This is a genomic window from Ruminococcus sp. BSD2780120874_150323_B10 (assembly GCF_015553695.1).
Taxonomy (GTDB): domain Bacteria; phylum Bacillota; class Clostridia; order Oscillospirales; family Acutalibacteraceae; genus Ruminococcoides; species Ruminococcoides intestinale_A.
Map to the genome: position 1 here is coordinate 1 of NZ_JADNHD010000005.1, position 115,343 is coordinate 115,343.

Below are 115,343 nucleotides of genomic sequence, written 5' to 3' on the forward strand. Positions count from 1 at the left end.
CCCACACCCACGACCTTTGAAAAGGTCGACCAAACTTTTATAATTGCTTGATAAAGCAATCAGCTAAACTATAATTTATTATTGTTACCCCAACATTTATTATTAAGCTTTTTTTGTTTGTTATTATTTACATATTTTCATCATAAACCGCTCTGCAGCCGCCGATAAATTTCGGTCTGGTTCTTGCGGCAAGTAAAATAGCGTTGCCGATATGGTCAAGGCTCAGTCTTACGGGAACAGCTACTTTTTTAAGGTGCATACCTATTAATGTACCGCCAATGTCAAGTCCTGCGTCAGCCTTGATTTCTTCAAGAGCAACAGGATTTTTAAATGTTTTATATGCTGTTGTGGCAAAAGAACCGCCTGCCTTTGGTTGCGGAACAACATTTACAATTTCCGCATACGGAACGGCATCACGCTCTACAATGACTGCACGGTTCAGATGTTCGCAGCATTGAGCGGCAAGATAGATTTTCTTTTCGCTAAGCACTTCATAAATACCCTTGAAAACCTGCTCGGCAACCTCAAGATTAGAGTTTTTGCCGATAGTTCCTCCGGCAACTTCACTTGAAGAACAGCCGACTACAACTATACTGCCTTCCTTAAGTTTGGCAACATTACAAAGCTCTTCGCAAGCCTGTTTTGCTTGAGAATAAATATCAACTGACATATATATCAACTCCTAAATTATCATCTATACTTATTATAGCATTATTTTTATAAAGTACAAGTCTATTAGCTTTTTAAGATAAAAATAATAGAATTTATATAACAATCTTGATTTTTTAGTAAATATGTTATATAATAAAGCTACAAAAATTTTTTAGCAAAGGATGAAAAATATATGAATAGATTTGTATTAAACGAAACTTCTTATCACGGTGCAGGTGCAATCAATTCTATACCCGAAGAAATTAGGGGAAGAGGTTTTAAGAAGGTGCTTGTAGCGTCTGACCCCGACCTTGTAAAATTCGGAGTTACAAAAAAAGTTACGGATGTGCTTGAAAATGCGGGCATTGAATATACTTTATATTCAGACATCAAACCTAATCCTACCATACAGAATGTTCAGCACGGTGTTGAAGTATTTAAAGAGAGCGGAGCAGATTGTATTGTTGCAATCGGCGGCGGTTCTTCAATGGATACGGCAAAGGCAGTCGGCATAATTATCAATAATCCCGAATTTGCGGATGTTCGCTCGCTTGAGGGTGTTGCACCCACAAAGAACAAAGCAGTGCCGATTATCGCAGTTCCGACAACGGCAGGTACAGCCGCTGAAGTTACAATTAACTATGTAATTACAGATGTTGAAAAGAACAGAAAAATGGTATGCGTAGATGTTCACGATATTCCTGTAGTTGCAGTAGTTGACCCTGATATGATGTCAACTATGCCAAAAGGTCTTACCGCCGCAACAGGTATGGACGCACTTACGCACGCAATTGAGGGCTACATAACAAAGGGTGCATGGGCACTTTCCGATATGTTCCATTTAAAGGCAATTGAAATTATTTCAAAGTCTTTGCGTGGCGCAGTGGATAACACACCGGAGGGCAGAGAGGGAATGGCTCTCGGTCAATATGTTGCAGGTATGGGATTCTCAAATGTCGGACTTGGTATAGTTCACTCAATGGCTCATCCGCTTGGCGCTTTGTACGACACACCGCACGGTGTTGCAAATGCCATTATTCTTCCGACAGTTATGGAGTATAACGCTCCTGCTACAGGTGATAAGTACAAATACATTGCCGCCGCAATGGGTGTAGATGGTACAGAGAATATGACTGTTGACGAATACCGCAAGGCAGCAGTTGACGCAGTTAAAAAACTTTCTCAAGATGTAGGTATTCCTGCGGATTTAAAAGAAATTGTCAAACCTGAAGATGTACCTTTCCTTGCTCAGTCGGCATATGATGACGCTTGCCGTCCCGGCAACCCAAGAGATACCAGCGTAGAAGAAATTGCCGAACTTTATAAGAGTCTTATGTAATTATAATTTGGTAACAGAATATTTATATAACATTGAAAGCCTGCGATTTTCGCAGGCTTTTTGTATAACAAAAAATGCAGTCAAAACCGACTGCATTTTTTTCGTATTATTTAGATTTTCTTTTGAAGATTTTGCCGTAAAGTTTGGTATCTTTAAAGCCTTTCGGTTGTTTGTCGGGGATTTCTTTTAAGCTGTTTATTACTTTCTTTATGCCTGTATATTCGCTTTCAAGAATTGTGCAGAGCGCATATGAGGCATAGGGGAGGAGAAGAACAATGTATGTCAGTATATACTGCGATTTTCCTTCGAAAAGCAAGTGATAGCCGAATCCTCCGAGCAATACAAGCGGCAACAATACCGTAGAAATGTTTGTCTTTTTATACAGGAACATAAAGTAAATGCCGAGTGTAAAGAGTATAAACACTGCCATCATATAGAAGTTAAAGTACAATTCAAGGAACTGTCCTGTACTGCCGTCATAAACAGCCTTGCCAAGACCCTCCTGTACATCAACATCGTGTCCTTTAACCTTGCTTACCCAAATGCTTTCGTATGACGGTTCATTCCACTGACTTAAAATTTTGTTGCCAAAGAAATTAATTGCATATTCGGAATCGTTTTTCATTTTATTAAGACGGCTGTTAATATCTGACCATGCTTGCGATTCTGCGGCATCAATATCACAATTGTTGCTTGTATAAAGACTTAGTGCGATATTGTTGTACCAACCGGGAGCCATATAGGATTCGTTAAGTCCCATATCAAGATAAAGTACCTGTGAAACACCGCCCTTAAGTTCGGTGTTTGCTCTTGATGCGTAGCTTTTGATTACAAGATTACTTGTACCGACAACGGCAATACAGAGAGCAAGTGCAAATGCGATACTCTGCCATTTTTTAGCCTTTACGGTGTGAATGATAAGCATAATTACAAAGGCAACAAGGTAAATTAAGTTGTTGTACTTTGCAAGTGCCGATACAACGAGCAGAACTCCGCAAGGGATAAGCACAAGATATTTATCGGTTTGGAAATATTTGATTAGGAAGTGTGACGCCCATATTGCACAGCACATACCGATTATGTTGCCGTATACGAATGTGCAGAAAAGTACAGGCTGAATACAGCCGGCAAGTGCAAGAATTACTATAAATTCAATTTTGTTTCTGCCGAAAATCTGCTTTGTGATTTTTGCAATGCCAAGATATGCCGCCGCAACGCAAAGTACATTTATAACTTGTATAGGCATTGTGCTGTCTGTACCGAAAATTCTGTAAACGATTTCGCTTATAAGCACAAAGCCGAGTTGGAACGGATAACAATTGTAGTATGAAAATCCGCCGTAGAAATCCTTGTTATAAAAATCGGAACCGTTATGTAAAAATGCATAATTGCCTTGTGCCGTTTGAGAGGCGGTTTCGTAAATATTGTAACTGTCTGCCGCAGGAATTGATTGTACAGAGAATATCCATACAAGTCCGATGATTGCAGAAAAAGCAAACAAGCCTGCCTCCATAAATTTCATATTTACTTTGGCGAAAAATGCGGTATGCTTATTAATCTTAAAAAGCAAAGCTGTAAATATCACAAGGCAGAATATATTTATTACAAATAAATCGTCTTGAAACAAAATAACTTCGGAGCTGTAGTTTGCAGGGTCAATAACGCAGGTCTGAAATATACTCATTATTGCAATGTAGCCAAAAACTAAAAACAGCAGTCCGCATATTATATTCACCGCTATGCTTTCGGTAAGGCAATGCTTTGCAACAGCAGTTTTAACCGTGGTTTGAGCCTTTTGCTTAGGCTCTTTGTTTTTTTCTTGATTAGTTGGGTTATTGCTCATTTTTGCACCTTCCTGTTAAAATTCTTTTTTTACAGAGCGCATAAAGAGCTTTCCGAGTGCGTCTTTAGGGTCTACATTGTCAAACAAAACGCTGTAAACGCTTTCGACAATCGGAAGCTCAACATTATTTTCTTTGCCGAGTTTGCACAATGCTTTTGATGTCATAACACCCTCGGCAAGTTTTTCAAATTTAATGCCCTTTACATAATTTTCACCGTAACTGCGGTTATGACTCCATTTTGAGAATAAAGTTGCCTCATAGTCGCCGAGATGACAAAGTCCGTAGGCGCTCATTTCATTGCCGCCGAGAGCTTTTATAAGTCTTGCAATCTCTCGTGTGCCTCTTGCCATAAGCGCACCTTTTAATGACGCATAGCCAAAGCCGTCAAGCATACCTGCGGCAATGCCGATAACATTTTTAGCGGCCGCACCGATTTCGCTTCCGATAAGGTCTGTGCCGACATAAAATCTTATGAGTGAGCTTGAAAAACTGTTTACAAGCTTTTCTTTTATTTCGTGATTTTTGCTGTCGATTACCATACAGTTTGGAATACCCTTTACATAATCCTGCGGATGTCCCGGGCCTACCCATACGGCAATAGGTGTTTTTTCTTCGTCAACAAAGTCGCCGACAACTTGGCTGAGTCTTTGACCCGTTGCTGCCTCAACACCTTTCATACAAAGCACAATGGTTTTGCCGTCAAGATTGTTTTGAGCGATGCTCTGCATATATGAACGCAAATGTTGAGATGAAATAGAAATAACAATTACTTCTGCGTGATTGACCGCCTTTGCAAGGTCAGAAGTAACCTCTATTGATTCGGGAAAAGTAAGGTAGTCGTTTTTATGTGTTGTGCTTAACTGTATAAATTCGGGAGCGTCGGCAAGTCCGCAGGAAATTACATTGTTGCCTATCTTATCAAGATACCAGGCAATGCAGCTGCCCCAGCGACCGCAACCCAAAACAGAAATATTCATTTATAATCACCTGAAATTTATTTTTTAATAATATAAACGCAGCCCGCAAAAGGCCTTATCGGCACAAATGCAGGCAAAGTCTGCTTTTAATATGTAATAATATTAAATAAAAAAACAAAATAACCCCGCCTGACCGTATGATTTTTATAATAACCTGCCTACGAGAAAGCAGGTGGGTGCTCTCCTTTAAACATTAGGCTTCCTTCTTCCGCCAAAGCGGGAGGTCTGCACACCGATTAAAGAGCCGGGCTCCCGATTTAAGAGTTGTAGGGTTATTTTAAAATCATTCACGCATCAGGCAGGGAATTTGTCAAATTGCCATTACTGATATTATATGACAGAAAGAGAAAAATTACTCTTCTTCGTCTTCCTCGTCATCATTGTAATAGTTTTCTTCAAAAATAGCAGCGATTCTGTCGAGCTTTTCATCGTCTTCGATTTCGGCAAGCTCTTCTTCACCGTCTTTTTCAAATACTTCCATAATATAGTATTCGCCGGGATCGTTTACAGCGTCTGCCGGGTTCTCATAGTAAGGGAAGAGTACATAGAACTTACCTTCTTCATTTTCAATAATATCAAGAATTTCAAATTCTATTTCTTCGCCCTCATCACTGATTAAAGTAATAAGATCTACATTAAATTCGTTATCCATAAAAATATATCCTTTCGTTTGCACTTAGCAAATAAAAACAGCATTTATATTATAAAACCAAATTAAAAAGAATTATAAAAATAATTACCCATTGCTGTTTTAATTGTTCAAGATTATTTTACAATTTTTTAAGCGATTAGTCAAGCATTATTCGTATTTAATTAAAATATATATTTTTTTTGCATAAATATTGATAAAAGTATTGATAAATTACAATTAGTATGATATATTATAGATATATTATACAATAACTTCCTTTCCATGTGCTTGAGTACTCCATAAAATTACCTAAAAACCGGCGACTTCTCAGTCGCCGATTTTTACTGTATGTAAAAAGTGTTCAGTTAAAATCAAACTTATTTGTATTATCATAGCTATAATTACGCTTGAAAAAACTTTTCAAAAGATATATAATGCTAAATAATGCTGTCTTTAAACAGATTATTGTGTTTATATAAGCGATATTTTAATTTTACGGCAAAATTACTCTAATGAAGGGTGGAACTATGAGAGCTTTTGAAAAATTACCTCCTAAGTTTCAAAATGATGAGGTAAAGCATTATTACGATATTATTGCCAAAAAGTCTTTTTCTCTTGTATTAAAAAGGATTACGGATATTATATTCTCCCTTATTATTCTGGTTATTCTTATAATACCGATTGCGGTTATTGCCGTAATAGTTAAAGCAACCTCGAAAGGCCCCGTTTTTTACAGGCAGGAGAGAGTTACTTCTTATGGCAGGGTATTTAAGATTTTTAAATTTCGTACTATGGTGCAAAATGCCGACCGTATCGGCACACTTGTAACAACAAGCGGAGATGCCAGAGTAACTAAGGTGGGCAGAATCTTAAGAAAATATCGTCTTGACGAACTCCCGCAGATTTTTAATGTACTTGCAGGCTCAATGACCTTTGTCGGTACTCGTCCGGAAGTACAGAAGTATGTGGATATGTACAAAGACGAATACAATGCAACCTTGCTTATGCCTGCGGGAATAACCTCGCTTGCTTCTATTATGTATAAAGACGAGGAAAAACTTTTACAAAATGTCGAAGATGCGGATAAGGTTTATGTTGAAACTATTTTACCCGAAAAAATGAAGTATAATCTTATGTATCTTGAAAATTTCGGCTTTTTGTCCGACATAAAACTTATGTTTAAAACAGTTAAAGAGGTACTTAGGTAACAGGGGGTGTATAATGAAAGAGCTAAAGAAAAAAATAAAGAGCTTTTCTTGTTACAGAAAGGTTTATATTTTTACTCTGTTTTTTTGTAATGTATCATTTTTACAAATTCCTGCGTATATTCTTGTAGCATTTTTGTTTTGCTGGGGCATATGGCTTACCTATTATAAGCAAAAAACAAACAATACATTTTTTAAACTGCGCTTTGGCTTGTGGGTGTGGGGATTCCTTGCGGTTTCTCTTTTAACCATGCTGTTAAACTTTACTTATACTATTTTTTACAGTGCGTTAATGTTTTTACATATACTGATATGCTTTTTTATATTTTACGGTATGCACACAGAACCTGATTTTGATTTCAAAAACGAGCTTTATACCGTGGCAAGAGGTATTGTGTATATTACTACAATTGCAAATTTCATCGGTATTTTCTGCCTTATGTTTAATATAAGGTTTGAATGGTACTGGATTAAGTTTACAATATACGAAAACAGATTTACGGGTATTTACATAAATCCTAATTTGCTTGGTTTTGTTTCCTGTGTAGCAATTTTTTGCTGTCATATTCTGTGTAAACCTGATTTTCAAAATGCGGTTAATCAAAGGAAAGTCAGCAAGATATGGATAGTTGCCTGTATGTGTACAAGCTTGTTTTCGCTTTTGCTTTGCGATTCAAATGCGTCTATGGTACTTATTCTTGCATATATGATAGTTTATATTGTATATCAGTTTTTTGCTGCAAAAGACGGACTTTCTCCCGCAAAAGTCACGATGAGAATAGTGGCGCTTGTACTTGTAGGAACTTTTCTTGTGGGTTCTTCACTTATGTTCAGGGAAATCTGTCAGCAGGGGTTTGCTGTTGTTACGGCAAAGACTTATTCTTTACTTGATGAAATTACAGAAAAAGAGCAGTCGGATACCGATAAACAGCCAAAGCAAAATGATTCCGACAATAATAAAACCGCTACGCCGTCCGACAAAGGGCCGATAACATTTGAACACGAAAATTCCAATATTGACAGCGGTCGTTTTAAGCTGTATAGAGAATCTTTAGATTTGTTCAAAATATCGCCTGTCTTTGGAATAAGTAACGGAAACATCGTGTTCTACAGTCAGGAATATGCAAACGGTACTTTAAAATATACTTACCATAACAATGATTTGCACAACGGATTTTTAACTATACTTGTATCTACAGGTGTGCTCGGATTTGTTATTTTCGGTATATTCGGTTTCCGCTTTGCAAAACACGCCGCACAACATTTATTCCTGCAAAAAAAGACCTTTAAAAATGACGCTTATCCTTGTATGTTCGCATTTTTAAGCGCATATCTTTTCTATGCGTTATTTGAAAAGGCACTGCTTTACGATATATCGTTTATGGTAATGTGGTTCTGGCTGATAATGGGTTACACAAGCTGTTACATAGCTAAGTTTGAACCGATGCTTGAAACACGCTATCTTTTTCATCAAAAAAGACTCCACAGAAGTCTGCTTTGATACTTGTATAATTACAATTTTTAGGCTATAATAACCGTAGGTATGTTTACCTGCGGTTTTTATTTTTCTGAAAAGGAATTGATATAAATGAAATACGGATTTGTAAAGGTTGCGGCGGCTACACCTATTATCAGAGTATCTGATTGTAAAAAGAATACCGACGCAATAATTGCGCAAATAAAAGAGGCAAATATTGAGGGTGCCGCACTTGTGAATTTTCCCGAATTATGCATAACCGGCTATACTTGCAGCGATTTGTTTTTACAGCAAACTCTTCTTAAAACAGCAGAAAGCTCGGTTTACAGAATAATTGAAGAAACCAAAAATCTTGATATTATATCCGTTGTGGGCGTTCCGGTTGCTTTCAGGGAGGCTCTTTACAACTGTGCGGCAGTTATTTTTAAGGGCAAATTACTCGCTCTTGTGCCAAAGGTAAATATTCCGAATTATTCAGAATTTTACGAGGCAAGACATTATACAAGCGGAAAAAATACGGATTTTGAAATTGAGTATGCAGGCCGGAAAACTGTTTTGACCGATAAAGTTTTGTTCCAAAATAAAAATATGCCCGATTTTACCATTGGTGTGGAGGTTTGCGAAGATTTATGGGTAGCGGAATCTCCGTCAATAGCTCTTGCAAAATCGGGAGCAACGGTTATTTGCAATCCGTCAACCTCCGATGATACCATCGGCAAAGCAGAATACAGACGCTCGCTTGTGAGAATGCAGAGCGGCAAACTTTGCTGTGCATACATTTATACCGATTCAGGATTTGGAGAAAGCACAACAGACACAGTTTATTCTGCACAGAATATAATATGTGAGAACGCATCTTTGTTGAGCGAAAGCGAGCGCTTTACGACAGGCATTACTTATGCGGATATTGATGTTCAAAAACTTATGGGCGAGCGCAGAAGAATGAGTACATTCTGCTCCGACAATGAAAATGTCAGAAGAATTTATTTTGATATGCCGCTTACCGATACAAAGCTCTCAAGAAAATTTGAGCAGACTCCGTTTGTACCGTCGGCAAAAGATGACCTTAGCAGAAGATGCAAGGAAATTATAACAATGCAGGCAACAGGACTTGCAACCAGACTTGCTCATACAGGAATTAAGAATGTTGTGCTCGGACTTTCGGGCGGTCTTGACAGTACACTTGCGCTTATTGTTTGCGTTCACGCTTTTGATATGCTCGGTATTGACAGAAAAAATATTCACACTGTAACAATGCCTTGTTTCGGTACAACAAAGCGTACCAAATCAAATGCCGAAAAACTTGCAGAGGCTTATAATGTTTCTTTTGAAGAAATTAATATTACCGCAGCGGTAAGACAGCATTTTATAGATATTAAGCACGATGAAAGTGTAACAGACATTACCTATGAAAATTCGCAGGCGAGAGAGCGTACTAAAATTCTGATGAACCTTTCAAATAAGTACGGCGGTCTTGTAATCGGTACGGGCGATTTGTCGGAACTTGCGCTTGGTTGGGCAACCTACAACGGCGACCATATGAGTATGTATGCGGTGAATGTTTCTATTCCTAAAACACTCGTCCGTTACCTTACAGCGTACGAGGCTGAAATCAGTGAAGGAGAATTGAAAACGGTTTTGCTTGATGTGCTTGATACACCTGTAAGTCCGGAGCTTTTGCCGCCTGATAAAAACGGAGAAATCGCACAGAAAACCGAAGATGTGGTCGGTCCTTATGAATTGCACGACTTTTTCCTTTATTACTTTGTGCGTTTTGGATTTACTCCGTCAAAAATATATTATCTTGCAAAGCATTCCTTTGCGGGAAAGTACAATAACGATACAATCAAAAAATGGCTTGTTACATTTTTAAAGAGATTTTTCTCTCAACAGTTTAAGCGCAGTTGTTTGCCTGACGGCCCAAAGGTAGGCTCGGTAACGCTTTCTCCTCGTTCGGACTGGAGAATGCCAAGTGACGCAAGCGTAAGAATTTGGCTTGATGAGCTTGAAAATCAGTAAATCTGAAATTCAAGGGGGCTTTTTGTGAAATATTTTATTAAAAGAGATGTTTGTGCGGATTTTGGCGCTTTTGAAATTTATGACGAAACGGGCATAGAAAAATATCTTGCGGAATTTTCAAAAAGCAAACGAAGCCGAAAAATTATTATTCACAGTGCTGACGAAATTTTTGTTAAGATAAGATGCTTGTCGGTGTCAAACATTATTGCCTGCAATATAAACGCAGGCGGTAAAAAAATGCGCATTTTAATGGGCGTAAACCGCAATGAACTTGTTTGTATTTGCTCCGGTGTAAATTGGAAAATTTGCGGAAATATAGCGCAAAAAAGTTTTTCCGTACAGGATGTTGACAATACGGTTATTGCAGTGCAAAAGAGAGTATTTTCGAGCACGGAAAGTTATGAACTCGATGTGTATTCGCCGTCAAATGAACTGTTATCAATATCTGTTGCGGTTTGTATAAATATGCTCAATACAGTTGACAATCCCGTCAGACAGGCGGTATAATTATTAAGTACCCGATTTTTGTCGGGGAAAGTATAAATTCACAGGGGAGGATTTATTATGGATAGATTACTACAGCTTTTAAGTACAAACTCAGGCTTTACCACAGCCGAGATAGCGACAATGCTCGGTGAGCCGGAAGATTACATCAAGGCTCAGATAAAGGAATACGAAACTCAGGGCATTATCAAAGGCTACCAGGCAGTTGTAAACTGGGAGAATACCAAGGAAAACTATGTTGAGGCACTTATTGAGCTTAAGGTTACTCCTAAAAAAGATGCAGGCTTTGACGAAATGGCGAAAATGTGTATGGCATTTGACGAGGTGGATTCTGTGTATCTTATGGCGGGTACATATGATTTTGCGCTGATAGTTAAGGGTGAATCTATGCAGGATATCGCAATGTTTGTATCTAAAAAACTCTCCACAATCGACGGAGTGCTTTCAACAGGCACACATTTCATTATGCGTCGCTACAAAGACAGCGGAATGAATCTCATCGATTTTGAAGGGTCGGATGAGAGGAGTTTAATTCTGTGATTGACTATTCAAAATTTTTAAATAATTCTATTCAAGAAATAAAACCGTCGGGTATTCGTAAATTTTTTGATATTGCAAGCGAAATGGACGATGTTATCTCTTTGAGTATCGGTGAACCTGATTTTCAGACACCGTGGCATATCCGTGAAGAGGGTATAAATTCTCTTAAAAACGGCAAGACTTGGTATTCACCGAACCGTGGTTTCGCACAGCTTAGAGAAGAAATTGCCAATTATTATGCAAGACGCTTTAATATATCATATGAGGGCAAAACTCAGGTGCTTGTTACCGTTGGCGGCAGTGAGGCTATTGACCTTGCTTTCAGATGTCTTGTTTCAGAGGGTGACGAGGTAATTATTCCCGAGCCGTCTTTTGTTTGTTACGAACCGCTTACTCATATGGCAGGCGGTAAGGCAGTTATAATTAATACAAAGGCAGAGGATCAGTTCAGACTTAAAGCTGATGACCTCGAAAAGGCAATTACCGATAAAACTAAGCTCGTTGTTTTGCCGTTTCCTAATAACCCAACAGGCGCTATTATGGAAAAAGAAGACCTTGAGGCTGTAGCCGAGGTTATTAAGAAACATAATTTATTTGTGCTTTCGGACGAAATTTACAGTGAGCTTACATACGGCGGAAAGAATCATATTTCCATTGCTTCCGTTGACGGTATGTATGAGCGTACTGTTGTTATTAACGGCTTTTCAAAGTCTTATGCAATGACAGGCTGGCGACTTGGTTACGCTTTAGGTCCTGTTCCGATTATTGCACAAATGACAAAACTGCATCAGTATGGCATTATGTCAGCGCCTACAACCGCACAGTATGCGGCTATTGAGGCTTTACGCAACGGAGATCCTGATGTTGTAAATATGCGCAATGAATATGATATGCGCCGCCGCCTTGTTGTTGATTCATTCAACGCAATGGGACTTACTTGTTTTGAGCCTTACGGTGCATTTTATGTATTTCCTTGTATTAAGAGCACAGGTATGACTTCAGAGGACTTCTGTACAAAGCTTATTATGGACAAGCATGTCGCAGTGGTTCCGGGAACAGCCTTTGGAGAATGCGGCGAGGGTTTTGTAAGAGTTTCTTATTCTTATTCATTAAACCATCTTAAAACCGCTTTACAGCGTATCAGGGACTTTATAGAGGAGCAGAAAAATGGAAATTAAGGTTCTTGCACCTGCAAAAATCAATCTTACGCTTGATGTCACTGGCAAACGACCTGACGGCTATCACAATATTTTGTCGATAATGCAAAGTGTTGATTTATATGACACAATTACCGTTACCGATAATGACAGCGGTCAGATTACCGTTTCATGTAATTATGAGGGCGTCCCTTGTGATGAAAAAAATATTTGTTACAAAGCGGCGGAAAGATTTTTTATTGCTACCCGTAACGAAGGACAGGGCGTACATATAGATATTGATAAAGTTATTCCTACTCAAGCGGGACTTGCAGGTGGAAGTACAGACGGTGCGGCTGTTCTTATGGGACTTAATAAGATGTTTGACGCATTTTTAAAGCCCGATGAATTGCATGAAATTGCTGAAAAAATAGGAGCGGATGTTCCGTTCTGCCTTGTGGGCGGCACAAAGTATGCTACGGGAATCGGTACAAAACTTCAAAAAATGCCTAATTTTTTGGCATCGCATATTGTTATCTGCAAACCTGATAATGTAAGTGTTTCCACGGCCGAGGCATATAAAAAAGTGGATGCGTTAAATCCGCACCCACCTTATACAGATGAAATGATAAAGTCACTTTTCAGCCGTGATATGTTCAGAATTACATCTACTTTATTCAATGATTTTGAGCTTGCATTAAAGCTTGAAGAAGTGAACGATATTAAAAGAATTATGTACAAGCGCAAAGCACTTGGAGCAAGTATGTCGGGTTCGGGTTCGGCTGTTTTTGCAGTCTATAATTCCGAACGCAAGGCTAAAAAGTGCGTTGACGCATTAAAAGAAAAATATGATAAAGTTTTCCTTTGCCATCCGACAAAGGAAGGCTGCAAAATAGTCTGATTATTATCAGGCTATTTTATTTTGTCTTAATTTTTGTTGTTTTTTATCAAAAGTCGGGGTAAATTATGGTTTAGCGGAGTGTCGGTCGGGGGATTGAAATTTAGCTAACGCTAAATTATCCTCCCAAAAACAAAAAAGTTTACTCAATTTTTTCAAAAATTGCGGGTTTGGGCAGCGCCCATAAAAATCTTCCGATATAACAATTTATCAGGCGCAAACAGCCACGCTGTTTGCGTGCTTGCACCGAGTTTGAAAAAACAGGCGACAGCCTTTTAGAAAAGAAATCATTAACTTTTTTCATTATATAGTGAATGTCTTTTCTTTTTGCTTTCACATTTAAAGGCTAACGCCGTTGTGTTCAAGCCGCCAAACAGCAAGCTGTTTGGCTATTGTTAGATTGCGTAAGCGGAAAGTATTTGTGGGCTTTGCCCACACCCACAACCTTTAAAAAGGTTGACCAAACTTTTATAATTGCTTGATAAAGCAATCAGCAAAACCATAATTTATTAATGTTATTCCAACATTTAAAATACAACCCAAAAATCTATTTTAACTTATAAGTCTGTTTATCCTCTTCTTCGGCTTGCAAAAACATAAGAAGAAAACCTACAAAAAGCAATATGCAGCTGCACCAGATTGTATATTGTTTCCAAAATCCGATTATAACATTTTCAATAACCGCTCCGAAAGCAAAGAAGAATATAACTCCGTAGTATATAAGCGATTTTCTAAGACATTCTTTATCTTTATTAAAAATAAAATTAAATAAATTTTGTGTACCTGAACGCAGGTTGCCGATGCACATTGTGGTTGCCGAAGCATTGCCCTTTACTTTTCTGAAACTTTCAACCTGTATACCGCAGGCGAACGAAACAAGCGAGTTCGCAATCATATTGTATTCTTGGGATATAAATCCTACAGAGAATAAAATAATACATTCAAGCAAGACGGTGTATTGTCGCCAATGCAGGATATTGTCAATCGTGCAAAAGCGGTGCACTACCTCCGCAATAATTATTCCGAACGCAAAGGCAATTACCGGAAAAAGGTACTGCAACATTTTCTCAAAATTTCCTTCCGATAAATTGATTGCAAGCAAAATTATGTTGCCCGTCTGTGCATTTGCAAATACTTCACCGCGAAAAGTGTAAGTATAGGCGTCCATAAATCCGCCTGATACCGCAAGCAATATTGCAAGTCGGCGTGATTCCGAAATCTGTCCTCTTAACTTTTTCATAATCTATTTCTCCTAAAAATTTTTCCAATATGTATTATAGTCTTTTTTGTTAAAAATGCAAGTATATGGATTATAAAACAGAAAATTAAGTTAATCGTATAATTTATAAAAGCAGCGTTAGATATAGTTTAAAACTATATCTAACGCTATTTTTTTAGTATTAACACTTTTTTTACTTTAGCTGTATAATATTTACAGACTTCTTTGAAAGGATTTGTAAATAAATATGAAAACTTCGATAATCGGTTATCCGAGAATAGGTAAACTTCGTGAACTTAAATTTGCGAGTGAAAAATATTTTAGAAATGAAATTGCACAGTCAGAGCTTTTCGATACAGCAAAAAAGTTAAGAACAGAAAACCTTACAGAACAAAAGAACAGCGGGCTTGATTTTATTCCCTCAAACGATTTTTCTTTTTATGACGGAATGCTCGACACGGCTTTTCTTTTGAATGTTGTTCCCGACAGATACAAAAACCTCGGTTTATCTCCGCTTGACGAATATTTTGCGGCTGCAAGAGGTTATCAGGGAGAAAAGGGAGATGTTAAAGCTCTTGCAATGAAGAAATGGTTTAATACAAACTATCATTATATGGTACCTGAAATTGACGATAATACGGTTTTGAAATTATCCGATAACAAACCTTTTGAACTTTTTACCGAGGCATTGGATAACGGAGTAAAAACTACTCCTGTAATAATCGGTCCGTATACTTTCCTTGAGCTTGCAAGATATATCGGCACAAAGACCAAAGAAAACTTTTTCGGCAACATTACAGATGCATACATTCAGATTATCGGTAAGTTTGTAACTCTCGGCGCAGAATGGTTGCAGCTTGACGAACCTTGTCTTGTAAAAGATATGAGCAGAGAGGACATAGAGTTCTTTAATTCATTGTACACCAAGATTCTTGAGAATAAAAACGGTCTTAAAATCCGCTTGCAAACTTATTTTGGCGATGTAAGAGATTGCTACAAAGAAATATGCGCTCTTGATTTTGACGGAATAGGTCTTGATTTTATTGAGGGTAAAAAAACACTTGAACTTATTGAGAAAAACGGTTTTCCGTGTGACAAAGTGCTTTTTGCAGGTGTGGTAAACGGTAAAAACATTTGGAGAAATAACTATGAAAAGACAGTGGAGTTATTAAAGAATTTACAGAATAAATCAATTAATACTGTAATCAGTACTTCGTGTTCGTTACTTCATATTCCGTATACCCTTAAAAATGAAGTTAAGCTTTCGGATACATATAAAAACCATTTTTCATATGCAAGCGAAAAGCTGGTTGAATTAAATGAAATCAAAAAAATTATCGAAACCGAGGATTATTGCAATTTACCTGAATATACAGCAAACATCAAATTGTTTTCCAAAGAAAGAAGCGGCTGCAATACAAATGTAAAAGAAAAGGTAAACGCTTTATCTGAAAAAGATTTTACAAGATTGCCTGTATTTTCGGAGCGTGAAAAAATACAGAAAGAAGAGTTTAAATTACCGCTTTTACCTACAACAACCATAGGTTCTTTCCCACAGACTTCCGATGTTCGTCAGACAAGAGCGTCATACAAAAAAGCAAATATTTCCGAAACCGATTATGAAAAGTTTATGAAGTCAAAAATTGCGGAGTGTATTGAGTTTCAGGAAAACATTGGTCTTGATGTACTTGTTCACGGTGAATTTGAAAGAAATGATATGGTAGAGTATTTCGGTGAATGCCTTGACGGATATATCTTTACCGAGAAAGCCTGGGTACAGTCATACGGTACAAGATGTGTTAAACCTCCTGTTGTATGGGGTGATATTTCAAGAGCAAAACCAATGACTGTTAAATGGTCAACTTATGCTCAAAGTCTTACAGAAAAGCCTGTTAAGGGTATGCTTACAGGCCCTGTTACAATATTAAACTGGTCTTTCCCGAGAGAGGATATTTCTTTAAAAGAAAGTGCATACCAGATAGCTCTTGCAATTCGTGAGGAAGTTTTGGATCTTGAGGCAAGCGGAATTAAGATTATTCAGATTGACGAAGCTGCTTTAAGAGAAAAATTACCGTTGCGTAAATGCGATTGGAACAAGGAATATCTTGACTGGGCTATAAAAGCATTCCGTCTTGTACACAGCGGCGTAAAATCTGAAACTCAAATTCATACTCATATGTGTTACAGCGAATTTGCCGATATTATTGAGGATATTGACAATATGGATGCCGATGTTATTACTTTCGAGGCAAGCCGTTCTGACCTTACACTTCTTGATGTACTCAAAGCAAAGAAATTCCGTACAGAGGTTGGCCCGGGTGTATATGACATACATTCGCCGAGAATCCCTACAGTTGAGGAGATTAAATCGGTGATAAATAAAATGCTTTCCAAGGTATCTTATAATAAATTGTGGATTAACCCCGATTGCGGTTTAAAAACAAGAGGTAATGAAGAAACTGTACAAAGTCTGAAAAATCTTGTAAAAGCAACAAAAGAAATCAGAGAAGAAAATAATTTATAATTCAGATGAATATTTTAAAAGTAACCTGTCCATACTCCTTAAAAAGAGAGGGCAGGTTATTTTTATGAAATTACTTATAAAATCATTTTGTATTGCATTTGTACTTACCGTCATTTACTCTGTAATACCGTTTCAGGCAGAGTGCGAACAGATTTCCGAAGAAGTGTTCAGACTGCATATTCTTGCAAATTCCGACAGTGCGGAGGATCAGGCATTAAAGCTGAAAGTGCGTGACGCTTTGCTTGAATATACCGATATGCTTTTTGATAAAGCCGCAGACAGTGATGAGGCAGAGAACATTGCAAGGGAAAATTTAAAAACTTTGCAAACCGTTGCACAAAATGTTGTTTATGAAAACGGATATGATTATAAGGTAAACGCTCAAGTTGTAAAAATGTATTTTAATACAAGATATTATGATAATTATACAATGCCTGCGGGTATATATGATGCATTGAGAATTACTGTGGGTGACGGTAAAGGGCATAATTGGTGGTGTGTAATGTATCCGTCAATTTGTATATCATCTGCGGTCGATACGGATGAAAAGGTGGAAAAAACTTTTTCGGAAAATCAGCAGGAAATCGTTAAAGGAAATGATTATCAATATAAGTTTAAGGTTGTGGAGATATTTGAAAAAATAGTTTCTTTTTTTGAGTAATGTTCTTTAAATGACACACCTGTTATGGTATCATAGTAGTATAATTTATTTACTACACTTGAAACGGGGGATAGATTTGCTTAGATTTGTACTCGGAAAAAGCGGTACAGGCAAAACGGAATACCTGTATAATACGCTTACAAAACTTGCGGAATCGGGAGAAAATCGCATAATTATGCTTATTCCCGATCAGAGTTCTTTTGAAACAGAAAAAGTGTTTCTCGACAGGCTCGGCGCAAAAAAGTGCCAGAATGTAAAAGTATTCGGTTTTTCACGCTTTTGCAGATATGTTTTTGATACGATTAATTTTGAACAGAAAAATGTTATAGATGACAGCACAAGAGCGGTAATTATGAGCCTTGCACTCGAACAGCTTGACACAAGCCTTGAAATGTTTGCAAACAGCAGCGGTAAAAAGAGTGTGATTGAGGCAATGCTTTCTGCACTTAAGGAATGTAAAAAGGCGAAGATTTCTACCGAGATGTTAAGAAATGTATCGGCTTTGGTTGATGATAAAACACTGAAAACCAAACTAAGGGAAACTGCGTTAATAATAGACACTTTTGACGCTATTGTTGAACAAAGTTATATAGACCCACTTGATAATCTTACAAGAGCAGCGGAAATTTTAAAAGAGAAAAATATTTTTGACGGTTTTACACTTGCTGTAGATTCTTTCAGCGGATTTTCAAAACAACAGCTTGAGGTGTTAAGACTGTTATTTATGCAGTGTGAAAGCGTTTTTGTCGCACTTACATTAAATCCTTTTGAAGATGAACAACAAAGCCTTTTCAGCACCACAAATGATACATATAAAAGTCTGAAAGCTATTGCAAAGGCAGAAAATATTGATATAAAATCGCCGATAAAACTTGAAGAAAATTTCAGAAATGAGAGTGAAGAACTAAAAATTCTTGAAAAGAATTTTTATCAAAACAAAAATAATAAATATGAGTTAAAAACAAATGCAATAACTGCTTTTTCTGCCGATACCGTGTACGGAGAATGTGAGTTTGTTGCAAAACAGATTAAAAAACTCATTATCGAGCAAGGGTATTTGTATTCCGACATTGCCGTGATTTGCAGAGATATTGCACCGTATGCGGGTGTTTTGAATACTGTGTTTGACAAATACGAAATTCCGTATTTTATGGATATGAGCTATGATATTTATATTAAGCCCGTTATTCGATATGTATGCTCGATTTTCAATGCTGTTTTGAACGGTTGGCAAAAAGATGATTTACTTGCAATTTTAAAAACAGGACTCAGCAATAATTCCGATGAAGAAATATCAGCCTTTGAAAACTATGTTTATGTGTGGAATATTAACGGTTCTGCCTTCTTAAGACCATTTGAGAACAATCCTAACGGTTATTCAGACAAATTTACACAGTCAGATTTTGAACAACTGGGAATGGCTGAAAAAGTCAGAAAAAGTATTGCACATCCTTTGCAGGATTTTAAAGAAAATATTAAGGACAAGACAGGAAAAGAAATAACGGAATTACTCTATAACCTTTTATGCGAATTAAAAGTTACAGATGCTATTTCTAATATGTATGACAAACTTAAGGCAAACGGTGAAATTGCACAGGCAAAAGAGCAAATCAGACTGTGGAATTTGCTTATGGGCACTCTTGACCAAACCGTTGCGGTTGCAGGCGATTTAAAAATATCTTTGAAAAGGTATTTTGAGTTGTTGTCGCTAAGATTGTCGGCACTGAAAATCGCAGATATTCCCCGTACGGTTGACAGTGTATCGGTGGGTACGGCAACCCGTGTAAGACTTAATAATGAAAAAGCCGTTTTCCTTATAGGTTGTATTGACGGAGTATTTCCGGCAGTACCTTCCGCATCGGGACTTTTTTCTGCATACGAATTAAAAACGCTTATTGCCAATAATCTTCCTTTCGGAGATGAACCTGCCGAACTTGCGGATTTTGAAAATTATATGGCTTACAAATCCGCAACAGCGCCGTCGCAAAAACTTTTTGTTTCATTCTATAAAACCGACCTTACGGGCGGCACTTATATGCAATCTTCAATTATAAATGAAATAATCGCTGTTTTTCCGAATATTTTATTGCACAGAGAAGAAGAGTATTGCTCGGTTGCGGACAGCACATGGGCTATATTGCCTGCGTTTGAGGAGTGTGCAAGAAATTTTAACAGTGAAAGCAATGAAGAAAGAGCGTTAAAAAAATATTTTTCCGAAAACAAAATATTTAAAGATAAGTACAGTGCCGTTGCAAACGCAAGCAAAGCAAAGCCTTTTGTGTTTGACGATAAAAGCAATGTAGGTCTTTTGTTTGGCAATGATTTAAACATATCCGCCTCGCAGGTTGAAAAATTCAGTTTATGCAGATTTTCATATTTTTGCAATTACGGTCTGAATGTTCGTGAACGCAGAAAAGCGGAGATAAATCCCCTTGAATACGGTACTTTTATTCATTATATTATGGAAGTATTTTTCAGCAAATACTCTAAAAATGAATTCTCAAATATGAGTGAAGATGATATAAACAAGGAATGTGACAGTATTCTTGATGATTATGTCAATAAACATTTCGGCGGTTCACAAAAAAATACTCCCCGCTTTATGTACAGGTTCAATAAGATAAGAGAAAATGTACATTTTCTTGTTTTGCATATCATAGAAGAACTCAAGAACAGCGGGTTTGAACCCGTGGATTGTGAACTTAAAATAGACGGAGATATTCCGGGGTACGAAGTCGTTTTGCCTACGGGACAGAAAATATTGTTAAGAGGCAGTGTTGACAGGGTAGATATTCTGAAAAAAGGCGAGGAAAATTATATCAGAATTATTGACTATAAAACAGGTTCAAAGGAATTTAAACTGTCTGATATTTTGTACGGACTTAATTTGCAAATGCTTATCTATCTTTACGCCATTACGCTTGGCGGTGAAGAGCGTTACGGTAAGGTTACTCCTGCAGGAATACTCTATATGCCTGCCACCGTAAAGCCGATTTCTGCCGATAATACCATAAGTGACGAGCAGATAAACGAGCAGGTTTCCAAGGGACTTAAAATGAACGGTATGCTGTTAAATTCTCTTGATGTTATTGATAATTCGGATGCCGCTTATATTTCATTCAATACCAAAAATGGAACGCTTACGGCGGGTGGAAGTCTTGCGAGCCTTGAAGAATTGGGTATGATTTTCAAAAAACTTGATATGACGGTTGCAAAAATGGGTACAACGCTTTATTCGGGCAATGTAGAGGCTTCTCCGCTTAAAGGCGGTAAAGATTCCTGCGAATATTGTCCGTATGACAGTATTTGTGCATATCATATGAGTGACTGCAGAAACAGTTTTTCACTTAAAAACGACGAGGTATGCAGAATACTTGAAGAAGAACAGGAAAACGGGGGTGAGGAGTAATGGCTACTTTTACTGATGCGCAGACCGATGCGATAAATGCTCAAGGCGGTAGTGTGCTTGTATCTGCGGCTGCGGGTTCGGGCAAAACTACCGTACTTATCGAAAGAATTATAAGAATGATAACACGCAGAGAAAATCCCATAGATGTTGACCGATTGCTTATTGTAACTTTTACGAGAGCAGCGGCAAGCGAGATGAAAGAAAGACTTGCCAAAGCCATTAATTCGCTCCTTGAAAATGACCCGTACAATTCTCTGCTTTTGCGCCAGCGACAGCTTATGTACAATACAAGCATATGTACAATAGACAGCTTTTGCGGTTCTGTGGTAAGAGAGTATTTTCATATTCTCGGCGTGCAAAAGGATTTTCGCCTTGCCGATGAAAATGAAATAAAAGTAATCGGCAGTGAGGCGCTTGAAAGCGTACTCGAAGATTTTTACAGAGAAAATACCCCCGATTTTACGGCGCTTGTTGACGCTTTTGCAAATAAAAACGGTGACGATAATTTAAGGGCGGCGGTGCTGAAAATTTCGGATTTTCTTGCAACCCAACCGTTCGGCGAAAAGTGGCTTGACGATATGTTGTTAAAGTACAGTCCCGAAATTCCCGTTGAACAATCGCTTTTTGGCAAAATATTAATTAAATATGCAAGGTCTATGGTTGACCACTCGCTTTTGATTACGATTAATTCAATTAAATTGCTTGATGGGGACGAAAAACTCCGAGATGCAAATTTGCCGCTGCTGCTTGACGATAAAGCATATTTTGAAAAATTGTCGGAGCGTTTTGAGGACGGTTCGTGGGATGAAATAAAAAGATTTGCCGAAACTTTTGTGAAAGGCAGACTTAAAACTCCTAAAGGATATAAGGATGACCCGATAAAAATTTCGATAGCAAATTCCCGTGATGATGTCAAGAAATCGGTTGAAAGTATTTGCAATATCTTTATGTGGAGCAGTGAAGAAATAAAAACCGAGATTGGTTATTTAAGCAAAACAGTTGCCGAGCTTTTTGAGGTAGTGAAAGCGTATTTAAACAAATTTTCTGAAATGAAGTATGCAAAGAATATTCTTTCCTTTTCGGATGTAGAGCTTTTGACCGTAAAATTACTTGCCGAGCCTTGCGGTGACGGATATACAAAAACCGAGCAGGCAAAGGAAATTTCAAAGCGTTTTGACCAGATTATGGTCGATGAATTTCAGGATGTAAACGATGTTCAGGACCTTATCTTTAAATGCGTAAGTACGGACGAAAACAATATGTTTGTTGTCGGCGATGTAAAACAGAGCATTTACGGATTCAGACAGGCAAAGCCCGAAATTTTTATTGACCGCAAGGATAAATACAATAAATATGACCGAGAAAACGAGATTTTCCCTGCGGCTATAATTCTTGATATGAATTTCAGAAGCCGCAAAGAGGTTTGTTCGGCAGTCAATTTTATCTTTAAAAATCTTATGACGAAAACTTCGGCAAAAATGGATTACGGTACTGACGAATATCTGAATGTCGGTGCGGTATATCCGCCGAGTGATGGCCGTAATTTTGAAGTTGACTATATTCAGTATGAAAGTTCGGACGAAAGCGTAGAGAATGAGGCTGTATTTATAGCAAACAAAATTCTTAAAATGAGGGCAGAGGGATTTACCGTAGGCAAAGATAAAAAGCCTCTTGAATACGGTGATTGTGCAATTCTTTTGAGAAGTACAAAGAATACGGCGACTGCCTTTGTAAATATTTTAAACAGCCTTGGTGTGCCTGCAAGTTCAGAGATAAAAGAGAGCTTTTTTGATGCGAACGAAATAAAGGTTATGCTTAACTTTTTGCGCTGCATAGACAATCCGTCGCTTGATATTCCTTTGCTTTCTGTAATGTGCAGTCCTGTTTACAGCTTTACCGTTGACGAACTCGCAAAAATCAAAGGCAACAACAGGCATACTAATTTGTATTCGGCAGTTGCCGCTTACGCTAAAAATGACGGTCGCACAGCCGAATTTTTAAAAGAACTTAATTTGCTCAAAACATATTCCTGCACCTGTTCCGTTGATGAACTGTTGGGCAGAATTTATGAGCTTACTTCTTTTTCTGCAGTCATTTCCGCAATTGACGGTTCAAAAGGCATAAAAAATCTTAATCTTTTAAGGGAATATGCCCGTGGCTTTGAGTCGGGCGGTTACAGGGGATTGTCGGCATTTATAACATATATGGATAAGCTGATTGAAAACGGTGCCGACCTTGAATCGTCATCGGGTGCAAACGGTGAAACCGAAAACACAGTAAAAGTAATCAGTATTCATAAATCCAAAGGTCTTGAGTATCCTGTCTGCTTTATTGCATGTTCATCAAAAAAGTTTAATAAAACCGATTTGAGCGCAGATGTGCTTATTGACAGTAAGGCAGGTCTTGGCATAAGGAGAGTTGACGGATTTTGCAGATACAATACATTGCCGAGAATGGCGGTGGGAGTGGAAATATCGGAAAACGAAATTGCTGAGGAGATGCGTGTTCTTTATGTTGCTCTAACCCGTGCAAAAGAAAAGCTGATTGTAATATCATCGCAAAAAGACCCGAAAGATTATCTTGTAAAATTAAATTCAAAACTTGCAGGCGGTGTAATTGACCCGTATGCGGTTATGAAAGCAAGGTCAATAAGCGACTGGGTGAGTATGTGTGCGCTTGTTCATCCGTTGCATAACGAATTGAGAATGAAATTGCAAATAGGTGAATCGGATTTAATGGGCACGGCATCGGAAGAATTGCCGTGGCAGATTAATTTTATAAGTCCGTCTGATTTTGTAAGTGAAACAGATGAACGAAGTAATGATGTAAAAAATAATTCCGATAACGAAATATACGATAATTCCGTAATAGATTTATTAAAAGAGAGAACAGGTTTTGTATACAGAAATCAAGCTGTTCTAAAAATTCCTCAAAAAGTCAGTGCCTCTGAACTTGCCCATAATGAGGGCGACAGCTTTGATAAAATTTTCCTTAAACCTGCATTTATGTCTAAGGGGAATACATCGGCTGTTGAAAAAGGTACGGCTCATCATAAATTTTTGCAGTTTTGCAATTTTAAAGATGCTAAAAATAATTTGCAGGCAGAACTTGACCGACTTTTATCAGAAAATATTTTGACGCAAGAGCAGTTTGACGCCATTAATAAAGAGGAAGTTCAAAAATTCCTTGACGGCAGTCTTGCAAAGCGAATTACAGCTTCGCCGTTAATTATGCGAGAAGAACGCTTTACCGTAAATATCAAAGCAGGTATGCTCGACAGCACGCTTGAGGGCGATTCTGCCGACACAAGAGTGGTAATGCAGGGTGCTGTTGACCTTATTTTTAAAGAGGATAACGAACTTGTTGTGGTTGATTATAAAACTGACCGTGTTCGTGATATAAGCAGATTGAAAGAGCTTTATGCTAAGCAGTTAAATCTTTACAAACTTGCGGTAGAGGAGTTTACAGACTATAAGGTAAAAGAATGTATAATTTATTCAATTCACCTTAACGATTATATTGCGGTCGACTGCTAAATAGACAATTAACGGGAAATATGGTATTATTTTACAGGGTGATATTTTGAAACTGACAATACTCGGCACAGGGTGTGCAAGCGTAACCGACTGTTACAATACTTGCTTTGTGCTTTCGGATAACGGGCAGAATTTTATGGTTGACGGCGGTGGCGGAAATACGATTTTTAAACAGTTAAAGTCAGCGGGAATCAACTGGAAAAGCATAAGACATATTTTTATTACACACAAGCATATGGACCATTTATTTGGTATAATGTGGTTTGTAAGAATGATTTGCCAGCATATTAACCGCAATACATACGAGGGTGAGGCATATATTTACGGTCATGACGAAGTAATAAAAATCATCGGAGAAATTGCAAATCTGCTTTTACTTAAGCGTGAGCTTGATTTAATAGGAGATAAACTTCATCTTGTAACCGTTGAGGACGGAGAAGAGCTTGATATAATAGGGCATAGGGTGCAGTTCTTTGATGTTGAGTCGGTAAAGACAAAGCAATTCGGATTTACCATGCAGTATGGCAATGGCAAAAAACTCACCTGCTGTGGTGACGAGCCTTTTCATGAATGTGAAAGGGAATATGTGTACGGCAGTGATTGGCTTTTGCACGAGGCTTTTTGTCTGTATTCTCAGGCGGATATTTTTAAGCCGTATGAGAAAAATCATTCTACAGTCGCAGACGCCTGTAAACTTGCGGAAGAATTGAAAATTAAAAACCTTGTTTTGTATCATACGGAGGATAAAAATTTGAGCAACCGAAAATCACTGTATTATGATGAGGGCAAAAAATATTTCAGCGGAAATCTGTATATTCCGAATGACCTTGAAGTGTTTGAGGTTTAATAAAGGGTTGATCACAAAATATATTCTACAACTTTTATTTCAATGAAAGGAGGAATGTAAAGTGAAAAATAAACATATTACAGAAATATTGGCTCCGATAATGACGAGTGTGTTAATTTTTGGAACTATGATTATTGTATGTGGTTGTTTTTTAAATTCCACTTTATCTACTCAACCCTCTGAAAACTCTGTATTTTCAAGGCTTTTCGCCTGTGTAATTCTCAAACCTTATGTATTTTCCCTTGTTTTTGCCCTTATGAGCGAAAACAAGGGAAACTTTTTGTTATTCGCCGCCGACTACCTTATCCAGCAGCCTTGCGGAAGTACGCTTCGCTTCCCTTGTAGCGTGAGCGTAGATATTCATTGTGGTACTGACATCAGCGTGTCCGAGAAGCTCCTGCACATCCTTTGGGGCAGCCCCATTTGAGAGCAGATTGCTTGTGAATGTGTGACGAAGCTGGTGGAAATGGAAGTCCTCCAACCCATCGACCTTTTTCCTTGCCGCCCTGCACATAATCCCTACCGTACTCGGCGATTCAAACGCCCCGTCCGGTCTGAGGCAGACAAAGGATATTTCCTTGTATCCCTCCGGGACTTCTTCCGTTCTCGGCAGACTGTAAACCTCGTAATAAGTACGGTCTTTTTCTTTGACCTCACTGTAATAGTTGAGGCTGTACAACTCTCCGTATCGGAAGCGGTTTTTATGCTGTTCGGCTTTGGCTGTTCTAAGAATTTCTGCCAGTGTGTCGCAGAAGTCCACAGTACGGATTTTCTTTCGCTTGGTCGCTCCGATTTCCGTCTTGTGCCTTGCCCCGTTGTAGCGCATACTGCGGCGTACTGTAAGGTACTGACCTTCAAGGTTAATATCCTGCCAGGTCAAGCCGCAAACCTCGCCGATTCGAAGCCCCGTGTAGTAGGCAATCTGAATGGGCAGCAACGCCGGATTGTCTTTCTTTTTCAGAAAGTCCTCCAGCTTCAGATACTGCTCATGGCTGATTGTGGGGGCGGAAGTCACATTCCCGTCCTCGTCTGAGAACAGTTCGTATTCTTCCTTTTTGCCCCTCCACACTACATACTGCATCGGGTTAAAGGAAATCAGCCTTTTCGGGAACACCGCAAAACGGAACGCCCCTTGCAGGACTGCCGAGAACAATCGCAGATACCCCTTGCTGAGAGCCTTTGCCTGTGTGCCATCGGGATTTGTGCCACCGAAACTGAGAAAGTCGATATATGCCTGTAAATGGTCAGCAGTTACAGTTTTCAGCTTGCGTTCCCCAATCGGGTACTGCTTGATACGGTTTACCGTACCCTGATATGCCATTACTGTACCATTGCTCAGATTGCCGGGCTTCAGTTCTTCTTCCACCCATTGATCCAGCAACGTTCCCACCGTAACATTTTCGGACTTGGCTACGAATTTCTTTTCCTCGTAGTCTTCCATTGCCTTTCGCATAAGGGCTTCTGTTTCAGCCTTGCTTTCAGTGCCGGGAAACTCCTTCTGCACACGGTTTCCGCTTTCATCTTCGATATAGAAGCGGTAGTACCACTTTTTGCCTTTCTTTCTTACAGAACCTTTTGCCATAGATAAAATTTCTCCTTTCTATCCGTGGCAATCGGAACTGTGACATATGGTGTGCGTAAAGTAAATAGTGTCACTTCTGCCGATTGGTTTCAATCGGCTTTTTTAATTGTCAAGGTGCCACGGAATTGTTCTTTTCGGATAGCCTTTTTTCAGCTTCCGTCACTATCTCGAAGAGATCGCCCATCTTTACAGCGGTACGACCTTCATCGTAGATATGTAAAATCCCGTCAAGAAATCGTTTCATATCTTCGATAGGTAATTCCATTTCGTTGCGATAGACCTTTTCGGTAATCGCTCCCGACTCGATAGCGTATCGCATAAGCGATTGCTTCAAGCCTTCATCGTTTGCCACACGGTCAACCTCTGTCATAGCATCGGAAAAGTAGTGGCAAAGCACAGAGTACAAATCAATTATCTTCCCGAGAAATGTAGTGAGCATCTGTTGGTGCGGCTCACCCTTTACGGTAGAGGACACCGTATCAAGATATTTCTTGATGTGCTGCTCAATGTCCTTTTGGCAGAGTGTATAGCTGTCATATTCCTTATCATCAGAAAGACCTGTCAGCCATTCGGGAGTGGTAAGAAGTGCTTCGGCAAGACCGTTGATAATCATTGTTCGCTTCGGATCAACGCCGTCAGCTTCATACCTTTGAATGGTAGACTTGTTCACGCCGATACGCTTGCCAAGTTCCGGCATAGAAAGTTTGAGTTCTATTCTACGCTCTTTAATGCGTTCCCCGACTTGTTTTGGGGTAAACATTGTTTCTTCTTCCAAGGTATTCACCTCCTGTTTGAGTACAGTATAGCACAAACAAGCTCAATTTGCAACCCCTATTTCCGAAAAATATTAAAAATAATCCTTAAAAGGTTGCAAAACAGGTTGACAAGTGATGGCAAAATAAGTATAATGATAATACCAAAGTTGCATTTTGAGTATTTAAGAAAGGAGAACAGCACTATGAACGCAATCAAAATGGGAATGACAATCGAAGAAGCGGCAGAAACCAGCGGCATCGGCAGAAACACAATGCGAAAGTTGGTGGACTGGGGCAAGCTGCCTGTTCTGAAGGTCGGACGTAAAACCATTATCCGCAGGGATACCTTAGAGCGTTTTATGACCGTCAATCAGGGCAGAAAACTACTGTGTCAGGATGATGTCCGTAAGGTAGAGTAAACCGTTCTCAAAGCCCTCGGCGTTTGAGAGCGAAATACACCCCTCGCACAAATCTACGATTTGTTCAAGTGATATTTCGCCCTTGCAGGGAGCCTGTATCACAGCTTGTCGGCATATACCGCCGCTATGATACAGAGAAAATTGCTGCCGCAATTTTCATTGGCTGTCTCGTCAGCACCCGCCGCCAAAACAGCCGCAACCGACAAGTCGGTTGCAAAATGAAAACGCACCTTTACAACACAGAACGGAGATGATTTATGACACGCCACAGCTTTATTCAGATGTCAAAGCTGTATAATGTCAAGGGAAGAATATCGTATATTACAAGCCATGCAAGACAGGAAAACCTCTATGCCACTTACCGCACCGCAGACAATTCCTTTTGGCGAAACCTTGCAAAAGAATGTCAGCAGGAATTTAAGCGAAGCAACTCGCCGGGGAAGTGTATCGAAGCAAGGGAATTGATAATTGCCCTGCCCGAAGTTTACACCACCTATGAGCCGCAACAGGTACTTGAAGATTTCACAGAGGAATTTCGCAGACGGTACAATGTGGAATGTGTATCGGCACTCCACCACAACAAGAGAAAGACCAATTACCACATCCACCTTATATTCAGTGAAAGGCGGCTACTTGCCGAGCCGGATATAAAGATCGCCACCCGAAGCGTATTCTATGATGAAACGGGCAAGCGGGTACGCACCAAGAAAGAGATCACCGATGAAAGCGGCAAAGTCCGTGAGGGCTGTACCGTTATCCCCAAAGGCGGCATATACGAACAGCACCTTTTCACCGTAAAGGATGACCGCTTCAAAAGCGACCCTTTTCTTCGGGAAGTAAAGGAAATCTATACCGCCCTTATCAATCGGCATATCTCAGACCCCGAACAGCACCTAAAGGTGTTCAATCCCGACAGTATCTATCTGCCAACCAAGAAGATTGGCAAGAACAATCCCAAAGCCGCAGAAATTGAAGCAGACAATGCCGCAAGGCAGGAATGGAACAGAACGGCGGATATGGCACTCATATCAGGGATTGAAGAAGCCAAGATACTGGAAATCAAGAAAGATGAGATCCACCAAAAAGCAAGTCAATCCATTAAAGCGAATGGATGGCTGCCAAATCTGTTCCGCAGTATTGTGGGCAAGGCAAAGGAATTTTTGCAGAACCTGATAAGGCAGACGGCACTACCGCCCAAACCGGTACTCAATATGGATATGGCAGAGTTCCGCACAATGCAGAAGCTGATGATACGGGTGCAGGACAGGGCAAGAGAAATCCGCAGCTTGCAGGATGAAGTACCCAAGTTAAAGGCACAGCTTGCCGAAACAAAGGGTATATTCAAGGGCAAGGAGCGAAAGGCGTTGGAAACGCAGATACAGCAGAGGGAAGAAAAAATCTCCGCTATGCTTGAAACAATACCCGATATTCTGAAAGATGACGGTTATCCCGACGTGCAAGCATTTATGGCAACCTACTGCAAGGCAGAAGTCATAGTTAATAACTACAACCGAGAGCTTGCAGAATGGGAACGCAAGGTCAAAGAAAAAAGCAGACCCGCCGAAAAAGAACGGTATGCACCGCCAGAAAAGCAAAGTGTCCGTGACCAGCTAAGACGGTTGCAGGCAGAGGGCAGACAGACCAAACCCAAGCATCGATCCCACGACAGAGAAAGATAGCTTTAACACCGAAAACAACACCGCAGGGCAGTTTCCCTGCCTTGCGGGATTACATATTACGGGCGGCAAAGAGAAAGCCGCCCCTTTCAATTTGTATGAAAATCTTAGCGAACCTATTGACAATTATAGTCTCTATGCGTATAATATAATTAACAATTTGGTTAAATGTTAAGGGAGGGTGTCAAATGGGACTGCAACAGACATTAAAAGCTCTTGCTGACCCAATTCGCCGTGAAATACTAAATATGCTGAAAAAGGGGCGAATGTCTGCGGGAGAGATTACCAACCATTTCTCTGTAACAGCACCTTCGATTTCAAGACATCTATCGGTGTTGAAGGATGCTGACTTAATCAGAGATACAAGAGAAGGAAAGTTCATTTTCTATGAAATCAACACCTCTGTTTTGGAGGAAACTATGCTATGGATTGCAGATTTGAAAGGGGATAATGATAATGCTTAAAAAGAACAAGATTAAGGTTATAATATCGTCAATTATTATTTTACTTCCGGCTTTATTCGGGATCATTATGTGGAATGATTTGCCTGACATTATTACAACCCATTGGGGAGCTGACGGCAATGCGGACGGATTAAGCGGAAAGGTCTTTGCTGTCTTTGGTACACCTATCATACTTTTGATTTTCCATTTTGTTTGTTTGCTTTTTACTTCATTGGATAAAAAACAAAAAGATCAAAATCAAAAAGCATTGGGAATGGTTTTTTGGATTCTTCCGATTATATCCCTTTTCGCAAACGGAATAATGTATCGTGCAGCTTTTGGCAAAGAATTTGATTTAGCATTTTTTATGCCGGCTATGCTCGGAGTAATGTTCATCTTTATAGGCAATTACTTACCCAAAGTTAAACAAAACAGAACGCTGGGTATCAAGATTTCTTGGGCGTTGAATAACGAGGAGAATTGGAATAAAACGCATAGATTTGGCGGTAAGGTCTGGGTAGTTGGAGGACTTATTTTATTGCTCTCCATTTTTCTTCCTCTAAAAGTGATGGTATGGGTTGTAGTATGTGTGATTGCTGCTTTGGCGATTATTCCTATAGTTTACTCTTATTTCATTTACAAACAGCATCAAAAGGAAGGAATTGTATATGCTGAAGCGCCCAAAAGCGGTGCGGAAAAAATTGCGCTTAGAATAACCGCAGTTATAGTACCCATCATTTTATTAGGTGTTGCTCTTTTAATGTTTACTGGTAACATCGAGGTAAAGTGCGAAGATACAGCATTAACGATCAATGCAACCTATTGGACAGACCTGGAGATCGATTATTCCGAAATTGAGACCATTGAATACCGTAAGAATTTAGATGTAGGAGTGCGAACAAGCGGTTTTGGTTCTCCCAAACTATCTATGGGCATTTTCCAAAATGATGAATTTGGATCATACACCTTATATTCCTATACAGGTGCTAAAGAGCATATTATCTTGACTTCCGGCGAGAAAACTCTTGTCATTGGAATGAGCGATCCAAAAGAAACACAGGCAATTTATGATGCGATGTTAGAGAAAGTAGACAAGTAACGAAAATGGGATGAAAAGCCATATTTCAAGCTATTTTCTGACCGCAAAAACAGAGGGGTAAGGTGTTTGTACCTTACCCCTCGATTTTGTGTATTTTGGCGTTACAGTCTCATTTTGCGAACTTTATCATAACCTCGTCAACGGCATCCGTATATCTGCCTTGTGCTATCAGTCTGTTGCGGAAAGCAAGCAAAGCATTGAAGATATACCGCCGCTCCTCTGCTGTGAGGTAAAGGTAATACTTCCGTTTTCTCATACGAAGATCACCTCGGCATTGACAGTTTCCGTAACCGCAGACCGCAGATTGCTCATTCTGCCAACCCATTCCATTTGGTTGTCTGCTTTCAGTTTTTCGGTAATGCCCTCACGCTCTGCCCGTTGTTTCATAAGATGGTCAAACAGTTCCTGTGCCTGTTCTTCAACATCGGCAAGGTGGGATTGCAGTTTGCCGCTTGTCAACAGCTTGATGTAGAACACTTTTCTATGCTCACGGATATACCGCAAATGCCGCTGTCCCCATACTCCGATATGCCTTTCTTCTTTTTCGGCAGGTAATACCAAACAGGGGATGTAATAATCTCCCTGTAATTCATACCATAAGCCGTTGCTGTTATCGTAAATGTACTTGTCCATTATAAAATCCTCCAGTATAATATATTCGCACATATGTCACAGTTTCCTGATTACCACATTTTGTTATATTGTGTTACGAGTTTTTTCTTCCCTTGATTTTTCCCTTATGAGGTCACGAGGGAAGCATAAACAATAGTGAAATCGTATAAAGGGATAAGGCGAGCACACAGCGAAAAATCCTTTATTTCCAAGGCTTTTGGAGGATTTTATTGATAACCTATAACCTCTGTTAAGAGGTCATAATTTATAGAAATTCAAATTCTGATTTTGCATTTGCAGAATATACATATTGCTTATTTATGTCAATTTTTTATTTTCCACTTTTTTTATTGACTATTTTTGGTTTTGAAATAAGTGCATTAAGTGTTTTAATAACCATTCTGATTTTAGCAATGTTTTTTGTTTGTCTATATTTAGCTTGGAGTGCGTACATGAAACCCAGTAAGATGAAATATGGAATATTAATTCTATTGCTTGTAATTGACATTGTCGGCTCTTTTTGTGTTTTTATGTTTAGCTTTATTATAGGTTTAATCAATGTCTGTTTTAAGATAGCCTTAATACTATGCTATGCAAAAAATATAAAATTGTATGACGAAGATATGTACGATTATGCCAATTAACAAACTCTGACAGCTAAACGGTTATTGAAATATTGATGAGATTTTGTGGTCAATCCTAAACATCAAGCCGCTTGGCTATCAAGAATTTGTTATAGTTAAAGCATTTGTGGGCATTGCTCACACCCACAACCTTTTACTTTTGGACTGAAAGTTTAGCTTTTGCTTTACTTTGTTGCCAGACCAAAAGTGTGCTAAAACATTATTTATAATGTTACCTCAACATTTAGAATAAAACAAAAAATAACGGCTGCTGCAAATTTTGCAACAGCCGATTTTGTTATCAGTTAGCTTTTTGTGGGAGTTTTACTCGTGACATTATCTTACCGCAGGCAAGAATAAGTAAAATTTCAGGAATACATTTAACAGCCTGACTGATAAGTCTTGCTGAAAGGTAAATGAAATATGACTTGCCCGAAGAAGTGCCATACAAGAAGAAGAGCCAATATGCGATAAGGAAGATTTCAACAGCAATGCAGTTGATAACCCAAGCAATGACTACCTTTGGAACAGTTACTTCATTCTTATAGAGAAATAAACCGTAAATAAGGCCTGTGAGAATACCGTTAATTGTAAAACCGGGGAAGTAAGCACCGCCTGTCGGATTCATAATGAATGAAAGAACATCACCAAGCATACCGACAATCATAGCAGGTACAGGGCCAAACATCGAGCCTGTAATTGCTATCGGCAAAAATGCACCGCTTAATTTTACATTGTTGCCAAAGAAAGGCAAGGTGCTGTTGCCGATGAATCCGAGGATGATTCTAAGAGCAAGCAACATTGCAATCATGGCTAGTGACTTAACTGACTTTAGTTCTGTAAAAGAATTATAGAACTTTTTAGAAATTGACATATATTTTCCTCCTAAAGATTTTTTCGGTGTTGCTTTAGGAGAAAAATAAAAGCGGACAGAAATTCTGCCCGCTATCAGTCCCAAAGTAACAGCGGGATGCGAAACTTGTACCGCAGGATACCCTTTCGTTTTTGTGGCAACTCCCCGTCCACAAAACACTTTACGCACAAATTTCTACTCTGTTAAGCAAAAATGCTTACGAATTACATTATATCACTATGTCGAAAAAAGTCAAGCCTTTTCAGCTTTTGAATTACGCTTTTTTGTAAAAGCCGTATTCATACGAACAATCATATTTGAAAGCGGCTTGTAAATAATCATAGCTATAACTGCATCAACTATACCTTTAAATAAGGTAAAAGGCACATTAAAGATGATTAAAGATTTGAGCAATGTGTCTGAAGACGGAAGAAGTAATTTGTACATATTTACAATTACATTCATATCACCGCCTGCCCATAACTCGGCATAAACAGGATAAACTATAAAGTAGTTTGTAACTACGCTTAATACAGCCATTGCAAATGCACCTGCTACGCAACCGATTAAAGCGCCTTTTTTAGTTTTGTTATACTGATAAATAATGCCTGCAACAAATACAAAAATAGCACCGAGTATAAAGTTTGAAAATTCACCGACAAACATTGAACTTGATACAGGTAAATGAATAAGATTTTTAAGCAGGCAAATAATTATGCCGTACTGCGGGCCCAACACAAATGCGCCGATGAGTTCGGGCAGATCCGAAAAATCAAGCTTTAAGAATGACGGTACAAGCGGAATAGGAACTTCAATGTACTGAAGTGCAATGGCAACGGCAGTTAAAAGTGCCGTTACGGTGATTTTGGTAGTCATAATTTTTTGACTGTTTTGTGCTGTTCTCATAGAACACACTCCTTAGAAATAAATTCAGATGTCCCGAGAAAATAAAAATCCCCGCTACTGCGTAACGGGGAAATTTTCTGCACAAAAGGTTCAACAAAGCCAAAGGCAATGTTGATTGTTTGCGTTTCTTCTTTCATCCGGACTATACCGTCGGTGTCTGAATTTCACAGACTCGGCAAGCAAATTGCTTGTTCGTGGACTTTTACCACCGGTGGAGAATTTCACTCCGCCCCGAAGACAACTGTTAATTATATTATAATCCTTATGTTTGATTTGTCAATATGAGATAAGATTTGTTTATGTAATGCACAATTTTTGAAACAAACATTTATTATATTGATTTATATTGACAATGAATTATTTATACCTTAAAATAAAATTAACATATTGTGAGGTGAGTGTATGAAAAAAATTCTGATTTTTTTAATTTCAACTCTTATTTTACTTGTCGGCTGTCAGAGTAACAAGGTTAATAATGATGTATATTTTGATAAAATTGCAAGTATTTCTTGGCTAAAACCTGATGAAAATGAAGTCAATTTTAATAAAGAAGATTCAGAGAAAATACTTGATATTCTCTCTAAAGCCGAGTTGTCATCGGATAACGAAGAAAGGGACGGCGGGTTATGGCTTAAGGCATATACTGATGATAACGAAAAATACAGTATTACGATATGCGGTTATAAAAATATCAGTTTTAGTTTTGATTCGGAGCACAAGTACAAAATATCCGAAAGCGATTACGATACTATAAACAATTTAATAGATTTATACAGGTAATATTAAAGCCAATTAATCAATATGCGATTAATTGGCTTTTGTTATTAATTATTTATGCCTTTTAAGAGTTCTTAAAAACTTTTTATCATCATCTGTAACCCGTCTGCTTTCAATGCACTTTTGAATAGCTTTATTAAAAGTAGCGTCATTAAGGTTATTGTTCAGAAAATATTTATGAGTTTTTTCTTTTTGCTTTGCATATGCTGTTGCAAGCATCCATGCTTGCGCCATTAAAATATAATATTTATCACTGTTTACGCTGTCACAACGAGCAAGCACATCGTCTATAAATTCACTCTCAAGGTAATAATTAAGCATAATTACAAATGCAAAGCGAATGTACCACTCATTTTTGATTTCTAAGTAATTTGAAAGGAAGTCAAAAAATTCCTTTTTATATTTATTGACTTCCTTAAGTCCCGCACAAAAGCTGTCACAAACTGCCCAATTATTTATTTTGGGGACAAAAGCATTTACAAGAGAAACAAAATCGTCAAAACTTTCGGTTTTTATCAGTCCCATAACAAGGGCGGAGATAATACGCTGCTCATAATATTCTGTTTGAGAAATATCAAGAAATTCCCGTGCATTGCCTTTTGAAATCTCTTTTGCAATTTTGCGCATTATCGGCATACGAATTCCAATAATGCTGTTGCTTTCGGTATCGGGAACAAGCGAAGAATGAAAATCTCTGTATTTTAAATCTGCATTGCTCTTAAGGTACTCGGTAAGATTATCGTAGTCATCCGCTGACCAACTGTCGAGTGTAAACATCAGCGTTCCTCCGGTTTCAGGGTATTCTGAATTACCTTGCGTCTTACCTTTTCAATCTTTTCTTTTGCATTACTGTTTTTTATGCTTTTCTGCCATGACGGAATCTGAATTAAGCCGACTATTGTGCCAATTCCGTATGCAATATGGAGCATAGGGAAGATGAACGGCAAAAGTACAAACTGCGGCTGAACATTTTTCATTGTACAGCAACCGACTGTATTTACAATGTCAAACATTCCGTAAATTGCAAGCAAAACATATAAAAACAGCGGAAGTCCGATAAATGCGAGGATAGAACAGAACAGCAATGCCATTACGAAAAGAAACGGAGCAAAATGAAAATAGGAAAGACAACCCGGACATTCCGATAGGGTAAGTCCTATCCACCTGCCGTTTGAATATTTTTGATGAACCATATATTTAAGGTTGTTTCTTGCGTGCTGATATGACACAATGTCAGGGCAACAGCACATCTTATAGCCTGCTTTTCTTATGCGGTAGTGAAACTCATTATCCTCTGTTCTTCCGAGATTTTCGTTAAAACCGCCGACTTTTGCGATTACTTCTCGTCTGTAAGCAGCGTGAAAAAGGCTGTCGAGGTATTCTTTTTGTGCAGACGGTCTGCGATATGAGGCTACCGAACTGCCGAAAAGCGAGTCTTCGGCAGCAAGTAAAGTGAGTTTCCATGAAGAGATGTCGGATGTAATGTTTGGTCTGCCGCCGCCGACTACATTCTCACCGTCTTCAAGATTCATAATATTTCGTGATACAAAATCTTTTGGAATACGGGCATGGGCGTCAACTCTTATTATTACATCGCCACGGGCAGTCATCAAAGCGGCATTCCATGAACTCGCCTGATTTTTTTTCATACACTGTACAATGGAAATATTGCGGAATCCGTAACCGGTTTCTTTGAATTTTTCCATCATTTCATAGGTTTTGTCGGTGGACATACTGTCAACAAATACAACCTCTATTTTGTTGTGAGGATAGTCCTGTAAAGAAATATCCTTAAAAAGTCCGCTAAGAGCGTCCGCCTCGTTGTAGGCTATCATACACAGAGAAACTATCATAGTTAATTCCTGCCTTTTTCAATTGATATAAGCCACTTTGCAGAGGTAGCAAAGGAAGTTGAAATATAAGGTAATACATAAAATGCCGGAACCACAAAAAAGCAAAGTGCAATCCAGCCGGCAAAACCGAAATACAATTTCATTGTGTTGCCAAAGTTTTTAACAAACATTTTTACGCCTTTGCCAAAGCAACAAAATACATTTGAATTTGAATCGTCAATAAATAAAAACATAGCATAATTTATGAAGAACAAATAAACAAATGAAATCAAAAGTACCGATACAGCGCCGAATACAATATTTAATACGGCAGTTATAAGCGTAGTAAGAGCGGTATTGCTTGTTTTAAGCGAATCTGTAATCATAGTTACAAGGTAACCGAAGTCAAATGCGAAAAACGCCAAAGACAGAATTACAACAAAAATAAGATTAAGCAAGATAGTCTTAAAATACAATTTAGGTGATTTAAAAAAGCTGAATATTTCCCAAAAGCTCGGTATTTCATTGTGAGCAACAGTATAAACAGATTTAAAAAATCCGTTTATAAGAGGTGTTAAAAAGAACATTACAACCAAATCTATTATGCTTATAAGAGTAAAAGTAAATTCTTTTCCCGATTTTGCCATACCTGTGGCAGTATCAAGTGACTTTGTAATTAACTGAACTATACTTCCCATACTGTATATTGCAATCATTACGGCAGATATTGTAAGAACCATTGCAATCAAAATTATCCATGAGCCTTTTAAGGAGGTCAGCGCCTGATTTTTTATAAGTTTTTCTTTATTCATAAAAAAATCCTTTGTTAATTAAAGTGTGTCTATACAACAATATAATTTATTAATTTTCGTTGTCAGAAATACCGCAGTACATTCTGTACATTGCCTCAAGGCAGATTTGTGCGTGGGTAAAGAATTTTTCTTTATCAATGCTTTCGTCTGCATTGTGCATATTAACCTCATCATCTTTAAAAGCAGGGCCAAATGCAAGACCTTTACCGCCGAGTTTTCTTGCGTAAGTTCCGCCGCCTGTGGTGTAAAGTTCGGGTTCTTCGCCTGTTACTGCTTTATATGTGCCCGAAAGGAGCTTAACAAGCTCACTGTCCTTTTCAATGTAAAGAGGTTTTTCGTGGTTAAGTACCTTAACATCTAATTTATTATGTTTAGCTGCATATCTGAACTGTCTGTAAACACTGCCGCCTGTAATTGAAACAGGATAGCGAATGTCGAATGCGGCTCTTGCCTCATTGCCCTCAATATGAATATAACCGAGGTTTACGGTAAGGTCACCGGAAATACTGCAATGAGTTTTAAGTCCGAGGGAACAACCGTCGGTTTCGTTTCCGAGGGCAATATCAATAAAGTCACAAATCGTACCGATTTCGGTTGATGTATATGCCTTTGCAAGAAGTTCAACAAGCGCTGCTGCGGCATTAAATCCTTTATGCGGTTCGCAGGCATGAGCGGCTTTACCGCGGCTGATTACCATAAGACCGTCAATTGTTGAGTTAAATTCAAAATTACCCTCTGTCTTTTTTGAAAGTTCAAGAAGATTTTGCTCATCATAGTTTGAAGAATCAAGCAATGCATAGGCAATATCGGGTACGGCGTTTATTGCTTTTCCCGAATGTAGCTGTGAAAGTACGGTTGCGAGGTTTCCTTTTGTGCTTACTTCAATCTGTAAAATACCTTTTTCGGCATAGCAAATACCGTAATCGCTGTCGGGAGTGAAAGAAAGGTCGGGAACAGGCATTTTTTCAAAATAGCCGTCAATATCTTCCATACCGCATTCTTCGCTTGTACCGTAAATGGCACGGAGAGTATTTACACCGTCAATACCCTCTTCTTTTAAAGCTCTAAGACAGTACAATGTAACGAGTGCGGCACCTTTGTCATCGGCTATTCCTCTGCCGTAAAGTCTGCCGTCATTTTCTGTGAGAGAATAGGGGAGTACGCTCCAATTATTGCCTGCGGGTACAACATCAAGATGGCTTAAAATACCGCAAAGTTTACCCTTGCTGCCAAGCTGAATGTGCATACTTTCATCGGTAACCTGTTCGCCTGTAAGACCAAAGTCATTTGCTCTCTTGAGCATAAAATTTATTGCATTCTGACATTCTTCTGGCTTTTCGTTTGCAACCGATTCAAAGCCTATGAGCGTGTTGAGATCTGCAAGAAGTTCGTCTTTGTATTTTAATATTTTGTCACCAAACATCATTTTAAAATCCTCCGAATGTAATTATTTCCTCTTTTTTATTAATCTGAATATAATTATTGATAAAATGTAAACAGCAAATGCTGCGGCTGAAAGTACAGAAATAAGAATACCTGTGGAAAGTCCCGGAGTTTCGTAAACAAACTCAATACTGCATTTTGTATTTTCGGGAATATAAACAGCCATAAGTCCGTTATTTACTTTTTCTATATCTGTTTTGTTACCGTTTACATATGCCGTAAAACCGTCACTGTAAGGAACGCTGAAGAAAAGTAAATTTTCGTTGCCGTCCGTATTATCAAACTCGGCAGTAAAGCCGTTATTAGTGTATTTAAATTCCGAACAAGAATTATCGGCGTGGCTTTTACAAATCTTTGTATAGGTGTCTTTATCGTAAGAATAATCGTTAACCTTACTTGTAAATTTTTCGGGTGTTTTACTGTACAAATATTTATAATCTTTATCGGAATATCCTGTAACAGAGGCATATTTTTGCATCTGCTCACGGCTTAAAACCATTGAGTACAGAATAGCCTCGGTTTTGTGAGAATTTGTAATAAGGTCAAATTCTTCGTTTGTAATGAAAGAATCATAGGTAAAGCCCATCGGAATGTAGCAGGTGTTTTCGTAAATTCTGAAACCGTTTTCCGCTTTTAAGAATTTCCAGTAAGGCATTTTTGTTTTGCCGTCTTTTTCTGTAAATGACTTTGAAATATCGGCATCGTCACCCATATAATCAAAAAGATATTTACAGCTTAATAAAGAGCGTATGCCGTACATATTTGTTTCGGGGCGTGAGGCAACATCTCTGGTCATTCCGAGAGAATCGTAGAACTCCATAATTGAAGGTGAAACCGAACTTTGGAAACAATTGATGGATTTAATCCGCCAAAACATTGCCGTGTTATCGGGACATTCGTAAAAATCACTTCTTACGCTGTCATCGTCAAGGTCTTCGATATGAATAGTGTCACGCTTGTTTATTATATTTTCTTTTATCGGCTTTATGGTAGAACTGTATGCGGTTCCCGAGCCGATAATAAATCCGCTTGTGAGCAGAATTGTAAAGCAAAGTGTGACGGTTGTTGTAATATAAAATGCTTTTGTATGGAAACCGAATTTTTTAAATATAAGCACAAATCCTAAAATGCAAACAACTGCAATGAGTGCGTATATCCAAAATCTTCGTGTGTCGCCCGCAATGCCGATTGACCATTCATCTGTTTCGACATCGTTTGTAGTAACGGTGGTAATTTTGGGCATAAATCCTATAAGAACCGTCATAGCAAGGGTGATTCCCGTTGACCATCTTACAGCCCTGCCCCAATCGGACTGATGACTTTCAAATGCACGGATTGTGGCAAGCGTGAGCATCAGTACAAGCATATAGTACCATCTTGCATAGTAAATTGAGCTGTTGAGCATTTGGAAAGCGGAGTTTAAAACAGGGACAAATGCCATAATTATAAGCAGACTGATTATTTTCTTTATCCAGTCACGCTTTTTTAATTGCAGATAAGCAATTGCTCCCGTCATACCGACAAGCGGCAGCCAACCTGCGACAGAAGCCCATTTACAGTTTGAATCGGGCGTAAATGTCGGGAATGCAGGCATATCGGCAGGGAAGAAAAAGCTTGCAATCGACAGCCAGTACCGTTGCGGACTGCTGTGAACAAGTGCGTCCCAACCGTTTGGCAGAGTGTTGAGTCGAGGATTGCCCATAATGCCGAGAACCGACGGCAAAAGTATGAAAGCAGACGCAAGAAAACCTGTTAAAACCTCTACCGCAAGAAGTAAAAATTCTTTTATAGAAAATTTATATGTTTTTGTAAACACAAGCATAAGGAAGTAGATAATCACAAACAGAACTTGTCCCGTAAAGAAGTAGTAATTAACTACGCAGGCGCAGAACACTGCCGGAGCAAAAATGCCACGCTTTTTATCAAATAAAAATGAATCCAATGCCGCAAGCAGTAACGGAAACATTATCATAGGTTCATGAAAATGGAAAAAGAATATATTATAAATCGAAAAACCCGAGAATGCATACAGAAGTCCGCCGATAACGGCAAATTGCCCGTGGCGTACATATCTTTTCAAATAAAGATATGCCGAAAGCGAGGCGAGCGATAATTTCAGAATTAACAACGGGCCTATAAGATAGGGAACAGCCTCACTCGGAAACGGAATTGTCAGCCAAAAGAACGGACTGCCCAACAGATAAAAGCTGTAACTTGAAATTAAATCGGAACCTAAGTCCGTAGTTGTATTCCACCCGAGATTACCGCTTTTTATCGCATCGTGTACCATTTGGTAAAACGGAATTTCCTGTACATTAAAGTCGCCGTAGTAATAAAACACTCCGCCGTCAAAAATAATAAACGGAATAATAAGCACACAGGCAGTTACCAAAGCTATCAAAAAAGCCTGTAATCCAAAGTGATGATTTTTATTTGTGTGTCTTTCAAGTTGCCTGCCCATATTATCCTCCATAAAGGGTTAATATTAAAATCAAAATTCTTTACAAAGCCTTTAAATACGGCTATAATTATATTAAAATTTATACTTAATATTTATTATACCACATTGTATGGCAATTTGCACTATATTTTTGGAAAAAACAGGAGAAAACAGCTATGGAACAGTCGAATTTTTATGCTATGATGTCAAGAATGAAATACATAAATCGCTGGGGACTTATGAATAATACAAAATATGAGAATTTAAGCGAGCACAGTTTGCAGGTTGCAATGATTGCGCACTGTCTTGTGCTTATTCATAACAAAAAATTCGGCGGTAATTTGAATGCTGAAAGAGCAAGTATTCTTGCGATTTTCCACGATACCACAGAAATTATTACAGGAGATATGCCGACACCGATAAAGTATTTTAACAATACAATAAAAGATGCATACAAAGAAATTGAAAATGCCGCCGCCGACAGACTTTGCTCACTTTTGCCCGAAGATTTCAGAAAAGATATGGAAGAAATTATAAAACAAAGTGGTAAAGATGACCTAAAACTCAAAAGGTTTGTTAAGGCAGCCGACCGATTTTCTGCTCTTATAAAGTGCATAGAAGAACTGCGTATGGGAAACGAAGAATTCAGAGAGGCTAAAAACGGCATAGAAAAATCAATTTCCGATATGAATATGCCTGAAGCAGATGTGTTTACAAATGAGTTTTTACCTGCATTTTCACTTTCTCTTGACGAAATGCAGTAAAAAAACCTCTGATATTTACATAATTTTACAAAATTATAAAATATCAGACATAAAATTCTTATTTAGAATTAATTATTGTGCTTATATGGTATAATTATTAAATTAGTTATGCTCGGATTGTAACATAATTAAATCTTTGTTTTTCGGAGGAATGTTATGGCAAATCACGATAACGATAACGAAATAAAAGAAGGTTTTGTCGATATAAGCTCTAATAAGCAGGTAAATAAAATTTACAAAAAGAGGGGCAGAGCAATCAGAATAACATCAATTGTTCTTTCAATTCTTTTGCTTATCGGCGGCAGCGGACTTCTTTATTATTATTCGGTTCTTAATTCGCTTAAGTTTGTTGATATTTCGGATAATAATTCAACGAAAGCCACTTCAAGTACATTGCCTACATCTGACGGTACTTTCAGCAAGTCGCAGCTTAGCAATGATGAATTGCTTGAAGATTCAAAAGTCCTTAATGTTATGCTGTTCGGTGAGGATAATGCAAAGGGAGAGAAATTCGGCCGAAGCGACTCAATGATTATGTTGTCTATTGACAACCGTCACAAAAAGCTTAAGATGACTTCTTTCCAGCGTGACAGTTATGTATATGTTGACGGTTACGGTTATGACAAACTTACAAATGCCTATGCTTACGGCGGTCCGAAACTTACAATTCAGACTATTGAATCAAACTTCGGCGTAAAGGTTGACCGTTATGCGGTTGTTGACTATGCAAGTTTTATTGATATTATTGATGTTCTCGGCGGTATTGACCTTGAGCTTACTCAGGACGAGATTGATTACATCAACTATCAGCTTTACAAGAACAAGCAGTCGGATACCCGTACAACAATAACTGACGCACCGGGCAAGGTTCACCTTACAGGTCAGCAGGCTCTTTGGTATGCAAGAAACAGAGGTCTTGATTCTTCCGAAGAAGGAATCGGTATTGCCGGTGATGACTGGGACAGAACATCCCGTCAGCGTAAGTTACTTGAAACAATGTTCAACGATATGAAAGGCGCTGACTTAACTCAAATAATTTCAATCGTAGGCAAGGTTGGTCCTCTTGTTACAACAAACCTCAAGAAAGATGAAATTACAGCGCTTGTATCACATTCAATGACATACCTCACATATTCGGTTGAACAATACACAGTACCTGAAGAAGGTCAGTGGTATTATATGAACGATACTCCGGTAGGTTCGGTAATTGCATTCTCGGATCTTGAAACCCAGAGAAAACTTTTTGCGGAGTTTATTTATGAGGAGCTTATAACAGGAAATACACCCTCAACAAGTTCAAATTAATATCTAACATAGGTGCTGCATCCTAAACGGGTGCGGCACTTTTTAATTTATAGATTTAAGTTTACATATCTGTCCGGGAGAAATCTACTAAGCAAAGCACTTGCGTATTCATTGCACTGTACAAAAAACGCTTTAGCAACAATTAAGCTTGCTAAAGCGTTTTCTTTATTAAACTACCGAATAAATTTTGTAACCGTCAATTTCGGTTTCAAGTTTATAGAAATAACTTTTGTTTTCTTCTGTCGAGTAATATTTCTTTAAGTAGTTTTCTTTTTTATAGGTGATGTAGTTGTCAATAACATAAACATTTTTTATACTTATAGCCGCCCGGTACACACTGTCTGCTCCCTTTTTGTTGAGCACCGAATTATGATGCATATATCCAAAGCTGTCAACATTGCTCAAATATGAGGATTTAAAGCCCCACATAGGATGGACATAGTTTGTTGAATATTTTGTGTATTCAATTGCAGTCTTTGTATCAAGTATATAGAATCTTTCGGGATGTCTTTCAACCTCAACATACAGTCTGCTCGGTCGGCTTTTGGTATCTATGTTGTTGTGCAGGTGTGACTGATAAACAAGGCAGTTTACAAGCAACAGTGTTACAACAAGCATAGCCGATACAAAGAAAGTTCCTTTTCTTGCGGCTTTCAGCATTGCATTACAACCGTCTTTAAACGCTGTAAAATCTATGCTGTACAAAAGTACGCAATAAGCCATTATCCACGAAATATATACAGTGTAATAGTAACTGTTGAACAAATATCTCAGTAAAGAGTTTGAAACAATGAGCTGTAAAGTTATCAGGATAGGGAAGAACATATGAGTTTTCTTGTGAAAAACAAGGAACAGTGTAACGAATATAATGTAGATTATGATAAGCATGGCGTCATTATCAAACGAGGCAAGACTTACTCCGCTTGATGAAAGGAAATCCACAAAGCTGTCCCAAATTGTAATAAGATTGTTGTTCTGCTTTTGCAGTGAATCAACAAGTTTTAACGCATCAAGATTAATCGGTGTGCTTTCATCGTAATAACCGTCTTTGAGAAGTTCGTACTCTGTTTTTGTTATTCCCGCATTGCTAAAAGCCTCTTTGTTCTTGCTGTAATCGGGATAAGGAAAATTAGCGATTTTCTCTGTCAGTTGATGGTATTCATAGTTGCCTTTTAAAGTATCGTTTTGAGTATTGACCGCTACGGAGTAGTTATGCAGAGCAAAAGTCAAAACCGTAATAAGAACGAATAAAATGAGAAAAGGTCTGAAATACCACATAAACTTATGAAATTTGATTTTATATTTACCTTTTGCAATAAGGTCGGCAATAAGATAAACAATCGCAAACGCCAATGCAACAAAGAAAAGTTCAAAGCAGTAGAACGAGCCAATCAAAATTTCAATTGCGCCAAGCAGGCACATAAATCTGTATCTTTTTCGTCTGATTGCATTAAACATAAGCAGAAAACCCGCAGTAAGCATAATAGCGGATGTCTTTTGACTTGCTATGTCTGCATAGTGGTTAAGTGCAAATAAAATGTTTAAAAATACAGAAAATACAACTCCTATTTTGTATCCGAATTTATCGGTCAGAGCATAGGTGATGGATGAAAAGGCAAGCCAGCCGAATATTACCTGTGCAAATACAAAAATATTGATTGTGGAAAAAATATATTGAATACTGCTTACAGCAAATGCGAGTAAGTAGTTGACTGTATTGTTGTACGGTATGTGATAATGTGAAATAAGCAGAGAATTTTCATAGTCTTTGTAAGAGTCGTATGAAAACGAAGAAACATATATGCAAAAAACCATTATCAAAGCATTTACTGCAAAGGAAACAAATAATTTATTTTTAAATAATTTAATAAAAAATTTTTTCATAAATGATTTATCCTTTTAATGTTTTTGTGTCTGTGGTTATCAGCGAATACCCCTGCTCTTTTGCTCATTTATAATAAGCTGAATGTTAGCCTGCTCATATTCGTTAAATGTTACATTCTTAGAAAACTCCGAAGAAGTGTAGCGTGGTGTGTACCATGACTGTGAATTAAAGTAAGCGGAAAGCTCCGGGTCGGAGAATATCCAACCTCTCTTAGCGTAAATTTCATTGAGTGCAAGCTCAAGATTGTTGTCGCTAAGGTCTTTTACTTCTGACTGACTGATATATGAAGAATCGCTGTTTGCAAAGATAAAATTGTTTTCGGTCGCAGAACTCTGACTTGATTCTTCGGGTGCTGTGGTTTCGGGTTCAACATACTCTTCGCCGAGTGAAATATCAAGTGTAATTACAGTGCCCGGTTTTGCCTTTGTGCCTGATTCGGGACTTTGAGAAATTACATATCCCTCGCTGTAAAGTGTGCTGTAAAGGTGATTGCCCTCAGCAACCTTAAAGCCTTGCTCCTCAAGTTTATTTTTAGCGCTTTCGTAGTCATATCCGACAACTGAAATAATCTCTTTTTCCGCAACGGTTGTAGGTTGAGTAGTCGGTGCAACCGTCGTAGGTGGCACGGTAGTTGCCGCTGTTGTTATCTCGTCTGCCGTGGCAGGCTTTGTATTATTGATTTTTTCAGCAAAAATCTCATTGTAAACAATGCATCCGACAAAGCCGAGAACTGCAAGTATAATAATTACGCTGACCGTGATTATTGCAATTGCAGCGCCCTTTTTGCGTGGCTTTTCGTCCGTCTCTGCATTTTTTGCGTTTTTAGATTTATAATCAATCGGAATACTGCTTTTGATTTCATTCTTTTCGGGTTTCTGCTTTACAGGTTCCGGTTTCTTTGTTTCGGTTTCCGAAACGGTATTTTTTACAGGTTCTGCCTTTTTGCTGTCTGTATCGTCAATATCATCAAAGAACGAACCGTAATCCTTAGTAGATGCTTTTACTTGGGTATCGGGCTTTTTTGTTACCTCGTACTCGTCAAAAACATCGTTTGAAATAGGAACATCGGGAGCAACCGAATTTTCTTTTTCAGCAGTCTGCGGTTTAATTTTTGCGGTATCTTCCGAATTTGTTTCCGTAACCTTTACTTCATCTTTCTTAACAACAGGTACATCGGGTTTATTTTCAACAGGTTCTTTTGTTTCTTCCGGCTGTGTGGATTTTTCTGTATTATCTTCTGCTTTTTTGTCCTTTTCGGCTTTTTCTGCCTGTTCAAAAAGTGTCGGCACTGTGCCCGTTACTGCGGGAGTTTCTTTTTCTTCCTGTTTTTCCTGTGCTTTTTCGGGTTCTGCAGTAAGTTTTCCGCAAGAAGCAAGCAAAGCGTTTTTCATATTAACGGCATTTTTCCATCTGTTTTCGTTTTTCGGCTGAATAGCTATAACGATAATACTTTTCAGCTTTTCGTTGCCGTTTTTAGGAGCGGTAATTGCCGTACCGTCGGTACGCATTTTAACAGCTTCCGATTTAGTTGTAAGACCGCCCTCGAAAGGTAAAGCCTTATTGTTTGCAAGGCAGTACATAATAAGACCTACGGAGTAAATATCTGTAGTAAGGTCAGGATTTCTGCCTTCTGCAACTTCGGGTGCTGAGAAGTCAAGGTCAGATGCTTTACATTCAAAATCGGAAAAGCCTCCGAGCTTGTACTTACCGTCTGCGGTTACAAAAATATTTTCCGGGCGGATATTGCCGTGAAAAATATTTTTTTCTTCGAGAAACATAAGAATTTCAGCCATCTGCAAGCCAAAATCGGTAATTTCGTCGTCAGTAAAGTTTTTACTGCGCATTACTTTTGAAAGAGGTTCAAGTTCCTCTGTAGCAATATACATATCTGCTTTTTCTTTTGACGGATTATCATAAAGATAAGCGCCAAAGCAGGTGAAATATTCTTTTTTATCAGCTATGGAATTGAGAAAATTAACTTCATCTTCAAAAAAATCGGCTTTCTCATTGCTGTAGTGATTACCGTATGCAAAAATATGGAACAGGTTAGCGAAAACCTCGCCGCTGCTGTCTTTTTTTACAATTCGATATTTATTTTGCCCTTTCTTTTCGGAAACAAGCGAAGTGATTTTCCAATCTTTTAATTCTTCCGGTAATTTAATACCTCTGGCCATTTTTACACATCCTATCTATTACACAAATGTATTGTTTTCATATACCTTCATTACGGCACACTTCCGTATTATGCTATTATATCATATTACAGGATTTTTTTCTATATTTTTTTCTGAATAGTTTATGAATATTTTGTAAACAAACTTGTAAATTTTTACAAAAAACAGAGCTTTGATTCAAAAACTCAAAGCTCTGTCATATTTTGTATAAAGAAAATGTATAAAGAAAAATAATTAGTTCTGTTCTAAATGTTTGGATAATATTAATAAATTATGGTTTATTGCACGAGTTAAGCTAAATAATTTAAAAATATAGGTCAAGCCTTTTTAAAGGCTTGCGGGTTTGGGCAGCGCCCATAATATTTTCAAATATAGCAATTTATCGGGCGCAAACAGCGCAGCTGTTTGCGTGCTAAGACTAAGTTTGTTAAAACAGGCGATAGCTTTTTAGAAAATAAATGATTAACTTTTTCATTATATAACAAATGCTTTTTCTTGTTGCTGTCGCATTTAAAGGCTAACGCCGTTGTGTTTAAGCCGCCAAACAGCAGGCTGTTTGGCTATCGTTAGATTGCGTAAGCGAAAAGTATTTGTGGGCTTTGCCCACACCCACGACCTTTGAAAAGGTTGACCAAACTTTTATAATTGTTTGGTAAATTATTGCAAAAGAACCAAATAATTTATTAAAATCGTTAAAACTACATTTTTATTTTATAAATACCTTTTCTTTTTGATTAACTCCCAATACACCGCCCGCACAGCCGCAGATAAGCATTGCGCCGAGTTTAATCAGAGAAAGAGGGGTAAGTACGGCTTCGCTTTGCAAAAGCCCGATTACGGTAATAATTACAAATACCGCCGCTGCTGTGAGTAAACCGCATATTAATCCGGAAGATTTATTGACTTTTGCACAGATAAATCCGCCGCAGAATACCGACATAGCTGTGACTGCCACCATTATGTAGTCGGTAATATCGGCAGGCAGTAACCCCGAGGTTATTATCAGTACGGAGAACAGCGACATAAGTATAATTTCCGTAAGTGCGGATGTAAGTACACCTACAAAAACCGATTTTATGAGTTGTTTTTTATCAGACATAAAAATTCCCCCGAATAATATAAATATTAATATACTCATATATATTCGAGGGAAAGTTATTTAATTCAAAAACTAAGTGAATGAAACGAAAAGATTAGATTACTTGTCCTCTTCGTCCTTTTTCTTTTTACCGAAAAGACCTTTTTTCTCTGTCTTTTCTTCTTTTTCAGAAGATTTCTCTTTTGCGGGAGCTTCCTTAACTGTATCAACAGTAGAGATGCACCACTTTTTAAATTTCATTTTAACTCTGTCGGAACCTGTTTCAATAATGATAGCGTCCTCATCATCTTTAATTGCAACAACTCTGCCCATAATGCCGCCGATTGTTGTAATTTCATCACCAATTTCAAGAGAGTTTCTCATCTGTGCTTCTTCTTTTTTCTTCTTTGAGCTTGGGCGCAAAATAAAGAAGTACATTGCAGCGAATACCAAAACCCAAATAAGAATCATACCGTATGTACCGAAAGCGTTGCCCGAAGCAGCGTCAGCAAGTACAACCTGATTTAAAAAATTCATAGCAGTCATTCCTTTCATACATTACATTGATTATAACAGCTTTATATTAATCTTGCAAGAAGTTTTTTAAAAAATATCGATATTAAATTCTCACTCCGAGAATATTGCGATATTTATTGTAAAATTCTGTGAAAGTGCCGTTGTCAAGCTGTTCTCTGATAACTGCCGTAAGATTATTATAAAAGTACAGATTGTGAAGAACGGCGAGGCGCATACCGAGCATTTCACCGCTTTTGAGGAGGTGTCGTATATATGCTCTTGAAAAGTTTTGACAAACAGGGCAGTCGCAATGCTCATCAATCGGGCGTTCGTCAACTTCGTATTTTGCGTTGTTAATGTTGCGCACACCCTCCCATGTAAACAGCTGTCCGTGTCTTGCGTTACGGCTTGGCATTACACAGTCAAAAATGTCAATGCCTCTTGCGATTCCCTCAAGAATGTTTACGGGAGTACCTACGCCCATAAGGTATCTCGGTTTGTCTTTCGGTGCATAAGGCTCAACCGCTTCGATGATTTCATACATTTTTTCCGTAGGTTCTCCGACAGCAAGACCGCCTATTGAATAGCCCGGAAGGTCAAGGTCTGCAATTTCTTTCATATGATTAATACGCAAGTCATTGTAAATGCCGCCCTGATTTATGCCGAAGAGCATTTGCTCACGGTTGAGTGTATCTTCAAGCGAGTTAAGACGGTTCATTTCTGCTATACATCTTTTAAGCCAGCGTGTTGTACGCTCAACGCTTTTCTTTGTATAGTCATATGGAGATGGGTTTTCTACACACTCGTCAAAAGCCATTGCTATTGTAGAGCCGAGGTTTGACTGAATACGCATACTTTCTTCGGGTCCCATAAAAATTTTTCTGCCGTCAATATGAGAGTTGAAGTAAACGCCCTCTTCTTTAATATTTCTTAGCTTTGCAAGCGAGAAAACTTGAAATCCGCCGCTGTCGGTGAGGATAGGACCGTCCCAACGGGTGAATTTGTGAAGTCCGCCCATTTGCTTAACTTTTTCGTCACCCGGTCTTAGGTGCAGGTGATATGTGTTGCAAAGCTGAACCTGACATTTAATCTGTTTTAAATCAAGTGCGGAAACAGCGCCTTTGATTGCTCCGCAGGTGGCAACATTCATAAATGCAGGAGTTTGCACGGTGCCGTGAGGTGTAACAAATTCGCCTCGGCGAGCGTTTCCCTCTGTTTTAATAATTTTTAACATATTATAGAAATCTCCTTTTAATTCGCAATAATAATGTTTTTAATCTTAAGAAATGAACATTGCATCGCCGAATGAGAAAAATCTGTATTTTTCTTCAACGGCGGTTTTGTACGCATTCATTACATTGTCATATCCTGCAAATGCGCTTACAAGCATAATAAGTGTGCTTTCGGGCAGGTGGAAGTTTGTGATAAGTCCGTCAAGCACTTTAAACTCATAACCCGGATAAATGAATATATCCGTAAATCCCTCGCACGGCTTAATTTCTCCGTAGAATGACGCAACACTTTCAAGAGTACGGCAGGAAGTTGTGCCGACTGCAATTACTCTGCCGCCGTTTTTCTTTGTTTCATTAATAAGTTTTGCGGTTTCTTGCGGAATTTCGTAATGTTCGCTGTGCATTTTATGCTTTGTTACATCATCTACCTTTACGGGACGGAATGTTCCCAGACCGACATGCAGTGTAACATAAGCAATATTTACGCCTTTATCCTTTATTCTTTGCATAAGCTCTTTTGTAAAGTGAAGTCCTGCTGTGGGAGCGGCGGCAGAACCCAATTCGTGACTGTAAACTGTCTGGTAACGCTCTTTGTCTTTAAGTTCCTCCGTAATATAAGGAGGAAGCGGCATCTGACCGATTTTGTCAAGTGTGCTGAAAAAGTTTTCGTCACATTCAAAGTCAACTATTCTGTTGCCGTCATCTTTTACTTCTGCAACGGTAGCTTTTAAAAGTCCGTCACCGAAAGTAAAAGAAGCGCCCTCTTTGGCTTTTTTACCGGGTTTGCAGAGAGCTTCCCAACGGTTGCCTGTAATCTGTCTTAATAATAAAAACTCGACTCTCGCACCTGTTTCATCCTTGATACCGTAAATTCTTGCAGGCAAAACCCTCGAATCGTTTGCCACAAGCAAATCTCCGGGGTTTAAGCTGTCTATAATATCGTAAAAATGCTTGTGGTCAATTTCACCTGTGTTTCTGTCAAGCAGCATAAGTCTTGAACTGTCACGGGGTTCGACGGGGGTTTGAGCGATAAGTTCTTTCGGTAAATCGTAATAAAAATCACTTGTTTTCATTTTTAGTTCCTCTCAAGAAAAAACCTCGAAAATGAGGCTGAAAATTTATAAAAATTGTGTTTGTGATTGCAAAAATAATTGACATTATAAATATTAAATGATATATTATAATTTAATATGAGCAGTTTGTGCGTTTGTTCGACAAAGCTCGGCATTGCAAAACACACTGTCTTAATAATATAATATTTTATCAAATAAGGCAACTGCTTTTTATAAAAAATATTTCATTCGGAGGAATTGTTGTGAATCAGAAGAAATTTAAAGTTGGTATTATCGGTGCAACAGGTATGGTTGGTCAGCGTTTCGCTCTCCTTCTTGAGAATCACCCATGGTTTGAGGTAAAGGTTCTTGCGGCAAGTGCAAGAAGTGCCGGTAAGAAATACGGTGATGTAGTTGAGGGAAGATGGCATATGACAAAGGATCTTCCAGAGAAATATAAAGATATGGTAATTGTTGACGCAGAGAATGTTGAAGAGGTTGCTTCACAGGTTGACTTCTGTTTCTGCGCTGTAAATATGAAGAAAGACGAAATCAAAGCTCTTGAAGAGAGATATGCAAAGGCAGAGTGCCCAATCGTTTCTAACAACTCGGCTCACAGATTTACTCCTGATGTTCCTATGGTTATTCCTGAGATTAATGCAGATCACCTTGAGATTATTGACGCTCAGAGAAAAAGACTCGGCACAAAGAGAGGCTTTATTGCCGTTAAGTCTAACTGTTCACTCCAGAGCTATGTTCCTGCTATCCACCCACTCAAGGAGCTTGGCGTAGATAAGGTTCTCGCTTGTACATATCAGGCAATTTCAGGTGCAGGCAAAACATTTAAGACATGGCCTGAAATGATAGATAATGTTATTCCTTACATCGGCGGTGAGGAAGAGAAGTCAGAGCAGGAGCCGCTCAAGATTTGGGGCCATATTGAGAACGGCGAAATCGTTAAGACAGACGATATTGCCATCACAGCACAGTGTATTCGTGTACCTGTTTCAGACGGTCACACAGCTGCTGTATTTATGTCATTTAAAGACGGCGTAAAGAAACCGTCTGTAGAAGAAATCATCAAGATTTGGAAATCATACAAGGGCAGAGCACAGGAGCTTGAGCTTCCGAGCGCACCAAAGCAGTTCTTACACTACTTTACAGAGCCTGATCGTCCACAGATTAAGAGTGAGAGAAACCTTGAGAACGGTATGGCTATTTCTGTAGGCAGACTCAGAGAAGACACACAGTATGATTACAAGTTTGTTTGTATGTCACACAACACATTAAGAGGTGCAGCAGGCGGCGCAGTATTGCTTGCGGAACTTCTTTGCGCTGAAGGCTATATGGACTGATTTAAGCCGTCAGCTTTATAAATTTAATTTTAAATTAAAAATCTTAAATGGAGGTAAATTATGGGAAATCACATTTTCACAGGTTCCGGTGTTGCTCTTGTAACACCTATGAATTCTGACGGCAGCGTAAATTATGATGTACTTGAGCAGTTGCTTGAATTCCATGTTGAAAACGGTACAGATGCCATTATCGCTTGCGGTACAACAGGCGAGGCAGCAACTCTTTCGGAGGAAGAACACTGCAAAGTGCTTTCTTTCGTGTCAGAGAAAATCAACGGAAGAATTCCTGTTATTGCAGGCACAGGCAGCAATGATACTTCAACTGCTGTTATGCTTTCTAAGTCTGCAGAGAAAACCGGTGCAGACGCACTCCTTTGTGTAACTCCATATTACAATAAAACTTCACAGGCAGGTCTTGTAAAGCACTTCAATGTAATTGCAGATGCAGTTGACCTTCCTATCATTCTTTATAATGTTCCTTCAAGAACAGGCTGTAACATTCAGCCAAAGACATATGAGGAGCTTTGCAAGCACCCTAATATTGTTGCTGCAAAAGAGGCAAGCGGCAATATTTCACAGGTTGCGCTCATTCGTTCACTTTGCGGAGATAATCTTGACATTTATTCGGGTAATGACGACCAGACAGTTCCGTTTATGTCACTCGGCGCTTTGGGTGTAATTTCAGTATTTGCAAACATTTGCCCTGCCGAAATGCATAAGATTTGTCAGCTTTGTCTTGAAAATGACTTTGCAGAGGCTCAAAAGCTCCATTTCCACTATCTTGAGCTTATGAACATTATGTTTAACGATGTAAATCCTATTCCGATTAAGACAGCTATGAACCTCTTTGGTTTTGACTGCGGTGAGTGCAGACTTCCGCTCGTTCCTATGAGCGCAGCAGGCTATCACGATCTTAAGGATTGCCTTGCTAAGTACGATCTTCTCGGCAAGCACGTAAAGTAATTCGTACAAAAGGGGAAGTTTAAAATGGTAAATATAGCTCTTGTAGGCTGTAACGGAAAAATGGGTAAGGCCGTTACTTCGGCTGTTCAGTCAAGAAATGACTGTGAAATTGTTTTCGGTGCAGATCCTTTCGGCACACCTGCATACGATTATCCTGTATTTGAGAGCCTTGCCGTATCAGACAAAAAGGCTGATGTTATTATAGATTTTTCAAATCCTGCATCTCTTGACGATATTCTCGCATATGCGCTTGAGAAAAAAATTCCTTGCGTACTTTGCACAACAGGTTATTCACCGGAGCAGGTTGAAAAAATAAAAAAAGCGTCGGAAAGCGTAGCTGTTTTCTATTCGGGAAATATGTCGCTCGGTATCAATCTTCTTATTGAGCTTTCAAAAGAGGCTGCAAAGATTCTCGGTGCGGCAGATTTCGATATTGAAATCGTAGAGAAACACCACAATCAGAAAATTGACGCTCCAAGCGGTACTGCACTTATGATTGCAGACGGCATTTCCGACACACTTGCAGAAGAACCGCAGTATGTTTATGACCGCCATTCTTACCGCAAAAAGCGTTCTAAGAATGAAATCGGTATTCACTCTGTAAGAGGTGGTACTATTGTTGGCGAACACGAGGTTATTTTTGCGGGTCACGATGAGGTTGTAACTATTTCACATCAGGCTCAATCAAAAGAGGTATTTGCAGTCGGCGCAGTAAATGCCGCTGTTTATCTTGCAGATCAGAGCGCAGGTATGTACAATATGGGTAATCTCCTTGCCGCAAAGCTCGGCTGATTATTTTAACTTTAAAACGGCACTTTTTATCAGTGCCGTTTTCTTTTTGGCTTTTTATAGTTTGGGGATAATTATGGTTTAGGGAGTGTCGGTCGGGCATTGAAATTTAGCTAACGCTAAATTATCCTCCAAAAAACAAATAAGTTTACTCAATTTTTTCAAAAATTGCGGGTTTGGGCAGAGCCCATAAAAATCTTCCGATATAACAATTTATCAGGCGCAAACAGCTCGCTGTTTGCGTGCTAAAACTTAAGCTTGAAAAAACAGGCGACAACCATTAAAAAAAGACCTATATAAAGACCTATATTTTATTAGTGAAATAACTAATTTCTTTTCTTGTTGCTGTCGCATTTAAAGGCTAACGCCATTGTGTTTAAGCCGCCAAACCGCAAGCTGTTTGGCTGTCGTTAGATTGCGTAAACTGAAAGTATTTGTGGGCTTTGCCCACACCCACAACCTTTGAAAAGGTTGACCAAACTTTTATAATTGCTTGTCGAAACAATTTGCTAAACCATTATTTATTATTTTTACCCCAACATTTAGAATAAAACAGGTTTGTTTTTTAAGAAACTGTTATCCGATTGCAATTTTGCAAACTTGCAGATTGTAATAATGTTATAAAATTTACGATAACAGGGAAAAATCTGTCGAAAACACTTTACTTTGCTAATGTGATAATGCTATAATATAGTGTAGCTTTTCGCTAAGTTAAATTATGGAGGAAAACATTTATGAAAAAGATTTCAGCTTTATTACTTGCAGGTGTTATGGCGGCAACTGCTCTTGCAGGTTGCGGCGGTTCAAATTCAACAACCGCTAAAGGTTCTTCGGAAACTGAAAACGATTGGACTTATATTCAGAATAAAGGCGAATTTGTAATCGGTATTACATATTTTGAGCCGATGAACTATATGGACGAAAACGGCAATCTCACAGGTTTTGAAACAGAGTTTGCTACAAAGGTTTGCGAAAAGATGGGCGTTACACCTAAGTTCCAGAAGATTGACTGGGATTCAAAGGAAGTAGAGCTTAATGCAAAGACTATTGACTGCATCTGGAACGGTCTTACAATTACAGAAGAGCGTAAGGAAAATATGAGCATTTCAACTCCGTATATGGAGAATAAGCAGGTTATGGTTGCTAAGGCAGACATTGCGGATCAGCTTACATCGGCAGATGCACTTAAGGGTAAGACTGTCGTTGCAGAGAAGAAGTCAGCAGGTGAAGAGGTTGCCCAGAGTGATGAATTCTTTACAAGCGCCGATTATGTTTCGGTTGACTCACAGGCAAAGGCTTTGCTTGAGGTTAAGTCAGGCACAGCTGATGTTGCGGTTATCGACTATGTAATGTCAATCGGTACACTTGCAGAGGGTTCTGATTATTCAGACCTCAAGGTAGTTTCTGACAAGGCTTTCTCACCTGAACAGTACGGTATCGCACTTCGTAAGGACAGCAAAGAAACTCTTGCAAAACTCAATGACGCTATTCAGGCTTGCGCCGACGACGGTTCACTTGAGCAGATTGCAGAAAAATATAATCTTCAGGATTTACTCCTTGTAAAGGCAAAATAATTATGAATCAGTTTATAAATGTTACAAACAGCCTTTTAGAGGGTTTTGGACAAAACTGCCTTATCTTTATAGTGACAATTCTTGCGGCTATGCCGCTTGGACTTATTGTTTCTATGGGTTCAATGTCAAAATTTAAACCGATTAAGTGGATTACAAAAACTTTTGTGTGGATAATCAGAGGCACACCTCTTATGCTCCAACTTTTTGTTGTGTTCTATGTACCACCGCTTATGACAAACGGCGGATTCAATTTTTCAAGAATAAATGCGGCGCTTATAGCATTTATTATTAACTATTCGGCATATTTTTCTGAAATATACCGTGGCGGTATTGAGTCTGTGCCAAAGGGACAGTATGAGGCAGGACAGGTGCTTGGTATGACTAAGCCGCAGATTTTCTTTAAGGTTGTGCTTATGCAGGTTGTAAAGAAAATCACAGCACCGATCGGCAACGAAATTATTACGCTTGTAAAGGATACATCACTTTCAAGCGTTATCGCTATTCCTGAAATTTTGATGATGGCAAAAGACTTCTCAATGCAGGGACTTATTTGGCCGTTGTTCTACTCGGCGGTATTTTACCTTGTGTTCTGCGGTGTTTTAACAATTCTTTTCTCGTTTATAGAGAAAAAGCTCGATTATTACAAAGGTTAAGGAGGGGCAGTTATGTCATTGTTAAGCGTTGAAAATATCCGTAAAAGCTACGGCAAAACTCCCGTCCTGAAAGACATCAGCTTTTCGCTTGAGAAAGGCGAGGTGCTTGCAATTATCGGTTCTTCCGGTTCGGGCAAAACCACACTTTTAAGATGCCTTAATTTTCTTGAAACTCCGCAGAACGGCAAAATCAGTGTAGGGGATAAGGTGCTTTTTGACAGCAATGATTCCGGCAAAAACAGTGAGTCGCAAATTCGCAAAAACAGACTGCATTTCGGACTTGTGTTTCAGTCTTTTAATCTTTTCCCACAGTACAGCGTAATTGACAATATTATGCTTGCTCCACACCTTGCGGCAAAAGAACAGATAAAGCAGACAGGCGAATATATGGGTGCGAAAAATCATAAAGACGCACAAAAAATTATCCGAGAAACCGCATTGAGCTTGCTCGAAAAAGTGGGACTTTCGGAGAAGAGCGAATCGTATCCCTGTAACCTAAGCGGCGGTCAGCAACAGCGAGTTGCCATTGCAAGAGCGCTTGCTCTTAATCCTGATGTTTTGTGCTTTGACGAGCCTACATCGGCACTTGACCCTGAACTTACAGGCGAGGTGCTCAATGTTATTAGAAGTCTTAAAACTTCTGACAGTACAATGATTGTTGTTACTCATGAGATTGAGTTTGCAAGAGATGTTGCAGATAAAATTATCTTTATGGCTGACGGTGTAATTGCCGAGCAAGGTACACCCGAACAAGTAATCAATAATCCGCAAAATCCGAGAACACAGGCATTTTTATCAAGATTCAATCATTAATCTACCTATTATAAAAACGCTCCGACTGTTTAATTGCAGTCGGAGCGTTTTGCTTTGCAAGTTATTGTTAGTACACGCTTTTAGTTAAATGATTATAAAACATTTTGAACAGAACTACTTTATAAGTAATTAAATTCAATTTCAAGCGGAGGTTCTTCTATACTGCATATGGCAAATGAATGATTTTTAAATTCAAAGTGGGTGATATAGCAATTTTTCTTCTTGTTATTTTCAGAAACGGTAATGGTATCTTTATTTATATTAATTTCAAAACTGTTGAGAGGTGTTCGCAATCCCTTGCCGCTCTGCTTTATATAACTTTCTTTAATCGTCCAAAGTTTGTAAAATGCATTGCTTGTATTTTCCGAATGAATAATATAATTGTATTCATTTTCGGTGAAAAATCTTTTTGCAATGTCAAGGCGAGGTTTTTTAATGATTTCAACATCACAGCCTATCTCCTTATCGGAACTGACTCCGAAAGCAAAGTTACCGGAGTGAGACGCATTAAAGAAAATTTTATCAACATACGGTTTGCCGTTACTGCCGTAATAAATTGAATTTATGTCAATATTATTCTCATTGAGAATTTTATTTATAATTAAACCTGCTCCGAGCGAGCGTTTGCGATCGTCGGCAAGTTTATATCTTAGTATCTTTATTTGCCTTTCTTGAGGTAAAAGAGAAATTTTACCGTTATCATTCAAGGGGTCGCAAAGAACTGAAATATCAGCTAAATAGAGCTTTATCAATGTTTTCACCTCATCTTTTAGTGTAATTATAGTATTATTTTTGTTTTTAGTCAATCGTAATAGATATATTATTCTGTTTATGAAAAATACAACTTTGTTAAAAAAGTCAAAATTTTGTTCTAAGTATCCTTTTATAATAGTAAAGATGATTAACTAATGCAAAAAGCAAATGAAGAAAATGTAAACATATGTTCTAACTATTGTGATATATAGACAAAAATATCAACTTTAAATTAGTTGATATGTACATTTGAGTAGCATATTGTACAAATAAATATTTTAAAAAATGTTGACTTTCACGAACTTTTGAGTATAATAATAATTGTCAAGTAAATAGTCCGCTTGACTATCGGCTGATTAAACAGTCACATTACTCGAGTAAAATTAATTAAGTCGAATTTAAGTCTAGATTTTGCCAAATGGTAAATGGCGCACGAAAAAATAAAAATTGATATTTTTAAAGGAGGAAATTTTTATGACACCAATCCTTAATTTACACGACATTGATGTAACCAAATTCCTCGCCGTGCTCGATACCTGCGAGGGCAATGTATATCTCGTTACAAGCGAAGGCGACAGATTAAACCTTAAGAGCAAACTTTGTCAGCTCGTTGGCTTAACAAAGCTTATTGAGGGCGGCAGAATTGCAGAGGCAAGCATCATCTGTGATAATAAGAATGATGAAAGCAAACTTTTCAGATTCAATTTCTTTGGTGATACAGCAGATGCCAAGGTTGGCTGATAACCCGAGTTACATTGATAACACCGTGTTTTCACGATAATTTCAAAACTTCATAAAAACTGAGGACAGCCGCAGCAATGCGGCTGTTTTTTGGTATATAAGCAAATCGGGCAAAACAAGTATAATGTTTTGCCCGTGATTTTTATTTTTATCAAAAGTTGGGGTAAATATCAGTAAGTGAAAAATTTGATAAACTCTTATAATTATTTAATAATAACCGTGTTTTAAACACTAATCTTACTTATTAAAGAAAAGTTTTATATCGTCCTCTACAGAACCGATACCGCTTATTCCGAAGTTTTCTACAAGTACATTTAATACATTTGGAGAGAGGAAAGCAGGGAGTGTAGGGCCGAGATGGATGTTTTTGACTCCGAGGTAAAGCAAAGAGAGAAGAACGATTACGGCTTTTTGCTCATACCAGGCAATATTGTAGATAATTGGAAGTTCGTTAATGTCATCAAGACCGAACACTTCTTTTAGCTTAAGTGCAATAACCGCAAGCGAGTAGGAATCGTTGCACTGACCTGCGTCGAGAACACGGGGAATACCGTTTATATCGCCGAGATTAAGTTTATTGTATTTGTATTTTGCACAGCCTGCGGTGAGAATTACCGTATCTTTTGGCAATGCTTTTGCAAATTCGGTGTAGTAATTTCTTGACTTTGCTCTGCCGTCACAGCCTGCCATTACAATGAATTTCTTGATGTCGCCGTTCTGCACGGCCTCTACGATTTTATCGGCAAGAGAAAGTACCTGATTATGAGCAAATCCGCCTACAATCTCGCCCCTTTCAATTTCAACGGGAGGTTTGCATTTTTTTGCAACTTCAATGATTTCTGAAAAATCTTTTATTTCTCCGATTTCGCCGCCGATGTGTTTTACACCCGGATAGCCCGCTGCGCCTGTTGTAAACATTCTGTCTTTGTAGCTGTCCTTTGGCGGTACAATACAGTTTGTAGTCATAAGAATTGCGCCGTTAAAGCTCTCAAACTCTTCTTTTTGTTTCCACCATGCGTTGCCGTAATTGCCGACAAAATGGCTGTATTTTTTAAAAGTAGGGTAGTAGTGCGCAGGCAACATTTCCGAATGAGTGTAAACATCTACACCTGTATCTTTTGTCTGTTCTAAAAGCATTTCAAGATCTCGAAGATCGTGACCCGAAACAAGAATTGCAGGGTTACTGCGTACACCGATGTTGACTTTTGTAATTTCGGGATTACCGTATGCGGAAGTATTGGCTTTGTCAAGCATAGCCATTCCGTCAACGCCGAATTTACCTGTTTCAAGCGTCAGTGCTACAAGGTCGTCAACGGACAGTGTATCGTCAAGCAACATTGACAGCGCTCTCTGTAAGAAAGCGTCAAGCTCTTCATTGTCATTCATAAGAACATTTGCGTGTTTACTGTATGCCGAAAGTCCCTTTAAACCGTAGGTTATAAGTTCCCTAAGACTTCTTATGTCTTCGTTTTCTGTGGCAAGTACGCCGACTGTAGCCGCTTTTGCCGCAAATTCACTTTCATTTCCGTTCCATAAAGATGCGCTTGGAAGTGCTGATTTATCGGAAACTTCCTTTAACAAATTCTCTTTTACTTTGAGGGTTGTTTTAATGCGTTCAACGATAACATCTTTGTCAAAATTTGCGTTTGTAATTGTTGTGAAAAGGTTGAGAGTAATAAGATGATTTATGCTTTTGTCAATCTGTTTTCCCTCTGCTCTGATTTGTGTGGTAACTGCCGAAATGCCCTTTGTAACATATACGAGCAAGTCCTGCATATTTGCGGTATCAGGCTTTTTGCCGCATACACCGCTTAATGTACAGCCGGAACAATTAGCTGTTTCCTGACATTGATAACAAAACATTTTATAATCCATAGTTGCCTCCAAAATATTTATTTATACAATTGTAAGTTGTTGTAATTACTTACCTTGTGGTATAAGTATAATATTTTTCGGTCGGCAAATATGTTGTTACGGCAACGAAATTAAAATTAACATTATTTTATAAAATTGTTAAAAATTAAGTTATATTAAATCGGCGAGTATTGTGTTTGAAACCAAAAAGCCTTTCGGAGTAAAAGAAAAAGAAGTGCCGTTGTGTTCCATAAAACCGTTTTTTACATACAAATCAGTTTTTTTGAAAAAACTCTGCGGCAACGGAGTACCGTATTTTTTGGCATATTCTTCGGTATCGAGTCCCTTTTTCAATCGCAAAGACAGCATAATATATTCTTCGGCAGTGCCGCCCTCGCCGTCATTGATAATTTTGTTTGCTTTGAAATTCTCTATACTTCTGTCATAGAAAAATCTTTTACCGTTAAAGAATGAATGAGCGGACGGACCTATTCCGATGTACTCGCCGCACTCCCAATAGCTTGAATTATGTCTGCTTTCAAAACCTTTTTTTGCAAAATTTGAAATTTCATATTGCATATATCCGTATTGTTCAAGCAATTCAACTGTATATAGGTAGAGTTCAGCCTGCTCGTCATCGCTCGGAAGATTTAATTTTGATTCTATTTGCGCAAATTTTGTGTTTTCCTCAATTTTCAAAATATACGATGAAATATGAGTGACTCCGCATTGAGCGCAAAAGTCAACGGATTGTTTCAGAGTTTCCTTTGTTTGCAGAGGAATACCTGTCATAAGGTCAAGTGAAATGTTGGTAATTCCCGCAGCTTGTGCAAGCTCTGCCGTATGTTTTGCGTCTTCGGCGGTGTGTATTCTGCCGAGCTTTTTTAATTCGGCGGGTACTGCGCTTTGCATACCGATTGACAAGCGGTTAAAGCCTGTATTTTTCATTAAGGCAAAATCAAGTTTTTTTCCGCTGTCAGGGTTTACTTCAACCGTGATTTCCGCATTGCTTTCGAGTGTAAAATTTTCTTTTACGGAACTAAGAATATCGCAAAGCCTTTCCGCTCCGAGAACGCTCGGAGTGCCTCCGCCGATATATACGGTCTTTACAGTTCCGTTAAAGTGATTGCTCCAATATTTTAATTTTTCTTTTAAAGCAATAACATAGTCGTTATATTCATATTCGCCCGCCCTTGTGCTGTAAAAATCGCAGTAAGGGCATTTGCTTTTGCAAAATGGGATATGCAGATACAGTCCGATTGATTTACTCATAATAATCTCCGTAAAAGAATTTGAGGCAGAAGTAAAACTCCTGCCCCGATTTGGAAGGTATATGAAAAAATAGGAAAAAACAAAATATAAAATGAATTTATTACCTTCATCAACTATATATTACAATAAAATTACAAATTTGTCAAGCTTTTGTAGCAATTGATTTTTTATATACCGTAAAACAAATATTTTTCGTCCGTTTTATTGACATATATATAAGAAAAATAGTAAAATATAGTATTGTAGAAAAGTATGTAAAATGATTCCGAAAGGATTGTAAAAGATGAGTTCATTAAACGAAGAAATCAGCAAGCGCAGGACTTTTGCGATTATTTCGCACCCTGATGCGGGTAAAACAACACTTACAGAAAAACTCCTTTTATACGGCGGAGCAATCAATCTTGCAGGCTCTGTAAAGGGCAAGCGTACTGCAAAGCACGCAGTATCGGACTGGATGGAAATTGAAAAACAGCGTGGTATTTCCGTTACTTCTTCTGTTTTGCAGTTTAAGTATAACGGCTACTGCATAAATATTCTTGACACCCCCGGACATCAGGACTTCTCCGAAGATACCTACCGTACACTTATGGCTGCCGATTCGGCGGTAATGGTAATTGACGGTTCAAAGGGTGTTGAGCGACAGACTATCAAACTTTTTAAGGTTTGTGTAATGCGCCATATTCCGATTATTACATTTATCAATAAGATGGACAGAGATGCGAAAAATCCTTTTGATTTGCTTGAGGATATTGAAAATGTACTCGGTATTCATACCTGCCCTGTAAACTGGCCTATCGGTTCGGGTAAAGAATTTAAGGGTGTGTATGACAGAAATTCAAAGAAAATTCTTGCATTTACCGCTAACAACGGTCAGAAAGAAGTTGAGAAAAAAGAAATCACTCTCGATGACCCGAACATTGATGATGTAATCGGTATGTACCACAGACAGGATTTGTTTGATGATATTGAACTCCTTGACGGTGCAGGCGATGACTTTGACCTTGAGGCTGTAAGACGAGGCGAGCTTACTCCCGTATTCTTTGGCTCGGCTCTTACAAACTTCGGCGTAGAGCCGTTCCTTGAGCAGTTTTTAAAGATTACAACTTCACCTCTTGCAAGAGAAACCGTTGACGGCATTGTTGAGCCGATGTCTGATTATTTCTCTGCATTTGTATTTAAAATTCAGGCAAATATGAATAAGGCGCACCGTGACAGAGTTGCGTTTATGAGAATTTGCAGTGGCAAGTTTGAGAAAAATATGGAGGTTTACCACCTTCAGGGCAACAAAAAAATGCGTCTTTCTCAGCCACAACAGATTATGGCGCAGGAAAGAGAAATTGTAGAAGAGGCGTACGCAGGCGATATTATCGGTGTGTTTGACCCGGGTATTTTCTCTATAGGCGATACAATCTGTTCACCGGGGAAGAAAGTTCAGTTTAAGGGTATTCCTACCTTTGCACCCGAGCATTTTGCACTTGTTCGTCAGAAAGATACTATGAAGCGTAAGCAGTTCATAAAGGGTACAAGTCAGATTGCGCAGGAAGGTGCAATTCAGATTTTCCAGGAGCTTGACGCAGGTATGGAAGAAGTAATTGTAGGCGTAGTAGGCGTGTTGCAGTTTGATGTTCTTAAATACCGCCTTGAAAACGAATACAATGTTGATATTATTATGGAAAATCTGCCTTACGAATATATCAGATGGATTGTAAATAAAGATGTAAATCCAAAGGAACTTGACCTTGCGTCAGATACAAAGCGTATACAGGACTTAAAAGGCAATCATTTGTTGCTGTTTACAAGTTATTGGAGTATTGACTGGGCGCTTGAGCATAACAAGGGACTTGAATTAAGAGAGTTTGGCACTGACTGGTAATGCTGTACGATAAATTAAAAATGTATTCCGAAAGCGGAGTATATCCATTTCATATGCCGGGACATAAACGCAATCCTATGCTTTGTGACGGCATAATGCCTTATGAAATTGACCTTACAGAGATTGACGGCTTTGACAATTTGCATAATGCGGAGAGTTGTATTCTTGAAGTGCAGAGCCTTGCGGAGAAATTATATAATGTTAAGAAAGCATTTTTGCTTGTAAACGGCGCAACGGGCGGAATATTATCTGCTGTTCGTGCCATGACCGACAGGGGAGATAAGGTGATTGTTGCCCGCAACAGTCACAAGTCTGTTTATAATGCGCTTGAGCTTTGCGGATTAAAACCCGAATATATTGTGCCGAAAGTTGATAAAGAGTTTGGTATAAACTGTTCGATTACACCGTCACAGGCAGAAAAAGCAATCAGGGAAAATCCCGATGCAAAGCTGTTGATTATTACTTCGCCGACCTATGAGGGAGCGGTATCAGATATAAAAGAGATAAGCAAAATTGCGCATTTACATAATGTGTCGGTACTTGTTGACGAGGCACATGGAGCGCATTTCCCTTTTTCGGGCAGCTTTCCTGTTGAGGCAATACAGTGCGGAGCAGATGTGGCGGTGGCAAGTTTGCACAAAACTTTGCCGTCACTTACACAAACTGCGCTTTTGCTCACTTCAAACGAAGAATTAATCAATCCTCTTGCCGAAAACCTTGCAATTTTTGAAACCAGCAGTCCGTCATATGTTTTTATGTCGTCAATCGAAAAGTGCCTTGATTTTTGTAAGAATACAAAGGCTTTTGATGAATATATAATCAGGCTTAATTCTTTTAACAAAAAATGTCGAGAATTGAAAAATATAAAGGTTCTTTGCTGTGGCAATGATAATATCAAAAATCATAATTTTTTTGATTTTGATATTTCTAAAATTACCGTGTCCGTAAAAGGACTGAATATTAACGGTGTTCAGCTTGCGGACAAACTTAGAAACGATTTTAAAATTGAGCCTGAAATGGTATGCTCGGACTATGTTTTACTGATTACGACAGTTTGCGATACTGATGAGGGTTTTGCAAGACTTGTAAATGCGTTACAAATCATTGACAGCGAATGTTCTGCAAAAGAATTAAATTATAATAATCTGCTTCTTTCACAGCCTCGCATAGCACTGAATCCTTGTGATTGCAGCGGCAAAAGCGGAGATTTTTACAGATTGAAAAACAGTATTAATAAAATTTCACTTGAGTATGTGTGGGCATATCCGCCCGGGATTCCGATTGTGGCAAAGGGCGAAGTTATAACTCAAGAAATTGTCGATACAATTTTTATGCAGATTGAAAACGGTATAAATGTGTATTCTACCAAAGGCAAAGTTCCGAGAGAGATACTTTGCTGTGAATGATTATATTTAATGAGCAGTAGGAATACTGTAAAAGTATTATTGAATAGTTTAAAAATAGAACCTATAATTAAAGCCTGTCGATTATACTGAATCAACAGGCTTTATGCTTAAAATATTAATTACAAAATAAATTTAGTCTTTGAATTTTCAAACTCTGCTTTGCGAATTTCAAAGGCTTTTTTTACATCGTCTTCAAATGCGAGTGCGGTGTTTTCGGCGCCCATAAGTTTTAATAATCTTTTTGTAAATGCGGGGTTATTTACAAGGAGCGGTCCGAGCTGTGCCGTGGCAATTGCATTGTTCACCATAATGCCCTCTTTATCGGACTCTTTATTAATACCGATTCCCTTAATGCATTTGACAAAGAAACAATCGGAATTATCACCAAACCAATATGTAAACTGGCTTCTGAAACCGAGAATTTCTGTTCCGTCTGCCATTGTGCCGTGGTTAAGACCGTTAAATCTTGTGTATTGCTCACGCTTTGCGGTAAACGGAAAAATATTAAGCGCAGGGATTTTTCTGCCGTCATAGTTTTCTATCTCTTTAAAAAGAATTTCTCCCGAATTGCCCGTGAAAAGCATAGGAGTGCCGTTGTCAATCAATTCTTTGAGTCTGTCACGGTAGGGGAGCAGAGCTTTTATTATAAGCTCTTGATTTTTTTCGTTTGACGGTGCAAGGTAAATTAAATTTGGCTGTTCGCTTGCAAAAAGCGGTTTGTCACCAAATGCGGTTGAAATAAATTCAGCGTTCGGCAAACATTTTTTCAGATATTTCATATTGCCCATATCGCCGAAAAGATTGCATATTTCAGGGAATAGAATTTCTATTTTCATTGTTTTGCACCCCTTTCAGCCATTCTGTCACTGATTGTATTTTTTGAAATTGCGGCGTAAGATGTTGTGTAAACATCATAAAGGAAGAAAATTGTATCTGCTTTGTCAAGGTCAACTTCATTTGCCGCATCGGACTCTTTTTCAACACAAGTAATTTTTTCTTCGGGAACGCCTGCAAGCAGAAGTCTTACCTTGTAGTCTGTACGGCGAACACCGCTGCAAATTACCTGTGTAATTGAATCGTCATTTAAAAATTCAAAGTCGGTATCGTATATCCAAGCTGTGTTTTCGCTTGTTTCTTCGGCGTCGCCGAGGTCGTCAAGCATAAGTACAACGGCTTTTTTGCCTGTGTGATTTTTAATGGAAGAAAATACTCTTGAGCAGGCTACGGGGTTCTGTCCCTTTGCAACACTCATAATAACCTGCTTGTCGCCGATTTTTTCTTCGTCATAACGGCTCTTTACAATTTCAAGTTTTTCAACGGATTTCTTAAGCTGCTCTGCGCTAAGACCAAATTCGGAGAGAACGGCAATCGCACCTGCAAGGTTGTAGGTATCAGTAACAGAAGTACCGACTGCTTTAAAATCAGCCTGTTTGCCCTTGAGCGACATTGTAATTCTTCCGGTGCTTTCGTTTACCTTTGTAACATCGTAATCGGCTTTTGGCGAACGGAAACCGCATTTTGTACAGTGAGCCGAACCGATATGATGATAACGGCGGAAGTCATATTCAAGTCTGCTGCCGCACTTGGGGCAAAGCGGAGTGTCGATGATTATTGTATTCTCATTGAGAACCTCGTTGTCCTGCTTCTCAATGCCGAAATATACTCTGTCATTGCCTTTGGCAAGTCTTGCACTTACAAGGTCGTCTGCATTTAAAACAAGTTTTGTCTGCTTTGGAATGTGCTTGTCGAGAATGTCGAATATAAATTCAGAGTGAGCATTACGCTTGTAAGAATCTCTGAAAAGGTTTGTGCAGAGTAAGTATGTCGGATGAACATACGGATATATAAGTCTTGAACTGCGTTCATCAAGCTCAAGTACAGCAAGGTCTTTTACTGTTTTGCCTCTCAAATTAACGGCGGAGATCAAGGTTGTTGCCACACCGCCGAGAATGTTACTGCCTGCACGGTTATTTACAGGAGAATACCCATTGTCTGCAAGAATATCGTTAATCATATTTGCAGTTGTGGTTTTGCCGTTTGTGCCGGTTATGCCGATGATTGTTTTCGGCTTGTCCATTCTGCCGAGAAAGTCGGGGCAGATTTTCATAGCAAGTACACCCGGCATATGAGTACCGTTGCGGTGCATTACAGAAAGTGCCACAGTCGCAAGCTTTGCGGCATAAAGCGCCGCAAAAAATCGAATACCTTTCATTTATAAAGCTCCTTTAATTACTGATTATAAATTTTATTATAGCAAATTGAGCATAATAGTGCAAGGTTACGAGTACATAAAACAGACTAATAAATCACAATAATTTTATTATATTTTTAAAAATCTTAAATGTTTGACAATCTGCAACAAAAAATCTTTGACATTTAACGAAAATAATGTTATTTTATATATAGTGAAAGTTTAACAATATATTAAACTTAACTTTGTGAAGATATAGATATTTTTTATAAAAGGCGGTATAATCTTATGGCTGAAATAAGTTTGTTGAATCCGCAAAATTCAAAAGCGGTATTCAAGAGCCTGACAAAAGAAAGTATAAACGACCTTTCGCTTGATTTTATTTGTAAGGCGCTTACCAAAAGTGAATATGAGCAAAATGTTATAATGAAAATTATGACTGAAATTACAGACGATGCAGAAACCGTGAAATATAGGGGAGATGTGTTTGACGATTTTCTTAGATTTCCGAAACTGCGTGATTCTCTTGCTCAACTTCTTGAAGAACTTAACGATTTGCGTGACATTTCAAGATTTCAAAAGGACACCGAGGCGTCTTCTTTATGGAAGTTGATTAACCGTCTGCGAGAGATTGACGGTTATGTTAATTGCATTACAAAAATAAAAGAATGCCTTGAAAGTCTTGATATAAAGTCGGAGGGATTGCTTACCCTGAAAAAAGAAGTTACCGATATTTATGCCAACAGCGGTTTTCCGCAGTTAAAAGCCGATATTAACGAAACCTTTGCCAAGGTGCAAAAAGTAAAGAGCATTACGATAGGAGTAAATCTTGATGATTTGTTAAGACCGAAAAATGCGGGAATTTTGTCGCTTAACGATAAGGCTTTTACATCTTCGGGACTTATGCAGCATTTTATGAAGTTTACCAACAACGGAGATGAAATTCATTTCGGTACAGATATATCGGATATTAAGAAATTTCACCCGTCAAGTCCGAAGTTTAAGGAAAATGATATAGGAATCGGTACTCTTGACGCAGTGCCGACAAACGGTAATCCTCATATAACCTCAAGCGGATTGACAGGCGCCGACCCGCTTTCGGACAGCCTTAAAAAGGCGGTAACCGATATTATGAGAAAAACAGTCCGTGACATTCAGAGCGTGCTTACAAAGTATGTAAATATCAGCGGATACACGCTTTCTGCGCTTATGCCTGAAATCGTTTTTTATATAAGGTGGGCAGAGCTGGTTGAAAAAATCAGAGCAAAAGGACTTGCTATGTGCAAGCCCGAAATCCTGCCGTCGGAAAACAGAGAGATTTTTGCTAAAGGCGTGTATAATCTGAAACTCGGCATAAAGCGTGTGAACGGAGAAGAATTTAATATCGTGGCAAATGATATTGATTTTGACGACAAATCAGGCAGAATTTATATTCTTACGGGTCCGAACAGGGGAGGAAAGACCACTTTCACTCAAGCTGTCGGTCTTGCTGTTTTGCTTGCTCAAAACGGTATTTACGCACCTTGCCGTGAGCTGAAAATCAGTCCTTGCGATAATATTTTTACGCACTTTCCGGCAGACGAAAACGACACAGTTGACCTGGGCAGACTTGGCGAAGAAAGCAAAAGACTTGCGGAAATTTTTGATATTGCAACCGAAAACAGTATGCTTTTGCTTAATGAAAGCCTTGCAACCACAAATGTATCGGAGGGTTTGTTTATTGCAAAAGATGTCGTGCGGGCAATGCGTTACCTCGGAGTAAGGTCGGTGTTTAACACACATATGCACGATTTGGCTAAAAACCTTGACGAAATGAACACCAAAACAGAGGGCAAAAGTATTGTACAAAGCCTTGTAACGGGAGTTGACAACGGTGAACGCTCGTTTAAAGTTTATATTTCACCGCCGCAAGGAAGCAGTTACGCAAGAGATATTGCAAAAAAATACGGTGTAACTTTTGAACAGATAAAATTAAATATTGATAAAACATAATCGGGGATAATTATGTTGAAGAAAGCTGTCACAGCGGAAGTTTTAATGAGAAGTTATATATTTCGGCAGGCACATATACAATAAAAATTTCGGCATACGAAAAAGTAACGGGAAAGTACAGCGTTGACTTTACTTTTACGCCGTTTTATGAATCTTTCTCCGAAACCGAGGAGGGTTCAAACAATACTCTCGAAACCGCAAACAATGCGGAAACCGAAACCATTTACAGCGGACTTTTGACAGAAACCGACAAGGTGGATATTTTTAAATACAGTTTTGACAAGAAAGCAATGCTTGCGGTTCTTGCAACATCTCATATGGACAGTGTGAATGTATATCTTTTAAATGAAAAGGGCGAGGTTATTAACAGTAAAACTCTCGGTAAAGATGAGAAATATACATTCGCAACATCTGTGGCAAAGGGCGGTACTTGCTATGTGGCATATGTAAGCGCAGACAACTCTACGGGCAGTTATGAAATTGATACAACAAAGGCTGTATTCGGAGATTTTAACAGCGACGGTAAGATTGATGTTAATGACGCAACAATTTTGCAAATGTCTATTTCGGGCAGACATAAATTATCCGACTTAAAGGTATTGTCGGCAGATTTGGACGGTGATGGTCTTATTATGATTACGGATGTTACATATCTTCAAATGAAAATCGCAGAATCCGCCGACAGTATGTAAGTTTAATCGAATAATATTTGCTAAAAAATACTCGCCGCATAAAACGGCGAGTATTTTGGCGTACGGTTGCAGATAGGGTAAATTGACAGTAGAGCAGAAAAGTAAGAAAAATCGGTTCTTTATAGAAAGTTGGGATAAATTACGGTTTAGCGGAGTGTCGGTCGGGGATTGAAATTTAGCTAACGCTAAATTATCCTCCCAAAAACAAAAAGTTTACTCAATTTTTTCAAAAATTGCGGGTTTGGGCAGCGCCCATAAAAATCTTCCGATATAACAATTTATCAGGCGCAAACAGCCACGCTGTTTGCGTGCTTGCACCGAGTTTGAAAAAACAGGCGGTAGCCTTTTAGAAAAGAATTTGCTTATTTATTGTTTAATGAATGGCTTTTTTGTTGCTATCGCATTTAAGGGCATTCGCCGTTGCGTTCAAGCCGCCAAACAGCGAGCTGTTTGGCTATCGTCAGATTGCGTAAACGGAAAGTATCTGTGGGCTTTGCCCACACCCACGACCTTTGAAAAGGTCGACCAAACTTTTATAATTACCTGTCGAAACAATTTGCTAAACTATAATTTATTATTACCCCAATATTAAAAATAGAACCTATTTATCAAAAGTTGGTATATAGTCAAAAAAGCACTCGTCAAAAGACGAGTGCTTTTTTAATGTTTTTTGGAGCGGATGACGGGGCTCGAACCCGCTACCTCCACCTTGGCAAGGTGGCGCTCTACCAGATGAGCTACATCCGCATAATAAAAAGGGCAAAGGCATAAAACTTTTACCCTTTGGTGGGAACAATAGGACTCGAACCTATGACCCTCTGCTTGTAAGGCAGATGCTCTCCCAGCTGAGCTATGCTCCCATAAAGTTATTGTTATTTGTAAAAGCACCTCTTACGAAGTGCTTTTACAAAATTTGGAGGCGACACCCAGATTCGAACTGGGGAATCGGAGTTTTGCAGACTCGTGCCTTACCACTTGGCTATGTCGCCGAAATGCTGTAATCTCAATCAGCGATATTGATTATATCAAATACGGATTGATTTGTCAAGCATTATTTAAAAATTATTCAAAAATTTTTTACGAATTAAAAAAGCGGGTTTATCTGTTTATAAGTTTGCCGATATTTTTAAGTGCGATTGAAATTGTGCCGTCGTTGTTGTTGATAAACTCAATATATCTGTCATCTTCAAAATATTCTACGGGTACGGTTATTTCTATGCCCGTATCGGTTTTTATTTTCTGACTTTTGCTGGCTCTTACGGCAGATGTTTTTTCGATTTTTAAGTCTTTGGGTATTTCTTTTTCTTCGATTTTCTTTTCAAATGCCTCTTGCATAACAGGTGACTCCGAAAAAATATTTTCGGCAAGTTCCTGTGTGGAAATGGTGTCGGATTCCTCGCAGTTTTCGACAATGTAGCTTTTTGCCTTTGAAACGGCGACTGCCGAGTTTACTCCGTATTCTTCGGCAACCTCGTTTGCGGTTTCCCTTACGATTTTTACAGCCTCTTTTGCGGAAACGCCCGATGAACATTCGAGCAGTATTTCCGGAAGTACATATACGCTGTTACCGTCGATTTGGCGCCTTTTATCAGAAAAATGTATTTCTCCCGTTTTCATATTTATAATCGCATATGAATCTATTTTTTGCGACGGGGCAGGCAGGATAGCGTAATGCTTCATAATTTCGTTATGAATACCGTTTTCATCTGTAATTACCTGATGAGTATAGGCGGATTTGTTGGTTATAAGCAGAATTGCAAAGTAGTCGGAATCGTCATTTATATAATCTGCCGCAACAAAATCTATTGCGTCAAGTTTGTCGGAAAGAGAAATATTCTCATAAAGAACATTGGCAATTTGAGAAGTGAAATCTATAAATTCAAGACCTTTGTTGCCGTATTCCGTCAGCGCCGCCGCAAAACCGCTGTCGGTATTAAAAGTACCGCTTTTTCCCGCGGAATCCTTGTGAAGTTTTTCAAGGTGCTTTTGAAGAAATGTGCTTACAGTATCGTCTGTACAGTCGAGTTCGTTTTGAGAAAAAACGCTCATTCCCGAATTGAAGTCAAGTATATGTAAAACAGCTCTTTTAATAATCATATCATTTTTCCTAATCTGTGTAATATTTTGTTAAATAAAAACGAATATCGAATAATCAGGCACAAGCCGCCGACATTCCGTTGAAATTTATTATATTCTCATATTAAATAAAAATCAAGAGATACAGAAAAACCCGCACCGAAAGTCATAAAAACAACTCCTCGGTGCGGGCTTGGTTTGGCGTGCCAAAAGGGCTTCGCCCCCCCGACCTACCGCTTAGGAGTTCATTCCGAAGCGTTATTTCCAAGATAAACAAACCTCAACTTTTCCCATCCTAATGCGGTTTTCAGCAGGAAACGTGGACGGTAAAGTCCGACAAAGCACCGCTTTTAAAAAAACAAAAGTTAAGGTTCTCGCAATAGAAGGCGTCAAGCTCATAGTAGAACCCGTAACAGAATGAGAGGTAAATAATGTTAGGACTTATTATTTTAGGAATTATCCTTTTAATCCTGCTTATAGTAATCGTAAGCAATGTAAAAGTAGTACCGCAGGCGCACGCATATGTAATTGAAAGACTCGGAACATATCATGTAACATGGTCAACAGGCTTGCATGTAAAAATTCCGTGCAAAAATGCATATGAGATTCTTTAAAAATGTTAATTATAAATAAGAGGCAGATTCATTTTTATATTTCTGACTAATCGCCGACTCAAATCACGCCAAATGTGCTATATTAGATTCTTCAAAAGTAGTCAAGTAGTAGTCGGTTAAGAGGGCAGACTACTTTCAAAATTAACCGTATAACGATAATTTTATTATAGCATATAATCGTTTAATAACGACGATAATTATAATTTTTTAGGTTTTGCACATGAGTTGCGAACTTTTATTGGACAAGGCAGATAGACACGCATAGGAGAATGATAATCGGTGCTTTTAGATTTCATCATATTCAAAATAAATCTAATGCCGTAAATACCCATTGCATATACAGGTGCGTTTACCGTAGTGAGCGGAGGGTTTGTATATCCCGAAAGCTCCGTGTTATCAAATCCCATAACAGAAATATCCTCAGGAATTTTATAACCGTTTTCTTGCAGAGCTCTCATTGCACCGATTGCAATAGGATCGCTTGCCGCAAAAATAGCTGTGGGGAGATTTCCTTTGCTGATCATTTCTGACATCATTTTATAACCGGATGATGTTGAAAATTTGTCCTGCATAATAAACCCATCATATTTAATGTTTAGTTCATCGCAAATGTCTGTGAAAGTGTTGAGTCGTTTATCAGGAAATATCGTTCCGTCCTCAAGCTGTTCAATGCCTCCGATAAAGCCAACTGTTCTATGGCCTAAATCATATAGATATTTAATTGCATCGGACACTGCCTGACGAAAGTCGAGCGATACGGATGTGATTTCAATATTCTCAACGGTCATATCAAGAAAAACAATTTTATTATTCAATGAATGCAGTAATTTTATTTCTTGTTTACTAAACTTCCCGAGGCAGATTATGCCATCAACATCGCAGAGTACATTCTGATAGTCATTGTCTGTTTTAAATGTTCGTACAATACTTATATTATTTTTTGAACAGTAGTCCTCGATACCCTGTCTCATCAAAAAGTAATAATTATCTTCAATTTCCTGTTTGAAAGAGAACCATTGTAGAATTCCAATGCGACATGAAGGTGTTGATGTAACCCTTTTTTTCTTTACATAATTAAGTTCTTTAGCTGCTGCAAATATTTTTTGCTTTGTTTCAAGCGAGGTGCTGAGGGTAGTGTCGTTATTAAGCACTCTTGAAACAGTAGCAACTGATACATTTGCCTTTTTGGCAACATCTCTGATTGTAGCCAATTGAATCACCTCACTACCATTATAGTGAAATATTACCAAAAAATCAAGTCGTGTTTAGTAAAAAACAGAGAAAGTAAAAATGTTTACCAAAAACTATTGACAGTTTACGAAACAAAACGTATAATTTAGTTAACATAAAAACAAAAGAAACATTATTATTGAATAATAGCGAAATCTTTTGTGCAGGTTGTCACGGCGTTTCATTTAAAATTAAAAGGAGGAAAAATTATGAAACAGACATCATCACAACCAAGACTTGATGGCAAAATCCCAGGTAGAATCAAATACACCTTTGCTTTAGGTGCCCTCGGCAAAGATATGATTTATGGTATGATTGCCACATTTTCAATGATTTATTTCACAGACATCATCAAGGTCAACCCGGTATTTATCGGCGTAATGTTCTTTATTGCAAAGTTATGGGATGCCTTTAATGATTTGTTTATGGGTATGATTGTTGATAACACACGTAGCAGATGGGGTAAATTTATTCCATGGCTTGTAATAGGTACGCTGGTTAATTCAATTATATTTGTTGTTTTATTCACAGACTTCCACCTCAATGGCGTTGGACTTTGCATATTTGCAACAGCAGCTTACATACTCTGGGGTATGACTTACACAATTATGGATATTCCTTATTGGTCAATTATTCCTAACCTCACTTCAAATCCTGAGGAGAGAGAAAAAGTTTCGGTACTTCCGAGAATCTTTGCAAGTATCGGTCAGTCACTTGTTATTGCAGGCTTTGGTGTTCAAATTATTGAGGCTCTCGGCGGCGGCACAACAAATCAGGCAGGTTATCACAGATTTGCAATCATAATTGCAATTGTATTTATTCTTACAATCGGTATTACAGTAATCAATCTTCCGAAAAAGAGAGATGATTCTGTTCCGGAAAAGAAAGTTAAGTTTAAAGATATTTTCTCAATCATCGGCAAGAATGATCAACTTCGTTGGGCGGTAACTCTTATCTTCCTTTACAACATCGGCATTCAGTGCATTATGGGTGTTGCTACATATTATTTCAAATATGTTTGCGGCGACGCAGGAATGATGTCATCATTTATGATCAGCGCATCAATCGCAGAGGTTGTAGGTCTTATCGTATTCCCTAAGGTTACAAAATTTCTTTCAAGAAAAACTTCGTTCCTTCTTGCGTGTCTTTTCCCTGCATTTGGTCTTGTAATGCTTTTGCTCGTAGGTATTTTTGCTCCGCACAATGTTGTGCTCACATCAATCTCAGGTGTTATTGTAAAACTTGGTACAGGTCTTGAACTTGGTTGTGCAACAGTATTCCTTGCAGATGTTGTTGATTACGGTGAATTTAAGCTTGGAACAAGAAATGAAGGCGTTGTATTCTCACTCCAGACTCTTATCGTAAAATTCACAGCAGCTCTTACAGCACTCGGTATTGGCGCGGCACTTGGAAGCACACAGTATATTCCGGGACAGGAACAGTCATTTGCAACAGTAGCATCAATCAGTACACTTATGTGCATTGTTCCTGCGGTTTGTATGCTTATTGCTTATGTTGTTTACAGAAAGAAATATAAACTCAATGACGGTATGATGAAGAAGGTTATAAACACAATCAGTGCAAGAAGAGAAGGCAAGATTGATATGACACAACAGCTTGATGAAAGCGGTAACACAGAGCCTTCTATGTTCCTTCCTACAGTTGCGGAAAAGGCAGGTAAATAAAATGATTGATACTAAAACAGCAATTGAAAAAATTACAAACGGCGAATTTGATAATCTTTTCACTGATATATATATAGATTCATCAATGATTGATTATCAGAAAAAAAGATATGTTCATGCAATTGAACAGTATGAAACAATTTATTGCCCTGATAAAGTAGCAATATTCAGTGCTCCCGGCAGAAGTGAGGTTTGCGGTAATCATACAGATCACCAGCATGGAATGGTGCTTGCAACATCCATTAATCTTGATACTATTGCTGTGTCGGCCAAGAATAACAATGATGTTGTAAGATTTGTTTCTGACGGTTATGATATGATTACTCTCGATATAAATGACCTTGAAGTTAATAATGATGAGGCAGGCACAACGGTCAGCCTCATCAGAGGTGTTCTTCGTGGACTTAAGGATCATGGATACAAAATTGGTGGATTCAATGCTTATGCAACAAGTGATGTACTTGTTGGTGCAGGACTTTCATCGTCAGCAGCTTTTGAGGTAGTTGTCGGAACTATTATTTCCGGTTTATATAATGATATGAAAATAAATTCAGTTGAGATTGCTCAGATTTCTCAGTATGCTGAAAATGTATTTTTCAAAAAGCCGTGCGGACTTATGGATCAAATGGCTTGTTCAGTCGGAGGAATGGTTAACATTGACTTTAAAGATCCGACAAAGCCAATTGTTAAGAAAGTACCTACCGAATTTGAAAAATATGATTACAGTCTTTGTATTGTTGACACAAAGGGTGATCATGTTGATCTTACAGATGATTATGCTATGATTCCATCGGAAATGAAAAAGGTTGCAAATTTTCTCGGAGAAGATTATCTGAGAGATTGTGATTCAAACGAATTTTATATTCACCTTGGCGAAATTCGTGAGGCTGTTGGCGACAGACCGGTACTTCGTGCAATTCATTTCTTTAATGAGGAGCATAACGTTAAAAATGCCGTTTCGTCACTTGAAAACGGTAAGTTTGTTGAATTCCTTGACGCAATCAGAAAATCCGGTAATTCATCGTTTAAGTATCTTCAGAATGTATATACAACAAGAGATATTCAACATCAGAACATCTCGGTAGCCCTTGCACTCAGCGAAAGCCTTCTTCGCAATTACGGCGTGTGCCGTGTTCACGGCGGTGGATTTGCAGGTACAATTCAGGCGTTTGTCAAAAATGAATTTGTAAGTAATTACAAAGAATTTATAAATAAAATTTTCGGAGAAAACTCATGCCATGTTCTCAAAGTGAGAAAATACGGCGGAATAAAAGTAATGTAATTTTGTAGGTTTTGTTTTTATTAAGGAGGACAAAATGAAAATTCTTGTTTTAGGCGGTGCCGGATATATCGGTTCGCATACAGTTTACAGACTTATTGAAAGCGGTAATGAGGTTGTTGTATTCGATAACCTTGAAACAGGTCATATCGAGGCGGTTCATCCCAAAGCAAAATTTTATAAAGGCGATCTCAGAAACAGAAGTGAAATTGACAGCGTTTTTGATAAAGAAAAAGGTATTGATGCTGTAATTCATTTTGCAGCCAATTCACTTGTCGGTGAAAGTATGACCAACCCTCTCAAATATTATGATAATAACCTCAACGGCACAAAGGTTTTGCTTCAGTCAATGGTTGCTCACGGAATTGATAAGATTGTATTTTCATCAACAGCGGCAACATACGGTGAGCCTGAGAGAACTCCTATTCTTGAAACCGATCCGACAAATCCGACAAACTGCTACGGAGAAACAAAAAAATCCATGGAGAGAATGTTCTATTGGGTTGAAAAAGCACATGGTTTAAGATATGTTTCTCTCAGATATTTCAATGCATGCGGAGCACATATCAGCGGAAAAATCGGTGAGGCACATAATCCTGAAACCCACCTTATTCCGATTATTCTTCAAGCGGCACAGGGTACCCGTGACCACATAAGTATTTTTGGTACTGATTATCCCACATCTGACGGAACTTGTATTCGTGATTATATCCATGTCACTGACCTTGCACAGGCTCATATTCTTGCAGTTGAATATCTTATGAAGGGCGGTAAAAGTGATATATTCAATCTTGGCAACGGTGTAGGTTTTTCTGTTCGTGAGGTAATTGAAAAAGCAAAGGAAGTTACACAGAAAGATATTAAGATTGTTGAAGAAAGCAGAAGAAGCGGCGATCCTGCTGTATTGATTGCATCAAGCGATAAGGCGAAAACTGTACTTGGCTGGAAACCTGAGTATGATGATCTGGGAACAATTATTAAAACAGCGTGGGAATGGCATTCAACACATCCAAACGGCTATAGTAAGTGAGGCGGTATTTATGAAGAACAGCGTTTACGGCTTAATATTAAGACTTGTTTCATACGGAATCAATACAGGGCTTATTGAAAAAGAGGATATAATCTACACGCAAAATAGGCTTTTATCGTTGTTCCATATGGATGAACCCGATGACAGTTGTACTTGCCTTACAGCAGATAACGAGGATACTCTTGAAGAAATTTTGTCGGGACTTCTTGATTATGCATACGAAAAAGGAATCATTCCCGAAAATACAGTAACATATCGCGACTTATTTGATGTGAAACTTATGGCTTCACTTGTTAAGCGACCGTCAGAAGTAATAAGAGAATTTTGGCAGAATTATAGCGTTTCTCCTAAACTTGCAACCGATAGCTACTATAAATTCAGCTGCGATACTGATTATATAAGAAGATATCGTATTAAGAAAGACTTAAAGTGGAAAACATCAACCGAATACGGTGATATTGATATCACTGTAAATCTTTCAAAGCCTGAAAAAGATCCGAAAGCTATTGCAGCGGCAAAACTTCAAAAACAGTCGGGCTATCCGAAATGTTTGCTTTGTAAGGAAAATGAAGGATATGCCGGAAGAGTAAATCATCCTGCAAGAGATAATCACAGAATTATTCCGCTCACCATTGACGGTGATAACTGGTTTATGCAATATTCTCCGTATGTTTATTACAATGAACATTGTATTGTGTTTAACGGTGAGCATACACCAATGGTAATCAATGATTCTACATTCAGAAAACTGTTTGATTTTATTTCACAGTTTCCGCATTATATAATCGGTTCGAATGCTGATTTACCGATTGTAGGCGGTTCAATACTTACACATGAACATTTTCAGGGTGGCAGATACAGCTTTGCACTTAATAGGGCAGAGGTTGAAAGAAAGTTTATCGTTAACGGCTTTGATGATGTGGAGTGCGGAATTGTAAAGTGGCCTATGTCAGTTGTAAGATTGACAGGTAAAAACAAGGACAGCATTATTTCATTATCTTCTTATATTCTAAAGAGTTGGAGAGCGTACACGGACGCAGATGTTGGTATTTTTGCCGAAACAGACGGTGAAATTCACAACACTATCACTCCGATTGCTTTTACAAAGGATGGAAAATTTGTTATTGACCTCGTTCTCAGAAATAATATCACAAGTGAAGAGCATCCTCTGGGAGTATTTCATCCTCATGCGAATTTGCATCATATTAAAAAAGAAAATATCGGTCTTATTGAAGTTATGGGACTTGCAGTATTGCCCTCAAGGCTTAAAGACGAAATGGCTATTTTAAAGGATGCTATTCTTAATCACAAGGATGTAAGTGAAATTCCGAAAATCAGCAAACATTCCGAGTGGGTAAATGAATTTGTTTCGCAGTATGATGAAATCAATGAAAATAATGTTGATTCAATAATTCAAAATGAGATAGGAAAGGTGTTTCTTAATGTTCTTTTGGATGCAGGTGTATTCAAAAGAACTCCTGAAGGACAAAAGGCGTTTGATAAATTTATAAAGACGCTGTAGTAAAGGAAGTGCTAAAATGTCAAAGGTAAGGGTAGTAAATTTTGAACCTACATCCAAAGGTGAAAACACTCATCTTTATACAATAGAAAATAACAACGGAGCAAGCGTGACATTATGTGATTTAGGCGCAAGTGTCGTTTCGATAAAAGTTCCCGACAAAAACGGTAGTATTAGAGATGTAGTTCTCGGCTATGAGCACATTGGCGGTTATGAATTTGACGGAACATACTTCGGTGCTACTGTCGGAAGATGTTGCGGAAGAATTGCTTATGGCAAGTTTACTCTTAACGGAGAAGATTATCAGCTCTCTGTAAACAATGGGAGTAACCATCTACACGGTGGATTTAACAGCTTTAGCCGCAAAGTGTGGCTTGCGGTAGTTGATGATAAAGTTCCAAATACAGTTCTATTTATGCTTGATAGTCCCGACGGTGATGAGGGCTATCCCGGAAATATGAAGGTCTTTGTACGCTACACCTTTGATGATGAAAATGCACTTACGATAAAATGGTCGGCAGTTTCTGACAAAGACACAATATGTAATCTGACCAATCATTCATATTTCAATCTTAACGGACATAAAAGCGGTAAAGTTACAGAAAATCACAAGCTGAAAATAAATGCAAATTCCTTCATACCGATAAATTCAAACCTCAATCCCACAGGAGAGATAACTCCCGTTAAGAATACATCGTTTGATTTTACCGAACCCAAGTTAATTGGAAATGGTATTGACAGAAAAAACAAGCAGATTGGTTTTGCAAACGGTATTGATCATATGTTTGTGCTGAATCATTCTGATGAAGAATTTGTGCTTGCAGCTGAAGCTGAGGGTATTGATAGCGGAATCACATTAAAATGCTATACTTCTCAAAAAGGTGTTCATGTATATACAGCAAATTATGTCGATGTTTTGTCCAATATGGGAAAGGATTCAGCAACATACGGAGAAAATCCAGCGTTTTGTCTTGAAACCCAGGGCTTTCCCGATGCTGTAAATCACAAGAATTTTCCTACGACAATATTAAAAGCAAACGAAAACTATACACAAACTACAAAATTTATTTTTGGTATAAACAAATAAAATGAGCTGATTTCTAACTCCTTTAAAAATAAAATCTCTCTAAAATCAAGGACCACCTATTTTTCTTGGGTGGTTCTTGCTTTTTTAATCTATGAGGATGTTTCAAGTTTTACAGTATTACACCGTCTTAAACATATTCTGTTTTAGCGGTTATGTGCCGAGCTGTGGAATAAAAGCAGTGCGGATCCCATTTTGTTTCTGCGATAAAATACATAGCAAAGTTCTCGTTGCCCTTTTGATAGACAATCGCCCAGTCAGGAGAGTAATTTCCTGCCGGAGTTTCAAGAACAAAACCGCCTTTTTTGAGCTTAGTGTATAGCATTACATTCGGATCATCGTCAAGAGCTTTTGCAAACTTCCATTCACCTTCACTGTCAAACTTATATTTCAAGTTCATAGCTTTATTATGAGCTGGATTTGGTGTAAACAGATACTTTATCTCGTCCTCATTTACAATCTTATCCACCTCGAAAATGTCCTTTTCAAGAGCACCAACGCCCTCAATTAGTTCGGATGTCAAAAACTCCTTACTCTTGAATTCTTTGAGTAGCTTGTTAATTGTTTTAATCGCTTCTTCAAGATAATCCTGATTGTTAATTTTGTTCCTTGCTTTTGCTGATAAACCTTTTATTATTCTTATGATAGCCAATCTTGGCAACATTGTATTTGCCATTATCACATTTACAAGGTCAAAAGGGCATATAGGTAGTGTGCGATTGTCTCTTGACCACCCCTAAATGAACGAATTAACAGGGTAACAACCGCCTTGTCCATTAGCAAGAATTTTGCTCGTTTTTTTCTCTCATTAGCAGAGAGGGCATTTTCATTAGCAAAATAGCGAAAATCCTGCTAATTTTTATTAGCAAGCCGTACACCTGAAAGGCGGACGACATTAGTCCTAAATTCCATTAGCAGACGGAGAATTTGCTTATGAAAATTTGTGATTTTTTCGTTTTTGCTGTTTCTTCGTAAAAATGAAAAAACGCCGGAAACCCTTGATTTTACTGGGTTTTCCGGCGGAATTTTTGGCGTTCCCGAGGTGATTTGAACACCCGACCTACCGCTTAGGAGAAGCCCCCGAGGGGCATTTTTGACTCCCTACAAATCCCCGAAAATCCTTGATTTTACTGGCTTTTCTGGGATTTCACTGTTAGTAAATTCTCGTCCAAAACCTGCTAATTTTTCGTGGTTTTTTGCCTTCCTTTTAGCAGGGTATTAGCAAATGCAAAGAAATATGGGAAACATCATTGAGTTAATCTGTAGCCCATAAATCACAGGAAACGCATTTGAAGTTTACGCATTCTCTTATGCAAATCAATAATCTGTGTTCAAATATTATAATGGTTTTTCTTCTTGATTTCAAGATTTTTCAGGAATTACAAAAGGCAACCCTGACGGATTGCCTTTTTTGTATGACTAAATTGTTTTCGCTAAAGCCTTTAATAATGCTGCTGTTTCCGGATTTGATAACAGTTTTGTGAGCAAGGCGGCGTTTTCATCTGTACTGTTCTCAGCAGGCTTTTCTTTTTCAACTTCGCTCTCTTTTTGAACCTCTGCCATTGGGTCAAGGAGTTCAACCGAAGTTTCAAACTTGGGCATTGGAGCAGTTTTACCTTCTTCCGCATTTTTGAGACCTTTAGCGTTGTAGAACTGTTCCTCAAACTTCTGTGCGTTATATCGCCTGTCCTCGTCGATTATATGGCTGTAAACATCGGCAACCATATCCATTCGGGCGTGTCCTGAGTCGCCTTGAACCGATTTCATATCGCCGCCGTTCCATTTCAGCTTGTAGGTTATACTTGCGTGACGGAAGCTGTGAAATACCACATCGGGTAAGTCGTTGTCCTGTATCAGCTTTTTCAAAGCACGGTTGATTACCTGACCTTCCATCGGTCTGCCTGACGAATGGCAGAATACCAAGTCATAATCCAAATACTCATCACCGAAAAGCTCTTTCATTTCGTCAATCTGCTTTTTTCTCTCTAACAGCATTTGAGCTACGGTTGACGGCAAGAAGATTTTTCTCACACTTGTTTTAGTTTTTGGCGTTTTCAAAACAAGGGAGGTATTTGTATTTGACAGAGTTCTCGGAAAGACACGGATAATGTCCTTATTATCAAGCACCTCCATTACATCTCTGTTTACTCGCTGAAGCTCTTTATCTACAAAAATGGAAGCGTTGTTTTCTTTCAGGCTTTCCTCCGAAATATCAATGCAATCCCAAGTAAGACCGAGCATTTCACCCATACGGAGTGAACAGGCAAAGGATAAATTGATGGCTAATGCGAGAATATCATCATCGCACACTTCAAGAGCGTGCATAAGAGTTTCTGCTGTCCATATTTCTCGTTTCTGATGTTCCTCTTTCGGGAGCGTTGCATTGAGAACCGGGTTTCTTGTCATCAACTCCCATTTTACCGCCTGATTAAAGGCACTCCTTAAAAACTTATGGATTTCTCTTACGGTATGTACGGTCAGATACTCATTTTTAGGCTTTTTATTCTGTACCACTTTGGTCTTAACTTTCAGAAGGCTTTGATAGAATTTATCCATAAGTCTCGGAGTCAGTTCATCAAGTTTCACATCGCCGATAAGCGGAATGATGTAATTATACATAAGCCCTTTCTTTGAACGGTAGGTTGACATTGCCCAGTTATTTACTCCGTACACGGAGCAGTATTCTTCAAGCAAATCCGCAACTGTCGTAGCATTAGGAATGATGAATGTACCGCTTTGCTGTTCAAACTCAATTTGAGTTTTTCTCTTTTTAGCGTCTGCGTTTGTATCAAAGGTTTCCCATTTTTGATGTTGGTTTCCGTCATCGTCTTTGTAGGTATAAACGACGGAATATCGATTCTTTCTCTTTACAATAGAAGCCATAGTCGTTCCTCCTTATTCATTATCCAGCCATTTATCAAAGCTGGTCTTTATTATGCGGTATCCGGTTTCGAGCATTACTGCCTGAAAACACCCCTGTTTGATGAGCTTATATACGGTCTGTCGGGTAATACCCAAGATTGACTGAACTTCCTCTACGGAATAGCTCTTTTTTGTATATGTACCGCCGTTTAATTCACGAACTCTATCCTCAATCGACATATCCCTCCACCTCCTCGATTTCCTTAACTTTAGTGTATTTACTTTGCGAAGCGTACCACTTATCAAAGCTTTCTCTTTTTATTCGGCGTTTACCGTCAACCCATATAAACTCAACAATGCCATCGTTCATAAGGTCATTTGCGGTGCTTCTCGGAATGCCGAGTACCTTTGCAACAGTAAGAGGAGAGAGCGTTTTGCCGTATTTCTTACCGGGTCTTTCGCCGTTTACTTTCTCATAATGGAATTGTCCTGCATACCAATCTTCAAAGCTATCCACATCAACTCTCATTTTGCCCAGTACCAAATAGGTCTTAAATCGGCACTGATTGATGAGTCGGTATGTAGCCGTCTTTCCAAGACCGAGTATTCTCATTACGTCGGGTACAGACATTGTCTTTTTGTCCTGATATGTAAGAACTGCCTTGACGATTTTCTTATTTTCTTCAACGCTTTTCTTTGAAGCTCTGTATTCGTTGCCGACTCGGTATGTTTTGAATAAGCCGCAATTCATCAGTTTCAGTGCTTCTTCTTCGGAAATGGAAAACAACCGAGATATTTCCTTGACAGAATAGGCTTGCCACTGTGCTTCCTCCTGAAGCTTTTCATCGCTGAACAATTCTGCCAAGCGTTCATTTTCCTCTCTGAGATTAAACTGCTCCACTCGGTCATTGAACATATTAACAAATGCCATCTTCAGAACCTCCTTTCTCGCCATTGAGCCAATTTTCAAAGCTCTTTTTAGATATTCGATATTGACCTCCGACACGAACGCTATGGAATTTCTTGCTTTTAAGCAGCTCATAGACGGTAGTTCTGCTCACTTTCAAGATGTGCTGTATATCATCTACCGTGTATGCTCGTATATCAGGTTCAGTCTGCCTGAATGTATTAGGAAGTCGAGTATCGCTCTTTTCAATTTTCTTTCGCATTACCGTTTACCCCCGATTTCTTATTTGCCACTCTGACTACCATATAGCCAAGTGACTTGGCTATATGGTACTGAAAATCGGAGTTTTTGTTAATTATGCGATTGGTTTAATCGCATAATTGACAACCGGAGCTTTCGCTGTCCATATTATCAAGCCATCGGTCAAAGCTCTTCTTGGAAATTCTGTAATGTCCGCCGACCTTTACAAAATGGAAAACGCCTGAGTTGACGAGAGCATAAGCAGTGTTCTTTCCAATGCTGAGAATATCCATTATTTCTTCTACCGTATAAACTCTTTTCTCAAAGCCGGAACTATCATCAACAGCGTTGGGTAGTTTGTTCATTGCTTCAATCTTATCTTCAAACATTGTCAACACCTCCCTTAGCGTGATGATGGTTCTTTTTGAAAATCATATAGTCATAGCCGTATCCTACCTGACATTTATCGCACATCTCTTTATCTGCCTGAAAGGGGTCAAGTCTTTTTACAATGTTTTCAGGGATAGACTGAAACTCGCTTCTGCAACGAGGGCAAAGACTTAGTACAATGCCTTTACGCTCTGTCTTGGGTTTAACGGGAATACCGACTGCAAATTTCAATCCTCGCTTGATTTCGCTGATTTTATCTGCGTCGGTAATTCTTCCGACAAAATTATCAAGCTCTGTGGCTTTATCCACGGTGCGTAGCTGCTCAAGCATTACCATCGACGGCTCTTTTAAGCCACAATCCGTGTTTAGCTCAATATGAGTATTCATTGCCGTTTTCTTTTTAACAGCCGTTATAGCGGCTACAACGACCGTAGGACTGCTTTCATTTAAGCGATTTGTCTGAACCACAAGAACCGGTCTCATTCCCGATTGCACACTACCGTTTGTAACCCCCAAGTCGCAGTAATAAATATCGCCCCATCTGACATTCTTAAATTCTTTTTCTTTCATATGTAAATCCTCGCTTTCGATTATTCTGAGGTAATTCATATCCGGATTAGAATTAACCCCTTCACTTGTTTGAAATGGGAGAGCGTTTTTGGGGGGTGTTTTAGAAAAATTTCCTCAACTTTTTTATTGCACTGTTTACCGATTCCCTTACAGAAGTAAAATCGACTCCTTCTTCATCTGCGATTTTTTCAAGTGTTTTGTTGTAGAAGAAATACTTAAAAACTCTGCGTTTCTGTGTTTCGCTTAAGTAACACAAAACCTCCCGAAGTCGCTTAATATTGTCTTTCAGCATTATTTCTTCGATTGGGTCTGTATCGACTGCCAATTCCGGATGATGCACTTCAAATTCTCCGTCATTGATGTCAAATGCGTGTCCGAAAAGAAGCCTTCTCATTCTCTCTCTTGCTTCGTAGTTCTGATACTCCGTTATCACTTCGCCCTGAGCCATAGAAAGCAGAATGAACGGAGTGTACCGACGGATAACATCAGGGTATTTAACCCACAATTCTTCTTCCGCCAGTTCTGTTACAATCGCCCATTTCTCCGTGCCGGTGTAGCCGTGATATTCATACCGCAGGTTAATGAGCTTGCAGTCGTTCGCAAATAATAATTCCTGTTGTTCTAATGTAAGTTTTGTCATTGTCGTAATCTCCTTAAATTTGAATTTTTGAATTTGGTTGAAATCAAAAATTCGGAGATTACGGATACTTGGCGATATACGCCAGCCACTTATATGTCACGGTCTTGCTCCTTTCGGGAGCGACAAAAAAGCCGGACACCAAGAACATTAGGATATTTCTATCCCTTAATTCTCAGCGTCCGGCAATTTGATGACTCAAGAGCTTTCGCTCAAGGACTCGTGGCTCGGTACATCTGTCCGATATTTAATTGTTCGCTCTGTTACTACTTCTTGTTAATCTGTACTTGACTGTTCCCTTGCGTAGGGATAGGTCAACCTCTACTACTCTGTGGCAGTTCGGACATTTCAGTTCAATCACGCCTGTTGTCATTGTTACCTTGTCAAAAATACGCCAGCCACAGTTTTTGCACCTTACGATTATCTTTTGTTCCAACGATTTCATAGCTCGCTCACCTCCGGATAAACCGTAACCAAATCAAAAGGATTATCAAGATACTCCTTTTTCAAAAGTCCGAGCTGTTTCATTCGTATAGCAAGTGCTTTTTTGGAACACCCTAAAAAATCCGCAAGTGCATCAAATCTCTTATATACGCTCGGATAGTATATTTTGTTCAGACACTCAATCTTTTCTCCAAGACTGAACAGATACATTCCCTGCTTTATAAGGTTTTCGGGAAGAAGGATAGCAGCTCCAAGCGTATTTGCCTGCCATTCCTCCCAATCGGATATAGGCTTATTTCTCTCGGAATTTGCCTTGTAATAATGTACTCCGGCAGATTTCTGTGTCACACCGTAATCATTCGGGAACAACATCTTAAATATCTGATGGCTGCCCTCGTGCATTAAGGTGAAATTCTTTCTGCCTTTCAGCTTGCTGTCAAAGTTCAAGTCCTTTTCCACGAGAACGGTTTTTCCATCCAAAAAGAAAAAGGCTTCGTTATCATCATCTTCAAATACCTGAACACCCATTTCCGTAAATGAGGTCATTCCGAGAATACTACCGTCATAAGATAGGTGCTGGTATTCGACATTCAATCCGAGAACCTTCTCCAAGAGAAGCTCCGGGTCAATTCTGTATATTTGTGTGTTACGGACATCAGGAAGTGCCATATATGCCTGAACATACTTGTCGGCAATCGCTTCGATGTCAAATCTCGATAAATGTTTCAAGTTACAAAACCTCCTACCATTAGGATTTTGCTTCTACAAACCACTTTCCGTTTTCTTCGTCGAACAGAAATGTGGGCTTGCCGCAAATCTGTACCGTGTAGCGGATACCGGTTCCTCCGACTTTGGTGGAAGCCGCACGGCATTTCTGAATTACACGGTCTATCTCATATTTTTCATCATTCTCAAACTTGATGAAATTCGGACGAGCCGTCCCATCAGGTCTGTGTGTTACATTTACTTCAACATAAACTTTTCTTCTATCGGATTCCATTTCTATACCTCGTAATTTCTCAAAGTCAAAACCAATCTTCCCAAGTGCTTGTATCCGTCGATGTTCTTATCCGACACCCTGTACTTAGGTCGGTCATCTCCGGCAGTATTGATGTAACAGGAAAGCCTTCCTTTCTTAAAGCGTTTTTTCCGGTCAAAGAACAGGAACATTCCCTCATATATACCGTAGTCGGTAAAATGGTTTCCGCCGTCCGCACGGAAGATAACAATATCTTCGCTGCACCCCTGCAAAAAGCAGTCGGGTATCGTAACATAAGCCGTAACCTCTTTTTCGTCAATCACATTAAGCCCTCCTTAACCGACCATACCTGTCGGCATAGTGATTTCAGCTTTTTTCGGTGGTAGCCGCAGGTTCTGACACAGAACCCCATTCCTTATGCTGTCCTTTCCGAAACGCCGTCTGATTTCTTCAACACACTTTTCCATTCGCTCCAATTTGTCCTGCTTGGCGGCGTCCATAAACATATCTATTTGACGGGGCGTGTCTTGTGGAACAAGATTTATGGCTTGTACCGTCACAGAACGGATAGGGTTATTCCACCCATATCTTTTTTCAAACAACTGAAAAGCGGTCTTTGCAATAATCATCGGAGACTGTGTAGGAAGTGCAATCTTCGTCTGCCATTGCCTTGTATTGAGTGTGTTGTCTCTAATATGTATTGCGACACCTTCTGCACTCAGTCCGTGAACACGGAGCTTGTGTCCGATGTCTTGGGTTAACTCGAGAAACACGGGCCACACCTGCTCCGGTTTCTCTAAGTCTGCTACCGTTGTTATACCGTGTCCTACGCTTTTTATAGGAGAAACGAAGTCTTTCTTGGCAACAAGGGAAAGGTCGTTACCATTGGCATAGTTCCATAAAACTACTCCGTTCTTTCCTAATCTTCTGCGTAAGAACTCAGGGTCGGTATTCGCTAAATCCCCGATGGTACGAATACAATAGCTGTCAAGCACTCGCTGGGTTGCCCGTCCTACACCGAGCAGGTCAGCGGCAGGAAGTCCCCAAATCTTTTCTTTGAATGTGTCCTTTGGAATTACGGTTACTGCGTCCGGTTTCTTCATATCCGAGCCGAGCTTCGCAAATATCTTATTAAAGGAAACACCCACAGAAATCGTCAAGCCGAGTTCAAACTTCATAGTCTCACGAATTTCATTTGCCACCTTTTCCGGCGAACCGAAAAGGCTTTCTGTCCCGCTAATATCCAGCCAACACTCGTCCATACCATACGGTTCAACTTGGTCGGTATATCGCTCATAAACGCTTCTCGCAAGCTTTGAGTATTTGATATACTCCTCATAATGGGGCGGCACTACAACCAAGTCCTTGCACTTCTGTTTAGCCTGCCATACTGCGTCCCCGGTTTTCACATCAAAAGCCTTTGCTTTGTAGTTCTTTGCAAGCACGATACCGTGTCGTTCCTCCACAGAGCCGCAGACAGCAATCGGATATTTCTTCAATGCGGGGTCGAGCATACATTCGACGCTGGCATAGAAGTTATTCATATCACAATGAAGTATGCTTCGTAACATTTTTAGAACCCCCTTGACATTTTGGGTAGTTTGGTGTACACTATGTGTAGTTCAACTTCCCAATTCATATTATATACACTTCAACTGTACTTGTCAAGAGCAAATGGGTAGTTCAACTGTAAATATTCTTTTAAGGAGTGAAATCACAATGACATTCGGTGAAAAAGTCAAGGCTGAAAGAACAAAGCTTGGTATGAGTCAAGATGAGTTGGCAGCTAAAATCGGCGTAACCCGACGCATAATTGGTTCTTATGAAAATGATAAATCCCGTCCGAGAGGAATGGAAAGATATAAGAAGCTGGCAGAATCCTTAAATGTAAATGTGAATTATCTGCTGTCTGAGGACGACGCTTTCATCGCCGATGTAGAGGATAAGTACGGACGCAGAGGAGCAAGACAGGCTCAGGAGTTGCTTGCAGAAGTTACCGGTCTGTTTGCCGGCGGCGAAATGGCTGACGAGGATATGCGTGAAATGGTTGACGCCATTCAGGAAGCCTATCTTATTGCAAAGAAAAACAATAAAAAATACACCCCGAAGAAATACCGCAAAGACGAGTAATCCTCGAAGTGAACTAAGTCCAATATATGGGACATATAATAGTTTATAATTTATTATAGGGTTAATATCCGATATACTATAATATGGGAGGTGAGCCGGATTGGGGTATTACACTACGGCTGAGATTGTGAAAATCGTAAACAAGCTCATTGACCGCTGCGGTACTCGTGACCCATACAAGGTCGCAAAAGAGCTTGGTATCAATATAATCTACCGAAATTTTGACAAGCAGCGTGGAGCATATAAAGTTATTCTGAAGAACCGCTTTGTTTTTCTTAAAAACGGTATGCACCCGGTCGTGGAGCAGATAGTGCTATGGCACGAAATCGGACACGATGTTCTCCACAGGCAAGAAGCGGTTGCTGTCGGCGGGTTCAAAGAGTTCAACATCTTTGATATGAGAGAGAACCGTATGGAGTATGAAGCAAATATCTTCGCTTCTCAGGCTTCGCTCCCGGACGACACCATTTTGGAATACATTGAAAACGGCTATGACATTCAGCAGATTGCACGGGCAATGTGTTCTGACATAAACCTGATTGCTCTGAAAGTGGATACGCTGATTGCACAGGGCTATCAACTTCGCAAACAGGAACACCAAAACGATTTTCTTAAATACAATCACAAAATGTAAGACCGTCAAGTCTCGAATGTTGAGATTTGACGGTCTTTTCGTTATTTATTACATTTTTCTTTATAATCTTCGCCCCAACTCCACATAGCGTCGAGAATAGGTTTCAAGCTTTGTCCCAATTCTGTCAGAGAGTATTCTACTCTCGGCGGAACTTCAGCATACACTTTTCGATTAACGAGTCCGTTTTCTTCCATATCACGAAGCTGAGCAGTCAAAACCTTTTGAGAAACGCTGCCGATTGATTTTTTTAATTCACCGAAACGCTTTGTACCCGGCAGTAATGCTCATGTACGGTAAAGAAGCAAGCAACCGAAAACAATAGATAGACCGCCAGCACTACACTATTCCGAACCAAAGACCAAAAGATAAGCATTTTGAGAAAATCTAAACTTTTGGATTTTCCTACAATGCCGACTACGGCGGAATCCCTCCCACTCCTTATATATTTCTTTCTGTATACATTGAATTTGTATTTAGTAAAATGCAGACAACACCACGGATCGGCTTTTGGCTGGACAATTCCAACCAAACACCACAGCAGACAGCAGAAACCATTCTGAACGCCAGGAAGCCGGTATGATTGTTACATATAAGGGGAAGAAAAATTTCTTTTAGGTACTTGCTTTCCTAAAACTGATGTGATATAATAGCTTCATTCCAGAAAAGGAGTAAAAAATATGCGGCAAGGTATTCTTAAATAAAACTATAATCAAATAGTGGGAACAAAGGATTATGATAGTTCCTTTTGTGGGGGCTTGATTTTTTGTACCCAATTTAAGAATACTTTTGCCTTATCAATTTTGACATATCCAAAAAAACAGCAGTCACAAATAGGTGTATGCTGTATATGTGTATGTCAGCAAATTATAATCCCCAGTGGTAAAAGTATTTTACTGCTGGGGATTTTTGTGCCCTTTCGGGCTGTAAAAGGAGGACAATCACATGAAAATAATCAATATTGGCATTCTTGCCCACGTAGACGCAGGAAAAACAACATTGACGGAAAGTCTGCTATACACCAGTGGAGCGATTGCGGAACAGGGAAACGTGGATAAAGGGACTACAAGAACAGACACTATGATTTTGGAACAGCAGCGGGGAATTACCATTCAAGCGGCAGTCACTTCCTTCCAGTGGCACAGATGTAAAGTCAACATTGTGGATACGCCCGGCCACATGGATTTTTTGGCGGAGGTGTACCGCTCTTTGGCTGTTTTAGATGGGGCCATCTTGGTGATCTCCGCTAAAGATGGCGTGCAGGCCCAGACCCGTATTCTGTTCCATGCCCTGCGGAAAATGAACATTCCCACCGTTATCTTTATCAACAAGATCGACCAGGCTGGCGTTGATTTGCAGAGCGTGGTTCAGTCTGTTCGGGATAAGCTCTCCGCCGATATTATCATCAAGCAGACGGTGTCGCTGTCCCCGGAAATAGTCCTGGAGGAAAATACCGACATAGAAGCATGGGATGCGGTCATCGAAAATAACGATAAATTATTGGAAAAGTATATCGCAGGAGAACCAATCAGCCGGGAAAAACTTGTGCGGGAGGAACAGCGGCGGGTTCAAGACGCCTCCCTGTTCCCGGTCTATTATGGCAGCGCCAAAAAGGGCCTTGGCATTCAACCGTTGATGGATGCGGTGACAGGGCTGTTCCAACCGATTGGGGAACAGGGGAGCGCCGCCCTATGCGGCAGCGTTTTCAAGGTGGAGTATACAGATTGCGGCCAGCGGCGTGTCTATCTACGGCTATACAGCGGAACGCTGCGCCTGCGGGATACGGTGGCCCTGGCCGGGAGAGAAAAGCTGAAAATCACAGAGATGCGTATTCCATCCAAAGGGGAAATTGTTCGGACAGACACCGCTTATCCGGGTGAAATTGTTATCCTTCCCAGCGACAGCGTGAGGTTAAACGATGTATTAGGGGACCCAACCCGGCTCCCTCGTAAAAGGTGGCGTGAGGACCCCCTCCCCATGCTGCGGACGTCGATTGCGCCGAAAACGGCAGCGCAAAGAGAACGGCTGCTGGACGCTCTTACGCAACTTGCGGATACTGACCCGCTTTTGCGCTGCGAGGTGGATTCCATCACCCATGAGATCATTCTTTCTTTTTTGGGCCGGGTGCAGTTGGAGGTTGTTTCCGCTTTGCTGTCGGAAAAATACAAGCTTGAAACAGTGGTAAAGGAACCCACCGTCATTTATATGGAGCGGCCGCTCAAAGCAGCCAGCCACACCATCCATATCGAGGTGCCGCCCAACCCGTTTTGGGCATCCATCGGACTGTCTGTTACACCACTCCCGCTTGGCTCCGGTGTACAATACGAGAGCCGGGTTTCGCTGGGATACTTGAACCAGAGTTTTCAAAACGCTGTCAGGGATGGTATCCGTTACGGGCTGGAGCAGGGCTTGTTCGGCTGGAACGTAACGGACTGTAAGATTTGCTTTGAATACGGGCTTTATTACAGTCCGGTCAGCACGCCGGCGGACTTCCGCTCATTGGCCCCGATTGTATTGGAACAGGCATTGAAGGAATCAGGGACGCAACTGCTGGAACCTTATCTCTCCTTCACCCTCTATGCGCCCCGGGAATATCTTTCCAGGGCTTATCATGATGCACCGAAATACTGTGCCACCATCGAAACGGTCCAGGTAAAAAAGGATGAAGTTGTCTTTACTGGCGAGATTCCCGCCCGCTGTATACAGGCATACCGTACTGATCTGGCCTTTTACACCAACGGGCAGAGCGTATGCCTTACAGAACTGAAAGGGTATCAGGCCGCTGTCGGCAAGCCAGTCATCCAGCCCCGTCGTCCAAACAGCCGTTTGGATAAGGTGCGCCATATGTTCAGTAAGATTCCTTGATACGCCACAGCAAGGATGGTTATTGCATTTCCCTGCCTTTCGTGGTAAAATGTAGTTGTAAACCACCAGAGAAAACAACAACCCTGCTACCCCCCGTTATCACCACCGATAACAATTTGATAACAGCCCATCGTATAGGGCTGGATAATATGGACACATCAAATAATCAAAAAAATGAGGTATCAAATTTATGAAGCAAAATCCGTTAAATATGATGCCCAACAACGATTTTGAATAATGTACTTGATGGCTACTCAAACGAGCAGCCATCTTTTTTTAATATGCCGGAATACCGTATCCGTAGATAACTGAGCTACCAACCGTGTATGTTTTGGTTCTGCAAGTGTCGCCTGAGTTGCCCTCAACGGTATAGACTGTACCGTTCTCGCATTTCTGAACGATACCGGTGTGGTCTGTCACACCGTCGCCCTCCCAGTCAAAGAAGATGATTGTACCGGGCGAAGGTTCATACGAACCGTCTGCCCATTGTCCTCGGTCTCTAAACCATTGAACGCCGTTTACACAGCCGGCATACTTCGGAATAATACCGGCGTCGATATATCCGCACTCGTTGGCACACCAAGAAACGAAGCAGGCACACCACTCTACACGGGAGTCAAATCCGTACCAAGACCAGTAAGGCTGACCGCCTACATTACCTACCTGAGACAGAGCAACCGTTACGATTTGGTCGTCGCTGTATCCGATACCGTAAAGCACCTGAGACCATAGTTGATTGTTTTCGTCCTTTAGCAGCTCGGCAAGATACTCTTTCTGCTCCTGATTAAAGCCGTACATAGCCGCCATTTCATCAACGGTCTTGTGCGATACCGTGATATACAGGAAAGTTTCTGTTACTGTGGTTTCGGTCTGTACGATGTTGCCGTGTCCGTCGTCGCTTTCTTCGATTTCGGTGTGGGTTTTCGATTCCGTTCTGGAAGAAATATCGTTCATCTCCCAAAAAATATCCGACAGTAGCTGCTTCTTGGTTTCATCAACCGTAGCAACCTCCATCGGATTGTTGGGGTCGGTATTCACTTTAACAGAATAGACCGCAAGAACATCTTTCCAAACAGCTCTGCTTCCGCTCATTTCAAGCACATCATATCTTACAGAGTTCTTTTCTTGTTCCAATCGGTCATCATATTCTTGATTGATTTCCTGAACGACTGTCTGCATTGACATTCCTGTGCCGGAATCCTCTCCCGAAAAGAATATACCGAACACAGAACCCGCAATCAGAGCTACAAGGCATAGGACAATAATTACTACCACCGCAACCCAGCCGCCGGCAGCGATAGCGGCAATAAGACCTTTTACCGCCGCAATGATTGCTTTTACTGCGGCAACGGTGGCTTTGGCTGCGGCTTTAATCGTAGAGGCTGTTGCTTTGGCGGTAGCTTTTGCCGCCTGTGCCGCTTTCTGCGAAGCCTTAACTGTCGCCTGAGCTGTTTTCTGTGCCGCCTTCGCCGCTTGCTGACTTGTTTTTATCGCTGTCTTTGCAGTCTGTTCAGCCGTCTTAACTGATTTCTGTGCGGTTTTGGTTGCTTCTTTTCCGGCAAACTTAATGGTTTTCTTTCCGGAGGAAGTGACAGACTGCTTTATGGTCTTTTCCGCCTTATCGACAGTCTTAATCGCAGAGCTTGTGTTATGCGAAGCCTGTTTTCGTAAAGACTGCTCGGCTCGCTGTTGCTTGAAACGCTGAATACCGTCCTTTGCGGTGCGGATATTTTCTTTTGTGGTTTCAAGTCCCTTTCGTCCCGCCTTGTCAAACGCATAGGCACCATCGTGAACCGCTTCGTCAATACCGCTTTCCAGCTTATCGGAAGCGTATTCCTCGGCAGAACTGCTGTTGGCATTTACCGACCGCTCCGCCTTTTCTTTGGTTGCGATATACGCCTGCTTCATTCGTTGGGTTGCAACGGCAGCCTTATCTATGGTTCGTATTGTACCTTTTGCATTGTCTTTCGTTTTAATATCAGCCATACAATCCCTCCTTCCTATGCAGGCTGAACTACCTGTTGTATTATTCGTTTATTAGCTTCGCCACTACAACAAGTCTGCCGTTTGTCCGGGAATACTCACAGGTGGAAAGGGTCAGGAGCTTGTCGCCGTATTCGGCGGTTACGCCGGTTTCGTAAAGCGACAGTTTCTTGCACTTCTCAACATAGGCTGTGAAATCCTCGTCGGTTTCCGCATTGATGAACTGATAGTATTTGAAACTTTCAGGACTGTCCGTATATACTACGGTTTTGAACACGGCAATTACTTCATAGGTCTGTCTGTCGGTCAGCGTATCAAAGGATATTGTTTTGTGCTTTTCCCAAAAGCTCTTGTCCTTGAATTTCATAAGACCGGCGAACATCGTACCGTCGTTCATATGATGACCGTAGATGATGATATTGTCGCTTGGAAGCTCCATATCGCAGTTTTCCTGAACATAGGGACAACCGTAGTCGGTGTATGACTTATCAAAGCCGTGCTTCAGATAGAAGTTCGGGTTGTCCTTTGACTGCATAACAGGATAATTGATTTTTGTGTCCTCGACCTTAATCCAACCGACCATATCGTTGTTTTGCAGATAAAGCTCCTGATACTCCGGGATAAAGGTCTTTTCCTCGGAGTAGTTCATCGGCTCTTGGGTTTCTTCAGGCTCTGTCTCCACAACCTCAATCAGATTGTCGTACATCTCCGCCTGCCTTGCAGAGTCGTAATAGTGCTTAATGAGAAAACCTGAACTGACGGCAAATACAATGCTGAAAGCACAGATAATAGCAATATAGATTTTATTTTTCATAAGCATTTCCTTTCTGAGTAAAGAATAGGGCAAGGGTTATGCACCCTCGCCCGGTTTGGTTGTCATCAGCTTATACAGCTTCGTATTTTTCGGGAACTTGTTTGCAAACGGCACAAGCGAACTGCCGACCTTTATCAGTCCGTGTCCTGCGTCAACATTCGTAATATACGAAAGCTGAAGGTCAGAAATGTTAAGGAGCTTGGCAAGCTCAATCCTGTCGGTTGAAGCCTGATTGAGCATAATCAAAAACTCGCTGTTTGCAAGCATTGTTCTTGCCGTATGGCTCTGCAAAAGGTCGTCCACATTCTGCGTAATACCGGTGGCATAAGCACCGTACTTTCTTACACGCTTCCAAAGAGTAAACAGGAAGTTTGCTGAGTATTCGTGCTGGAACAGGAGGTAGATTTCATCAATAAAGATGAATGTCTGCTTACCCTTAGCACGGTTCTGTGTAATACGGTTCAGAATAGAGTCGAGAACGACAAGCATACCGATAGGCATAAGCTGCTTGCCGAGGTCAAGAATGTCATAACAGATAAGTCGGTTATCCGTATCCACATTGGTCGGCTTTGCGAAGGTATTCAAAGAGCCGTGAGTAAACAGCTCGATAGCAAGAGCAATTTCCTTTGCTTCCGGCTCGTCCTGTTTCAAAAGCTCCGCACGGAAATCCTGCAAGGTAGGAACAGTACCGGTATATCCTCTCTGCTGATAGTCTCGGTAAACACTTGCCGTACAACGGTCGATGATAGATTTCTGCTTTGCTCCGAGGTTTGTGCCGCCGATGAGCTGTTCGCAAAGGGACATAATGAACTCTGATTTCAGGATAACCGGGTTTGCACCGTCGCCGTATTCCTTGTTCATATCCATCGCATTGATATGGCTCGGAGAAGTAGCAGAGATATTGATAATTTCGCCGCCGAGAGCCTTTACAAGCTGCGAATACTCTCGCTCGGGGTCGATGATAATAACATCTGCGTTGGAGGAAAGAATGATATTTTCAATCTCTCCCTTTGCCGCAAAGGATTTACCGCCGCCGGATACGCCGAGAATAAAGGAATTGCCGTTGAGTAGCTGTCTGCGGTCGGCGATAATCATATTTTTGCTGATAACATTCTGACCGTAGTAAATGCCGTTTTCGTGGTAAATGTCCTGAACTCTGAACGGGATAAATACCGCAAGGCTTTCTGTGGTAAGGGTTCTGAATGCGTCAATCTTGCGTGTTCCAAAGGGCATAGCCGTATTCAGTCCGTCCATCTGCTGATACTTGAGAACGGCAAACTGGCACAAATGCTTTCTTGCCGTAGTAAGCAGAGCTTCGGTGTCGTTATCAAGCTGTTCTTTGGAGTCCGCAGTATGAACCATAGTGAGTACAGCGAACATCATTCGCTGATCACGAGTGGTAAGGTCATCAAGGAACTCCTTCATTTCCTTTTTCTGCTGTTCCATATCATACGGAACGGTAGCGGAAAAGTTATTGTTCTGATTCTGCTTTCTCTGCCAGTTGGTTATATTCGTCTCAACCCCAAGCAGTCTGCTCTCTGCTTCTCGCACCGCTTCATCGGTAGGAACAGGTACGATGTCAATGGACATCATCAGGTTGCGGTTCAGGTCGGTAAGCTCAGCTACCATACTGTCCTTGATATAGGAAGCGTACTCACGAAGAAAAAGGACTCTCCCGTAACGGTTTCCCATTTTGAAGTAGTCCTTTTCAAATTCCATTGTATCGGGGCAAACATAATCCTTGAAATCGTGTCCCTTTTTTCTCGTTTCCTTAATATTGAAGTGGTATGCGGTTTCCTCACCGACACGGAAGAAATCGTGGACAATTCTCAGTCTCTCATCGGTTTCAAGCTCCACACATTTGCTTCCGAGTCTTGCAAAGTGGGCTATCAGGTCAGCACCGACACGGGCAAAATAGGTTCTTGCGTCCTCCACGCTCTTTTTGTTGATGGAGATAGTAACATACTTATCCTGAACAATTGCATTTGCACCGGTCGCCTTGTCGAGAAGCATTTTGTTATATTCCTCTCGGTAAACATCAAGCTCATCGCCGGTTTCGGGGATAAGAATGGTTTTCTCAAAGTCCAAACGGTTAAGCCGTCTGTTGTTGATAGTCAGCTTTGTAGTAGCTCCGCTGTCAAGAGAGTTGAGAAGCTCGGAGTATTCAAGGAACATTGCTTCCTTGTCCTCACGGCTTGCTACGGCAAAGTTAATATCCGTGAACTTGAAGCTCTTGGAATACTTGTCCTTGCCCACACGGAAAATACCGTCATCATAGATTGCGGTAATGGGAATACAATCCTGTACGCCCTTTGGTACTACAAACTTTTCTTTGTCCTGCTTTAACAGGTTTGTAAGGGTTTTAATCATTGTTCTTATAAGCCTCCTTCTGTTTTTGTTCGATTGTCGGTTTCATCAATTCGTAATAGGTGTTGGTGGAATGAAAGACCAGCTTTTTCGGCATAAGGAACTCGGACTTAATCCACGCCCATATAAATTTCTCAGCCGTCATTCCGTTGTATTTCACAAAGCCGAGAGCCGCAAAAGGGGCAGCTCCCAAAATGCACACCCACGATACGGTTTCTGTTCCGAGGTACGGTTTTAGGAGGAAGTAAAGTCCTACCGCTACCGCACAGGCGAGGACAGAAAAAATGAACTGTCTGAGCGACAGTCCAAAAAACATTGACTCTGTATAATTTCGTATCTCTCGGTTAATTTTGACTTCCATCAAAAGCTCCTTTCTCTGCGATATGCTTGTTTTGCGTGACGGATTTCATCAGAGCAGACGCAGGTGTCCGCAAGGCAAATCACATTGCCGTTTTTCTTTCCTCCGTAGTACACACAATATTTGCAGTCGCAGTCGGCAGGCATATAGCCCTGCCATCTATCGTTATTATTCTTATTTTTCTTCATCAGAGAACCTCCCGTTATAAGCCCATCATTTCACGGATAATTCGGTCGCTCATCTTAACCGCACCGACAAGCACAAGCATATTGAATACCAGTTCGCCGATATATGCCCATACCTGAGTAACGGCTGCTGCGTCAGGGTTCACTACCGGCGGCGTAGAAGCAAATAGGGAGAAGATGATACAAGCAAGTACAATTACTGCTCCCTCAAGCAAAACAGCACAGTAGCTCTTTATAAAGCTCTTACCCACATTCTGCGACGGTTCTCCGGCAAAAGTGGAAAGCGGTATCGGAGCGAGAGCCGTGTACATATACAGCTTGAAAAATCGTCCGTACACCGTCATTATCATAATGAACGACAAGACCGTGATAAACAGTCCGCCGATAAGAGTAACCGCCCACAATGGGATACTCTCAAAAAATCCGCAGCTTTCAATGGTTGTTACCATTTCAGCAGGTAAGGTTGTTTGATTGGGCGTACCGAATCCCGCAGATGTCATAATGGTTGAAATCGTACCTTGTACGATGTTGAACAGGGCAAGCATAAGCTCCAGCCCGTAGGTAATCACACCTTTGGCAATGGCAAAGCGGATAAACAGCTTTAATGCGTGTTCCGGTTTCTTTACATCGGTAAAACTTCCGCAGGTACGAACCACACCGACAACAAAAAACAAAACAAGCAAAGCAAGACCGATAGCCTGAACTGCTCCGTTGATATTCACCATTACCGACCAAATACTGCCACCTTTGAACTCCTGCGGCGAAGTGGTTAGCAACTGCCATATTTCCGATAGCTTGCTGTTCCAAGTTTCAAGGGCATTTTCGAGGTTCTGAACTACCCAGTTATCACTCATCTGTTTGCACCTCCTTTAAGATTAGGGGCATACCTGAAATGCCAGGTATGCCCCGTTTGATAACTGTGTTCTCTTAGCCGGTAATAAGGGTCAGGATTTCCTTTGCAAAGGTGATGATGATACCGCCCGCAAGGGTCAGGAAGCCGTTGGCTCTCTGAGACGGGTCGTGAGACTTCAAAGAGAGACCGACCTGAACGATACCGAAGCCAAGCAGAATAAGACCGATGGCACGGATAAGTCCGAAGATAAAATCGGACAGATTGTTGACTACGGTAATCGGGTCGCTTGCGGCAAAAGCGGTAACGCTCATGCCGCAAACAAGAGTTGCTGCTGCGATTACGGCGCAGTAAGCACGGAAGCCTTTCTGAACCTTTCCGGTCATAGGCAGCTTCTGAGTAGTTTTCTTTTCGTTGTTCTTCTTAAAAATGTTCATTGTGTTTTCCTCCGTTAAAATGAGTTTTTATTTACTTCAAAATCCTCATCGGACAGAAGCTCGTAATTGGTTTCTCCGTAGCTTTCCTCCGGAAGTTCTTCCGGGTTAATAGAAAGAACAGAAATTGATGAGTGCTTGATGGTCACTTCGCCGTGTTTATATGCAGAAGCCTTTCCATCGGTTGTAAGTGCCACATTCGGGTGCTTCAAGATGTCATACTTGAAGTCCATAACGGGTCGTTCTCCACGAATAAACAGAATTGCATATTGGTTATCAAGCATACGAACCTCATCAGGGGTAAGAAGCTCTCGACCGCTAATCTGATAATTGGTGGAGTAGTTACCGCTTCGCCCGGTACTCTTTCCGAAAGTGTTGGTATCAATGGTTTCCTTGCCGAGAAGCTCGGACACATATTTGTGGGTACTTTGCTCGTTGCCGCCGAGATACAGAAACTCGTCGCAGTTGCCGACAATACTTTCCCATTGCTTTTCAAACAAGGCTTTTAACTGAGCCAAGTTCTGCAAGATGATACTTACCGATACTCCACGAGAACGCATAACCGACAGTATCTTGTCAAAATCATCGGGCAGGCTCACATTCGCAAATTCGTCCATCAGGAAATGAACGGGAACGGGAAGTGAGCCTCCGTGAATATGGTCGGCAGCATAAAACAACTGCTGAAAAAGCTGTGTGTAAAGGATAGATACCAAGAAGTTAAAGCTGGAATCGTTGTCCGGTATCAAAGCAAACAGAGCGACCTTTTTCTCTCCGAGTGATGGGAGTTCAAGCTCGTCTGTGGTAGTTAAAGAAGCAAGACTTTCAAGGTTGAACTTTTCCAGTCTTGCCGCAAGGGTTATCTGTATGGACTTCAAAGTTTTCGCCGCACCTGAATGATAGGAACGGTAATACTTCAAAGCGATATGGTCGGGATTCGACATCTCCAATTCCGCAAACAGTTCATCAAGAGGAGAAGGTCTTGTGTCCTCCTCGTCCTCAATCGCACCGGCTCTGAGCATTTCCATTATCATTGCAAAGTTCTGTTCATCTTCGGGTGCTTCATAATGAAGATAAAATACAAGTGCAAGCAGAAGCATTGAAGCCGAGGTATCCCAAAAGGGGTCTTGTGCCTGACTGCCTTTCGGAGTGGTACTCTTAAAAAGGTTCGTCACGAGCTTTTGCACATCGTTGTCGTTCTGCAAATAGACAAACGGGTTATAGCAATGGCTTTTCTCCATTGAAATCAAATCGAGAACACGGACTTCATAGCCTTTGCTTTCAAGCAGCTTTCCGGTGTCTCTCAGTATTTCTCCCTTTGGGTCAAGAATGACAAATGATGTGTTGCACTGCATAAGATTCGGCTTGCAGTAAAACCTTGTCTTACCGGCTCCCGAACCGCCGCACACAAGGGTGTTTAAGTTTCTTCTGTGTTTCTTCGCATTGAGTCCGATACAGACATTTTGCGTCATCAGCTTGTTCTCTGAAGCCGGAGACTGTCTGTATTTTTTGTTTACGGCTCTTGCATTGCCCCATTTTGCGGAGCCGTGTTCTTCACGCCTTCGGTAATTCTTCTGTGTCGAGAAGTAAATCCCGATACCCATTCCATAGCAGAGAAGCAAAACGAGGACAGTTTTTAGGCTGTCCTCGCATAGCTCAATATGAAATGGTTCGTTGAACGCTGTTAATAGGCTCGGCAGTATTTCCGGCAATCCTCCTTTTACAGAGGGTGCAATCAGAAGTGCCAGCCATACGACCGGGATAATACCGATGACGGAAAGAATAATCGCAGACTGCCTTTCGTTATCTCGATTCACAGGAGCGTTCCTTTTCGATAACTCTGAACTTTTTCTTTGGGGCAGTTCCGACCTTGATGATAAGGTCGTCCACCGCATCGGTAGATTTACCCTCGTTCATCAAATCTGTTTTCTCGTCATTGAGAGAACGGATAATAATGCCGTGTTCATAATCGTCCAATGCGATATGATACATTTCTTCCTTCGCCATAGTCTCACCTTATCTTTCGTAGTCTTTGCTTCGTTCCTGCTTCTTCTTGTAAAGCTCATCGGAAACACGGGAGTGAATATCCGCCATTGCATTTCTCGTTTTGGAAAGCTCATAGCGAATGTCCTTCGGCTCTTTGCCGGCAAGCTTTTCAGGGATACGGTTGATAGCAAAATTCTGTGTATCGACACCGTACTTTTTGCAAAGCATATAGCCGATACAAACCGCCTGAAATCCCATATCCGCTCTGCTGTAACTGTCGCTGTTGATGGAGAGCTGTGCGTGGCCAAGCTCCTGTGCTACGCACTGAGCGACCGCTACGCTGTCTCCCACATCACGCTTTACATACAAGGTCTGTTCCTCGTTGTTATAAAACGCCGCCATATTGGGATACGGAAGCTCATTTGTTGCTTCTACTTCAACCGGGGAAGAATCCAGCATAACAGTAATGAGTGCTTTCGGGTCACGGTTGACAGTCGGTGCAGGCGGTCTCTTGCCGCTGGTCTGCGAAACATCAAAGACTTTTTTCACATTGTAGGAAATGCCGGTCGTACCGTCTCTCTTTGCATACTCGACAGGTTCAAGAATGGAAATGCTTTTTGCACCTTTCTGAATTTTCACATTATCCTTGCTCCAGTCATCAAAGTTTTTAAGCTGGCTTGCTTCGGGAAGCTGCTTAAAAATCAGAAGTGCGTTGACCGCAGAGTATCGGTCGAGACGGCTCTGCGTATCAAGGAAGGCTTTGAACTTTTCCGGGTCGGAAACGATAGCCTTTGCGGTGTCGTCCGCCATTTGATATACGGCTTCTTTTTCAGCCTTCATCTTTTCGGCGTATTCCTCTTTGGAAAGTCTGCTTCTCTGCTGTCCTGCTTTTGCAGGGGTAAAATTGTTTGTCATTGTGATTACCTCTCTTTCATATTTTTGCTTTTGGGTTTCGGCTGCTGGTGTATGGTCTGTGCCGGGGCGTTCTTGACCTCCGGCTTTGATACCTCCGGCTCTTTGCGTTCTGCTTCTTTCTGCTGCTTGGACTTTGCCTTATATCGGTCAAGCTTTGCTTTTACCGACGGCTTTCTCTGTCTGTCGCTTACAGTACCCTTATCAGTTTGCATATCTACCGGCTCGGAGTCGTGCCTTGACGGAGGGTTTTTGTCCGTTTTGGCGACTGTGGGGTTTGACTGGGAATACCCCTCTTTCTGAATAGGTTTTCTGACGGCTTCCTCAGTGATGATTTCGTTTTTGGTTTTCGTCGGCTTGTCTTTCTCCAAAGCTTCACGCTTTTCGACAGCCTTCTGAGATTCGGTAACAATCGCAGCCTTATCAACTTTACCGAGTTCAAATCTCTCAACGATTCTCTGAATTTTGGAAGCGTCCTCTGCACGGGCAATAATATCAATCGGTACATTATCGCCCTTTGTGTTTTTATCCCTGAGTACGCAGTATAGAACGCCGTAGCGTTTTGCCTGCTCGGTAAACTTCTTCAAGTCCTTGTTTGGGATAGAAAACACCTTCAGCTCCTTGCCCGACTTAATCATATTGGTAAGTCGAGCCTTGCCTTTTGTTTTCTGTTCCTGTTTGAGAACAGAGACTAATAGAACGGCAATATTCTTTGCTGCCGCTCCGCTTAATTTTGCGGCTACTTCAAAGCCCTCAAGCGATAGCCTGACGACCTGTTCTGCCGCATCACCTCCGTTTGTCATTACGGTTCTGCTCCTTTCTTTCTTGTTTTTCTTCGTAAACTCTTACCGTTTCAAGGTTGGCTTCAATGACCTTTGACCTTTCGGCTATGTCATCACAAAGACCGACCTCTTTGCGGAGAGTCCACAGTTTGCTCGTGATTGCCGCAATCTGCTCCTTGACATTTGATAGCTCATTGTCACTCAAATTTCTTCTTAACTGTTTTCGCAGGTGCGTTCTATCGTCAGTCAAGGCTTTGATTTGCGACAACACGGACTCTTTATATGAGAAAAGCTGCTCGTCGGTAGAAATGTTCTCCCGTCCAAGCAGCCTTGTCTCCTGAGTGATTTTGTCAAGCTTCAGCAAATCTTCTTTCAAAAGATAGTGAAGCCTTGCGGTATTCTGTTTTTTGTATTTCGGCAGATAACCCAGCTTATAGCAGTAATGCAGATACAGCCCATACAGTCCGCCGACCTTTTTGATTTTGTGTTCTCTTGTGGGCATTCGGTACTGCCTGACTCTTACCGTTTCTTTGGCAAAAGGAACGATGAGAACCTTTTGATTTTCCGTCAGCCTACGCTTGATTGCTTCCTCGGTATAATTCTCTCCGAGGGATTTAAGTCGTATCGGCTTCTTGTATCCTTTCGGAACAATCGTCCAATACTTTCGGCTGTCGCTGAGACAATGCTCATAGCCCATCTGCGTGAGAATATAATCAAAGGTCTTTAGGTTGGTGCTGTGTGCAATCGCTTCATCAATGGCGTCACGGGTCATTGAATATCGGCTCGGCATACCTGCTTGCTCCTGCTTATAGTAATATGAGGATTGCTTACTGCGGTTCGGGTTCGGATTGTAATACAGTCCGTACTTTTCACAGAGACGGTCGGCAACCAAGCGGAACTTGAACCACGCTTTTTCATCGCCCCATAACCGCTTGCCGTCCACAAAGGAAACGGAGTTGATTACATAGTGGCAGTGCAGGTGCTTCGTATTCAGATGAGTAGTAACCACCACCTGAAATCTTTTGCCCCACACCTCGTTTGCAAATTCCATTCCGATTTTCTGTGCCAGCTCCGGGGATATGTCCTGTTCCTTAAAGCTCAGGTAGCCGTGATAGGCTTGTATGCCGTCGTCTTTTCCGTATGCTTTTTTTACAGATATAAACTGGTCTCTTGCGGTCGCAGGGTTGCAGTTGATACCCTCAACGAAAAATTCACGCTCGGTTTTTTCTTCGTCCTTTGCATAGCTGAGAACATCACGGAGAGCCTGATACTGTTCCTCGGTGTAAATATCTGCCGCCGTCTTTTCGGGATTGGCGGCATAGTCGATTACCTGACCGAGCCTTGATGTGACCGACCACAATTTACTTACTGCCATTTCATATCGCTCTTATCGGGTCTTAAAAAAGTACGCTCCACATCAGCCTGAAACTTGTGCCAACGCTCGGCTTCCTTTTTGAGCTGCGGTGCGTCCACAAATCCGAGGGTATTTGCCTTCGCCGCAAGCTGATTGATGTTGTTGCCGATAGCAGAAAGCTCACGCATAACATCGTAAAATCTTTCGTCGGGCTTTTCTCTCGGCTCGTATCCTTTGAGAAGCAAACGGATAAGACCGCCTTCGGATAGACACGCCCGTTTTGCTTTTTTCTGCAAATCCTGAGCTTCTGCCTTGTTCATCAGAATGTGCTTTTCAATGTTTCTCTTGCTCATTTTTATCGCTGTCCTTTCTGTAAATATAGTGTCTGTCCCGGTTTATCTGAAACAGGCACATTGTTGTTACTCCGAAAAAACCGCCGATGATTAACCCGGCGGCGACCAATACTATCTCCCGCATTGCTTATGCTCCTTTCTTCTTTGGGGTATTAGGGGCAACCCCTAACGAGTGTACCGTTTTGGACATTCCTGTCCATAAATGGTCTGCTCGCTAAGATTATGCAGACACTCAGGGTTGCCCCATAGATTGACTCTTATCTCTCCATATCCTTTGAGACAGGCTTATACGGCTTTGCTTCAATACCGTCCAAGGACTTATAAAATCTCTCCGGGTATTTGAACTTTTCCTCGTACTTACGAGCCAGTTCTTTCGGCATACTGAGGAACTTTTCCGACTCAATCGGTGCGTATGCAATGAAGAACTTGCCGGCAATAATGTCGAGCATTTCACGGTTGCTGTCGTCTTTCACATAACATTTTTCAATCTTCCAACCATCCTTGCCGCCGTGTTCATCAGCCATATACGCTTCCAGTCGCACACATTTATCCGAGCCGTCAAGGGAAGAAGCATAGATAGAATATCCTCCCATACCCTCAATGAAAGCCTTATTGTTACTGCTGACAACATAGGTTCTTTGTTCCTCTGTGTAAGGCTTGTCAAAGCTGTCATCCGTAAAAACAATATATCCGGTCGTGTGGTTTCTTTCTTTTTCTGCCTGCCGGAAATGAGCTTTCAACTGCGGATAACTCATCTCAACATTCTCAGGCTCGGAATAAACTGCCCTGTTCAACGGCAAGCCGTTCATCTTTCCTTCATCGTTGCAGATGATGGCAACTTCGTCCTCAAAGGGCATATATTCTTCAATATCTCCCTCCACAAGAGACTGCATTGCTTCAAGCGTATCCTCGATTTCAATGAGCTTCGGATACCTGCCCGGCTCAACAAGAATGACGGAAATCTTCTCAGGTGCTTCTACCTTTTCAAAGGTATCCTCGTTAATATTCAAGGCGAGGGAGCTTCCGTTTTCCCAACTCATATGAATCTGTCCGGCGTCGTCAACGAATTTAACCGTTCCTTTCAGACCGTAGGGCATTTGACTTTCGCCAGCCATTTCAGTGAGTACAATCTGCGTTCCCTCCGGGTACATTTCTCTGATTTCTTTTAGTTTCATCGTGCAAAACTCCTTTCGGTTTTATCTTTTATTCCCAAGCGTTTACAAAGAAAGTCGTTGACATCTTTCCCATATTGGGGAGGGTCGTCAACGACTTCATACTTATCTGAAAGAATCGTCTGCAACGCTTTGGTCGCTTTTCTTCCGGCAATATCATTGTCCAAATGAAGAACAATTCGCCTGATTGTTTTGTCCTTTTCAAGCAGCCTGCCGAGTGTAACAGGCACTTTCGAGTCCTCGATTTTCTGCTTTGGGGAATACACTCCCGCAAGAGAAACAAGGTTAAACTGTCGCCAGTCTTTGCCCTCCAGCTTCATCAAAGTTGCATAGGAAAGCAGGTCAATGGCACACTCAAAAAGATGAACCTCTCCGGTGTTCTCGGCAGTCAGGCGGAAAGAATATTGCTTTTTGCTTCCGGTGCAGTCGCCCATAATTCTTGATTGATTTGTTGCTCTGTATGCGGCGTATTTAGGTTCTTTGTTCTCGTCATAGCCGATAAAAACAGCATTATGATATGGGAGCGACTCGATGATTAGCTTCTGTTCCAAGCAGTAGTTGATAATTTCATAATCAATCCCACGCCCGAAAAGATAATCAAATACCACATCGGTAGTGGGGCTTTTTTCAGGCAGAAGCAAAGGCTGGTTCTCATAACTTTTGATGTTTTCACAAGTCGGAAAGCTGACTGAACCGTTTCCCATAATGGTCTGAACCGCCTCCACAAAATCCATTCCACGGACTTTGATAAGGTAATCGAGGGCAGATTTGCCCCCGATACCTCTCGACCACCACATCCATTTGCCGTTGGAAATCTTCAAGCTGTCGTGGGTTCTTGTGGTGTAGGTGTTACTTGAAAATTTAACAAGCTCGCCCGGTTCATACTCTCTAAGATAGGTTAATAAATCCATTCGTTTGGCTTCGGTTATGACTTCCGGTGCAATATACGGCATAATTATCACCGCCGTTCTACATCAGCAAATCGGCAACCGCTTTCTGTATCGGTTCGTTGATACTGAGCTTTGCAATGATAATGAGTATCTTATCAACAGGGCAGCCGATGTCATTCCAAACAGTCCAAGCACCTCCCGCAAGGTCGTCGTTTTCATACAAAGCAATGATTTCTTCCGGCGAAAACACCGTTTCAATGCTCTGTCGAACCAACTCTCCGTAGAAAGAAAGCTTTGCATTTCTAAGGGCAAATTCTGCTTCCTTTGCGGGCGGTTTGCTTCTTTTCAATTCGAGATATGCTTTATCAAGTCTCCTGACCACAACCATCATCATTGCGTCAAAAGGGTTAATGATTGCTTTTCTGCAAGGGCAGTTTTCTCTTTCCTTATCGGGTGTCATTTTATCGTTCATAGGTTTTCTCCTTTCGTGTGTTCGGCACTTCGCCCTCATCGGGTTCGCCGCCGACAATTTCGTTTTCTCGCTTATCCATATTGAGCAAGATATTCAGCTCGTCCAAGCGGGCAAGCTTTGTCTTTAGTTCTTCCTCTTGGATAAACGGTTTTTGGACTTCTTTCTTTGCGGTTTCCAACTGATTTGTGGTGTTCTCAAGGTCATTTTCCGCAAGCGACAAGCTCTCGGCAAATCTCTCAATGCCGTTATCAAGACGGATAATATTGCCGTGTGCGTCATCACCGAGAGGAACATTTCTGCTTGTCGCACCTTTCAGTCGAACCTCATAATTTCGCTCTGCGGTATTAAAAAGCAGTTCCGTTTCAAACCCTCGGTACTTGCCGAGAGGAATAGGGTCGGGGCTGTTCATCTGCTTGCAGGCTTCAATGATTGCTTTACCGGCGTCGGCTTTTTCGGAATAAAAAACACCCTTAACCTCCATACCGACAAATCGGTCGTCCGTTGGTTTCGGGTGCTGTTTCGCAGTTTCTACATCTTGCTTCAATCCTTCAATACGGTTTTCCAAAGCTGTAATTCGCTGCGGATAATATTTGATTATCTTATCTTCCAAAGCGTATTTTTCAGATAGAAAGTTGGATTTTAAGAGCTTCAGCTTTTGAACTTGAATGTCCAAATCCATCTTCTCCTTAATATACGGGTTGCCGGTGGCAAGCATTTTAATCTCTGCATAGGAAAGGGCGGTTTCATCAATATCCTCGGCAGAACGCACCGGGGATTTGCTCGTCATAATCTGACTGGCGAACTTTTGCTTTCCCTCTACAAGCTGATAGAGATATGCGTCAAAGGTCTGCTCCGTTACATAGCGGTAAATATCTACATCAGGATTTGAGTTACCCTGACGGATAATTCGACCGGAACGCTGCTCCAAGTCTGACGGTCTCCACGGGCAATCCACATCGTGAAGTGCGATAAGTCTGTCCTGAACATTCGTGCCGGCTCCCATCTTTTGCGTAGAGCCGAGAAGCACTCTGACCTCGCCTTTACGGGTCTTTTGGAACAGTTCTTTTTTCTTCACATCGGTATCTGCTTCGTGGATAAAGCGGACTTCGCTTTCGGGGACACCACGCTCTATGAGCTTCTTTCTGATGTCGTTATATACCGAGAATGTTCCGTCATTCTTTGGAGTTGAGAGGTCGCAGAACACAAGCTGTGCCGATTTTTTATCGGCTGTTTCCTCCCAAATACGGTAGATGTTATCGACGCAGGCGTTGATTTTACTGCCCTCAAAATCAGGCAGCATATCGTTAAGCATACGCTGGTCAAGTGCTAACTTCCTGCCGTCGTTTGTAATTTTAAGCATATTATCTACACTCGAATCTACACCGCCGCCACGGACTTTCTCGGCTCGTTCCGCAAGGGAAGCAACCATCTCTTTCTGCATTTCCGAAGGCTTGACCGCAACATTGTGGAAGTGTGCTTCCGGCACAGGCAGTTCCAGCATATCCGCCGTCTTGATGTCGGCGACCTCCTTAAACATCGCCATAAGCTCCGGTAGGTTGTAGAATTTCGCAAAGCGGGTTTTCGCTCTGTAACCCGTTCCCTCCGGGGTAAGCTCAACGGCTGTTACAGTCTCTCCAAAGGTACTTGCCCACGAGTCGAAGTGCTGCAAGTTGTTTTTGACAAGCGTGTTGTACTGCAAGTATCGCTGAATGGTATATAGCTCCACCATACTGTTTGAGATAGGAGTACCGGTTGCAAATACCGTTCCTCGACCGCCTGTAAGCTCGTCAAGGTATCGGCACTTCATAAACAGGTCGGAGGATTTCTGTGCTTCCGTTTGAGCGATACCGCCCACATTACGCATTTTGGTGTAAAGATAGAGGTTCTTGTAATAATGACTCTCGTCAATAAAAAGCCTGTCCACACCGAGTTCTTCAAAGGTAACAACATCGTCCTTTCGGCTTTGGTCGTTGAGCTTTTCCAGCTTTTGTTTCACGGACTTTTTAGACTTTTCAAGCTGTTTAATGGAGAAGTTTTCTCCACGGTTTCGCTTCAAATCCATAATACCGTCTGTCAGTTCTTCAAGCTGCTGCTCAAGAATTGCCCTCTGTCTTTCAATGGACATCGGGATTTTCTCAAACTGAGAATGACCGATGATTACGGCGTCATAATCTCCCGTGGCAATTCGACCGCAGAACTTTTTGCGGTTCTTTGTCTCAAAATCTCGCTTTGTCGCTACGAGAATATTCGCCGCCGGATAGAGTTGTAAGAACTCCGCCGCCCATTGCTCGGTTAAGTGATTTGGCACTACGAACAGCGACTTATTGCAAAGTCCCAGTCGTTTGGACTCCATAGCGGCGGCTACCATTTCAAAGGTCTTGCCCGCACCGACTGCGTGTGCTAACAGCGTATTACCGCCGTACAGAATGTGTGCAACCGCATTTTTCTGATGTTCACGGAGTTCGATTTCCGGGTTCATACCGTTGAAAACAATGTGGCTTCCGTCGTACTCACGGGGTCTTATACTGTTGAACTTTTCGTTATACATCTTCGTGAGTTTTTCTCGGCGGGCAGGGTCAGCCCATATCCAGTCCTGAAAGCCCTGCTTTATGAGTTCCTGCTTTGCCTGTGCGATTGCCGTCTCTTTTTTATTGAGAACGGCTTTCTTTCTGCCTTCCTCATCTTCGATATAGTCAAAGATTCGGACATCTTTCAGGTTCAGTGTTTCCTCAATTATCTTATATGCGTTGATGCGGGAAGTACCGTATGTGCTGTACGCTTTTACATTGGAACGGTCGTAGCTCTTTCCCTCAATGTTCCATTCGCCGGTAAACTGAGAGTAGTGAACCTTGATATTCCATTGTGCATAGCGTGGGGTGTCGAGAAACTCAAACATAAACTGTTGGAATATTTCGGGCGGTATCCAAGTCGCACCGAGCCTTACGGAAATCTCGCTTGCCGTCAAATCCTTTGGCTGCACCTTTTCAAGTGCCTGCACATTGACGGTGTAATCTTCGGGATACAGTGCCGCAGACCTTTTGGCTGTCGCCAGCTTCTCACGAACATTGCCCGACAGATATTCGTCTGCCATCAGATACTTCGGCTCATAGGAATTACCGTACTCATAAAGGGGATTTAAGAAGATTACACCCTTTAAGTCAGCGAATAATTCCTCCTCACTTTTGCCGGACAACTCCATCATATATTCCATATCAATGGCTGCTTTTTCGCCCATAGAGACAGCGAGAGCCTCGTCTGCGGTGTCAACCTCCGTTACCGGCTTGTGCGGTTTAATCGTCCTTTTGAAGAACATATCCGCCTTGCGTTCCAGTTCGCCATCTTCATTGATAACCTCAAGAGCGGAGAGCAGAGCATAGGAGCTGTCGTCGGAAAAGGCAGAAGTATTGGCACGGCTGTTAATCAGTCCGTACTTCTTTGTAAAGCTGTCATACAGTGTGTTCAGCTTATCCTGTGCCTGTTTGATTTCGCTGTCCGGGTAATCCTCGGTTTGCAGTTCAATCAAGTTACGGACGCAATCTCTTATCCCAATCATACCCTTAATGCGGTTCTCAGCGGTTGCAGATACCTCCACCGGGGACATACGGGAGTTCTCACGGAAATAGATTTTATCGTCTAAAACAGTGTAAGAGAAGTTCCTTACCATAGGGTCTGCCGGGATAGAATTATCTTCTTCCTCCAGTTCGTCGGCAACCTCGTATTCGGAGATTTCTCCGTGAATGTTTGAGACTGCTTCGTTCAAAAGCTCCGAAAGGTCGGCATTTTCAAACGGTTCACAGGTTGCTTCCGGTCCGAAGCGACCGCTTACCATTTTCATTTCGCCGAGTATCATTTCCGGGTGCTGAACAAAATATGAGTTCATCCTTATACCGTTTTCGTCGGTGTCAAGATGAACCCAATCCGGCTCAATATCTATGAGTCTGTCTCGCTTTTGCAGAAACAGAATATCGGATACGACCTCTGTCCCGGCATTACCTTTGAAGGTGTCGTTCGGAAGTCTGATTGCTCCGAGAAGCTCCGCCCTCTGTGCGATATATTTACGCACATTGGAGTTTTCCTTGTCCATAGTTCCTTTGCTTGTCACAAGAGCCATCACACCGCCGGGGCGTAACTTATCAAGCGATTTTGCAAAGAAATAATCGTGGATTAAGAAATTGTACTTGTCGTATCGTTTATCGGAGACTTTGAAATCTCCGAAAGGCACATTGCCGATAATGCCGTCAAAGAAGCTGTCGGGGACATTTACTTCCTCAAAGCCCTGTGCCGCAATGGAAGATTTCTGATAAAGCTGCTGAGCGATACCGGCTGAAATGGTATCAAGCTCAACACCGTAAACCTTTGCGTTTTCCATTGACTTGGGCAGCATACCGATGAAATTACCGATACCGCAGGACGGCTCAAGCAGGTTGCCCTCCTGAAATCCCATCTGTTCCAACACCTTGTAAATGGCGGTAGATACTTCGGGCGGAGTGTAAAATGCAGTCAGTGTGCTTTCTCTTGCCGACGCATATTCCTCCGGCGTCAGGATGTTTTTCAGCATTGCATACTCTGTATGCCAAGCTCCTGCTCGTTCGTCGAAGGCTTCGGGAATACCGCCCCAACCGACATATCTCGACAAGATTTTCTGCTCGTCAGGTGTTGCAAAACGGTTTTCGTTTTGACAATCTCTCAGGACTTTTATTGCTGCATAGTTTCGGTGGAAGCGTTCTTTCTTGTTCACTTCTTCAACCTGATTATTGGCAAGGTCAAAGTTGTGTCGTTCGGACATAGGAATATCCGGGTGGAGGTCAAAGCTCTTTACTTTTGACTTTTTCTTTTGCTCCCAAGCGGGGACAATCGGTTCAGGCTCTTTGTCGTAACCGTTGCCGATACGAACACCCTCGTTATACATTTCCTCATCGCTGTCAAAACCGTTTTGAGTAGCAACGATTTCTCTGTAATCCTCAATCGGTACATTCCCGATATTTGTTGCCACCATATCAGCTCTTTCAGTGTTTTCAATAAGAGCTTCCATTGTGGCAGAGGTACAGTCGGTCAAATCCGGTGTCCTGTGAAATTCTCGGTCTGCGTCCACAAACCATTCCGTACCTACATCGGCAAGCTCCTGATTTGCAATGCTACCGAGATAATCAAAGAAATCCTCTGCCGAGTCATACTCCCGTGCGACTTGCTGTATCTCGTCAAAAGAAAGAGTATTTGTAACATACTGACCTCCGGCATTGCTGTCGGGGTTATAGTACATCCAAGTTACACTTTCATTGTCCCGGTCAATAAAGAAGGCGTCGTCATAACCGGTTTTCGGACTGAAATCCGGTACGGTTTCAGTATCGTTTTGAGCTTTATTTTCGCCTGTAACGGTTTTTTCTTCCGCCGGTAATACACTGACCTTCAAGTGGTCGTTCATCGGATTTTCACGCACTTTGCGGTCAAATTCTTCCCTTGAAAGTTCCTTGTTGAATAAGGGCATATCGAAGTCATAGAGCATTACACGGTTTTCATCAAAGGACAAAATCTCATACTGAGAAGCCCCAATATACACGCTGTCGCCGAGATGATATTCATACTGCGCTTCCGGCTCGTCCTCTTTGTTTTCAGGTTCAGGCGGTGCGGTAGAAAGTATCTCACGGTTTTTTCTCTGCTCTGCAAGCTCGGCTCGCCGTTCTTCCTGCTTTTCAAGCCATTCAGGGTACTTTTCTTTTTCCTTTGGGTTTAGGTATCTGTCCATACGGATAAGGTCTCCGATACGCTTTTCCACCTGAGACCAAGAAAGAGTAATGTGCGGCTTGTCGCTTCCGATACCTTTTGAAATTGTGATACCTTTTCCGTCGTGCTGTTCGTCAATGCCTGCACCGATGATGACCGGATAAGAGCCGCCCCAACCGTATTCGTTTTTCAAGAAGTCGGCGTTCTCTTTTGCGGAAATGCTCTTTTCAAACTGCTCATAGATACGCATTTTACCCTCGGAAACTCCGCTTCCACGGGTCAATACAGCGTCTATGATTTCCTGAGAAAAAGTAAAGGCAGAGGTTTTTTGTTCCTCTGCCTGATTTCCCATAATGAGAGTCAACTGACCGTCCATAGACGGAATCGGTTTCATTGTATCGGTCAATTCTCCCAAAAGTCTCATTGCTTCAAAATGCTGTGCGATAACGCCCCAGTCGTAGAAACTCTGAGCGGTTCTGTTTTCGTATTCACCCTCCCACAAGTGGAGGACATTCTGAAATGTTTTGTATCCCACAAGCCTGCCGTCGTTTAAGGTAAGCCGGGTGTAGTCGTTATTGAAGATACCCTTGATATATTCGGTACGGGTCGCATTGTCCGTATTTCTCTCATAGAAGTCTTTGATTTCTTCCTTTGAAGCGGACAAATGCGGGGTAGTACCGAGTATCTCTCGGATAGTATCATCGCCACCGAAAAACGGCAGGCTCTTGTCCTCGTGGTTTCTGTCGTAATACTCTAAGCGAATATTACCTGATTCTTCACGATTTCCTGTGCCGAGTTCCTGATGTTGTTCATCAGGCGAACCCACTTCATCATATCTTCCGCTTTCATCTGCTCCGTCAGCCCGGCTTTCTGTGCCATCTGCTTCACGAGAGTTTCCTCCAGTTCGCTGGCTCTCTGCTGAACC

103 protein-coding genes, 3 tRNA genes, 1 other RNA gene and 2 riboswitches (1 of these 109 running past the window's edge) are annotated in these 115,343 nt (G+C 40.4%); of the genes, 40 read left to right on the forward strand and 67 right to left on the reverse strand.

The window, feature by feature from the left end; genetic code table 11:
• Nucleotides 1-127: 127 nt before the first annotated feature.
• Nucleotides 128-670, reverse strand: coding sequence for a TIGR01440 family protein (locus I2E21_RS04460; protein ID WP_022235042.1), 543 nt, complete (start codon nt 668-670; stop codon nt 128-130).
• A 174-nt stretch (nt 671-844) separates the two neighbouring features.
• Here I2E21_RS04460 and fucO point away from each other — a divergent pair, with 174 nt between their 5' ends.
• Nucleotides 845-1,990 carry a lactaldehyde reductase gene (fucO, locus tag I2E21_RS04465; RefSeq protein ID WP_195410553.1) on the forward strand — a complete coding sequence of 382 codons (1,146 nt, stop codon included), beginning with the start codon at nt 845-847 and terminating at the stop codon, nt 1,988-1,990.
• A gap of 106 nt (nt 1,991-2,096) precedes the next feature.
• Here the strand turns inward: fucO and I2E21_RS04470 are convergent, their stop codons facing one another.
• The 4 genes from I2E21_RS04470 to I2E21_RS04485 form a co-directional block, all read right to left on the reverse strand.
• On the reverse strand, nt 2,097-3,833 hold the full coding sequence (locus tag I2E21_RS04470; RefSeq protein ID WP_195410554.1) for a glycosyltransferase family 39 protein: 1,737 nt from the start codon (nt 3,831-3,833) through the stop codon (nt 2,097-2,099).
• Between the two features lie 15 nt (nt 3,834-3,848).
• Nucleotides 3,849-4,811, reverse strand: a complete 963-nt coding sequence (locus I2E21_RS04475; protein WP_022235045.1) for an NAD(P)H-dependent glycerol-3-phosphate dehydrogenase — start codon at nt 4,809-4,811, stop codon at nt 3,849-3,851.
• Between the two features lie 118 nt (nt 4,812-4,929).
• Nucleotides 4,930-5,119, reverse strand: a non-coding RNA gene (gene ssrS / locus I2E21_RS04480) — 6S RNA.
• Between the two features lie 44 nt (nt 5,120-5,163).
• Nucleotides 5,164-5,463: a DUF1292 domain-containing protein gene (locus I2E21_RS04485; RefSeq protein WP_022235046.1), complete on the reverse strand. Its 300-nt coding sequence runs from the start codon at nt 5,461-5,463 to the stop codon at nt 5,164-5,166.
• A gap of 506 nt (nt 5,464-5,969) precedes the next feature.
• Between I2E21_RS04485 and I2E21_RS04490 the strand changes: the two genes are divergently transcribed.
• From I2E21_RS04490 to ispE, 7 genes are all read left to right on the forward strand, one after another.
• Nucleotides 5,970-6,650, forward strand: coding sequence for a sugar transferase (locus I2E21_RS04490; protein WP_022235047.1), 681 nt, complete (start codon nt 5,970-5,972; stop codon nt 6,648-6,650).
• Between the two features lie 13 nt (nt 6,651-6,663).
• A complete protein-coding gene (locus I2E21_RS04495) occupies nt 6,664-8,148 on the forward strand; it encodes an O-antigen ligase family protein (protein WP_195410555.1) in 1,485 nt (494 codons plus the stop codon).
• 87 nt (nt 8,149-8,235) lie between these two features.
• Nucleotides 8,236-10,143 carry an NAD(+) synthase gene (locus tag I2E21_RS04500; protein WP_195410556.1) on the forward strand — a complete coding sequence of 636 codons (1,908 nt, stop codon included), beginning with the start codon at nt 8,236-8,238 and terminating at the stop codon, nt 10,141-10,143.
• Between the two features lie 24 nt (nt 10,144-10,167).
• Nucleotides 10,168-10,650: a hypothetical protein gene (locus tag I2E21_RS04505; RefSeq protein WP_195410557.1), complete on the forward strand. Its 483-nt coding sequence runs from the start codon at nt 10,168-10,170 to the stop codon at nt 10,648-10,650.
• Between the two features lie 57 nt (nt 10,651-10,707).
• Nucleotides 10,708-11,187, forward strand: a complete 480-nt coding sequence (locus I2E21_RS04510; RefSeq protein ID WP_022235051.1) for an Lrp/AsnC family transcriptional regulator — start codon at nt 10,708-10,710, stop codon at nt 11,185-11,187.
• A complete protein-coding gene (locus I2E21_RS04515) occupies nt 11,184-12,365 on the forward strand; it encodes an aminotransferase class I/II-fold pyridoxal phosphate-dependent enzyme (protein WP_337401682.1) in 1,182 nt (393 codons plus the stop codon). The genes I2E21_RS04510 and I2E21_RS04515 overlap by 4 nt, the downstream gene beginning before the upstream one ends.
• Nucleotides 12,355-13,224, forward strand: coding sequence for a 4-(cytidine 5'-diphospho)-2-C-methyl-D-erythritol kinase (gene ispE / locus I2E21_RS04520; RefSeq protein WP_195410558.1), 870 nt, complete (start codon nt 12,355-12,357; stop codon nt 13,222-13,224). The genes I2E21_RS04515 and ispE overlap by 11 nt, the downstream gene beginning before the upstream one ends.
• 544 nt (nt 13,225-13,768) lie before the next feature.
• Here ispE and I2E21_RS04525 read toward each other — a convergent pair.
• Complete coding sequence (locus I2E21_RS04525; RefSeq protein ID WP_195410559.1) at nt 13,769-14,461, reverse strand: YoaK family protein; 693 nt, start codon at nt 14,459-14,461, stop codon at nt 13,769-13,771.
• Nucleotides 14,462-14,687: 226 nt separating this feature from the next.
• Here I2E21_RS04525 and metE point away from each other — a divergent pair, with 226 nt between their 5' ends.
• From metE to I2E21_RS04550, 5 genes are all read left to right on the forward strand, one after another.
• The gene (gene metE / locus I2E21_RS04530; protein WP_195410560.1) at nt 14,688-16,964 is read left to right on the forward strand and encodes a 5-methyltetrahydropteroyltriglutamate--homocysteine S-methyltransferase; all 2,277 of its coding nucleotides are present in this window, start codon (nt 14,688-14,690) and stop codon (nt 16,962-16,964) included.
• Between the two features lie 64 nt (nt 16,965-17,028).
• The gene (spoIIR, locus tag I2E21_RS04535; protein WP_195410561.1) at nt 17,029-17,625 is read left to right on the forward strand and encodes a stage II sporulation protein R; all 597 of its coding nucleotides are present in this window, start codon (nt 17,029-17,031) and stop codon (nt 17,623-17,625) included.
• 76 nt (nt 17,626-17,701) lie between these two features.
• Nucleotides 17,702-21,034 (forward strand): PD-(D/E)XK nuclease family protein, encoded by a 3,333-nt coding sequence (locus I2E21_RS04540; RefSeq protein WP_195410562.1) that lies wholly within the window; start codon nt 17,702-17,704, stop codon nt 21,032-21,034.
• A complete protein-coding gene (addA, locus tag I2E21_RS04545) occupies nt 21,034-24,570 on the forward strand; it encodes a helicase-exonuclease AddAB subunit AddA (protein ID WP_195410563.1) in 3,537 nt (1,178 codons plus the stop codon). The genes I2E21_RS04540 and addA overlap by 1 nt, the downstream gene beginning before the upstream one ends.
• Before the next feature lie 46 nt (nt 24,571-24,616).
• On the forward strand, nt 24,617-25,417 hold the full coding sequence (locus I2E21_RS04550; protein ID WP_195410564.1) for an MBL fold metallo-hydrolase: 801 nt from the start codon (nt 24,617-24,619) through the stop codon (nt 25,415-25,417).
• Between the two features lie 283 nt (nt 25,418-25,700).
• Here the strand turns inward: I2E21_RS04550 and I2E21_RS04555 are convergent, their stop codons facing one another.
• Nucleotides 25,701-26,999, reverse strand: a complete 1,299-nt coding sequence (locus I2E21_RS04555; RefSeq protein WP_117822224.1) for a tyrosine-type recombinase/integrase — start codon at nt 26,997-26,999, stop codon at nt 25,701-25,703.
• A 109-nt stretch (nt 27,000-27,108) separates the two neighbouring features.
• The gene (locus I2E21_RS04560; RefSeq protein WP_117822225.1) at nt 27,109-27,774 is read right to left on the reverse strand and encodes a helix-turn-helix transcriptional regulator; all 666 of its coding nucleotides are present in this window, start codon (nt 27,772-27,774) and stop codon (nt 27,109-27,111) included.
• A gap of 183 nt (nt 27,775-27,957) precedes the next feature.
• On the opposite strand from I2E21_RS04560, the gene I2E21_RS04565 reads away from it, so the two are divergent.
• Nucleotides 27,958-28,173, forward strand: coding sequence for a helix-turn-helix domain-containing protein (locus tag I2E21_RS04565; protein ID WP_195410613.1), 216 nt, complete (start codon nt 27,958-27,960; stop codon nt 28,171-28,173).
• Between the two features lie 98 nt (nt 28,174-28,271).
• On the opposite strand, the gene I2E21_RS04570 is transcribed toward I2E21_RS04565, so the two are convergent.
• Nucleotides 28,272-28,442: a hypothetical protein gene (locus I2E21_RS04570; RefSeq protein WP_178264973.1), complete on the reverse strand. Its 171-nt coding sequence runs from the start codon at nt 28,440-28,442 to the stop codon at nt 28,272-28,274.
• On the opposite strand from I2E21_RS04570, the gene I2E21_RS04575 reads away from it, so the two are divergent.
• The 3 genes from I2E21_RS04575 (at nt 28,431) to I2E21_RS04585 (ending at nt 31,391) form a co-directional block, all read left to right on the forward strand.
• Complete coding sequence (locus I2E21_RS04575; protein ID WP_117822227.1) at nt 28,431-29,852, forward strand: MobA/MobL family protein; 1,422 nt, start codon at nt 28,431-28,433, stop codon at nt 29,850-29,852. The two genes, I2E21_RS04570 and I2E21_RS04575, sit on opposite strands and share 12 nt — an antisense overlap.
• Nucleotides 29,853-30,037: 185 nt before the next feature.
• Nucleotides 30,038-30,313, forward strand: a complete 276-nt coding sequence (locus I2E21_RS04580; protein ID WP_117822228.1) for an autorepressor SdpR family transcription factor — start codon at nt 30,038-30,040, stop codon at nt 30,311-30,313.
• Nucleotides 30,306-31,391: an SdpI family protein gene (locus I2E21_RS04585; RefSeq protein ID WP_181983873.1), complete on the forward strand. Its 1,086-nt coding sequence runs from the start codon at nt 30,306-30,308 to the stop codon at nt 31,389-31,391. The genes I2E21_RS04580 and I2E21_RS04585 overlap by 8 nt, the downstream gene beginning before the upstream one ends.
• Before the next feature lie 109 nt (nt 31,392-31,500).
• Here I2E21_RS04585 and I2E21_RS04590 read toward each other — a convergent pair whose 3' ends face one another.
• The 4 genes from I2E21_RS04590 to I2E21_RS04605 all read right to left on the reverse strand — a co-directional run bounded on the left by I2E21_RS04590 (nt 31,501) and on the right by I2E21_RS04605 (nt 34,385).
• The gene (locus I2E21_RS04590) at nt 31,501-31,647 is read right to left on the reverse strand and encodes a hypothetical protein (protein ID WP_173826188.1); all 147 of its coding nucleotides are present in this window, start codon (nt 31,645-31,647) and stop codon (nt 31,501-31,503) included.
• Nucleotides 31,644-32,024: a TnpV protein gene (locus tag I2E21_RS04595; protein WP_117822230.1), complete on the reverse strand. Its 381-nt coding sequence runs from the start codon at nt 32,022-32,024 to the stop codon at nt 31,644-31,646. Before I2E21_RS04595 ends, I2E21_RS04590 begins: the two co-directional genes overlap by 4 nt.
• Nucleotides 32,025-32,927: 903 nt before the next feature.
• Nucleotides 32,928-33,500, reverse strand: a complete 573-nt coding sequence (locus I2E21_RS04600; RefSeq protein ID WP_186935115.1) for a folate family ECF transporter S component — start codon at nt 33,498-33,500, stop codon at nt 32,928-32,930.
• Between the two features lie 87 nt (nt 33,501-33,587).
• A riboswitch (THF riboswitch) is annotated at nt 33,588-33,684 on the reverse strand.
• A 47-nt stretch (nt 33,685-33,731) separates the two neighbouring features.
• Complete coding sequence (locus I2E21_RS04605; RefSeq protein ID WP_243240593.1) at nt 33,732-34,385, reverse strand: ECF transporter S component; 654 nt, start codon at nt 34,383-34,385, stop codon at nt 33,732-33,734.
• 121 nt (nt 34,386-34,506) lie between these two features.
• Nucleotides 34,507-34,628: riboswitch (FMN riboswitch) on the reverse strand.
• A gap of 159 nt (nt 34,629-34,787) precedes the next feature.
• On the opposite strand from I2E21_RS04605, the gene I2E21_RS04610 reads away from it, so the two are divergent.
• Complete coding sequence (locus tag I2E21_RS04610; RefSeq protein WP_195410565.1) at nt 34,788-35,165, forward strand: hypothetical protein; 378 nt, start codon at nt 34,788-34,790, stop codon at nt 35,163-35,165.
• Nucleotides 35,166-35,213: 48 nt separating this feature from the next.
• On the opposite strand, the gene I2E21_RS04615 is transcribed toward I2E21_RS04610, so the two are convergent.
• Genes I2E21_RS04615 through I2E21_RS04635 form a run of 5 tightly spaced genes read right to left on the reverse strand, consistent with a single transcriptional unit; the run spans nt 35,214 to nt 41,710 of the window.
• Complete coding sequence (locus I2E21_RS04615; RefSeq protein WP_195410566.1) at nt 35,214-35,939, reverse strand: DNA alkylation repair protein; 726 nt, start codon at nt 35,937-35,939, stop codon at nt 35,214-35,216.
• On the reverse strand, nt 35,939-37,015 hold the full coding sequence (locus tag I2E21_RS04620; RefSeq protein ID WP_195410567.1) for a glycosyltransferase family 2 protein: 1,077 nt from the start codon (nt 37,013-37,015) through the stop codon (nt 35,939-35,941). The genes I2E21_RS04615 and I2E21_RS04620 overlap by 1 nt, the downstream gene beginning before the upstream one ends.
• A gap of 2 nt (nt 37,016-37,017) precedes the next feature.
• A complete protein-coding gene (locus tag I2E21_RS04625) occupies nt 37,018-37,806 on the reverse strand; it encodes a hypothetical protein (protein ID WP_195410568.1) in 789 nt (262 codons plus the stop codon).
• A gap of 49 nt (nt 37,807-37,855) precedes the next feature.
• A complete protein-coding gene (locus I2E21_RS04630) occupies nt 37,856-39,232 on the reverse strand; it encodes a Sapep family Mn(2+)-dependent dipeptidase (RefSeq protein ID WP_195410569.1) in 1,377 nt (458 codons plus the stop codon).
• Nucleotides 39,233-39,253: 21 nt separating this feature from the next.
• Nucleotides 39,254-41,710, reverse strand: a complete 2,457-nt coding sequence (locus tag I2E21_RS04635; protein ID WP_195410570.1) for a YfhO family protein — start codon at nt 41,708-41,710, stop codon at nt 39,254-39,256.
• A gap of 155 nt (nt 41,711-41,865) precedes the next feature.
• On the opposite strand from I2E21_RS04635, the gene yfbR reads away from it, so the two are divergent.
• Both yfbR and I2E21_RS04645 read left to right on the forward strand, forming a co-directional pair.
• Nucleotides 41,866-42,453 carry a 5'-deoxynucleotidase gene (gene yfbR / locus I2E21_RS04640; protein WP_022235068.1) on the forward strand — a complete coding sequence of 196 codons (588 nt, stop codon included), beginning with the start codon at nt 41,866-41,868 and terminating at the stop codon, nt 42,451-42,453.
• Between the two features lie 156 nt (nt 42,454-42,609).
• Nucleotides 42,610-43,758 carry an LCP family protein gene (locus tag I2E21_RS04645; protein WP_195410571.1) on the forward strand — a complete coding sequence of 383 codons (1,149 nt, stop codon included), beginning with the start codon at nt 42,610-42,612 and terminating at the stop codon, nt 43,756-43,758.
• Between the two features lie 168 nt (nt 43,759-43,926).
• Here I2E21_RS04645 and I2E21_RS04650 read toward each other — a convergent pair whose 3' ends face one another.
• The 6 genes from I2E21_RS04650 to queA form a co-directional block, all read right to left on the reverse strand.
• Nucleotides 43,927-45,642 (reverse strand): hypothetical protein, encoded by a 1,716-nt coding sequence (locus I2E21_RS04650; protein ID WP_195410572.1) that lies wholly within the window; start codon nt 45,640-45,642, stop codon nt 43,927-43,929.
• A gap of 39 nt (nt 45,643-45,681) precedes the next feature.
• Entirely contained in the window at nt 45,682-47,817 is a 2,136-nt protein-coding gene (locus I2E21_RS04655) for a YARHG domain-containing protein (protein WP_195410573.1), read from the reverse strand.
• Between the two features lie 706 nt (nt 47,818-48,523).
• Entirely contained in the window at nt 48,524-48,916 is a 393-nt protein-coding gene (locus I2E21_RS04660) for a TIGR04086 family membrane protein (protein ID WP_022235072.1), read from the reverse strand.
• A 99-nt stretch (nt 48,917-49,015) separates the two neighbouring features.
• Nucleotides 49,016-49,432: a preprotein translocase subunit YajC gene (gene yajC / locus I2E21_RS04665; RefSeq protein WP_195410574.1), complete on the reverse strand. Its 417-nt coding sequence runs from the start codon at nt 49,430-49,432 to the stop codon at nt 49,016-49,018.
• A gap of 82 nt (nt 49,433-49,514) precedes the next feature.
• Nucleotides 49,515-50,645 carry a tRNA guanosine(34) transglycosylase Tgt gene (gene tgt / locus I2E21_RS04670; protein ID WP_195410575.1) on the reverse strand — a complete coding sequence of 377 codons (1,131 nt, stop codon included), beginning with the start codon at nt 50,643-50,645 and terminating at the stop codon, nt 49,515-49,517.
• Nucleotides 50,646-50,690: 45 nt separating this feature from the next.
• Nucleotides 50,691-51,716, reverse strand: a complete 1,026-nt coding sequence (gene queA / locus I2E21_RS04675) for a tRNA preQ1(34) S-adenosylmethionine ribosyltransferase-isomerase QueA (protein WP_186935103.1) — start codon at nt 51,714-51,716, stop codon at nt 50,691-50,693.
• Nucleotides 51,717-51,958: 242 nt separating this feature from the next.
• On the opposite strand from queA, the gene asd reads away from it, so the two are divergent.
• The 6 genes from asd (at nt 51,959) to I2E21_RS04705 (ending at nt 57,842) form a co-directional block, all read left to right on the forward strand.
• Entirely contained in the window at nt 51,959-53,050 is a 1,092-nt protein-coding gene (asd, locus tag I2E21_RS04680; RefSeq protein ID WP_347708279.1) for an aspartate-semialdehyde dehydrogenase, read from the forward strand.
• Nucleotides 53,051-53,110: 60 nt separating this feature from the next.
• The gene (gene dapA / locus I2E21_RS04685) at nt 53,111-54,013 is read left to right on the forward strand and encodes a 4-hydroxy-tetrahydrodipicolinate synthase (RefSeq protein ID WP_022235077.1); all 903 of its coding nucleotides are present in this window, start codon (nt 53,111-53,113) and stop codon (nt 54,011-54,013) included.
• A gap of 24 nt (nt 54,014-54,037) precedes the next feature.
• Nucleotides 54,038-54,805, forward strand: a complete 768-nt coding sequence (gene dapB, locus I2E21_RS04690) for a 4-hydroxy-tetrahydrodipicolinate reductase (RefSeq protein WP_022235078.1) — start codon at nt 54,038-54,040, stop codon at nt 54,803-54,805.
• A gap of 731 nt (nt 54,806-55,536) precedes the next feature.
• Entirely contained in the window at nt 55,537-56,376 is an 840-nt protein-coding gene (locus I2E21_RS04695) for a transporter substrate-binding domain-containing protein (RefSeq protein ID WP_195410576.1), read from the forward strand.
• Nucleotides 56,377-56,378: 2 nt separating this feature from the next.
• Nucleotides 56,379-57,029 (forward strand): amino acid ABC transporter permease, encoded by a 651-nt coding sequence (locus I2E21_RS04700; protein ID WP_022235080.1) that lies wholly within the window; start codon nt 56,379-56,381, stop codon nt 57,027-57,029.
• 12 nt (nt 57,030-57,041) lie between these two features.
• Nucleotides 57,042-57,842 (forward strand): amino acid ABC transporter ATP-binding protein, encoded by an 801-nt coding sequence (locus tag I2E21_RS04705; RefSeq protein WP_022235081.1) that lies wholly within the window; start codon nt 57,042-57,044, stop codon nt 57,840-57,842.
• Nucleotides 57,843-57,961: 119 nt separating this feature from the next.
• Here I2E21_RS04705 and I2E21_RS04710 read toward each other — a convergent pair whose 3' ends face one another.
• Nucleotides 57,962-58,594 (reverse strand): 4'-phosphopantetheinyl transferase superfamily protein, encoded by a 633-nt coding sequence (locus tag I2E21_RS04710; protein WP_195410577.1) that lies wholly within the window; start codon nt 58,592-58,594, stop codon nt 57,962-57,964.
• A gap of 475 nt (nt 58,595-59,069) precedes the next feature.
• Here I2E21_RS04710 and I2E21_RS04715 point away from each other — a divergent pair, with 475 nt between their 5' ends.
• Entirely contained in the window at nt 59,070-59,336 is a 267-nt protein-coding gene (locus I2E21_RS04715; RefSeq protein WP_022235083.1) for a hypothetical protein, read from the forward strand.
• 237 nt (nt 59,337-59,573) lie between these two features.
• Here the strand turns inward: I2E21_RS04715 and hcp are convergent, their stop codons facing one another.
• Nucleotides 59,574-61,211 carry a hydroxylamine reductase gene (hcp, locus tag I2E21_RS04720; protein WP_195410578.1) on the reverse strand — a complete coding sequence of 546 codons (1,638 nt, stop codon included), beginning with the start codon at nt 61,209-61,211 and terminating at the stop codon, nt 59,574-59,576.
• Between the two features lie 150 nt (nt 61,212-61,361).
• Nucleotides 61,362-62,462 (reverse strand): radical SAM family heme chaperone HemW, encoded by a 1,101-nt coding sequence (hemW, locus tag I2E21_RS04725; RefSeq protein ID WP_195410579.1) that lies wholly within the window; start codon nt 62,460-62,462, stop codon nt 61,362-61,364.
• 283 nt (nt 62,463-62,745) lie between these two features.
• Between hemW and I2E21_RS04730 the strand changes: the two genes are divergently transcribed.
• Entirely contained in the window at nt 62,746-64,335 is a 1,590-nt protein-coding gene (locus I2E21_RS04730; protein ID WP_195410580.1) for a peptide chain release factor 3, read from the forward strand.
• Nucleotides 64,335-65,741 carry an aminotransferase class I/II-fold pyridoxal phosphate-dependent enzyme gene (locus I2E21_RS04735; protein WP_195410581.1) on the forward strand — a complete coding sequence of 469 codons (1,407 nt, stop codon included), beginning with the start codon at nt 64,335-64,337 and terminating at the stop codon, nt 65,739-65,741. The genes I2E21_RS04730 and I2E21_RS04735 overlap by 1 nt, the downstream gene beginning before the upstream one ends.
• A gap of 119 nt (nt 65,742-65,860) precedes the next feature.
• Here the strand turns inward: I2E21_RS04735 and I2E21_RS04740 are convergent, their stop codons facing one another.
• Both I2E21_RS04740 and I2E21_RS04745 read right to left on the reverse strand, forming a co-directional pair.
• Entirely contained in the window at nt 65,861-66,577 is a 717-nt protein-coding gene (locus I2E21_RS04740) for a hypothetical protein (RefSeq protein ID WP_195410582.1), read from the reverse strand.
• Nucleotides 66,574-67,953: a Mur ligase family protein gene (locus I2E21_RS04745; RefSeq protein ID WP_195410583.1), complete on the reverse strand. Its 1,380-nt coding sequence runs from the start codon at nt 67,951-67,953 to the stop codon at nt 66,574-66,576. The genes I2E21_RS04740 and I2E21_RS04745 overlap by 4 nt, the downstream gene beginning before the upstream one ends.
• 267 nt (nt 67,954-68,220) lie before the next feature.
• Here I2E21_RS04745 and I2E21_RS04750 point away from each other — a divergent pair, with 267 nt between their 5' ends.
• Both I2E21_RS04750 and I2E21_RS04755 read left to right on the forward strand, forming a co-directional pair.
• The gene (locus I2E21_RS04750; protein ID WP_195410584.1) at nt 68,221-69,924 is read left to right on the forward strand and encodes a DNA mismatch repair protein; all 1,704 of its coding nucleotides are present in this window, start codon (nt 68,221-68,223) and stop codon (nt 69,922-69,924) included.
• 236 nt (nt 69,925-70,160) lie between these two features.
• Nucleotides 70,161-70,616 carry a dockerin type I repeat-containing protein gene (locus tag I2E21_RS04755; protein ID WP_195410585.1) on the forward strand — a complete coding sequence of 152 codons (456 nt, stop codon included), beginning with the start codon at nt 70,161-70,163 and terminating at the stop codon, nt 70,614-70,616.
• Between the two features lie 671 nt (nt 70,617-71,287).
• Here I2E21_RS04755 and I2E21_RS04760 read toward each other — a convergent pair.
• The 4 genes from I2E21_RS04760 to I2E21_RS04775 all read right to left on the reverse strand — a co-directional run bounded on the left by I2E21_RS04760 (nt 71,288) and on the right by I2E21_RS04775 (nt 72,713).
• Nucleotides 71,288-71,363, reverse strand: a tRNA-Gly gene (locus tag I2E21_RS04760).
• Nucleotides 71,364-71,400: 37 nt separating this feature from the next.
• Nucleotides 71,401-71,476, reverse strand: a tRNA-Val gene (locus tag I2E21_RS04765).
• A 54-nt stretch (nt 71,477-71,530) separates the two neighbouring features.
• Nucleotides 71,531-71,605: transfer RNA gene (locus tag I2E21_RS04770), tRNA-Cys, on the reverse strand.
• A 109-nt stretch (nt 71,606-71,714) separates the two neighbouring features.
• Complete coding sequence (locus I2E21_RS04775; RefSeq protein ID WP_195410586.1) at nt 71,715-72,713, reverse strand: nucleoid-associated protein; 999 nt, start codon at nt 72,711-72,713, stop codon at nt 71,715-71,717.
• A gap of 410 nt (nt 72,714-73,123) precedes the next feature.
• Here I2E21_RS04775 and I2E21_RS04780 point away from each other — a divergent pair, with 410 nt between their 5' ends.
• Complete coding sequence (locus I2E21_RS04780) at nt 73,124-73,306, forward strand: hypothetical protein (protein ID WP_347708280.1); 183 nt, start codon at nt 73,124-73,126, stop codon at nt 73,304-73,306.
• Nucleotides 73,307-73,503: 197 nt separating this feature from the next.
• Here I2E21_RS04780 and I2E21_RS04785 read toward each other — a convergent pair whose 3' ends face one another.
• The gene (locus I2E21_RS04785) at nt 73,504-74,526 is read right to left on the reverse strand and encodes a LacI family DNA-binding transcriptional regulator (RefSeq protein WP_301965966.1); all 1,023 of its coding nucleotides are present in this window, start codon (nt 74,524-74,526) and stop codon (nt 73,504-73,506) included.
• Nucleotides 74,527-74,745: 219 nt separating this feature from the next.
• Between I2E21_RS04785 and melB the strand changes: the two genes are divergently transcribed.
• From melB to I2E21_RS04810, 5 genes are read left to right on the forward strand one after another with little or no spacing between them, the layout of a single operon-like run.
• Nucleotides 74,746-76,221, forward strand: coding sequence for a melibiose:sodium transporter MelB (gene melB / locus I2E21_RS04790; RefSeq protein WP_195410588.1), 1,476 nt, complete (start codon nt 74,746-74,748; stop codon nt 76,219-76,221).
• A 1-nt stretch (nt 76,222) separates the two neighbouring features.
• Nucleotides 76,223-77,503, forward strand: a complete 1,281-nt coding sequence (locus I2E21_RS04795; RefSeq protein ID WP_195410589.1) for a galactokinase family protein — start codon at nt 76,223-76,225, stop codon at nt 77,501-77,503.
• Between the two features lie 34 nt (nt 77,504-77,537).
• Nucleotides 77,538-78,530: a UDP-glucose 4-epimerase GalE gene (gene galE / locus I2E21_RS04800; RefSeq protein ID WP_195410590.1), complete on the forward strand. Its 993-nt coding sequence runs from the start codon at nt 77,538-77,540 to the stop codon at nt 78,528-78,530.
• A gap of 10 nt (nt 78,531-78,540) precedes the next feature.
• Entirely contained in the window at nt 78,541-80,052 is a 1,512-nt protein-coding gene (gene galT, locus I2E21_RS04805; RefSeq protein ID WP_195410591.1) for a UDP-glucose--hexose-1-phosphate uridylyltransferase, read from the forward strand.
• Nucleotides 80,053-80,068: 16 nt separating this feature from the next.
• Nucleotides 80,069-81,136, forward strand: a complete 1,068-nt coding sequence (locus tag I2E21_RS04810; protein ID WP_195410592.1) for an aldose epimerase family protein — start codon at nt 80,069-80,071, stop codon at nt 81,134-81,136.
• A gap of 127 nt (nt 81,137-81,263) precedes the next feature.
• Here the strand turns inward: I2E21_RS04810 and I2E21_RS04815 are convergent, their stop codons facing one another.
• The 13 genes from I2E21_RS04815 to I2E21_RS04875 form a co-directional block, all read right to left on the reverse strand.
• Complete coding sequence (locus I2E21_RS04815; RefSeq protein WP_207735304.1) at nt 81,264-81,797, reverse strand: hypothetical protein; 534 nt, start codon at nt 81,795-81,797, stop codon at nt 81,264-81,266.
• A gap of 755 nt (nt 81,798-82,552) precedes the next feature.
• Entirely contained in the window at nt 82,553-84,016 is a 1,464-nt protein-coding gene (locus I2E21_RS04820) for a site-specific integrase (protein WP_015573044.1), read from the reverse strand.
• A 12-nt stretch (nt 84,017-84,028) separates the two neighbouring features.
• Nucleotides 84,029-84,235 (reverse strand): helix-turn-helix domain-containing protein, encoded by a 207-nt coding sequence (locus I2E21_RS04825; protein ID WP_015573045.1) that lies wholly within the window; start codon nt 84,233-84,235, stop codon nt 84,029-84,031.
• On the reverse strand, nt 84,225-84,926 hold the full coding sequence (locus I2E21_RS04830) for a helix-turn-helix domain-containing protein (RefSeq protein ID WP_015573046.1): 702 nt from the start codon (nt 84,924-84,926) through the stop codon (nt 84,225-84,227). The genes I2E21_RS04825 and I2E21_RS04830 overlap by 11 nt, the downstream gene beginning before the upstream one ends.
• A complete protein-coding gene (locus tag I2E21_RS04835) occupies nt 84,913-85,164 on the reverse strand; it encodes a helix-turn-helix domain-containing protein (protein ID WP_015573047.1) in 252 nt (83 codons plus the stop codon). The genes I2E21_RS04830 and I2E21_RS04835 overlap by 14 nt, the downstream gene beginning before the upstream one ends.
• Before the next feature lie 106 nt (nt 85,165-85,270).
• Nucleotides 85,271-85,531 carry a helix-turn-helix domain-containing protein gene (locus I2E21_RS04840; RefSeq protein WP_015573048.1) on the reverse strand — a complete coding sequence of 87 codons (261 nt, stop codon included), beginning with the start codon at nt 85,529-85,531 and terminating at the stop codon, nt 85,271-85,273.
• Nucleotides 85,524-86,102 (reverse strand): type II toxin-antitoxin system PemK/MazF family toxin, encoded by a 579-nt coding sequence (locus I2E21_RS04845; protein WP_024721675.1) that lies wholly within the window; start codon nt 86,100-86,102, stop codon nt 85,524-85,526. Before I2E21_RS04845 ends, I2E21_RS04840 begins: the two co-directional genes overlap by 8 nt.
• A gap of 100 nt (nt 86,103-86,202) precedes the next feature.
• On the reverse strand, nt 86,203-86,742 hold the full coding sequence (locus I2E21_RS04850) for a sigma-70 family RNA polymerase sigma factor (RefSeq protein ID WP_015573050.1): 540 nt from the start codon (nt 86,740-86,742) through the stop codon (nt 86,203-86,205).
• Nucleotides 86,743-86,986: 244 nt separating this feature from the next.
• Entirely contained in the window at nt 86,987-87,184 is a 198-nt protein-coding gene (locus I2E21_RS04855; protein ID WP_074124429.1) for a hypothetical protein, read from the reverse strand.
• Nucleotides 87,181-87,912, reverse strand: coding sequence for an ImmA/IrrE family metallo-endopeptidase (locus I2E21_RS04860; protein ID WP_024721676.1), 732 nt, complete (start codon nt 87,910-87,912; stop codon nt 87,181-87,183). The genes I2E21_RS04855 and I2E21_RS04860 overlap by 4 nt, the downstream gene beginning before the upstream one ends.
• Before the next feature lie 19 nt (nt 87,913-87,931).
• The gene (locus I2E21_RS04865) at nt 87,932-88,183 is read right to left on the reverse strand and encodes a hypothetical protein (protein WP_014635881.1); all 252 of its coding nucleotides are present in this window, start codon (nt 88,181-88,183) and stop codon (nt 87,932-87,934) included.
• 2 nt (nt 88,184-88,185) lie between these two features.
• A complete protein-coding gene (locus I2E21_RS04870; RefSeq protein WP_003525179.1) occupies nt 88,186-88,485 on the reverse strand; it encodes a hypothetical protein in 300 nt (99 codons plus the stop codon).
• A gap of 12 nt (nt 88,486-88,497) precedes the next feature.
• Nucleotides 88,498-89,733 carry a DNA polymerase IV gene (locus tag I2E21_RS04875; protein ID WP_050618047.1) on the reverse strand — a complete coding sequence of 412 codons (1,236 nt, stop codon included), beginning with the start codon at nt 89,731-89,733 and terminating at the stop codon, nt 88,498-88,500.
• A 148-nt stretch (nt 89,734-89,881) separates the two neighbouring features.
• Between I2E21_RS04875 and I2E21_RS04880 the strand changes: the two genes are divergently transcribed.
• Nucleotides 89,882-90,292, forward strand: coding sequence for a helix-turn-helix transcriptional regulator (locus I2E21_RS04880; protein ID WP_003525181.1), 411 nt, complete (start codon nt 89,882-89,884; stop codon nt 90,290-90,292).
• Nucleotides 90,293-90,392: 100 nt separating this feature from the next.
• Complete coding sequence (locus I2E21_RS04885) at nt 90,393-90,926, forward strand: ImmA/IrrE family metallo-endopeptidase (protein WP_024532699.1); 534 nt, start codon at nt 90,393-90,395, stop codon at nt 90,924-90,926.
• A 41-nt stretch (nt 90,927-90,967) separates the two neighbouring features.
• Here the strand turns inward: I2E21_RS04885 and I2E21_RS04890 are convergent, their stop codons facing one another.
• Nucleotides 90,968-91,204, reverse strand: a complete 237-nt coding sequence (locus tag I2E21_RS04890) for a helix-turn-helix domain-containing protein (protein WP_085951113.1) — start codon at nt 91,202-91,204, stop codon at nt 90,968-90,970.
• 664 nt (nt 91,205-91,868) lie between these two features.
• Between I2E21_RS04890 and tet(W) the strand changes: the two genes are divergently transcribed.
• Complete coding sequence (tet(W), locus tag I2E21_RS04895; protein WP_024532698.1) at nt 91,869-93,788, forward strand: tetracycline resistance ribosomal protection protein Tet(W); 1,920 nt, start codon at nt 91,869-91,871, stop codon at nt 93,786-93,788.
• Nucleotides 93,789-94,064: 276 nt separating this feature from the next.
• Here the strand turns inward: tet(W) and I2E21_RS04900 are convergent, their stop codons facing one another.
• The 19 genes from I2E21_RS04900 to I2E21_RS12245 form a co-directional block, all read right to left on the reverse strand.
• Nucleotides 94,065-95,774 carry a CHAP domain-containing protein gene (locus I2E21_RS04900; RefSeq protein ID WP_195410594.1) on the reverse strand — a complete coding sequence of 570 codons (1,710 nt, stop codon included), beginning with the start codon at nt 95,772-95,774 and terminating at the stop codon, nt 94,065-94,067.
• A 40-nt stretch (nt 95,775-95,814) separates the two neighbouring features.
• Nucleotides 95,815-96,585 carry a class B sortase gene (gene srtB / locus I2E21_RS04905; protein WP_195410595.1) on the reverse strand — a complete coding sequence of 257 codons (771 nt, stop codon included), beginning with the start codon at nt 96,583-96,585 and terminating at the stop codon, nt 95,815-95,817.
• A 36-nt stretch (nt 96,586-96,621) separates the two neighbouring features.
• Complete coding sequence (locus I2E21_RS04910; protein ID WP_050618041.1) at nt 96,622-98,955, reverse strand: VirB4-like conjugal transfer ATPase, CD1110 family; 2,334 nt, start codon at nt 98,953-98,955, stop codon at nt 96,622-96,624.
• Nucleotides 98,948-99,313, reverse strand: a complete 366-nt coding sequence (locus I2E21_RS04915) for a PrgI family protein (RefSeq protein WP_015573062.1) — start codon at nt 99,311-99,313, stop codon at nt 98,948-98,950. The genes I2E21_RS04910 and I2E21_RS04915 overlap by 8 nt, the downstream gene beginning before the upstream one ends.
• Entirely contained in the window at nt 99,313-99,498 is a 186-nt protein-coding gene (locus I2E21_RS04920; RefSeq protein WP_195410596.1) for a hypothetical protein, read from the reverse strand. Before I2E21_RS04920 ends, I2E21_RS04915 begins: the two co-directional genes overlap by 1 nt.
• A 14-nt stretch (nt 99,499-99,512) precedes the next feature.
• Nucleotides 99,513-100,349: a hypothetical protein gene (locus tag I2E21_RS04925; protein WP_080908666.1), complete on the reverse strand. Its 837-nt coding sequence runs from the start codon at nt 100,347-100,349 to the stop codon at nt 99,513-99,515.
• A gap of 73 nt (nt 100,350-100,422) precedes the next feature.
• Nucleotides 100,423-100,782, reverse strand: coding sequence for a glutamyl-tRNA amidotransferase subunit A (locus I2E21_RS04930; protein WP_014635894.1), 360 nt, complete (start codon nt 100,780-100,782; stop codon nt 100,423-100,425).
• Between the two features lie 14 nt (nt 100,783-100,796).
• On the reverse strand, nt 100,797-102,593 hold the full coding sequence (locus I2E21_RS04935) for a VirD4-like conjugal transfer protein, CD1115 family (RefSeq protein WP_195410597.1): 1,797 nt from the start codon (nt 102,591-102,593) through the stop codon (nt 100,797-100,799).
• Nucleotides 102,580-102,783 carry a hypothetical protein gene (locus I2E21_RS04940; RefSeq protein ID WP_003525217.1) on the reverse strand — a complete coding sequence of 68 codons (204 nt, stop codon included), beginning with the start codon at nt 102,781-102,783 and terminating at the stop codon, nt 102,580-102,582. The genes I2E21_RS04935 and I2E21_RS04940 overlap by 14 nt, the downstream gene beginning before the upstream one ends.
• A 9-nt stretch (nt 102,784-102,792) precedes the next feature.
• Nucleotides 102,793-103,677: an LtrC-like protein gene (locus I2E21_RS04945; RefSeq protein ID WP_195410598.1), complete on the reverse strand. Its 885-nt coding sequence runs from the start codon at nt 103,675-103,677 to the stop codon at nt 102,793-102,795.
• 5 nt (nt 103,678-103,682) lie between these two features.
• On the reverse strand, nt 103,683-104,477 hold the full coding sequence (locus I2E21_RS04950) for a PcfB family protein (protein ID WP_195410599.1): 795 nt from the start codon (nt 104,475-104,477) through the stop codon (nt 103,683-103,685).
• A complete protein-coding gene (locus I2E21_RS04955) occupies nt 104,461-105,831 on the reverse strand; it encodes a relaxase/mobilization nuclease domain-containing protein (RefSeq protein WP_195410600.1) in 1,371 nt (456 codons plus the stop codon). The genes I2E21_RS04950 and I2E21_RS04955 overlap by 17 nt, the downstream gene beginning before the upstream one ends.
• Nucleotides 105,822-106,163: a plasmid mobilization relaxosome protein MobC gene (gene mobC, locus I2E21_RS04960; protein WP_015573066.1), complete on the reverse strand. Its 342-nt coding sequence runs from the start codon at nt 106,161-106,163 to the stop codon at nt 105,822-105,824. The genes I2E21_RS04955 and mobC overlap by 10 nt, the downstream gene beginning before the upstream one ends.
• The gene (locus I2E21_RS04965) at nt 106,144-106,287 is read right to left on the reverse strand and encodes a DUF3789 domain-containing protein (protein WP_074017777.1); all 144 of its coding nucleotides are present in this window, start codon (nt 106,285-106,287) and stop codon (nt 106,144-106,146) included. Before I2E21_RS04965 ends, mobC begins: the two co-directional genes overlap by 20 nt.
• Before the next feature lie 133 nt (nt 106,288-106,420).
• Nucleotides 106,421-107,338, reverse strand: a complete 918-nt coding sequence (locus I2E21_RS04970) for a DUF3846 domain-containing protein (protein WP_102364678.1) — start codon at nt 107,336-107,338, stop codon at nt 106,421-106,423.
• Complete coding sequence (locus I2E21_RS04975) at nt 107,335-108,288, reverse strand: DUF3991 and TOPRIM domain-containing protein (protein WP_024721691.1); 954 nt, start codon at nt 108,286-108,288, stop codon at nt 107,335-107,337. The genes I2E21_RS04970 and I2E21_RS04975 overlap by 4 nt, the downstream gene beginning before the upstream one ends.
• Nucleotides 108,289-108,304: 16 nt before the next feature.
• Entirely contained in the window at nt 108,305-108,697 is a 393-nt protein-coding gene (locus tag I2E21_RS04980) for a hypothetical protein (protein WP_014635901.1), read from the reverse strand.
• Nucleotides 108,687-114,842, reverse strand: coding sequence for an N-6 DNA methylase (locus I2E21_RS12240; RefSeq protein ID WP_347474411.1), 6,156 nt, complete (start codon nt 114,840-114,842; stop codon nt 108,687-108,689). The genes I2E21_RS04980 and I2E21_RS12240 overlap by 11 nt, the downstream gene beginning before the upstream one ends.
• 329 nt (nt 114,843-115,171) lie before the next feature.
• Nucleotides 115,172-115,343: the 3' portion of a TnpV protein gene (locus I2E21_RS12245; protein ID WP_308167039.1), read on the reverse strand. It continues 239 nt past the right edge of the window; only the last 172 of its 411 coding nucleotides appear in the window; the start codon falls outside the window, past its right edge; its stop codon occupies nt 115,172-115,174.

Bases quoted from the DNA above. Each gene is read 5' to 3' on its own strand.
- I2E21_RS04460 (WP_022235042.1), bottom strand. From the start codon at position 670: ATGTCAGTTGATATTTATTCTCAAGCAAAACAGGCTTGCGAAGAGCTT.
- fucO (WP_195410553.1), top strand. From the start codon at position 845: ATGAATAGATTTGTATTAAACGAAACTTCTTATCACGGTGCAGGTGCA.
- I2E21_RS04470 (WP_195410554.1), bottom strand. From the start codon at position 3,833: ATGAGCAATAACCCAACTAATCAAGAAAAAAACAAAGAGCCTAAGCAA.
- I2E21_RS04475 (WP_022235045.1), bottom strand. From the start codon at position 4,811: ATGAATATTTCTGTTTTGGGTTGCGGTCGCTGGGGCAGCTGCATTGCC.
- I2E21_RS04485 (WP_022235046.1), bottom strand. From the start codon at position 5,463: ATGGATAACGAATTTAATGTAGATCTTATTACTTTAATCAGTGATGAG.
- I2E21_RS04490 (WP_022235047.1), top strand. From the start codon at position 5,970: ATGAGAGCTTTTGAAAAATTACCTCCTAAGTTTCAAAATGATGAGGTA.
- I2E21_RS04495 (WP_195410555.1), top strand. From the start codon at position 6,664: ATGAAAGAGCTAAAGAAAAAAATAAAGAGCTTTTCTTGTTACAGAAAG.
- I2E21_RS04500 (WP_195410556.1), top strand. From the start codon at position 8,236: ATGAAATACGGATTTGTAAAGGTTGCGGCGGCTACACCTATTATCAGA.
- I2E21_RS04510 (WP_022235051.1), top strand. From the start codon at position 10,708: ATGGATAGATTACTACAGCTTTTAAGTACAAACTCAGGCTTTACCACA.
- ispE (WP_195410558.1), top strand. From the start codon at position 12,355: ATGGAAATTAAGGTTCTTGCACCTGCAAAAATCAATCTTACGCTTGAT.
- I2E21_RS04525 (WP_195410559.1), bottom strand. From the start codon at position 14,461: ATGAAAAAGTTAAGAGGACAGATTTCGGAATCACGCCGACTTGCAATA.
- metE (WP_195410560.1), top strand. From the start codon at position 14,688: ATGAAAACTTCGATAATCGGTTATCCGAGAATAGGTAAACTTCGTGAA.
- spoIIR (WP_195410561.1), top strand. From the start codon at position 17,029: ATGAAATTACTTATAAAATCATTTTGTATTGCATTTGTACTTACCGTC.
- addA (WP_195410563.1), top strand. From the start codon at position 21,034: ATGGCTACTTTTACTGATGCGCAGACCGATGCGATAAATGCTCAAGGC.
- I2E21_RS04555 (WP_117822224.1), bottom strand. From the start codon at position 26,999: ATGGCAAAAGGTTCTGTAAGAAAGAAAGGCAAAAAGTGGTACTACCGC.
- I2E21_RS04565 (WP_195410613.1), top strand. From the start codon at position 27,958: ATGAACGCAATCAAAATGGGAATGACAATCGAAGAAGCGGCAGAAACC.
- I2E21_RS04575 (WP_117822227.1), top strand. From the start codon at position 28,431: ATGACACGCCACAGCTTTATTCAGATGTCAAAGCTGTATAATGTCAAG.
- I2E21_RS04580 (WP_117822228.1), top strand. From the start codon at position 30,038: ATGGGACTGCAACAGACATTAAAAGCTCTTGCTGACCCAATTCGCCGT.
- I2E21_RS04585 (WP_181983873.1), top strand. From the start codon at position 30,306: ATGCTTAAAAAGAACAAGATTAAGGTTATAATATCGTCAATTATTATT.
- I2E21_RS04590 (WP_173826188.1), bottom strand. From the start codon at position 31,647: ATGAGAAAACGGAAGTATTACCTTTACCTCACAGCAGAGGAGCGGCGG.
- I2E21_RS04595 (WP_117822230.1), bottom strand. From the start codon at position 32,024: ATGGACAAGTACATTTACGATAACAGCAACGGCTTATGGTATGAATTA.
- I2E21_RS04600 (WP_186935115.1), bottom strand. From the start codon at position 33,500: ATGTCAATTTCTAAAAAGTTCTATAATTCTTTTACAGAACTAAAGTCA.
- I2E21_RS04605 (WP_243240593.1), bottom strand. From the start codon at position 34,385: ATGAGAACAGCACAAAACAGTCAAAAAATTATGACTACCAAAATCACC.
- I2E21_RS04610 (WP_195410565.1), top strand. From the start codon at position 34,788: ATGAAAAAAATTCTGATTTTTTTAATTTCAACTCTTATTTTACTTGTC.
- I2E21_RS04615 (WP_195410566.1), bottom strand. From the start codon at position 35,939: ATGTTTACACTCGACAGTTGGTCAGCGGATGACTACGATAATCTTACC.
- I2E21_RS04620 (WP_195410567.1), bottom strand. From the start codon at position 37,015: ATGATAGTTTCTCTGTGTATGATAGCCTACAACGAGGCGGACGCTCTT.
- I2E21_RS04625 (WP_195410568.1), bottom strand. From the start codon at position 37,806: ATGAATAAAGAAAAACTTATAAAAAATCAGGCGCTGACCTCCTTAAAA.
- I2E21_RS04630 (WP_195410569.1), bottom strand. From the start codon at position 39,232: ATGATGTTTGGTGACAAAATATTAAAATACAAAGACGAACTTCTTGCA.
- I2E21_RS04635 (WP_195410570.1), bottom strand. From the start codon at position 41,710: ATGGGCAGGCAACTTGAAAGACACACAAATAAAAATCATCACTTTGGA.
- yfbR (WP_022235068.1), top strand. From the start codon at position 41,866: ATGGAACAGTCGAATTTTTATGCTATGATGTCAAGAATGAAATACATA.
- I2E21_RS04645 (WP_195410571.1), top strand. From the start codon at position 42,610: ATGGCAAATCACGATAACGATAACGAAATAAAAGAAGGTTTTGTCGAT.
- I2E21_RS04650 (WP_195410572.1), bottom strand. From the start codon at position 45,642: ATGAAAAAATTTTTTATTAAATTATTTAAAAATAAATTATTTGTTTCC.
- I2E21_RS04655 (WP_195410573.1), bottom strand. From the start codon at position 47,817: ATGGCCAGAGGTATTAAATTACCGGAAGAATTAAAAGATTGGAAAATC.
- I2E21_RS04660 (WP_022235072.1), bottom strand. From the start codon at position 48,916: ATGTCTGATAAAAAACAACTCATAAAATCGGTTTTTGTAGGTGTACTT.
- yajC (WP_195410574.1), bottom strand. From the start codon at position 49,432: ATGAATTTTTTAAATCAGGTTGTACTTGCTGACGCTGCTTCGGGCAAC.
- tgt (WP_195410575.1), bottom strand. From the start codon at position 50,645: ATGTTAAAAATTATTAAAACAGAGGGAAACGCTCGCCGAGGCGAATTT.
- queA (WP_186935103.1), bottom strand. From the start codon at position 51,716: ATGAAAACAAGTGATTTTTATTACGATTTACCGAAAGAACTTATCGCT.
- dapA (WP_022235077.1), top strand. From the start codon at position 53,111: ATGGGAAATCACATTTTCACAGGTTCCGGTGTTGCTCTTGTAACACCT.
- dapB (WP_022235078.1), top strand. From the start codon at position 54,038: ATGGTAAATATAGCTCTTGTAGGCTGTAACGGAAAAATGGGTAAGGCC.
- I2E21_RS04695 (WP_195410576.1), top strand. From the start codon at position 55,537: ATGAAAAAGATTTCAGCTTTATTACTTGCAGGTGTTATGGCGGCAACT.
- I2E21_RS04700 (WP_022235080.1), top strand. From the start codon at position 56,379: ATGAATCAGTTTATAAATGTTACAAACAGCCTTTTAGAGGGTTTTGGA.
- I2E21_RS04705 (WP_022235081.1), top strand. From the start codon at position 57,042: ATGTCATTGTTAAGCGTTGAAAATATCCGTAAAAGCTACGGCAAAACT.
- I2E21_RS04715 (WP_022235083.1), top strand. From the start codon at position 59,070: ATGACACCAATCCTTAATTTACACGACATTGATGTAACCAAATTCCTC.
- hcp (WP_195410578.1), bottom strand. From the start codon at position 61,211: ATGGATTATAAAATGTTTTGTTATCAATGTCAGGAAACAGCTAATTGT.
- hemW (WP_195410579.1), bottom strand. From the start codon at position 62,462: ATGAGTAAATCAATCGGACTGTATCTGCATATCCCATTTTGCAAAAGC.
- I2E21_RS04730 (WP_195410580.1), top strand. From the start codon at position 62,746: ATGAGTTCATTAAACGAAGAAATCAGCAAGCGCAGGACTTTTGCGATT.
- I2E21_RS04735 (WP_195410581.1), top strand. From the start codon at position 64,335: ATGCTGTACGATAAATTAAAAATGTATTCCGAAAGCGGAGTATATCCA.
- I2E21_RS04740 (WP_195410582.1), bottom strand. From the start codon at position 66,577: ATGAAAATAGAAATTCTATTCCCTGAAATATGCAATCTTTTCGGCGAT.
- I2E21_RS04745 (WP_195410583.1), bottom strand. From the start codon at position 67,953: ATGAAAGGTATTCGATTTTTTGCGGCGCTTTATGCCGCAAAGCTTGCG.
- I2E21_RS04750 (WP_195410584.1), top strand. From the start codon at position 68,221: ATGGCTGAAATAAGTTTGTTGAATCCGCAAAATTCAAAAGCGGTATTC.
- I2E21_RS04775 (WP_195410586.1), bottom strand. From the start codon at position 72,713: ATGATTATTAAAAGAGCTGTTTTACATATACTTGACTTCAATTCGGGA.
- I2E21_RS04780 (WP_347708280.1), top strand. From the start codon at position 73,124: ATGTTAGGACTTATTATTTTAGGAATTATCCTTTTAATCCTGCTTATA.
- melB (WP_195410588.1), top strand. From the start codon at position 74,746: ATGAAACAGACATCATCACAACCAAGACTTGATGGCAAAATCCCAGGT.
- I2E21_RS04795 (WP_195410589.1), top strand. From the start codon at position 76,223: ATGATTGATACTAAAACAGCAATTGAAAAAATTACAAACGGCGAATTT.
- galE (WP_195410590.1), top strand. From the start codon at position 77,538: ATGAAAATTCTTGTTTTAGGCGGTGCCGGATATATCGGTTCGCATACA.
- galT (WP_195410591.1), top strand. From the start codon at position 78,541: ATGAAGAACAGCGTTTACGGCTTAATATTAAGACTTGTTTCATACGGA.
- I2E21_RS04810 (WP_195410592.1), top strand. From the start codon at position 80,069: ATGTCAAAGGTAAGGGTAGTAAATTTTGAACCTACATCCAAAGGTGAA.
- I2E21_RS04815 (WP_207735304.1), bottom strand. From the start codon at position 81,797: ATGTTGCCAAGATTGGCTATCATAAGAATAATAAAAGGTTTATCAGCA.
- I2E21_RS04820 (WP_015573044.1), bottom strand. From the start codon at position 84,016: ATGGCTTCTATTGTAAAGAGAAAGAATCGATATTCCGTCGTTTATACC.
- I2E21_RS04825 (WP_015573045.1), bottom strand. From the start codon at position 84,235: ATGTCGATTGAGGATAGAGTTCGTGAATTAAACGGCGGTACATATACA.
- I2E21_RS04830 (WP_015573046.1), bottom strand. From the start codon at position 84,926: ATGGCATTTGTTAATATGTTCAATGACCGAGTGGAGCAGTTTAATCTC.
- I2E21_RS04835 (WP_015573047.1), bottom strand. From the start codon at position 85,164: ATGCGAAAGAAAATTGAAAAGAGCGATACTCGACTTCCTAATACATTC.
- I2E21_RS04840 (WP_015573048.1), bottom strand. From the start codon at position 85,531: ATGTTTGAAGATAAGATTGAAGCAATGAACAAACTACCCAACGCTGTT.
- I2E21_RS04845 (WP_024721675.1), bottom strand. From the start codon at position 86,102: ATGAAAGAAAAAGAATTTAAGAATGTCAGATGGGGCGATATTTATTAC.
- I2E21_RS04850 (WP_015573050.1), bottom strand. From the start codon at position 86,742: ATGACAAAACTTACATTAGAACAACAGGAATTATTATTTGCGAACGAC.
- I2E21_RS04855 (WP_074124429.1), bottom strand. From the start codon at position 87,184: ATGAAATCGTTGGAACAAAAGATAATCGTAAGGTGCAAAAACTGTGGC.
- I2E21_RS04865 (WP_014635881.1), bottom strand. From the start codon at position 88,183: ATGGAATCCGATAGAAGAAAAGTTTATGTTGAAGTAAATGTAACACAC.
- I2E21_RS04875 (WP_050618047.1), bottom strand. From the start codon at position 89,733: ATGTTACGAAGCATACTTCATTGTGATATGAATAACTTCTATGCCAGC.
- I2E21_RS04880 (WP_003525181.1), top strand. From the start codon at position 89,882: ATGACATTCGGTGAAAAAGTCAAGGCTGAAAGAACAAAGCTTGGTATG.
- I2E21_RS04900 (WP_195410594.1), bottom strand. From the start codon at position 95,774: ATGGCTGATATTAAAACGAAAGACAATGCAAAAGGTACAATACGAACC.
- srtB (WP_195410595.1), bottom strand. From the start codon at position 96,585: ATGAAAAATAAAATCTATATTGCTATTATCTGTGCTTTCAGCATTGTA.
- I2E21_RS04910 (WP_050618041.1), bottom strand. From the start codon at position 98,955: ATGATTAAAACCCTTACAAACCTGTTAAAGCAGGACAAAGAAAAGTTT.
- I2E21_RS04915 (WP_015573062.1), bottom strand. From the start codon at position 99,313: ATGGAAGTCAAAATTAACCGAGAGATACGAAATTATACAGAGTCAATG.
- I2E21_RS04920 (WP_195410596.1), bottom strand. From the start codon at position 99,498: ATGAAGAAAAATAAGAATAATAACGATAGATGGCAGGGCTATATGCCT.
- I2E21_RS04925 (WP_080908666.1), bottom strand. From the start codon at position 100,349: ATGAGTGATAACTGGGTAGTTCAGAACCTCGAAAATGCCCTTGAAACT.
- I2E21_RS04930 (WP_014635894.1), bottom strand. From the start codon at position 100,782: ATGAACATTTTTAAGAAGAACAACGAAAAGAAAACTACTCAGAAGCTG.
- I2E21_RS04940 (WP_003525217.1), bottom strand. From the start codon at position 102,783: ATGGCGAAGGAAGAAATGTATCATATCGCATTGGACGATTATGAACAC.
- I2E21_RS04945 (WP_195410598.1), bottom strand. From the start codon at position 103,677: ATGACAAACAATTTTACCCCTGCAAAAGCAGGACAGCAGAGAAGCAGA.
- I2E21_RS04950 (WP_195410599.1), bottom strand. From the start codon at position 104,477: ATGACAAACGGAGGTGATGCGGCAGAACAGGTCGTCAGGCTATCGCTT.
- I2E21_RS04955 (WP_195410600.1), bottom strand. From the start codon at position 105,831: ATGGCAGTAAGTAAATTGTGGTCGGTCACATCAAGGCTCGGTCAGGTA.
- mobC (WP_015573066.1), bottom strand. From the start codon at position 106,163: ATGAGCAAGAGAAACATTGAAAAGCACATTCTGATGAACAAGGCAGAA.
- I2E21_RS04965 (WP_074017777.1), bottom strand. From the start codon at position 106,287: ATGCGGGAGATAGTATTGGTCGCCGCCGGGTTAATCATCGGCGGTTTT.
- I2E21_RS04970 (WP_102364678.1), bottom strand. From the start codon at position 107,338: ATGAAACTAAAAGAAATCAGAGAAATGTACCCGGAGGGAACGCAGATT.
- I2E21_RS04975 (WP_024721691.1), bottom strand. From the start codon at position 108,288: ATGCCGTATATTGCACCGGAAGTCATAACCGAAGCCAAACGAATGGAT.
- I2E21_RS04980 (WP_014635901.1), bottom strand. From the start codon at position 108,697: ATGAACGATAAAATGACACCCGATAAGGAAAGAGAAAACTGCCCTTGC.
- I2E21_RS12240 (WP_347474411.1), bottom strand. From the start codon at position 114,842: ATGAGACTTTTGGGAGAATTGACCGATACAATGAAACCGATTCCGTCT.